This window comes from Streptomyces sp. NPDC050287 (assembly GCF_044459385.1).
Lineage (GTDB): Bacteria > Actinomycetota > Actinomycetes > Streptomycetales > Streptomycetaceae > Streptomyces.
The window spans coordinates 85534-200326 of record NZ_JBITIY010000012.1 but is presented as its reverse complement, the minus strand read 5'-3'; the positions used below and the strand labels follow the sequence as shown (position 1 = coordinate 200326).

100 protein-coding genes and 3 pseudogenes (1 of these 103 cut by a window edge) are annotated in these 114793 nt (G+C 70.8%); 68 read left to right on the top strand and 35 right to left on the bottom strand.

Annotated features, from left to right (window positions below; all coding sequences use genetic code 11):
- Positions 1–2799: the end of an SDR family NAD(P)-dependent oxidoreductase gene (locus ACIBK3_RS34980; RefSeq protein ID WP_399371619.1), read on the top strand. Its footprint begins 3864 nt before the window's first position; only the last 2799 of its 6663 coding nucleotides appear in the window; its start codon lies off the left edge, out of view; it ends in the stop codon at positions 2797–2799.
- Positions 2800–3056: 257 nt separating this feature from the next.
- On the opposite strand, the gene ccrA is transcribed toward ACIBK3_RS34980, so the two are convergent.
- Positions 3057–4397 (bottom strand): crotonyl-CoA carboxylase/reductase, encoded by a 1341-nt coding sequence (gene ccrA / locus ACIBK3_RS34975; protein ID WP_399371618.1) that lies wholly within the window; start codon positions 4395–4397, stop codon positions 3057–3059.
- A 572-nt stretch (positions 4398–4969) separates the two neighbouring features.
- Here ccrA and ACIBK3_RS34970 point away from each other — a divergent pair.
- Positions 4970–5986 (top strand): alpha/beta hydrolase, encoded by a 1017-nt coding sequence (locus ACIBK3_RS34970; protein ID WP_399371617.1) that lies wholly within the window; start codon positions 4970–4972, stop codon positions 5984–5986.
- Positions 5987–6078: 92 nt separating this feature from the next.
- Positions 6079–7320, top strand: a complete 1242-nt coding sequence (locus ACIBK3_RS34965) for a glycosyltransferase (protein WP_399371616.1) — start codon at positions 6079–6081, stop codon at positions 7318–7320.
- 376 nt (positions 7321–7696) lie between these two features.
- Here the strand turns inward: ACIBK3_RS34965 and ACIBK3_RS34960 are convergent, their stop codons facing one another.
- Positions 7697–8359, bottom strand: coding sequence for a histidine phosphatase family protein (locus ACIBK3_RS34960; protein ID WP_399371614.1), 663 nt, complete (start codon positions 8357–8359; stop codon positions 7697–7699).
- 232 nt (positions 8360–8591) lie between these two features.
- On the opposite strand from ACIBK3_RS34960, the gene ACIBK3_RS34955 reads away from it, so the two are divergent.
- Complete coding sequence (locus ACIBK3_RS34955) at positions 8592–9713, top strand: FAD-dependent oxidoreductase (RefSeq protein WP_399371612.1); 1122 nt, start codon at positions 8592–8594, stop codon at positions 9711–9713.
- 205 nt (positions 9714–9918) lie between these two features.
- Here the strand turns inward: ACIBK3_RS34955 and ACIBK3_RS34950 are convergent, their stop codons facing one another.
- A complete protein-coding gene (locus tag ACIBK3_RS34950; RefSeq protein ID WP_399371611.1) occupies positions 9919–10434 on the bottom strand; it encodes a SigE family RNA polymerase sigma factor in 516 nt (171 codons plus the stop codon).
- An 818-nt stretch (positions 10435–11252) separates the two neighbouring features.
- Between ACIBK3_RS34950 and ACIBK3_RS34945 the strand changes: the two genes are divergently transcribed.
- Positions 11253–11756: an Hsp20/alpha crystallin family protein gene (locus tag ACIBK3_RS34945; RefSeq protein ID WP_399371609.1), complete on the top strand. Its 504-nt coding sequence runs from the start codon at positions 11253–11255 to the stop codon at positions 11754–11756.
- A 129-nt stretch (positions 11757–11885) separates the two neighbouring features.
- Here the strand turns inward: ACIBK3_RS34945 and ACIBK3_RS34940 are convergent, their stop codons facing one another.
- Positions 11886–12941, bottom strand: a complete 1056-nt coding sequence (locus ACIBK3_RS34940) for a hypothetical protein (RefSeq protein WP_399371608.1) — start codon at positions 12939–12941, stop codon at positions 11886–11888.
- A gap of 735 nt (positions 12942–13676) precedes the next feature.
- On the opposite strand from ACIBK3_RS34940, the gene ACIBK3_RS34935 reads away from it, so the two are divergent.
- From ACIBK3_RS34935 to ACIBK3_RS34915, 5 genes are all read left to right on the top strand, one after another.
- A complete protein-coding gene (locus ACIBK3_RS34935) occupies positions 13677–13832 on the top strand; it encodes a DUF6131 family protein (protein ID WP_099054574.1) in 156 nt (51 codons plus the stop codon).
- A gap of 492 nt (positions 13833–14324) precedes the next feature.
- Positions 14325–16787, top strand: a complete 2463-nt coding sequence (locus ACIBK3_RS34930; RefSeq protein WP_399371607.1) for a SpoIIE family protein phosphatase — start codon at positions 14325–14327, stop codon at positions 16785–16787.
- Between the two features lie 543 nt (positions 16788–17330).
- A complete protein-coding gene (locus ACIBK3_RS34925) occupies positions 17331–18032 on the top strand; it encodes a TetR/AcrR family transcriptional regulator (RefSeq protein ID WP_399371606.1) in 702 nt (233 codons plus the stop codon).
- 56 nt (positions 18033–18088) lie between these two features.
- A complete protein-coding gene (locus ACIBK3_RS34920) occupies positions 18089–19231 on the top strand; it encodes an FAD-dependent oxidoreductase (RefSeq protein WP_399371605.1) in 1143 nt (380 codons plus the stop codon).
- A 207-nt stretch (positions 19232–19438) separates the two neighbouring features.
- Positions 19439–20461, top strand: a complete 1023-nt coding sequence (locus tag ACIBK3_RS34915; RefSeq protein WP_399371604.1) for a zinc-dependent alcohol dehydrogenase family protein — start codon at positions 19439–19441, stop codon at positions 20459–20461.
- Positions 20462–20646: 185 nt separating this feature from the next.
- Here ACIBK3_RS34915 and ACIBK3_RS34910 read toward each other — a convergent pair.
- Positions 20647–21747, bottom strand: a pseudogene (locus tag ACIBK3_RS34910) (polysaccharide lyase family 1 protein); the annotation flags it as partial.
- A 489-nt stretch (positions 21748–22236) separates the two neighbouring features.
- Between ACIBK3_RS34910 and ACIBK3_RS34905 the strand changes: the two are divergent.
- The gene (locus ACIBK3_RS34905; protein WP_399371602.1) at positions 22237–23466 is read left to right on the top strand and encodes a PP2C family protein-serine/threonine phosphatase; all 1230 of its coding nucleotides are present in this window, start codon (positions 22237–22239) and stop codon (positions 23464–23466) included.
- A 167-nt stretch (positions 23467–23633) separates the two neighbouring features.
- Here the strand turns inward: ACIBK3_RS34905 and ACIBK3_RS34900 are convergent, their stop codons facing one another.
- Positions 23634–25004, bottom strand: a complete 1371-nt coding sequence (locus tag ACIBK3_RS34900) for an amidase (RefSeq protein WP_399371601.1) — start codon at positions 25002–25004, stop codon at positions 23634–23636.
- A gap of 304 nt (positions 25005–25308) precedes the next feature.
- Positions 25309–25920: a TetR/AcrR family transcriptional regulator gene (locus tag ACIBK3_RS34895; RefSeq protein WP_399371600.1), complete on the bottom strand. Its 612-nt coding sequence runs from the start codon at positions 25918–25920 to the stop codon at positions 25309–25311.
- 90 nt (positions 25921–26010) lie between these two features.
- On the opposite strand from ACIBK3_RS34895, the gene ACIBK3_RS34890 reads away from it, so the two are divergent.
- The 3 genes from ACIBK3_RS34890 (at position 26011) to ACIBK3_RS34880 (ending at position 27804) form a co-directional block, all read left to right on the top strand.
- The gene (locus ACIBK3_RS34890) at positions 26011–26439 is read left to right on the top strand and encodes a nuclear transport factor 2 family protein (protein WP_399371598.1); all 429 of its coding nucleotides are present in this window, start codon (positions 26011–26013) and stop codon (positions 26437–26439) included.
- The gene (locus tag ACIBK3_RS34885; protein WP_399371595.1) at positions 26436–27275 is read left to right on the top strand and encodes an NmrA family NAD(P)-binding protein; all 840 of its coding nucleotides are present in this window, start codon (positions 26436–26438) and stop codon (positions 27273–27275) included. Before ACIBK3_RS34890 ends, ACIBK3_RS34885 begins: the two co-directional genes overlap by 4 nt.
- 166 nt (positions 27276–27441) lie before the next feature.
- Complete coding sequence (locus tag ACIBK3_RS34880; protein WP_399371593.1) at positions 27442–27804, top strand: hypothetical protein; 363 nt, start codon at positions 27442–27444, stop codon at positions 27802–27804.
- Positions 27805–27874: 70 nt separating this feature from the next.
- On the opposite strand, the gene ACIBK3_RS34875 is transcribed toward ACIBK3_RS34880, so the two are convergent.
- Entirely contained in the window at positions 27875–28546 is a 672-nt protein-coding gene (locus ACIBK3_RS34875; protein WP_399371592.1) for a hypothetical protein, read from the bottom strand.
- Between the two features lie 313 nt (positions 28547–28859).
- Complete coding sequence (locus ACIBK3_RS34870; RefSeq protein ID WP_399371590.1) at positions 28860–29291, bottom strand: cupin domain-containing protein; 432 nt, start codon at positions 29289–29291, stop codon at positions 28860–28862.
- A 196-nt stretch (positions 29292–29487) separates the two neighbouring features.
- Between ACIBK3_RS34870 and ACIBK3_RS34865 the strand changes: the two genes are divergently transcribed.
- Together ACIBK3_RS34865 and ACIBK3_RS34860 are read left to right on the top strand one after the other, a co-directional pair.
- Positions 29488–29928, top strand: coding sequence for an RrF2 family transcriptional regulator (locus tag ACIBK3_RS34865; protein ID WP_399371589.1), 441 nt, complete (start codon positions 29488–29490; stop codon positions 29926–29928).
- Positions 29929–30049: 121 nt separating this feature from the next.
- On the top strand, positions 30050–31243 hold the full coding sequence (locus ACIBK3_RS34860) for a globin domain-containing protein (protein ID WP_399371588.1): 1194 nt from the start codon (positions 30050–30052) through the stop codon (positions 31241–31243).
- 224 nt (positions 31244–31467) lie between these two features.
- On the opposite strand, the gene ACIBK3_RS34855 is transcribed toward ACIBK3_RS34860, so the two are convergent.
- On the bottom strand, positions 31468–33180 hold the full coding sequence (locus ACIBK3_RS34855; protein ID WP_399371587.1) for an IlvD/Edd family dehydratase: 1713 nt from the start codon (positions 33178–33180) through the stop codon (positions 31468–31470).
- Positions 33181–33230: 50 nt separating this feature from the next.
- On the opposite strand from ACIBK3_RS34855, the gene ACIBK3_RS34850 reads away from it, so the two are divergent.
- The 4 genes from ACIBK3_RS34850 to ACIBK3_RS34835 all read left to right on the top strand — a co-directional run bounded on the left by ACIBK3_RS34850 (position 33231) and on the right by ACIBK3_RS34835 (position 37003).
- On the top strand, positions 33231–34055 hold the full coding sequence (locus ACIBK3_RS34850) for an IclR family transcriptional regulator (protein ID WP_399371585.1): 825 nt from the start codon (positions 33231–33233) through the stop codon (positions 34053–34055).
- A 154-nt stretch (positions 34056–34209) separates the two neighbouring features.
- A complete protein-coding gene (locus ACIBK3_RS34845; protein WP_399371584.1) occupies positions 34210–34581 on the top strand; it encodes a fumarylacetoacetate hydrolase family protein in 372 nt (123 codons plus the stop codon).
- 11 nt (positions 34582–34592) lie between these two features.
- Positions 34593–35609, top strand: a complete 1017-nt coding sequence (locus tag ACIBK3_RS34840; protein WP_399371583.1) for a zinc-binding dehydrogenase — start codon at positions 34593–34595, stop codon at positions 35607–35609.
- Between the two features lie 443 nt (positions 35610–36052).
- Positions 36053–37003, top strand: coding sequence for a DUF2236 domain-containing protein (locus tag ACIBK3_RS34835; RefSeq protein ID WP_399371581.1), 951 nt, complete (start codon positions 36053–36055; stop codon positions 37001–37003).
- Positions 37004–37240: 237 nt separating this feature from the next.
- On the opposite strand, the gene ACIBK3_RS34830 is transcribed toward ACIBK3_RS34835, so the two are convergent.
- Positions 37241–38527 (bottom strand): ROK family protein, encoded by a 1287-nt coding sequence (locus ACIBK3_RS34830; RefSeq protein WP_399371580.1) that lies wholly within the window; start codon positions 38525–38527, stop codon positions 37241–37243.
- Between the two features lie 372 nt (positions 38528–38899).
- Here ACIBK3_RS34830 and ACIBK3_RS34825 point away from each other — a divergent pair, with 372 nt between their 5' ends.
- From ACIBK3_RS34825 to ACIBK3_RS34805, 5 genes are read left to right on the top strand one after another with little or no spacing between them, the layout of a single operon-like run.
- The gene (locus ACIBK3_RS34825; RefSeq protein ID WP_399371578.1) at positions 38900–40240 is read left to right on the top strand and encodes an ABC transporter substrate-binding protein; all 1341 of its coding nucleotides are present in this window, start codon (positions 38900–38902) and stop codon (positions 40238–40240) included.
- A complete protein-coding gene (locus tag ACIBK3_RS34820) occupies positions 40237–41226 on the top strand; it encodes a carbohydrate ABC transporter permease (protein WP_399371576.1) in 990 nt (329 codons plus the stop codon). The genes ACIBK3_RS34825 and ACIBK3_RS34820 overlap by 4 nt, the downstream gene beginning before the upstream one ends.
- Positions 41223–42092: a carbohydrate ABC transporter permease gene (locus ACIBK3_RS34815; RefSeq protein WP_399371574.1), complete on the top strand. Its 870-nt coding sequence runs from the start codon at positions 41223–41225 to the stop codon at positions 42090–42092. Before ACIBK3_RS34820 ends, ACIBK3_RS34815 begins: the two co-directional genes overlap by 4 nt.
- A gap of 48 nt (positions 42093–42140) precedes the next feature.
- Complete coding sequence (locus ACIBK3_RS34810) at positions 42141–43166, top strand: Gfo/Idh/MocA family protein (protein WP_399371573.1); 1026 nt, start codon at positions 42141–42143, stop codon at positions 43164–43166.
- Positions 43163–44200, top strand: coding sequence for a Gfo/Idh/MocA family protein (locus tag ACIBK3_RS34805; protein WP_399371571.1), 1038 nt, complete (start codon positions 43163–43165; stop codon positions 44198–44200). Before ACIBK3_RS34810 ends, ACIBK3_RS34805 begins: the two co-directional genes overlap by 4 nt.
- Positions 44201–44354: 154 nt before the next feature.
- Here ACIBK3_RS34805 and ACIBK3_RS34800 read toward each other — a convergent pair whose 3' ends face one another.
- Together ACIBK3_RS34800 and ACIBK3_RS34795 are read right to left on the bottom strand one after the other, a co-directional pair.
- Entirely contained in the window at positions 44355–44666 is a 312-nt protein-coding gene (locus ACIBK3_RS34800; RefSeq protein WP_399371569.1) for a non-reducing end alpha-L-arabinofuranosidase family hydrolase, read from the bottom strand.
- A 29-nt stretch (positions 44667–44695) separates the two neighbouring features.
- Positions 44696–45151 carry a MarR family winged helix-turn-helix transcriptional regulator gene (locus ACIBK3_RS34795; RefSeq protein ID WP_399371568.1) on the bottom strand — a complete coding sequence of 152 codons (456 nt, stop codon included), beginning with the start codon at positions 45149–45151 and terminating at the stop codon, positions 44696–44698.
- Between the two features lie 462 nt (positions 45152–45613).
- On the opposite strand from ACIBK3_RS34795, the gene ACIBK3_RS34790 reads away from it, so the two are divergent.
- Entirely contained in the window at positions 45614–46339 is a 726-nt protein-coding gene (locus ACIBK3_RS34790; RefSeq protein WP_399371567.1) for a GAF and ANTAR domain-containing protein, read from the top strand.
- Positions 46340–46572: 233 nt separating this feature from the next.
- Here the strand turns inward: ACIBK3_RS34790 and ACIBK3_RS34785 are convergent, their stop codons facing one another.
- From ACIBK3_RS34785 to ACIBK3_RS34770, 4 genes are all read right to left on the bottom strand, one after another.
- Entirely contained in the window at positions 46573–47004 is a 432-nt protein-coding gene (locus ACIBK3_RS34785; protein WP_399371566.1) for a tetratricopeptide repeat protein, read from the bottom strand.
- Positions 47005–47110: 106 nt separating this feature from the next.
- A complete protein-coding gene (locus ACIBK3_RS34780; protein WP_399371564.1) occupies positions 47111–48205 on the bottom strand; it encodes an LLM class flavin-dependent oxidoreductase in 1095 nt (364 codons plus the stop codon).
- Positions 48206–48374: 169 nt separating this feature from the next.
- Positions 48375–49364, bottom strand: a complete 990-nt coding sequence (locus ACIBK3_RS34775; RefSeq protein WP_399371563.1) for a pirin family protein — start codon at positions 49362–49364, stop codon at positions 48375–48377.
- Between the two features lie 142 nt (positions 49365–49506).
- Positions 49507–49974 (bottom strand): MarR family winged helix-turn-helix transcriptional regulator, encoded by a 468-nt coding sequence (locus tag ACIBK3_RS34770; protein ID WP_399371561.1) that lies wholly within the window; start codon positions 49972–49974, stop codon positions 49507–49509.
- A 25-nt stretch (positions 49975–49999) separates the two neighbouring features.
- Between ACIBK3_RS34770 and ACIBK3_RS34765 the strand changes: the two are divergent.
- Positions 50000–50532 (top strand): annotated as a pseudogene (locus ACIBK3_RS34765) (LLM class flavin-dependent oxidoreductase); the annotation flags it as partial.
- Between the two features lie 326 nt (positions 50533–50858).
- Here the strand turns inward: ACIBK3_RS34765 and ACIBK3_RS34760 are convergent.
- On the bottom strand, positions 50859–51344 hold the full coding sequence (locus ACIBK3_RS34760) for a carboxymuconolactone decarboxylase family protein (protein ID WP_399371560.1): 486 nt from the start codon (positions 51342–51344) through the stop codon (positions 50859–50861).
- Positions 51345–51517: 173 nt separating this feature from the next.
- On the opposite strand from ACIBK3_RS34760, the gene ACIBK3_RS34755 reads away from it, so the two are divergent.
- The 9 genes from ACIBK3_RS34755 to ACIBK3_RS34715 all read left to right on the top strand — a co-directional run bounded on the left by ACIBK3_RS34755 (position 51518) and on the right by ACIBK3_RS34715 (position 58174).
- Entirely contained in the window at positions 51518–52459 is a 942-nt protein-coding gene (locus tag ACIBK3_RS34755; protein WP_399371559.1) for an RNA polymerase sigma-70 factor, read from the top strand.
- A gap of 288 nt (positions 52460–52747) precedes the next feature.
- Positions 52748–53044: a DUF1778 domain-containing protein gene (locus ACIBK3_RS34750; RefSeq protein WP_399371558.1), complete on the top strand. Its 297-nt coding sequence runs from the start codon at positions 52748–52750 to the stop codon at positions 53042–53044.
- Positions 53041–53427, top strand: a complete 387-nt coding sequence (locus ACIBK3_RS34745; RefSeq protein ID WP_399371556.1) for a fic family toxin-antitoxin system, toxin component — start codon at positions 53041–53043, stop codon at positions 53425–53427. Before ACIBK3_RS34750 ends, ACIBK3_RS34745 begins: the two co-directional genes overlap by 4 nt.
- Positions 53428–53478: 51 nt before the next feature.
- A complete protein-coding gene (locus ACIBK3_RS34740) occupies positions 53479–53724 on the top strand; it encodes a DUF2630 family protein (protein ID WP_399371555.1) in 246 nt (81 codons plus the stop codon).
- A gap of 131 nt (positions 53725–53855) precedes the next feature.
- Complete coding sequence (gene nhaA, locus ACIBK3_RS34735) at positions 53856–55745, top strand: Na+/H+ antiporter NhaA (RefSeq protein WP_399371554.1); 1890 nt, start codon at positions 53856–53858, stop codon at positions 55743–55745.
- A gap of 239 nt (positions 55746–55984) precedes the next feature.
- On the top strand, positions 55985–56593 hold the full coding sequence (locus ACIBK3_RS34730) for a sulfite oxidase-like oxidoreductase (protein ID WP_399371553.1): 609 nt from the start codon (positions 55985–55987) through the stop codon (positions 56591–56593).
- Between the two features lie 2 nt (positions 56594–56595).
- The gene (locus ACIBK3_RS34725; protein WP_399371551.1) at positions 56596–57306 is read left to right on the top strand and encodes a ferredoxin reductase; all 711 of its coding nucleotides are present in this window, start codon (positions 56596–56598) and stop codon (positions 57304–57306) included.
- Positions 57307–57338: 32 nt separating this feature from the next.
- Positions 57339–57614: a DUF6510 family protein gene (locus ACIBK3_RS34720; protein ID WP_399371550.1), complete on the top strand. Its 276-nt coding sequence runs from the start codon at positions 57339–57341 to the stop codon at positions 57612–57614.
- A gap of 71 nt (positions 57615–57685) precedes the next feature.
- A complete protein-coding gene (locus ACIBK3_RS34715) occupies positions 57686–58174 on the top strand; it encodes a GNAT family N-acetyltransferase (RefSeq protein WP_399371548.1) in 489 nt (162 codons plus the stop codon).
- Between the two features lie 129 nt (positions 58175–58303).
- On the opposite strand, the gene ACIBK3_RS34710 is transcribed toward ACIBK3_RS34715, so the two are convergent.
- Positions 58304–58720, bottom strand: coding sequence for an ATP-binding protein (locus ACIBK3_RS34710; protein WP_399371547.1), 417 nt, complete (start codon positions 58718–58720; stop codon positions 58304–58306).
- Positions 58721–58969: 249 nt separating this feature from the next.
- Between ACIBK3_RS34710 and ACIBK3_RS34705 the strand changes: the two genes are divergently transcribed.
- Entirely contained in the window at positions 58970–59383 is a 414-nt protein-coding gene (locus ACIBK3_RS34705; RefSeq protein WP_399371546.1) for a hypothetical protein, read from the top strand.
- Between the two features lie 303 nt (positions 59384–59686).
- Here the strand turns inward: ACIBK3_RS34705 and ACIBK3_RS34700 are convergent, their stop codons facing one another.
- The 3 genes from ACIBK3_RS34700 to ACIBK3_RS34690 all read right to left on the bottom strand — a co-directional run bounded on the left by ACIBK3_RS34700 (position 59687) and on the right by ACIBK3_RS34690 (position 65250).
- Positions 59687–60559: a 3-hydroxybutyryl-CoA dehydrogenase gene (locus ACIBK3_RS34700; protein WP_399371544.1), complete on the bottom strand. Its 873-nt coding sequence runs from the start codon at positions 60557–60559 to the stop codon at positions 59687–59689.
- A 55-nt stretch (positions 60560–60614) separates the two neighbouring features.
- A complete protein-coding gene (gene icmF, locus ACIBK3_RS34695) occupies positions 60615–63860 on the bottom strand; it encodes a fused isobutyryl-CoA mutase/GTPase IcmF (RefSeq protein WP_399371543.1) in 3246 nt (1081 codons plus the stop codon).
- Between the two features lie 187 nt (positions 63861–64047).
- On the bottom strand, positions 64048–65250 hold the full coding sequence (locus tag ACIBK3_RS34690) for an acyl-CoA dehydrogenase family protein (protein ID WP_399371542.1): 1203 nt from the start codon (positions 65248–65250) through the stop codon (positions 64048–64050).
- A 220-nt stretch (positions 65251–65470) separates the two neighbouring features.
- Between ACIBK3_RS34690 and ACIBK3_RS34685 the strand changes: the two genes are divergently transcribed.
- The 7 genes from ACIBK3_RS34685 (at position 65471) to ACIBK3_RS34655 (ending at position 73282) form a co-directional block, all read left to right on the top strand.
- A complete protein-coding gene (locus ACIBK3_RS34685) occupies positions 65471–66295 on the top strand; it encodes an enoyl-CoA hydratase/isomerase family protein (protein ID WP_399371540.1) in 825 nt (274 codons plus the stop codon).
- A gap of 149 nt (positions 66296–66444) precedes the next feature.
- A complete protein-coding gene (locus ACIBK3_RS34680) occupies positions 66445–67077 on the top strand; it encodes a hypothetical protein (protein ID WP_399371538.1) in 633 nt (210 codons plus the stop codon).
- Complete coding sequence (locus ACIBK3_RS34675; RefSeq protein WP_399371536.1) at positions 67074–69695, top strand: putative PEP-binding protein; 2622 nt, start codon at positions 67074–67076, stop codon at positions 69693–69695. The genes ACIBK3_RS34680 and ACIBK3_RS34675 overlap by 4 nt, the downstream gene beginning before the upstream one ends.
- Entirely contained in the window at positions 69692–70828 is a 1137-nt protein-coding gene (locus tag ACIBK3_RS34670; protein WP_399371535.1) for an acyl-CoA dehydrogenase family protein, read from the top strand. Before ACIBK3_RS34675 ends, ACIBK3_RS34670 begins: the two co-directional genes overlap by 4 nt.
- Before the next feature lie 127 nt (positions 70829–70955).
- The gene (locus tag ACIBK3_RS34665; protein ID WP_399371533.1) at positions 70956–71375 is read left to right on the top strand and encodes a Zn-ribbon domain-containing OB-fold protein; all 420 of its coding nucleotides are present in this window, start codon (positions 70956–70958) and stop codon (positions 71373–71375) included.
- Positions 71372–72526, top strand: coding sequence for a thiolase family protein (locus ACIBK3_RS34660; protein WP_399371530.1), 1155 nt, complete (start codon positions 71372–71374; stop codon positions 72524–72526). The genes ACIBK3_RS34665 and ACIBK3_RS34660 overlap by 4 nt, the downstream gene beginning before the upstream one ends.
- A gap of 45 nt (positions 72527–72571) precedes the next feature.
- On the top strand, positions 72572–73282 hold the full coding sequence (locus ACIBK3_RS34655) for an SDR family NAD(P)-dependent oxidoreductase (protein WP_399371528.1): 711 nt from the start codon (positions 72572–72574) through the stop codon (positions 73280–73282).
- A 128-nt stretch (positions 73283–73410) separates the two neighbouring features.
- Here the strand turns inward: ACIBK3_RS34655 and ACIBK3_RS34650 are convergent, their stop codons facing one another.
- A complete protein-coding gene (locus tag ACIBK3_RS34650) occupies positions 73411–74070 on the bottom strand; it encodes a TetR/AcrR family transcriptional regulator (RefSeq protein ID WP_399371527.1) in 660 nt (219 codons plus the stop codon).
- A gap of 140 nt (positions 74071–74210) precedes the next feature.
- Between ACIBK3_RS34650 and ACIBK3_RS34645 the strand changes: the two genes are divergently transcribed.
- Positions 74211–74819: a TetR/AcrR family transcriptional regulator gene (locus tag ACIBK3_RS34645; protein ID WP_399371526.1), complete on the top strand. Its 609-nt coding sequence runs from the start codon at positions 74211–74213 to the stop codon at positions 74817–74819.
- Between the two features lie 77 nt (positions 74820–74896).
- On the opposite strand, the gene ACIBK3_RS34640 is transcribed toward ACIBK3_RS34645, so the two are convergent.
- From ACIBK3_RS34640 to ACIBK3_RS34625, 4 genes are all read right to left on the bottom strand, one after another.
- Positions 74897–76333: a 2-oxo acid dehydrogenase subunit E2 gene (locus ACIBK3_RS34640; RefSeq protein ID WP_399371524.1), complete on the bottom strand. Its 1437-nt coding sequence runs from the start codon at positions 76331–76333 to the stop codon at positions 74897–74899.
- Complete coding sequence (locus tag ACIBK3_RS34635; RefSeq protein WP_399371522.1) at positions 76330–77355, bottom strand: alpha-ketoacid dehydrogenase subunit beta; 1026 nt, start codon at positions 77353–77355, stop codon at positions 76330–76332. Before ACIBK3_RS34635 ends, ACIBK3_RS34640 begins: the two co-directional genes overlap by 4 nt.
- Before the next feature lie 5 nt (positions 77356–77360).
- The gene (locus ACIBK3_RS34630) at positions 77361–78371 is read right to left on the bottom strand and encodes a thiamine pyrophosphate-dependent dehydrogenase E1 component subunit alpha (RefSeq protein ID WP_399371520.1); all 1011 of its coding nucleotides are present in this window, start codon (positions 78369–78371) and stop codon (positions 77361–77363) included.
- A 105-nt stretch (positions 78372–78476) separates the two neighbouring features.
- Positions 78477–78983, bottom strand: coding sequence for a VOC family protein (locus ACIBK3_RS34625; protein ID WP_399371519.1), 507 nt, complete (start codon positions 78981–78983; stop codon positions 78477–78479).
- A 243-nt stretch (positions 78984–79226) separates the two neighbouring features.
- Here ACIBK3_RS34625 and ACIBK3_RS34620 point away from each other — a divergent pair, with 243 nt between their 5' ends.
- The 8 genes from ACIBK3_RS34620 to ACIBK3_RS34585 all read left to right on the top strand — a co-directional run bounded on the left by ACIBK3_RS34620 (position 79227) and on the right by ACIBK3_RS34585 (position 90421).
- Positions 79227–80495 carry an aromatic ring-hydroxylating dioxygenase subunit alpha gene (locus ACIBK3_RS34620; protein ID WP_399371517.1) on the top strand — a complete coding sequence of 423 codons (1269 nt, stop codon included), beginning with the start codon at positions 79227–79229 and terminating at the stop codon, positions 80493–80495.
- The gene (locus tag ACIBK3_RS34615) at positions 80492–81316 is read left to right on the top strand and encodes an SDR family NAD(P)-dependent oxidoreductase (protein ID WP_399371516.1); all 825 of its coding nucleotides are present in this window, start codon (positions 80492–80494) and stop codon (positions 81314–81316) included. The genes ACIBK3_RS34620 and ACIBK3_RS34615 overlap by 4 nt, the downstream gene beginning before the upstream one ends.
- A 32-nt stretch (positions 81317–81348) precedes the next feature.
- On the top strand, positions 81349–83085 hold the full coding sequence (locus tag ACIBK3_RS34610) for a PEP-utilizing enzyme (protein ID WP_399371515.1): 1737 nt from the start codon (positions 81349–81351) through the stop codon (positions 83083–83085).
- A gap of 73 nt (positions 83086–83158) precedes the next feature.
- The gene (locus tag ACIBK3_RS34605) at positions 83159–83485 is read left to right on the top strand and encodes a putative quinol monooxygenase (RefSeq protein WP_399371514.1); all 327 of its coding nucleotides are present in this window, start codon (positions 83159–83161) and stop codon (positions 83483–83485) included.
- 142 nt (positions 83486–83627) lie between these two features.
- Positions 83628–86567, top strand: a complete 2940-nt coding sequence (locus ACIBK3_RS34600; protein ID WP_399371513.1) for a SpoIIE family protein phosphatase — start codon at positions 83628–83630, stop codon at positions 86565–86567.
- 58 nt (positions 86568–86625) lie between these two features.
- Entirely contained in the window at positions 86626–88188 is a 1563-nt protein-coding gene (locus ACIBK3_RS34595) for a sugar ABC transporter ATP-binding protein (RefSeq protein ID WP_399371511.1), read from the top strand.
- Positions 88185–89276, top strand: coding sequence for an ABC transporter permease (locus ACIBK3_RS34590; RefSeq protein WP_399371510.1), 1092 nt, complete (start codon positions 88185–88187; stop codon positions 89274–89276). The genes ACIBK3_RS34595 and ACIBK3_RS34590 overlap by 4 nt, the downstream gene beginning before the upstream one ends.
- A complete protein-coding gene (locus tag ACIBK3_RS34585; protein WP_399371696.1) occupies positions 89276–90421 on the top strand; it encodes a substrate-binding domain-containing protein in 1146 nt (381 codons plus the stop codon). The genes ACIBK3_RS34590 and ACIBK3_RS34585 overlap by 1 nt, the downstream gene beginning before the upstream one ends.
- Positions 90422–90520: 99 nt before the next feature.
- On the opposite strand, the gene ACIBK3_RS34580 is transcribed toward ACIBK3_RS34585, so the two are convergent.
- Genes ACIBK3_RS34580 through ACIBK3_RS34565 form a run of 4 tightly spaced genes read right to left on the bottom strand, consistent with a single transcriptional unit; the run spans position 90521 to position 93514 of the window.
- Complete coding sequence (locus ACIBK3_RS34580; RefSeq protein ID WP_399371509.1) at positions 90521–91564, bottom strand: NADP-dependent oxidoreductase; 1044 nt, start codon at positions 91562–91564, stop codon at positions 90521–90523.
- A 4-nt stretch (positions 91565–91568) separates the two neighbouring features.
- Complete coding sequence (locus ACIBK3_RS34575) at positions 91569–91787, bottom strand: transposase (RefSeq protein WP_399371508.1); 219 nt, start codon at positions 91785–91787, stop codon at positions 91569–91571.
- Positions 91788–91790: 3 nt separating this feature from the next.
- Positions 91791–92111: a 2Fe-2S iron-sulfur cluster-binding protein gene (locus ACIBK3_RS34570; RefSeq protein ID WP_399371507.1), complete on the bottom strand. Its 321-nt coding sequence runs from the start codon at positions 92109–92111 to the stop codon at positions 91791–91793.
- Positions 92108–93514: an SRPBCC family protein gene (locus ACIBK3_RS34565; RefSeq protein ID WP_399371506.1), complete on the bottom strand. Its 1407-nt coding sequence runs from the start codon at positions 93512–93514 to the stop codon at positions 92108–92110. Before ACIBK3_RS34565 ends, ACIBK3_RS34570 begins: the two co-directional genes overlap by 4 nt.
- Positions 93515–93953: 439 nt before the next feature.
- Between ACIBK3_RS34565 and ACIBK3_RS34560 the strand changes: the two genes are divergently transcribed.
- The 4 genes from ACIBK3_RS34560 to ACIBK3_RS34545 all read left to right on the top strand — a co-directional run bounded on the left by ACIBK3_RS34560 (position 93954) and on the right by ACIBK3_RS34545 (position 98947).
- Positions 93954–95096 (top strand): sugar ABC transporter substrate-binding protein, encoded by a 1143-nt coding sequence (locus tag ACIBK3_RS34560; protein WP_399371504.1) that lies wholly within the window; start codon positions 93954–93956, stop codon positions 95094–95096.
- Between the two features lie 110 nt (positions 95097–95206).
- Positions 95207–96772: a sugar ABC transporter ATP-binding protein gene (locus ACIBK3_RS34555; protein ID WP_399371503.1), complete on the top strand. Its 1566-nt coding sequence runs from the start codon at positions 95207–95209 to the stop codon at positions 96770–96772.
- Position 96773: 1 nt separating this feature from the next.
- Positions 96774–97907 (top strand): ABC transporter permease, encoded by a 1134-nt coding sequence (locus tag ACIBK3_RS34550; protein ID WP_399371502.1) that lies wholly within the window; start codon positions 96774–96776, stop codon positions 97905–97907.
- A complete protein-coding gene (locus ACIBK3_RS34545; RefSeq protein WP_399371500.1) occupies positions 97904–98947 on the top strand; it encodes an NAD(P)-dependent alcohol dehydrogenase in 1044 nt (347 codons plus the stop codon). The genes ACIBK3_RS34550 and ACIBK3_RS34545 overlap by 4 nt, the downstream gene beginning before the upstream one ends.
- A 132-nt stretch (positions 98948–99079) precedes the next feature.
- Here the strand turns inward: ACIBK3_RS34545 and ACIBK3_RS34540 are convergent, their stop codons facing one another.
- The 3 genes from ACIBK3_RS34540 to ACIBK3_RS34530 all read right to left on the bottom strand — a co-directional run bounded on the left by ACIBK3_RS34540 (position 99080) and on the right by ACIBK3_RS34530 (position 101961).
- Entirely contained in the window at positions 99080–99880 is an 801-nt protein-coding gene (locus ACIBK3_RS34540) for a ThuA domain-containing protein (RefSeq protein ID WP_399371499.1), read from the bottom strand.
- A 3-nt stretch (positions 99881–99883) separates the two neighbouring features.
- A complete protein-coding gene (locus ACIBK3_RS34535; RefSeq protein ID WP_399371497.1) occupies positions 99884–100648 on the bottom strand; it encodes an SDR family NAD(P)-dependent oxidoreductase in 765 nt (254 codons plus the stop codon).
- Between the two features lie 62 nt (positions 100649–100710).
- On the bottom strand, positions 100711–101961 hold the full coding sequence (locus ACIBK3_RS34530) for an acyl-CoA dehydrogenase family protein (protein WP_399371496.1): 1251 nt from the start codon (positions 101959–101961) through the stop codon (positions 100711–100713).
- Between the two features lie 247 nt (positions 101962–102208).
- Between ACIBK3_RS34530 and ACIBK3_RS34525 the strand changes: the two genes are divergently transcribed.
- Genes ACIBK3_RS34525 through ACIBK3_RS34510 form a run of 4 tightly spaced genes read left to right on the top strand, consistent with a single transcriptional unit; the run spans position 102209 to position 106678 of the window.
- Positions 102209–103747 carry an AMP-binding protein gene (locus tag ACIBK3_RS34525; protein ID WP_399371493.1) on the top strand — a complete coding sequence of 513 codons (1539 nt, stop codon included), beginning with the start codon at positions 102209–102211 and terminating at the stop codon, positions 103745–103747.
- Between the two features lie 42 nt (positions 103748–103789).
- Positions 103790–104395, top strand: coding sequence for a histidine phosphatase family protein (locus ACIBK3_RS34520; protein WP_399371492.1), 606 nt, complete (start codon positions 103790–103792; stop codon positions 104393–104395).
- Between the two features lie 40 nt (positions 104396–104435).
- Entirely contained in the window at positions 104436–105623 is a 1188-nt protein-coding gene (locus ACIBK3_RS34515; RefSeq protein ID WP_399371491.1) for an acetyl-CoA C-acetyltransferase, read from the top strand.
- Positions 105624–105676: 53 nt separating this feature from the next.
- On the top strand, positions 105677–106678 hold the full coding sequence (locus ACIBK3_RS34510) for a PDR/VanB family oxidoreductase (protein WP_399371490.1): 1002 nt from the start codon (positions 105677–105679) through the stop codon (positions 106676–106678).
- A 72-nt stretch (positions 106679–106750) separates the two neighbouring features.
- Here ACIBK3_RS34510 and ACIBK3_RS34505 read toward each other — a convergent pair whose 3' ends face one another.
- A complete protein-coding gene (locus ACIBK3_RS34505; protein WP_399371489.1) occupies positions 106751–107191 on the bottom strand; it encodes a MarR family winged helix-turn-helix transcriptional regulator in 441 nt (146 codons plus the stop codon).
- Between the two features lie 161 nt (positions 107192–107352).
- On the opposite strand from ACIBK3_RS34505, the gene ACIBK3_RS34500 reads away from it, so the two are divergent.
- From ACIBK3_RS34500 to ACIBK3_RS34470, 7 genes and pseudogenes are all read left to right on the top strand, one after another.
- Positions 107353–108450: a substrate-binding domain-containing protein gene (locus tag ACIBK3_RS34500; RefSeq protein ID WP_399371695.1), complete on the top strand. Its 1098-nt coding sequence runs from the start codon at positions 107353–107355 to the stop codon at positions 108448–108450.
- Positions 108451–108558: 108 nt separating this feature from the next.
- Positions 108559–108840 (top strand): FmdB family zinc ribbon protein, encoded by a 282-nt coding sequence (locus ACIBK3_RS34495; protein WP_399371487.1) that lies wholly within the window; start codon positions 108559–108561, stop codon positions 108838–108840.
- 25 nt (positions 108841–108865) lie between these two features.
- The gene (gene fmdA, locus ACIBK3_RS34490) at positions 108866–110113 is read left to right on the top strand and encodes a formamidase (protein ID WP_030678554.1); all 1248 of its coding nucleotides are present in this window, start codon (positions 108866–108868) and stop codon (positions 110111–110113) included.
- A 63-nt stretch (positions 110114–110176) separates the two neighbouring features.
- Positions 110177–111211 carry an alpha/beta fold hydrolase gene (locus ACIBK3_RS34485; RefSeq protein ID WP_399371485.1) on the top strand — a complete coding sequence of 345 codons (1035 nt, stop codon included), beginning with the start codon at positions 110177–110179 and terminating at the stop codon, positions 111209–111211.
- A gap of 2 nt (positions 111212–111213) precedes the next feature.
- On the top strand, positions 111214–111816 hold the full coding sequence (locus ACIBK3_RS34480; RefSeq protein WP_399371484.1) for a DUF1097 domain-containing protein: 603 nt from the start codon (positions 111214–111216) through the stop codon (positions 111814–111816).
- A 688-nt stretch (positions 111817–112504) separates the two neighbouring features.
- On the top strand, positions 112505–114160 hold the full coding sequence (locus tag ACIBK3_RS34475) for an FAD-dependent oxidoreductase (RefSeq protein ID WP_399371483.1): 1656 nt from the start codon (positions 112505–112507) through the stop codon (positions 114158–114160).
- Between the two features lie 176 nt (positions 114161–114336).
- Positions 114337–114793, top strand: a pseudogene (locus ACIBK3_RS34470) (hypothetical protein); the annotation flags it as partial.

Below are 114793 nucleotides of genomic sequence, written 5' to 3'. Positions count from 1 at the left end.
ACCCACGTCCTCCTGGTGACGGACCGGTCCGACAGCAGCACGAACCCCCATGCCACGCCCCTCAAGTCGGCACTCCAGGAACAAGGCGTTGAGGTCGCGGTCGCGGACTGCCGGGCTGATTCCTTCGACGGCCTGCTGGACGCTTGGCGCGCAGAGACACACAACGGGCGAGCCGCCCTGGTCATGCTCCTGACGGACGGCACCGAACCGCCCGGAGCGTGTCGCGAGCTTCACGCCGCCGCGTACGTCGCCCGCCGTCTGGCCGCCGATCCGCGGCAACTGTCGGTTCCCCGGCTGTGGCTCGTGACCGAGCGTGCCCAGTCAGTAGTTCCTCACGAGACGGGGAACCCCGACCTGGCCTCTCTGCGCGGTCTCGTGCGCGTATTGGCCCTCGAGCATCCCGCTCTGCGTACCACTCTTGTGGACATCGACCTGCAGCCCGGTCTCGTCGACGACCTGGCTCAGGAACTGCTCTGCGACGGCGATGCCGACGAGGTCGCCTGGCGCGGGGGTACCCGCTTCGTTGCCCGACTGGCTGCCGCGGATCCGGATGACGCATCCGTCAGAGTGCCCTTCGCCCGTCCCGACGGCGCCTACATCGTGACGGGCGGACTGACCGGCCTCGGCCTGGTGACGGCGCGACGGCTGGCCGAGCAGGGCGCCGGCCGCATCGTCCTGAACGGCCGGCGTGCCCCGGGCCCCGCGACGCAGGCCGTCCTCACCGAACTCGGCGAGCTCGGCACCTCTTTCGTCGTGGTGCGGGGAGACGTCGCTCAACCCGGTGTGGCCGCGCGGCTGGTCGAGGCGGCCCTGTCCGAAGGACATTCCCTGTGCGGGGTCGCGCACGCCGCGGCGGTACTCCACGACCGCATCATCACGGGCCTGTCATCGTCCGACATCGACAGGGTCGTCCGGCCGAAGGTCACCGGAGCCCTCCAGTTGGAGGCGGCCACGGCCGGGCACGCTCTCGACTGGTGGCTGGCGTTCAGCTCCGCCGCCGCGCTCTTCGGATCCCCCGGGCAGGCTGCCTACGCGGCTGCCAACGCGTGGCTGGATGCTCATGCCCGCCGCCGCCGGGCCGTCGGCCTGCCGGCGACCGCCATCGCGTGGGGCCCCTGGGCCGAGGTGGGCGCGGCAACGCTGAAACCCGCCGTGAACTCCGCCCTGGCTCTTGAACCCATCACCCTGACCGAAGGAATGGAGGCCCTCCAGGCCCTCGCCACCCGGGGCAGGACGCACACCGGCGTGGTGCATCTGGACATCCGCCGGGCACTGGAAGCCTTCCCCGGACTGGACGCGGTCCCGTTCTTCGCGGGAGTTCTGACCGGCAGTGGTCTCCCCGACGACTGGGACGGCCCGGGGCGCATCCAGGCGCTCGGCGAGGCAGCCCCCGCCAAGGTCTACGAACGTCTCGTCAGGCGTACGGCCGCCGTCATGGGACGCGCGGCCCAGGACCTGGACGAGAACACGCCGCTGACCGACCTCGGCCTCGACTCCCTCATGACCGTGCGGATCCAGAACGTCGCCAAGCAGGACTTCGGGGTGGCGTTGCCCGCTCCTCTCCTTCTGCGGGGTGCCAGTCTTCGCGCCCTCGGTGACGCGGTGCTGCGGGAGCTGGGTCTGGTGCGGACCGATCCGTGCGACGCGACGGCAGGCGAACAACCGGAGGACACCGGGCGGGAGGGCGTCAGCGCCGGGGCGAGCCCGGCGCTGCCGTCCACGCTCGATCCTCGCGATGCCGCGGAACGCCTGGTGGCCGGCGTCTGGAGCGAGATCCTCGGACGACGGCCGGCGGACGTCAACCAGGACTTCATCGCCGCCGGTGGTGACCGGCGCACCGCTCATGACCTGGTGGAGGGCATCCGTCGGCGCCTGGATGCCACCGCCCCGGGTCTCACCGCGGAGCGTGTTCTCGCCCACCCCACCGTCGCCACCCTCGCGGAGCTGATCCGGCCCGAGATGAACGGAACCGGCGAGTCCGTGCTGCGTGTCCTGCGCGACGTCCAGCCCGGCACGCACCGCCCCGCCCTGTTCACCTTTCACCCCGCCGGCGGTCCGACATCGGTCTACCGGCCACTCGTCCAACTGCTTCCGGCCACGCAGCCGGTGTACGGATTCGACCGCGTGGACTCCCTTGGGACGATGGAGGAGAAGGCCGCCCACTACATCGGTCTCATCCGGGAACTCCAGCCGCAGGACCCGTACCACTTGCTGGGCTGGTCCTTCGGCGGCTGCCTCGCCTACGAGGTTGCCCGCCAGCTCCGTGAGACGGGCAGCACCGTGGGCTTCCTCGGCCTCATCGACACCATCCTGCCGGCAGCTCTGCCGGGGCTGGAATCCGAGGAGATGCTCATCGAACGGTTCGGGCGCTTCGCCGAGTACATCGAGAAGACGTACGGGCGCAGACTCGACCTGCCCTACGAGGAACTGGCTGCCACGCTTGACGAGCAGCAGATCGACGTGGTCATGCGGCTCGTTGCCGAAGCCGGCCTCGACATGAGCCCGGGAATCATGGAGCACCAGCGAACGTCCTACATCGACGCGCGCGTGGGAGAGCGGTACGAGCCTCAGCGGTATCCGGGTCACATCGTGCTCTATCGCGCCCAGGAGGCACAGCCGCTGACCACGGCCCTCGACCCCCGCTACGTGCGCAGCGAGGCAGACCTCGGATGGGCGCCGTTGTGCCCGTCGCTCGAGGTCGTACCCGTCCCCGGTGACCACCTGTCGCTCATCGACCCGCCTCATGTCGAGGTCATCGCGCAGCACCTCACCAAAGCCCTCGAAGGACACGGCGACTGACAGGCGCGGCGAGCGACCGGTCTCGGGGCGATCGGCCGGCCCGCCCGCGGCCGGTCAACCGGCTTCCTCCGTGCTGTCGGAACGCGAGGAGGCATCCGTGCCTGGCCGGTGCCGCATCAGGCACTACACACACCTCGGTCGACGTGTGCCCGAACGCTTCAGTCCGCTGTCGGCCGTCTCCCGCCGAGGAGCAGGAGGCCGGGTGCCACCGTTCACCGGCCGCCCCGGCCACCTCCCGAAATCACATGAACCCGACGCTACGAAACCCAGGTCGGCTCACTGTGGAAGGCGCGCAGACGGTCCTCGCCCACTCGCGCCCTGGCCTGCGGGTCCGTCACCCCCAGCCCCGGGCGCGGAGCGAGACACAGAACACCCACCTTGCCGATGTGCTGATTGGTCTGAACACTCCTGACGGCCGTCGCGACCTCATCCAGGGTGTACGTCATCGACAGGGCCGGCAGCAAACGGCCCATGCTGAACAACCGGTTGACCTCCCACTGCTCATGCAGGTTTGCCCCGTGACTCCCGATGATCCTCTTGAGCCGCATCCACAAGTAGCGGTTGTCATAGGTGTGCTGGTATCCGGTACTGGAACCGCAGGTGACCACCGTCCCTCCGCGTCTGGCGAGAAAGACCGAGGCTCCGAATGTCTTCTCGCCGACGTGCTCGAAGACAATGTGCGGGTCGTCACCCACCGCGTCACGCACAGCGGTGCCCAGCTTCTTCCAACCCTCCGGCCGCTGCAGCAGGGTGGAGTCACCCTCGTCGATCTCCGAGCGGTTGATGACAGCCTCGCATCCGAGGGACCGCAACAGGTCGGCCTTCTTGCGGGAGTTCACCACGCCGACCGGAATGCCGCCTCCGTTGCGGACGAGCTGAACCGCGTAGGATCCGAGCCCGCCGGTCGCACCCCAGATCAGCACCACATCGCCCTGCTTCATCTGCGCGCCGCGATCGCTGACCAGCATGCGGTACGCCGTGCCGGCACACAGGGGATTGGCGGCCGCCTCTTCCCAGGTGAGCAGTGCCGGCTTGGGCATCAGCTGGCTGGCCCGCACGATCGCGTAGTGCGCCAGTCCGCCGAAGTTCGTTTCGAAACCCCACGCCTTCTGTCCGTGGCCGAGCATGCCGTCCCGGTGTGTTTCGTGGTCCTGGTCGTCGACGTACGCTGTCGCCACCACCACCTGGTCTCCGACCCTCCACTTGCGCACGGACGACCCCGTGCGCACGATGACGCCCGAGGCGTCCGACCCCACGACGTGGTAGGGGAGGTCGTGGCGCCGCTCCCACCCGCCGGCCTTTCCCATCTGTTTCAGAAACTGGAACGTCGGCAGCGGCTCGAACATCGCGGTCCACACGGTGTTGTAGTTGACGGAGCTCGCCATCACCGCGATCAGCGCTTCGTCCGGAGCCAGTTCGGGCATCGGGACCCGGTCCACGGACAGGGACTTGCGCACGTCCTTGTCGTCGGTGTCCTGGAACATCTGGATGTCCGCCAGACGCACCGTCGCCGCGGGGAACTGTTCGGGCAGGGGCAGCTTCTCCAGCGTGGCCCCGTCGGCACCCGCGATGACGGCTTCGGACATGGTCGTGCTCATCGAGTTCTCCCCATTTCCCGGGCTGCGTGAGCTGCCCTTCAGTTCGCCGGCTGATGGTCCCCGCCACTTGTACAAAGCAAGCTGCCTGCTTCGTCGCGCCGCAACCGCACAGTCCCTCATCTGACTCTCGTCCGCGAGGAAAACCCAGGTCAGCAACGGGTGGAACGGCATGCGCGCCGGTGCGCGAAGGGCGTAACGGCATGCCGGAGGACCGACCAGGTGTGGGGCGGAAGGCCGGAGCCTCGGTCGGAACGACGGTCACACGCGACGCGGCAGACGTCCGCCCTCTCCAGCCGACCCAGCGTGACAGTTGATCGTATTTACATAAGAACGGTGTGTCGGCTGGTATTCGATAGTCGATCTCGGCACGGTATGCACGTGTATGTCGATATTGCTCCTGATTCCCGCTGGTACAGAGAGCTTCGCTGCCGCCTCCAGGACACGACCGTCGAGCCTCTTCAGAAGGCATCGCGGCATCGAACGCGTTGCGCACGCAGCTCATCTCGTCGCAGCAGACCGGGACGCAGGAGGCCAAGACCCCCAGACATGCGGCCCGAGGAGTCACACAGCCCATGCCATCTGCCCGAACCACGTTCACCAGCCGGACACGCCTCACCGGCTGCTCGCTCCTGGCCTGTCTCCTGATCCTCACACCGCTGTACGGCACCGGGGCAGCCGCGGCCGGCAACGGCGCGGAGCAAGGGTCCCGGTCGGCCGACACCGGCGCCCGGATCACGGCCGTCCGCCAACTCGACGCCCGCACTCTGGACATGACCGTCCGGTCACGGGCCATGCGAAGCTCCGTACGGGTCCGCGTCATCCTCCCCAAAAGCTGGAGGAGCGAGCGGAGACGCACGTTCCCCGTGCTCTACATGCTGCACGGCGGGGAGGACGACTACACCTCCTGGACGCGCGAGACGGACGTCGAGGCACTGGCGGAGAACTCCGAGGTTCTTGTCGTGATGCCCGACGGAGGCAAACACGGCTACTACTCCGACTGGTACGCCGGCAGGCCTCGCTGGGAGACGTTCCACACCGTCGAACTGGTCCGGCTCATGGAGAGGCAGTTCCGCGCGAACTCGTCCCGTGCCGTCGTCGGCCTGTCCATGGGGGGCTTCGGCGCGCTCAACTACGCGGCGCGTCACCCGGGAATGTTCCAGTACGTGGCGTCCATGAGTTCGTACGTCGACCTCGACGAACCCTCCGTGCGTTTCCTGCTCGGGCTCACTTCCGCCATGGAGGGCACCGACCTCAAACAGGTCTGGGGCGACCCGAAGGAACACGACGACATCTGGCAGGCTCACAACCCGGCCGCCAGGCCACGCGCCTTCCTCGGCACGAGAGTGCACCTGTCCGCGGGAGACGGAACGCCCGGACCGATGGACGAGGGCCATCCACTCCCGGTCATCCTGGCGGGCTCGGCAGCCGAAACAGCACTTCCGGCATCGGTGAGGAAATTCGCCGAGTCGCTCCACTCGGCCGGCGTCGATGTCTCGACGGACCTCTACGAGCCCGGGACGCATTCCTGGCCCTACTGGCAGCGTGAACTGCACGAGATCTGGCCCACGATGATGGAGGAACTCTCGTAACGACCCCGGCCCTCCTCCGTGGGCGGGACGCGCTGTCCGCCTCACGGTCGTCCCGGCGGGGCGGTACGCGTACGACCAGGATCGAGGGAGGCATGGGCCGAACAGTAGTGATCTTCGCCGCAGGGTCGCGTGGGGACGTCCAGCCGTGCGTGGCCCTGGGCAGGGCACTGACCCGCCAGGGCGATGCCGTCCGTCTGCTTGCCAGTACCCGCTACCAGCAACTGATCACCGCGGCGGGACTGGAGTTCCGCTCTCTCCCGGCGGACCCCAGCGAGATCATCGACTCTCCCGAAGGGCAGGAACTGCTGGCCGGCCGACGCAACCCGGTGGCCTTCGTCCGCGGCATCGACCGGATCATGCGGCCACTGTTCTCCCGCTTGCTCGCACAGACCCAGGCGGGTGCGGAGGGAGCCGATCTCGTCCTGGCGCCCACGTTCGGTCTCCTCGGAGTCCACCTGAGCCAGTATCTGCGCATCCCGCACGCGATCATCCACTTCCAGCCCAGCCAGCCCACGGGAGCTTTCCCCCACCCGTTCACGCCGGCCGCGCGACTCCTTGGTTCGTTCGGAAACCGCCTCAGCTTCGAGGCGGTCGACCTGGGATCGTGGCTGGTGTGCCGTCGGTTCATCAACACGTGGCGCAGGGAGGACCTCGGCCTTCCCGCCCTGTCCCCCCTCGGCCCTCGCCGCCGAGTCCGCCGGGCCTTGGTGCTGTGTGCGTTCAGCCCCACCGTCGTACCCCGGCCGCCCGACTGGGGACCCAACGTCCACATGACCGGCTTCTGGCACCACGAACAGCCGCTGTGGAAACCGCCCCGGCGCCTGCTCGGCTTCCTGGACGACGGACCGCCGCCCGTGTACGTGGGCTTCGGCAGCATGCGGACCAGCGACCCCGAGGCCACCGACCGCGTCGTACGCGCCGCACTGCGACGCGCGGGACTGCGTGGAGTCCTGGCCGGAGACCCTTCCACGAGTGATGACGACATGCTCGTGGTCGAAGACACGCCCCACAGTTGGCTGTTCCCCCGTATGGCGGCGGTGGTCCACCACGGCGGTGCGGGCACCACTGCCTCGGCACTGCGTTCCGGAGTGCCGTCCCTGGTCTGCCCTTTCTTCGGCGACCAGCCCTACTGGGCCGACCGGGTCCACAGCCTCGGAGTGGGGCCGAAGCCCTTGCCGTCCCGGCAGTTCACCGTCTCCGCTCTCGCCGACCGCCTGCGAGCTGTCAGCGGGGACAGCGGCCATGCCGAGGCGGCCCGTCGGCTGGGCCGTGCACTGACAGCCGAGGACGGGGTCGGGCGTGCCTGCCACATCCTGAACCAGCTTGTTCGGTAATCCCGTTTTCTGGCCCCCAGGGAGCGCGCCGAACGAGGTGGCGGGCGAGTTCACGCAGGTGCCGTGAGCGGCAACTCGACTTCGGTGAGCGTGCCGTGGACGCGAAGCGGGCGTGACGGGCCGGCCGCCCAAGGGCCGCACTTGGGGCCGAAGCGCATCACCCGGAGAGTCAAAGTGCCCGGTCGCAGCCGGGGACGGACCTGGGTGGCCGGGCTGCTGTGCTACCGACCCGGCCTGCCCGCCCGCCTGTGCTACCGGCTGCACCTCGCCCGCCTGCTGTCTCCTCTCGAAGGCCGGGGGCTGTCGACTCGCAGGCCGCCACGTGTCCACAGGGGCGGCGCGGCAGCCAGGTTGAGCAGGAAGAGAAAGCAGCCCTTCAGCGACCGGGAGCGGCCGCGCCGGCCGGGCCACTGTCCTCAGGGAAATCTCCTTCCGGGCCGAGCGGGAGTCCCTCCCACAGAAGGACCTGCCAGCCGGGGTCCGGCGAGCCGGAGAGTACGACGACGCCGGTGTTGCCCAGCGGGTGGCTGGACGCGTACGCCACATCGACGTTGGCTGCTCGGGCTGACACCCACATCCGGATCATCGCGCCGTGACTGACCATGGCCACCGTCTCCGCCCCTGTTCCCACTGCCTCGGCGACCACAGCATCGAAGCGGTCCAGGGCCTCCACGCCGTTCTCGCCGCCGGGCATCCTGCGGCCGGTGTCGCCTTCGGACCAGGCGAAGACGGTGGAGAGGTAGACGGCGGCAGCGTCGTCGTCGCCACGCATCTCCAGCTCTCCGGCAGCCAGCTCCCTGATCCCGTCCCGGACCTGGACCTCCAGCCCCATCGCGGCGGCCAGAGGAGCTGCCGTCAGCTGGGTGCGCACCAGTGTGGAGGCGTACAGGGCATCGATCTGCTCCGCCGCCAGAGCCTGCGGCAGCGCGGCAGCCTGCTCCTGTCCCAGCGGTGTCAGCGTCGGCCCCGGTGCCTCGGTGTCCAACAAGTGCTTGACGTTGGACGGAGTCTGGCCATGGCGTATGAGCAGCAGACGCATACGGGATTACCTCCACAGGGCGGAACAAGTCGCTCCACTCTGCCACCACTGGTTGGGGACTCAACCAGTGGGCGTGGCCACCTGACAGCCCGCTGATCCGCGGTGTCGGTGGCATGTCGGAGCACTGTCGGGGCTGTCGGTCGGGTGTCGGTGGCTCGTCGGTGGGCGCTGGCACCTTTCCAGAGGCAGCCGGCCGGAGCTCACCGGGCGGCCCGATCCCGAAGGAGCCACCATGCACACCTCGGTCACGATCATCGGCGCCGGACTCGGCGGACTCACGCTGGCCCGCGTCCTGCACGTCCACGGCATACCGGTCACGGTGTACGAGGCGGAGTCCTCCCCCTCGGCGCGCGCGCAGGGCGGATTGCTCGACATCCACGACTACAACGGGCAGCTCGCACTCAAGGCGGCCGGGCTGATGGACGAGTTCCACGCCATCGTTCTGGAGGGGCGCCAGGCGGTGCGGGTCCTCGACCGGGACGGGACGGTCCTGTTCGATCAAGCCGACGACGGTACGGGCGGACGCCCCGAGGTGCAGCGCGGCGACCTGCGGCAGGTCCTGCTCGACTCACTCCCGGCAGGCACCGTGCGGTGGGGGCACAAGGTCAGCCGCACCCGTGCCCTCGGCGGGGGCCGCCACGAGGTGACGTTCGCCGACGGCGGCACGGTCGTCACCAGCGTGCTGGTCGGCGCGGACGGCGCGTGGTCACGGGTCCGGCCGCTGCTGTCCACCGCCACACCCGAGTACATCGGTAAATCGGTCGTCGAGACCTACCTGTTCGACGCCGGCATCCGGCACCCGGCCGCCGCGAAAGCGGTCGGCGGCGGCATGCTGATCGCTCCTTCACCGGGCCGGGAAATCTTCGCTCACCGGGAAAAGGACGACACTCTGCACGCCTACGTGGGGCTGTCCGAGCCGCAGGACTGGTTCGCCGCCATCGATTTCGCCGATGCCGCCGCGGCCACCGCGCGGATCGCGCAGGAATTCGACGGCTGGGCACCGGAGCTCACCGCGCTGATCACCGACAGCGATGTCGCGCCGGTCCTGCGCTCCCTCTACGCTCTGCCGACCGGGCACCGGTGGGACCGGGTGCCGGGGGTGACTCTGCTCGGCGACGCCGCCCACCTCGCGGCTCCCAACGGCGAGGGCGCCAACCTGGCCATGCTCGACGGCGCCGAACTCGGTGAAGCCCTTGCCGCGCACCCCGACGACATCGAGACGGCGCTCACCGATTACGAGGAGGCCATGTTCACCCGCAGCGCCGAGACCGTCGCAGACGAGATGCCCGGGATCGACTCCGCCGACAACACAGCCCACGGCCTGATCGACCGGTTCCATGAGAAGGGCCAATGAGCCACCCAAGCCCCGAACTGCTGCCGCACAGCGGCCGAAGCTGATCCAGTCACGCGCCGGCGTTCGAGGAGGCTGCTGCCCCACCTGACGCCGCCGCTCTGACGGCGGCGCAGCGGGGCGGCCCCGGCCGACGCGCGAGGAGCACCAGCGGCGCCCGATCCCCTCGTCCGCCACCCGGGACCTGTCCCACCCACTTCCCTTTCGGTCAAACGGGATCGGGGTCGCGGTGTTGCAGTTCGTGGCGTAGCCGGGTGAGCGCGCGGTGGAGCGTGCTCTTGACTGTGCCGGTCGCCATGCCGAGGGCGGCAGCCGTTTCCTCCGTGGACATCTGCTCCCAGGTTCGCAGCACCACGACACGACGCTGGTTCGGCGACAGGGACTCCATGGCGTCCATCAGCAGGGCGCGGTCAGCGTGCCGCTCGGCGATGTCGTCGACCGGTGCTTCCGGAAGGTGCTCGGTGGGCACCTCCTTCAGCTTCCTGGCTCGCCACCACTCCGAGCGTGTGTTGATCATGACGCGGCGCAGGTAGGCGTCCGCGAGCCGTTTGTTCGTGATGCCGTCCCAGCGACTGCAGGCGCGTGCGAGTGCTGTCTGCAGCAGGTCCTGTGCGTCGAACGGGTCGGAGACCAGCCGTCGGGCAGTGCGCAGCAGAGCGTCCTGCCGTAAGCGCACGTACTCCCCGAACTCCTGTACTTCTGGGTGCTGCTGGCACGTTGTCATGCGTGGGTTCCCGATTCGTGCCTGCTGTGGAGCGAGTTCTCGGTGTGAACCATTGCCTGTTTCCTTGTCAGTCGAATAAGGGACGCAGCGTCACCCGCGACCCCACAAGGCCTTCCACACCAAGCCCAACGCCTCGGCACCCGCATCGTGGCGCGAGTGTCGTAGCAGCGAGTGCGGACTTGAGTGCGGTCATGTTCGACCTTTCTCCCGTCACGGAGCGGACAGCCGACCCATGGACGACCTGTCCGGCAGTCCCGGCCGGTGCCTGCAACTCGAGTTCAGCGGCCCCGACATTGAATGGGCAGCCGGTTCAGCCACCCTGACCAATGGACACGCCGCAGGTCAGCAGCACGCCTTGCCGCGTGCCCAAGGACAACCGCTCTGGTTTGTCCTGCTGTTGCAGGCCGCGGGACGTGCAAACCTTCGGCCTGTTCCACGGGGAGGCAGGCATGGGCGGCAAGTCCTCCCTGCTGCGCGGCGGCCTGAGTCCCCGCCTGCGCACCCCGGACCCAGCCGGGCCGCGACCGGCCGCGCTGCCCGTACTCACCCCCGGTGACCGCGCCGAAGCGGGAGCCGGCGGGGCCTTTCGCCAGGTGGCGCGGGATCCGCAGAAATGTGGTCGTGAAGGTGCTGGGGAACCGATCGCCGGCCGGACGCCAGGCGCTGGAGGCCGCCCAGACGGCCACGCTGGGCGGAATCGGGGCGAAGAAGGGAGCAGCGGACCATCAGCAGGGCGCCCTCAAGACGTGTCGCGATCACCCCTCCGGGGCACCCCATATGCAACAAATTACGCATATGCACCACGAATGGGAGCTGTGATGACTCTTCCTGTACGCCGCGGCCAGGGCAGACTCGCTGAGCGGCGGTTCCCCGGCTGGTCAACGGACCCGCTCGCGGAGTTCGACGACATCTTCGGCCGCCTGGGCAGTCTCCTCGAGTCCACCGTCGGCGGACCCACCGGCGGCACGGGCCTCGCCCCACTGGCCGACGTATCCGAGACCGACCAGGCCTATGAGATCGAGGTCGATGTTCCCGGCGTCAAGCGCGACGACATCAACATCGAGATGGCTGACCGCGAGCTGGTCATCAGCGGCGAGTTCAAGGAACGCGAGCGCACGGGCGTCCTGCGCCGCTCCACCCGGCGCGCCGGCCAGTTCGAGTACCGTGCCGTCCTGCCCCGCGAGATCAACGCCGAAGGCGTCGAGGCGACGCTGAGCGAAGGCGTGCTGAGCGTCAAGGTACCCAAGGCGGAAACCGTCAAGCCGCGCCGCATCGAGATCGCAGCCGGAGAACGGACCGACACCTCACCCGACCAGGGGTAGGTCCAGACAGCCCTGGAGCCGGTGACGGCTCCAGGGCTGCTCATGGGTTTCCGTCTCCGGACACCAGGAGCGCACCGCGCTGCCCTGTGATCATCCGCGGGCGGCAGACGTCCGTCTGTTCGGCTCAGCTCAGCGGGCGGTGCGTGTTTCGGCGGCGGAGACAACCTCCTGGCGCTGCTGGTGGAGCCGCTCGTACTCCAGCACCTGGCGGGCGACGGTGGAGGGGACGTTCTGCAACTGGGCGAGGATCTTGTCGGGGTTCATGGTGTCGTAGCCGTCCCAGGGTTCGCTGCCGCGCAGCTGTTCGATGGCGTCCAGGACTCCGGGCCGGTTGGCGTGGGTGCGTTCGTATCCCTCGATGACCGTCAGGTCCGACTGGGAGAGTGTGCGCAGCTGCTGCTTGATCTCGTCGACACTGAGCTGGCTGAATCGGGCGATCGGCAGCTCCTGCTCCCGGGTCACCGCACCCCGGACTCCTTCGGCCACGCGGGTCGCACGAGGCATCTCCCGCACCGCGCCCTCGGCCGTACCCCTGGCCCGCCTGCCGCCGGTCTGCGCGACGTCCTGCACTCGGGCGGCGGCGGTCCGCACTGCGCGCGCGGCGGCGTCGGCCCAGCCACCGCCGTTCTCCCGGACGACTCCGTTGGCCGCGGCCACCACGGCCCGCGCGTGATCGGTGACGCTGTCCTCCAGCCTTTCGAGCAGTTCCTCGTCCTGGCCGCGCAGCATGGCGAGCAGCTCGGCGGTCGCCTGATCGCGGGTCTCTTCGGCGATGCTCTGGCCGGCCCGGCAGGCCGCCAGCGCCCTGGCGGCGACCGCGTACTCGTCCTGGGCGTTCCTCAGCAGCCGCCGTTCGTCGTTCGGCCGCCGTCCGCGCAGCAGCTCCGTCACGAGCGCGGACCCCACCGTCAGCGGCAGCATGACGGTGCGCGTGGCGCTGCGGGAGATGAACCGTGCGAGCTCGACGCTGTCTTCGACCAGCCCGTTGCGTGGCCGCAGTTCGCGCACCTGGTCCTCGATGCGCTGAAGGCTGTCCTGGACGTCGTCCATCTGACGCTCGAGCATCTGCCGGTGCGGGCCGGGTGGGGTGATCGTCACATCCGCCCTGAACCGGTCGACGACTGCCTCATGCGCCTTACGGGCGTCTTCCAAGGCCGGTACGAGCGATTCCGTCATCACTGTCATGGGGGTGCTCCTGGGGGGTGGCAGGCGGCCTGTACGTGGGCCGCTCATGGGGAAGCATGCCGCCGGCCATTCCCGTGGCCGGGCAACTGGCACCATCCTGTGGGACCTCGGGCAAGATCGCCGGGAGGCTGGGCCCGTTCGCGTCCGTCACCTGTCACCGGCTGGGACACTGCATCCCCGCTCGCCGGCTTACCTTGGAGGCCATCGCGACAGGCGGAGACCCTGCGCCATCCCCTTGCCGACCGGCCCTGACCGGCGGCCGGGGACGGGCGCGCCGTTGTGTGCGGCAGTGTGGCCCGAAAGGGTGGTGGGCTGTGTCGGAAGTCTTGATCACGCGTTGGTCCGGGCGTGAATGCTCGCGTGGACGACACTGTGCCCTGTGCCGCACCGCTCGGGGTGCTGGCTCCAAGCTCATTCTTCGCCTGAGAACCCGGATCGTTGTTGGCCGGCAGACGTCTGTGGGCATACCAGCACGGGCCGCCGAACCGGCACTCTGCACCGATCACACCACCTGGCGGCCTGAGGTGCCTACGCTGTGCGGGCAGGCTGACTAGCTGGTCAGGGCGGGTCCACGTGATTCAGGCTCACTTGTTCGGCTGCTACCTGGTTGGCGTAGCGCTTCTCCTGGAACTCGATGGGGCTGAGAGGGCATGTGATTCAGGTAGAGCTGGTACTTCCCTATCGGGGCGCTGCGGTCCACAGTGAAAGCAGCACTACTGCGCATTGGAGGCGATCATGCTCCTCCTTGGAATCATCCTGCTGGTAGTCGGGTTCGTCACCGGCATATCGATCCTGTGGACGATCGGGATCATCCTGGCGGTCATCGGCGCGGTCCTGTGGATCATGGGTTCCATGGGGCACGCGGTCGCCGGCCGTCGGCACTACTGGTGACCTGTCTCCCTACCCCACAGCGCACCGCTTTCGCGTGCTGCTGAAACAGCCTGCGTCTGGCCGGCCGGCGGGTCGGCACGCCACCGACACCCGGCGCGCACCATCGTCGCGGTGAGCCCCGCCACGACCTCTGCCAGTCACGCCCGGCGCACCGGCCCAGAACTGCTCCCGAATCCCGGTAGGAACCGTCGGGCAGCGGATGCCGGATGGCCGGGCGCCGCTTACGGGTGGAGCGCAGCAGGAAGGCCGCGCCGGTGTCGGAGATCGCGGTATTGCGGTCAGGAAGCCACGAGGTGAACCCCCTCGCTCCGGGCCGCCGACGGGGCCGACCGGCCGCCGTAGACCGTCTGGCAATCGAGCGGTTGCAGAGCGCTTGCCCGGCGAGGCGCCGGACGGCCCCGGCCGGCGCACACCCAGCTGAGCGGCGTGGCGACACGAGCCCCGAGCGGTGGCACCATCGGTGGGGAGAGCGCGAGAGCGAGATGAGCGGCTATGGAGCGGCATGTCGTCGACGACCCGGGCGTGATCTCCGGCCCGGATGCTGTCCCTGACGCGCTCACCGCGCGCGCCACCGTCGACGAGCACGGCACCGTGACCGGCTGGAGCGAGGGTGCCGAACGTCTGCTCGGGTACGCGGCGACGCAGATCCTGGGCCGGCCGGCCGCCTCACTTCTCGCCGATGCCCCCACGGCGAGCGATCTCCCGCCCTTTCCTGAGCTGCCGAGGTGGCACGGCACCCTCGCTCTCCGGCACCGTGACGGCCACCGCGTCAAGGCCAGGGTCGTAGCGCATCGCAGGACGCCGGACACCGGGGTCCGCGACTGGCTCCTGGTCTCCGCCGTGACCGGGTCGCAGCCCTACCCCGACGACGACGCGCTCCTGAGGCAGGGTTTCCTTCTGTCCCCGTTCTGCGCGACGTCGGTTCATGACACGGACTTGCGCTTCCGCCGGTCGAACCGGTCAGCGCTCGGCGTACTGGGCCTGAGCGACGACGACATGCGCGGGCTGCGGCTGTCCGACGTGCTGGACGACCCCATGGCCGGAGAGGTCGAGCGGCTGATGCGGCGGGCGCTGGAGACCGGCGAGCCGCAGTACATGGAAAACCATGCGCGTGCCCCCGGTGAGACCCGTGAGCACGCCTGGGCGGTCCACCTCTACCGCTTGGAGGACCCGGACGGCCGTGTCCTGGGCGTCGCCTCCACCGGGCACGACATGACGGAGCAGTATTGGGCCCGCACCCGCCTCCAGCTGATCGCCGAGGCCGGCAAGCGCATCGGCAGCACGCTGGATGTGACGCGGACCGCGCAGGATCTGGCGGACGTCGCGGTCCCGGACCTCGCCGACTTCATCAGCGTCGACTTGCTGGCGTCCCTCGACGACCCGCACGAGGAGTTCCCGGCGATGCCGGCGGCGGGCAGCCCCCTCGCACTGCGGCGCATCGCCCATCGGTCCGTGTATCCGGGAAACCCCGAGGCGGTGGTAGTGCCAGGCGAGGTGGACGAGTACCCCGACGGCTCCCCGCCGGTCGAGAGCATCAGGTCGGGACACGCCGTGCTGCGCCAGGTGAGCGAGCCCGCGATCGCGAGCTGGGTGGTCCAGGACCCGCTTCGGCGCTCCCGGATCCGCGATTTCGGCGTCCACTCGGTGATGGCGGTGCCTCTCTCGGCGCGCGGAACCACCCTGGGCGTCGCCGTCTTCATCCGCCACCGGCACCCCGATCCGTTCCAGCAGGACGACCTGGTACTGGCCGAGGAACTTGCGGCCCGGGCGGCGATCAGCATCGACAACGCCCTGCGTTACACCCGCGAACGCGCCACGGCTGTCACCCTGCAGCGCAGCCTGCTGCCGCAGCGCCTGCCCGAGCAGGCGGCGGTGGAGGTCGCGTACCGCTACCTGCCGGCCGGCGCCCGGGCCGGCGTGGGCGGAGACTGGTTCGACGTGATCCCGCTGTCCGGGGCCAGGGTGGCGCTGGTGGTGGGCGACGTCGTGGGACACGGCATCCACGCCTCCGCGACCATGGGACGGCTGCGTACGGCAGTACGCACCCTGGCCGACATCGATCTGCCGCCCGACGAACTGCTCACCCACCTCGACGACCTGGTGGGCCGCCTGGCCACCGAGGAAGACACAGAGCGGGCCACCGGCAGCGGGGAGACCACGGGAGACGTGGGCGCGACCTGCCTGTACGCCGTGTACGACCCCGTCTCCCGCCGTTGCACGCTCGCCCGGGCCGGGCACCCGCTGCCGGTCGTGGTGAGCCCGGACGGCACCGCGGAACTCCTCGACCTTCCGGCAGGACCCCCACTGGGCCTCGGTGGCCTCCCTTTCGAGTCGGTCGAGACAGAAGTGCAGGAAGGCAGTCTGCTCGCTCTCTACACCGACGGCCTCGTCGAATCCCGGGCCGACGACATCGACGTGGGTCTGTCCCGGTTGCGTCTGGCTCTCTCGGCTCCCGCCGCATCCCTGGACGCCCTGTGCGACACGGTCCTGGAGGCCGTACTCCCCCAACGGTCCGCCGACGACGTCGCCCTGCTCATCGCCCGCACCCGGGCGCTCGACGCCGACCGCGTCGCCGCCTGGGACGTCGACCCCACGCCTTCCGCCGTCGCCGAGGCCCGCAAGAACGCGGTCGGCCAGTTGGCCACCTGGGGTCTGTGCGACGCCGCCTTCATCACGGAACTGGTCGTCAGCGAACTGGTCACCAACGCCATCCGGCACGCCAAGCCGCCCATCGAACTACGCCTCATCCACGACACAAGCCTCATCTGCGAGGTGTCGGACGCCAGCAACACGGCCCCCCACATGCGCCGCGCCCGCACCTACGACGAAGGCGGCCGCGGCCTGCTCCTGGTCGCCCAGCTGACCCAACGCTGGGGCACCCGCCCCACCCCCACCGGCAAGACGATCTGGGCGGAACAGAGCATCGATCCCCTCGAACCGCCCTCCGCCGTCTGAAGGCGAAGTGGAGTCCCAGCAGCGGAAGGGCCCGATGGCCAGGCGGCGCTCTGCGGCTCCACCAGTCTGCGCACGCAGGTCGGTCAGGACCGACGGGGCCACATGGATGCCACTGAGCGTGAGCTGACCGGTACTCGGGACTGCGTTCTGGTTGCTCCAGCCCACGGAAGTGACACCCACCGAGCGGCGGACATCGAAGTCCGGTTCCTGCGCGGAGGCCCGGCTCGCATCGCGCACCTGGCAGGCGCCGATGAGGTGGACGCCGGCCGGCGTCCCGGCACCTCGTCGGAGGAGGCCGTGGAGATCGAGCGGCTGGGCGGTGCGAGAACGCTGAATTGCGACGGGCGACCGAGATTCTGAAGCGGGCGTCGGCACCCCGATACGCGCCCTGGTCGCCTCCACAAGTCCGTACGGATGTCGACTGCGCCGACGGCGAAGAGCGCGCCCCTGGCGACGGCGGTTCGCGGTCAGCTGGCAGGGATCGGCGGGCCGCACAGTTCACCGAACTTGTTCGTAACGAACGCGTTCGTTACGCTTGAGAGTATGACTACGCGTTCTGACAAGTCCTTCAGCCGCCGCGAGCGACCCGCCAAGCCGGCGCTGAGCCGGGAGTGGATCGTCGCGACGGCGGTCGCGTTGATGCGCAGGGAGGGGTTGGAGCGGGTGACCATGCGTCGGCTGGCCCGGGAACTGGATACCGGCCCGGCCTCGCTGTACGTCTACGTCGCCAACACCGCCGAGCTGCACGCGGCCGTACTGGACGAGTTGCTCGGCGAGGTCGATCTGGGGCCGGTCCAGGCCCAGGCCGAGGCCGACTGGCGTGATCGGCTGGTACGGATCCTGTTCTCCTACACCGCCGTGCTCTTCGAGCACCCGGGGCTGGCGCGCTCGGCTCTGGTGACCCGCCCGTCGGGGCGGCACTACCTGGATCTGCTGGAGGCACTGCTGGCGCTGCTTGCCGAGGGCGGCGTGCCCGGCGGCCGGGCGGCGTGGGGGGTGGACGTGCTGTTGCAGATGGCCACCGCGACCGCGGCCGAGCAGTCCACCCGGTACGCGGCGCCCGACGCTCAGGAGGAGATGGACGCGCTGATGGCAGCGGTACGCGGCGCCTCGGACCGTACCCACCCGCAGCTGAGAGCGCTGAGTGAGGAGCTGTTCTCCGGACCCGGCAAGGCCCGTCTCGACTGGGGCTTCCGCGCGCTGATCAACGGAATTCAGCAGACCGCACGGCCCGACAGGCGCTGACCCGCCCGAATGTCTCCTCCACCCGCCCCAGCCCGAACATCAACCGGAGCTTCAACATGACCACACATCACCCCATCGCCATCATCGGAGCGGGCCTCGGTGGCCTGACCCTGGCACGCGTGCTGCACACGCACGGCGTCCAGGCGACCGTGTTCGAACTGGAGGCCTCCGCGCAGACTCGCACCCAGGGCGGCATGCTCGACATCCACGACGATTCCGGCCAGGTCGCGCTGCGCGCGGCGGGCCTGCAGGAACGGTTCCGCGCGCTGATCCACCCTGGCGGGGAGGCGATGCGGATCATGGCCCCGGACGGCACGGTCCGTATGGAGGAAACCGACGAGGGCAACGGCACCCGTCCCGAGGTCGATCGCGGACAACTGCGAGACCTGCTGCTGGGCTCCTTGCCCGACGGCACCGTCCGCTGGGATGCCAAGGCCACCGGCGCCCGGCCGCTGGGCGACGGCCGCCATGAGGTGATCTTCGCCGACGGCGCCACCGTCACCACCGACCTGCTCGTCGGCGCCGACGGCGCCTGGTCCAGGATCCGGCCACTGGTCTCCGACGCGGTCCCCGCCTACACCGGCGTCTCTTTCATCGAGATCGACCTCCTGGACGCCGACGCCCGCCATCCCCACAGCGCCACCCTGATCGGGGGTGGCTTCTTCATCAGCCTCGGCGATTCCAAGGGCTTCCTCGCGCACCGGGAAACCGATGGCAGCCTGCACGTCTATACCGCCCTGACGACAGGCGAGAACTGGATCGACGGCATTGACTTCACCGACACCGCGGCCGCCAAGTCCGCCGTCCTGGCGCATTTCGACGGCTGGTACGACGGCCTGCGGGCGCTGATCGCCGACGCCGACGGCCCGCTGGTTCCGCGCCGCGTCAACGCCCTGCCGGTCGGGCACCGCTGGGAACGCGTCCCCGGCGTCACGCTGCTCGGCGACGCCGCACATCTGATGTCACCGTTCGCGGGCGAGGGCGCCAACCTCGCGATGCTGGACGGCGCCGAGCTCGGCCAGGCCATCGCTGCCCACTCCGGCGACACCGAAGCCGCCCTGGCCGCCTACGAGAACGCTCTGTTCCCGCGCAGCCAGGCATCGGCGGCCGAGTCCGCCGCCAACCTTGAGCTGATGTTCGGCGACAACTCCCTGAAGCGCCTCCTCGACCAGTTCGCCTCCTATCAGGCGCACAGCTAGGGCGAGAGTGGAGGTTCGCCCTGGAAGCCGAGGGTGGGACTCACGCACGACCGTACGACAACGCGACCGTACGACCGAGTCCGCCAGATCGGCGTACTGCCAGTACGCCGATCGCCAGTGACTCGCTGCGCCCACAGGCAATGATTCGGCTCCGCCGGCGCCGGTACACGTGAAGCACGTGAGCACGTGAAGCAAGGAGATTCAGGTATGCGTGGCGTAGTCATGTACAAGGCCGGCGACGTCCGGGTCCAGGACCGTGACGACCCGAAGATCGTCGAGCCCACCGACGCGATCGTCCGGCTGACCGCGACCTGCATCTGCGGCTCCGACCTGTGGCCCTACCGCGGGGTCGAGCCCGCCGATCACACGAACATGGGACACGAGTACGCGGGCGTGGTCGAGGAAGTCGGCTCGGACGTGAAGAACGTCAAGGTCGGCGACTTCGTCGTCGGGTCGTTCGTGATCTCCGACAACACCTGCGAGATCTGCCGCTCGGGCTACCAATCCGGCTGCGTGCACCGGGAATTCGTGGCGCAGACCGTCGGCACCCAGGCCGAGAAGGCCCGCATCCCCCACGCGGACGGCACCCTGGTCGCCACGCCGGGGCAGCCGGCCCCGGAGCTGATCCCCTCGCTGCTGGCCGCCTCCGACGTGCTCGGCACCGGCTGGTACGGCGCCGTCGCGGCCGACGCCGGCCCCGGCAGGACGGTCGCGGTCGTCGGCGACGGCGCGGTCGGCCTGATGGCCGTCCTCGCCGCCGAGCAGCTGGGCGCGGAGCGGATCATCGCGATGTCCCGTCATCCCGAGCGGCAGGAGCTGGCCCGGTTCTACGGCGCGACCGACATCGTCGAGGAGCGCGGTGACGAGGGTGTCGCGAAGATCAAGGAACTCACGGGCGGCCTCGGCGCTCACTCGGTGGTCGAGGCCGTCGGAACCCAGGAGTCGACCATGCAGGCGATCGGCGCCACCCGCCCCGGAGGGCACCTGGGCTTCGTAGGCGTCAACTACGACGTCACGATCCAGGGCATCGACCTGTTCTTCGCCGGCATCCACGTGGAAGGCGGCCCGGCCCCGGTGCGCCGGTTCCTGCCCGATCTGATCCAGCTCGTCTGGGACCGCAGGATCGACCCCGGAAGGGTCTTCGACCTCACCCTGCCGCTGGCCGAGGCCGCGGAGGGCTACAAGGCCATGGACGAGCGGCGCGCCACCAAGGTGCTCCTCACCCTCTGATCAGCCCTGGCCACTCCCGCCACTGACCGGCCCCGGCCACTTTCGGCCCGCCTATCGACGCAGCGGGACGACCTGGGCCTTCACTGCGTCGCCCGTGGGGGTGGACAGCGTGAAGAGGTGAGAGGAGGGACGCACCTCGCCCCTCCCGGGTTACTGGCCATGCGACAGCACCTGCCGGCTTGCTAACAACTGCCGTCCGACACCTTCAGCCCCTTGTTGGCGCCTGCGGTCCGGCTCACGATGTCCGGCACGCAACTGGCGCCGTCGAGGGTGTAGGGGTAAGGGATGCTGACCGTGGTGTTGGACTGCGGGTCGGGGCCGGCGGGGTGGTTCTCGCTACCGGGGCTCGACCAGGAAACGTTGTCGAAGATGTTCCCGCTGACCTGCCAGTAGCCGGCCGCGTCGGTGTAGAAGGTGCCCAGGACGTCCTTGGAGTCCTTGAAGTAGTTGTTGTCCACCTTCGCGTGGGCCCCGGCCCGTGAGTTGATGCCGGACTCGTTGAGGCTCACATAGGAGTTGTTGTAGATGTGGGCCGTACCGCCACGCAGCAGGGGCGCGCGCGAGTCGATGTTCTCGTACAGGTTGTGGTGGTACGTGATGAAGCCGTTCGAGAGGTCGCTCTCACTGGACCCGATGAGGCCGCCGCGGCCGGAGTTGCGCAGGATGCTGTAGGACAGGGTCACGTACTGGGTGTTGTCCTTCATGTCGAAGAGACCGTCGAACCCCTCCGACTCCCCACCCGACGCCTCCAGAGTGGTGTGATCGACCCAGACGTTGCGGACGTCGCGCTCCATGCCGATCGCGTCACCACCATTGGACGTGGGCGAGCCCGACTTCTTGACGTTCCGGACGGTCACGTTCTGGATGATGATGTTGCGGGCGTCGCGAATGTGGATGCCCAACTGATCGAAGACGGCGCCGCCGCCGACCCCGATGATCGTGACGTTGCTGATCTGTTTGAGCTCGATCACACCGGCGGCCGTGTTGCAGCTGTCGCCCGACACCTTGCTGGTGTTGCCGTGGTTGATGATCCCCTCGACCTGGATGGTGATCGGGGTGCTGCTACTGGCCCGGCCGCACAGGGCCGCATGGATCGCGGTTCCCGTGGTGGCCCGCACCGTCTGCCCGCCCGCACCGCCGGTGGTCCCGCCGTTCTGGGTCGCGTAGCCGGTGGCACTGCCGGTCGCCGCCGATGCCTCGGGTGTCGGCAGAACCGCACCGGTCGCGGCCGCAAGGGCCATCGTGGCCAGCGCCGCATGGAGTCGCAGTGCGACTGGTCGCCTCATCCTCGCCTCTCCATTCGTCTTCCCACTCTCGTTCGAATGCTGGGTGTTCTGCTGCATGCCGCGGTCGTGTCAGCGGGCCGTCGTGGTGTCCGACCTGCCGCTGGGAAGGTCGCCGGTCGGCCCGGAAGCGAGTGCTCCTCTCGATGCGGCAGGGTCGTACGACGATGCGGCCGGGTCGTACGACGATGCGTCGGTTCGAGAACATGAACGGCCCCGATGGCCGGAGCCACATCCCTCCTGGAGAAAGCGCTTTCCCCGGAACCTAAATGCTTGCCGTGAACGCGTCAACAGGCGTGTACTTGATTCTTATCCACAAGGATGAACGGAGCGCTGCCGTTCGCCCGGTTGCACGCGAGGACGGCGCCGAGGCCGCCCGCGCGGCTCATGCCGGCGGTCTGGAGCGAGCAGGAGCAGTGCCCGCGCCGCATGGCGTGTTCGCTCATATCGTGGATCTGCAAACTGACACTCAGGGCCGAGGCAGGGCAATACATGACGGAACCGCAGATCGACTATGCGGCGGTCTTCCGGGCCCTGCCCGGCATGGTGGCGCTGCTCACCCCCGATCTTGTCTACGCGGACGCCAACGAAGACTTCCTCCGGCTGGCCGGGCGCAGTCGTGAACATCTGGTGGGCCGCTACATCTTCGACGTCTTCCCGGAAAACCCGAACGACCCGGCCGCGGCCGGCATGCGCGAGACCCGGGAGTCGATGCTCCGCGCGGTGACCACCGGCGAGCGCGACACCATGGCCCTGCTCCGCTACGACATCGAGGATCACCAACGCCCCGGCCACTGGCAGGAGCACTACTGGAGCCCGGTCAACGCACCCGTCTTTGGCCCCGACGGACAGGTCACGCTGATCGTGCACCGGGTCGAGGAGGTCACCGAACTCATCCGCGCCTTCGGCGGCCCGGGTAGTGACAGCCGGTCCCGTGTGCTGGAGGCCGAGCTGTACACCCGCGCCCGTGAACTCCAGGAGGTCAACGAGCGGCTGCGCAAGGCCCACGCCCACGAACGCGAGACCGCCCTGGCTCTGCAAGCCGCGATGCTGCCCCCACCCGGCCCGACGGGACAGCATGGGGCGGCCGTTCGCTACCGGCCCGCCATTGGTGCCCTGAACGTGTGCGGCGACTGGTACGACCTGGTCGAGTTGCCGGGCGGAAACCTTGCGATCGCCGTTGGTGACGTCGTGGGCCACGGCCTGCCGGCCGCCTGCGTCATGGGACAGCTGCGCAGCGCCCTGAGCGCGGCTTGCCGCGTCGCCGACGGGCCGGCCCCCGCCCTGGAGGCCCTGGGACTGTACGCCCGTTCTGTCGAGGGTGCCGAGTCCTCCACCGCCGCGACAACCTTCGTGGACTGGGACGACCACTCCATCACCTACAGCTGTGCCGGCCACCTCCCGCCCGCCCTGCTCCACCCCGACGGCACCGTCACCTTCCTCGACCAGGCCACCGACCCGCCCCTCGGCGCCCGGCCCGAGCACCTGACCCGCCACCAGGCCCGTACCGTGTTCGTCGAAGGCTCCACCCTGGTCCTGTACACCGACGGCCTCATCGAACGCCGTACCGAGGACATCGACGCCAGTCTGTCCCGGCTCGCGGACACCCTCACCCACCACCGGCATTCCGACCCCGAGACCCTGGCCGACGCTCTCCTTGCCGACCTTCTCCCCATCACCGGCAACACAGACGACACCGCCTTGATCGTCCTTCGCTTGTGAACCACGCCATGCCGACGGCTCGACGCCGGAGTGTGCGAGCGACGCGACGGGATCTGCGGTTCAGGTACGGGTCCGCTCCCCCTGCGCCGTGCGGTCCACCGAGCCGGTTCGCACGTTCTGTCGCTCACCGCCACCACCCACCGCCACCTCCTGCCGACGCCGACGACTCAGGAGTCGGCGTCCGTCGGGCCGGTGGTCACCGGCGGGCGGTGTCCGCGGACCGGGCTCGCGGACTCCAGGAGCGATGCCAGCCTCAGCAGCGCATCGTCGGCGTACCAGGTGGTGACCAGTTGGACGCCTACCGGCAGGCCGTCCGTGGTCGAGCCGAACGGGAGCGACAGCGCCGGCAGACCGGTGAGGTTGAACGGCACGGTGGCCCGCATGACGTCCCGCGCCGGGATCTCGGTTCCGTCGATCAGATGGCTGGGCCGGGCCGGCAGCGGTGCCGGGATCGTCACCACCGGGCACAGCAGCGCGTCGTACCGGCTGAAGAAGGCCGCGAACTCGTCTCGCATGCGTTCGACGACCTGCTGGGCGCTGAGAACCTCGGCCGGCGACGGCTCCCTCGCCCGCAGTGTGGCGTGCGAGACCCTGTGCAGGATGCCTTCGTGTCCTTCGGTCAACGTCCGCAGGAACGGGAGGACTTCGGCCGTGTACAGGACCGCGCTGAGGGTCGTCGCGTTGTACTCCTCCAGGACGGGTATCCGGACCGGCTCGACGATCAGGCCCGATGTGGTCAGAGCGTCGGACGCGGAGCGGACGGTGGCCGCGACGTCGGTGTCGACCGGGCCGAACCCGGGCGACAGCAGCATGCCGACGCGCCGCACCACCGAAGCACCGTCCGGGCCGTGGGGGAGGTCCTGCGGCAGGGTCGCGTATCCGTCGACGCCGTCGGGGCCGGCGAGGATCCGGTAGGCGCTCGCGATGTCCCGGACCGTGCGGGCCATGGGGCCGACATGCCAGTAGCGGCGCAGCACGGGGGGCCAGTGCCCCGTGTACGGGACGCGGCCGTGGGTGGCCTTCATGGCCACGATGCCGGTGAAGTGCGCGGGCCCGCGCACCGAGATCGCCACGTCACTGCCCAGCCCCAACGGTGACATGCCGGCCGCGATCGCCGCCGCCTCACCACCGCTGGACCCACCCGGAGTCCGCCGCAGGTCCCAGGGATTACGTGCCGGACCCACCAGGAGGTTGTCGGTCTCCGTCCAGTACGAGAACTCCGGCAAACTCGTCTTGGCGAGAAGGACGCCACCCGCCGCACGCATCCGCGCCACGGCAGTCGCGTCGGCCGCCGGAACGTGGTCGGCGAACAGTCGCGACCCGCGCGTGGTCACCACGCCCGCGGTGTCGAGGCAATCCTTGACCGTGAAGGGAACTCCGTGCAGGGGACCGAGGTCGTCGCCGCGCGCGACGGCGGCATCGGCCCGATCCGCCTCGGCCAGGGCCTGTTCGCCGAGCAGGGTGATGACACCGTGCACGTGCGGATCCACGGCCTCGACGCGATCGAGATGCGCCTGCACCACCTCACGAGAAGACACCTCGCGTGTCCTTATGCGCCGCGCGAGTTCCGTCGCATCGAGAGCGTTCAGAACGGTCATTGCGCCTCCAGAAGATCACCGCACTACCGCCGACACCTTACAAATCCACCGGTCGTGGAGGACGCGTCCCTTCTCTCCCGGGAGCGTGGAGCGCCTCCCACGGCGCCTCATGACTGCCCGGCCGCGACGAGAGCAGTGTCGACATGGACGTCGTCCACCCGCAGCACCACGGTGTCGCGGGGATCGACGACCGGTGCGACGCCGAGGTGCTCGGCCCCGGCCCGTCCGCAAAGCGGACCAGCTGCTACGTCACCCCCTGCGCGCCGCCCGATGCCGCACCCGGCTGAAGGATTCGGGCGGTGAACGCCGCGAGGTGTGCCCGCAGTTGCTCCCGCGGCATGCGCTGGTGGCCGACGAGGTGCTCGACGAGATCGGCACGGGTGGCGGCCAGCAGTGCGTGAGCGGTGAACGCGCTGTCGGCGAGACCGGGAATCCGTTCCAGTACGGCTTGCAGCGTGCTGTGCCACCGTTCGTAGTGTTCGGCCCGGTAAGGGCTGTCACTGCCGGTCTCCTCCAGAGCCAGGGCGAGGTGGCGGTTGTCCAGCTTGAAACACAGCAGCGCGTCGAGCAGGGCGGGTACGCGCTCCAGTGGCGGGGCGGCCGGGCCCAGGGGCGGCGGGCCCTCTTCGACGGCGTTCCTGACCGGTTCGAGCCGTGCCGCGTACAGCGCGTGGATCAGGCCGGTGCGATCACCGAAGGCGCGGAAGAGCGTCGCTTTGCCGACGCCGGCTGCTGCCGCGATGTCGGCCATGGTGACGGCCTCCGGGCTCTCGCAGCGGGCGAAGAGGCTGTCGGCCGCCGCGAGGACGGCCGCCCGGTTGCGCTCTGCGTCCTTGCGTGGCCTGCGTTCGGGCATGCGGTTCCTCCGATTGCAAAACGGACCCCGGGTCCGTATTGTCGAAAGCGAAACGGACCCACGGTCCGCATCGTACGGGACGGAGTACCCATGACCACGAACACGGCACCGGCGGACCTGTACCGCCACGGCCTGAAACTGCTGCTGGACAAGGACATCGCCGCCTGGGTCGACCTCTGGGACGACCACGGTGTCTTCGAGTTCCCGTTCGCGCCCGACGGCTGGCCCAAGCGGCTGGAAGGCAAAGCCGCCATCGCCGACTACATGCGCGCCTACCCCGACCACATCGACCTCCACGACTTCCCTCACGTGGAGATGCACCAGACCACCGCCGCGCAGACCATCGTGGTCGAGATGCGCGCGGTGGGCCGGCTGGTGGCAACCGGCAGCCCCTACGACATGACGTACATCGCCGTGGTCACCGTCGAGAACGGCAGGATCACCCACTACCGCGACTACTGGAACCCCCTCGTGGTCCTCCAGGACTCCATGAGCGACTTCACCGGGAGCAGCCGATGAGCACACCCGGCACAACCCTGGTCATCGGAGCCACCGGCACCACCGGCAGCCGCGTCGTCACCCGGCTCGTGGCGGCCGGGCACCGCGTCAAGGCCGCCGGCCGACGCGCCACCGACGTGGACGGCGCTCAGGCGGTACGTTTCGACTGGAACGACCCGGCGACGTTCGACGAAGCCCTCGACGGCGTGGACCGCGCCTATCTCATCCCGCCGCTCGGCTCCCGTGAGCCGGCCGCCGTCATGCTGCCCTTCCTCAGGCAGGGCCGCGCGGCCGGGCTGCGCCGCGCGGTGCTGCTCAGCTCCTCCGCGATCCCCTCCGGAGGTCCAGCCGTCGGGCAGGTCCACCAAGCCCTCCCCGGCCTGTTCGACGCATGGGCGGTCCTGCGGCCCTCATGGTTCATGCAGAACTTCACCGGCGACCACCCGCACGCTCAGAGCATCCGCACCGACGGGACCCTGCTGACCGCAACCGGCGAGGGCCGTGTCGGGTTCGTGGACGCCGATGACATCGCCGCCGTCGCCGTACACGCCCTGACCGCCGCCCAGGCCCCCAACACCGACCTGGTCATCACCGGACCGCAGGCCCTGAGCTACGGCGACATCGCCGCCGTCCTCACCGAGGTGACGGGCAGGAGTGTCACCCACCGGCAGCTGACCTACGAGCAGATGCGCGACCGCCTGGCCGTCGGGATGCCCGCCGACTTCGCCGAGCTGCTCGCCGGCATGGACCGCGCCATCGCCGAGGGAGCCGAGGACCGCACCACCGACACCGTCCAGCGCCTCACCGGCCGCCCACCGCGCGCCTTCCGCACCTTCGTCGAGCAGGAATTGCTTTGAGGAGCGGGGCGTTCGAGGACGAAGTTCACTGGGGGAAAGCAACCGGGGGTAAGCCGGAAACGGCCGACTGAGGACAAAACGGCCGGCGAGCGGACGACGGACCGCGGCCCGTGGGAAGCCGCCCTCCCGTAGGGTGGCCTGCCGAACCCGACAGGAAGAACCGATCATGAGCAGCAGTCCTCAGCGGGCAGCCGTATCGGCAGCCGAGGCCGGCAACACGCCCGCCCGGGTCAGTTGCTGGTCGGCCGGCATGGGCGTCGGCCTGATCGTGGGCATCTTCGCGACGCCGATGCTCTGGCTGATGTTCGGCGGCTACTACACCTTCGCGGTGTTCGTGTTCGGGGTTGTCGCTGTCCCGGCCGGGCATCTGGGCCGTCGCCGAGGCAAGCGCCTGGGAGGCCGCGACCGCGGTCTGGCGCTGCTCGGCATCGTCACCGGCTGGCTGTTGATTCTCTGTAGCCTGCTGCTGGTGCTGGTCTACGTCGGGGCCGTGGTGGGACTCGGGTTCCTGGTCGGCTCCGCCGGCTGAGCCACGGCTGCTCCACCAGCTCACGCGGATGGCGCCGGTCAACTGCGCGCTTGAAGACCGGCAACGGTTGTCAGGTGACGTGGAGGACGCTCAAGGCCGTGGTCCAGTCGGTCACTATGGCCTTCTGCGCGGCAGCGAGGGTGACCTGGCCCTTGCAGACCGCGGTGTGCAGCTTCGTCTCCACCGGGTCCTTCTTGTTGTTGACCCCGGCCCCTGACCGGTGACCGGGGTCGGCGGGCTCCACCCACAGGTTGCGGTAGTCGTTGGGGTCACCGCCCAACTGGAGGCTGATCAGGTGGTCGTACTCCGCGTCCCCCATCCGTCCGGTGTACCCGTAGGAGGCGGCGTTGAGCTTCTTCTCCTTGCCGGTGACGGACGTGGACGGGCGGATGCCGGAGGTGTAGCCACCCTTGCGGCAGATCGTCGACGCCAGATTCGACTGGGTGACCGCCGGGGATATCGCACCCGGCGTGCACGTAGGGTCCTCCAGCGGCTCTCCGTGTTCGGTCCGGTAGTGGCAGCTGCCCGCCGCCGGCTGCCTCTGCACCGTGTACGTCTTCTGCGGGCCCGCGCCGACCGCGATGGCTGATCCATCGGTTCCGCCCGATGCCGTCCCGGAGGGGGCCGCTGCCGGACTCCCCGTCCCGGGCACCGGCGCGCCACCGAGCGCACCCGGTGAGCAGCCCGCCAGCAGCAGGCCGGCGAGCACCACACTTGAAGCGGCACCGCGGGTTGAGCGCATGACGACTCCTCACGATCAGCAGATGGTGAGCAGATGCTGCCCTACGGGGCCGGCGGCCTGTGACGCGGGGTACGGCGCCAGCACCTGTGTCTCCCCACGGAGCAAGCGGGGGTGGGCTCGCCTGGACCACCAACGCACCGTCCATGAACGGGCGTTCCAGCCCCACCGACCCAGAACTGGGAGGCCGGGCCGGAACAGTCCCCGCTCCAAGCCGCCGCTCGATGGCTGCGCCCGGCCGCACAGGGAGCCTGCGTACATTTCCCGCTTGCCCGCGCCCGGCTGAGCTCCGTCGTCGGGAAACCGCGATCTCGGTTCAACGACGCGGCCCGTCCGATCCCCGATCCGGCCGTCCGGCGGGCTGGATCCGCATGCCGGGCCGGCGCCGGTGAACGGTCAGGTACGCCATGCCCCGCTCGCCCGCCTCAAGGCCGCGCGTGGAGCCGCGGGGCAGCCAGGCGAGGTCGCCCTGGCCCAGGGATGACGACCCCTCAGGGGTGATCAGGGTGCCGTCTCCGGCCACGACCAGCAGGAGCACGTCCAGATCCGGCTCGGCATGGGTCTCGACGCGCTGCCCAGGCGGGATTCGGACGACGTTGGCGTCGATCTGCCTGCCGGACTCGGACAGCCTCCACACCGCGCCCGTCGGGGCCGGGCCCAGCGCCTCCACCGTTCCGACGTCGAACAGGATGCGAGGCACCGGCGCCTCATCGGCCGGGTTCGAGGAGTCGCCGCCTGCCACCGTCACCACTGCCACCGTCCTGTCGCCATGCTTGTGTGCGTCCTCGGCCCACACCGACGTTGTGCCGGCGGTGTTCCCGTGCCGTGCCGGAAGAAGGCGCCTTCGCGGCCGACCGGGGAGCCGCCTGTCCGTGACACAGTCCACACGGACACGGCCGCCGATAAACAGGAATCTACCATTCGCATTTGCTAGCGTCTGAGCTGTGCGACTGACGAAGTTCACCGACCTGGCGCTGCGTTCCGTGATGCGGCTGGCCGTCTGCGCCGACGACGAGGTGCTCACCACCCGTGAAGTGGCCGAAGCCATGGACGTGCGGCACACACACGCGGCGAAGGCGATCACACGCCTGCGGCACCTCGGCGTGATCGAGGCCCGGCGCGGCCGTGGCGGCGGTCTCGCTCTGACCGGCTTCGGCCGGCGCGCCTCGGTCGGCTGGCTGGTGCGCGAACTCGAGGGCGAGGACGAGGTCGTCTCCTGTGACGACCCGCCTTGCCCCTTGCGCGGGGCCTGCCGTCTGCGGCGTGCGCTGCGCGACGCCCAGGAGGCGTTCTACGCCACGCTCGACCCGCTGACCGTGGCCGACCTCGTCACCTCGCCCACCGGGCCGGTGCTGATCGCGCTGGGCGGACCTCCACCGCAATAGCCCCGAGCCCCTGGTACGCACGCCGGTCACCGGGGCTCCCAGGGCACGGTCACCTGCCTGTCAAAACACGCAGATCACTTACCGATTAACTTACCGATTGCCTTACCGATCAGGAGTCGCAGTGCTTTCCGAACAGTCCGCCCCCGTCGTCCGGGCCACCCTTCCGGCGGTCGGAGCCGCCATCGGGAACATCACCGAGCTCTTCTACCGGAAGCTGTTCGAGGCCCATCCCGAGCTGCTGAGGGACCTGTTCAACCGGGGCAACCAGGCCAACGGAGATCAGCAGAAAGCACTGGCCGGCTCCATCGCCGCGTTCGCGGGGCTGCTGCTGGAGAAGCCGGACGCCCGCCCCGACGCGATGCTCGCGCGGATCGCGCACAAACACGCCTCACTGGGCATCACTTCCGGGCAGTACAAGATCGTCCACCGCCACCTCTTCGCCGCGATAGCCGAGGTGCTCGGCGACGCGGTCACGGCCGAGGTCGCCGCGGCATGGGACGAGGTCTACTGGCTCATGGCCAACGCGCTGATCGCACTTGAGGCGCGCCTCTACCAGGAGATTGGCGCCACTGAGGGCGAGGTCTGGCAGCGCATGGAGATTGCCGAGCGGCGCCAGGAGACGCCCGATGTCGTCTCCTTCCTCCTGCGGCCCACCGACGGGCGCCCGACTGTCTCCTTCCGTCCGGGCCAGTACGTCAGTGTCCAGGTCGAACTCCCGGACGGCGCCCGCCAGATCCGCCAGTACAGCCTGTCCTCCGCCCCCGGCGGGCCGGATTGGCGCATCAGCGTCAAGCGCGTCCACGGCGTGACGACGCCGGACGGCGAGGTCTCGACGTGGCTCCACGAAAGCGCGCGGCCGGGCGACACACTCACCGTGTCGGCACCGTTCGGCGACCTGGTCCTGCCCGAGGGCAACGGTCCCCTTCTGCTGGCTTCCGCGGGGATCGGCAACACGCCCATGCTGGCCATGCTCGACCACCTGGCCTCCGCCGGTTCCCGGCGCTCTGTCACCGTGATCCACGCCGACCGCTCCCCCGCCGACCACGCGCACCGCGCGGAACAGCTCGGCCTGGTGCGGGCACTGCCGAACGCCCGGCACCACCTCTGGTACGAGGTGCCCGGCGACCAGGCACCGGAGGCGGGGACCGGCCAGGCCGACCTGAGCAGTCTGCACATCCCGGCCGACGTGACCGCCTACCTGTGCGGGCCACTGCCGTTCATGCGCGCGGTCCGTGGCGACCTGCTGCGGCACGGTGTACCCGCCGAGAGGATTCACTACGAGGTCTTCGGCCCGGACCTCTGGCTCGGCCAGTAGGCGCCGATCTCCCGGGCGGGGCGCCGGCAGTCGGGAGGCGTCTCGTGGTGGGACCCAGGGGCTTTGGCACCAGTGGAGAGCGCGAGGCCTCGTGGGCGAAGGAGAGTCGGTCCGGGCGCGGGCGGCTTCGGGGTTCCTGGCGCGGCCTCCCTCAGGCGGGCCTGCACGGTGGCGTCGGCGGCGAGCAGGGACTCGTCCCGGTGTCGGGACGTCGGATGCGCCGGTCAGTGCGATTCACGGCTCACCTCCGAACCGCTGCAGCCGACCAGGAAGTCGAGGTCGGCTCCGGTGTCGGCCTGCAGGACGTGGTCTACGTAGAGGCGTTCCCAGCCGCGCCGGGGATCGGCGAAGCCGGTGACGGTGGCCTCGTCGGGTGTCCTGCGGGCGAGTTCGTCGGCGGGTATGTCGACGTCGATGCGGCGGGCCTCGACGTCGAGGTCGATGAAGTCTCCCGTCCGTACGAGTGCGAGCGGGCCGCCGGCTGCGGCCTCCGGTGCCACGTGCAGGACGACGGTCCCGTACGCGGTGCCGCTCATGCGGCCGTCGCAGACGCGGACCATGTCGCGGACGCCTTGCTCGAGCAGCTTCTTCGGCAGCGGCATGTTCGACACCTCGGGCATGCCCGGGTAGCCCTTGGGTCCGCAGCCGCGCAGCACCAGGACCGAGTCGGCGTCGACGTCGAGGTCGGGGGCGTCTATGCGGGCGTGGAAGTCCTCGATGCTGTCGAAGACGACCGCCCGGCCACGGTGGCGCAGCAGGTGCGGTGAGGCCGCCGCAGGCTTGACGAGGGCACCGTCGGGGGCGAGGTTGCCGCGCAGGACGGCGATGCCGCCCTCGGCCACCAGGGGATTCGCGCGGGTACGGATCACCTCCCCGTCCCAGATGGGGGCGTCGTCGAGGTGGCCCGCCAGCGGCTTGCCGGTGACGGTCAGCGCGTCGGGGTCGAGCAGGTCGCGCACCTCGCGCAGGACGGCGAGCAGGCCCCCGGCACGGTGGAAGTCCTCCATGAGGAAGCGGCCGGCCGGCTGGAGGTCGACCAGGACAGGTACCCGGGAGCCGATGCGGTCGAAGTCGTCCAGCGACAGGTCGATCCCGAGTCGGCCCGCGATGGCGAGGAGGTGGACGACCGCGTTGGTGGAGCCGCCGATGGCGGCCAGCGCCACGATCGCGTTGTGGAAGGACGCCTTGGTCAGCAAGGTGCCCGGACGCCGGTCGGCGGACACCATCTCCACCGCCAGCCGTCCGGTGCCGTGGGCGGCCTCAAGGAGACGGCTGTCGGGGGCGGGGGTGCCCGCCACGCCGGGGACGACCGTGCCCAGGGCCTCGGCCACCAACGCCATCGTCGAGGCGGTCCCCATGGTGTTGCAGTGCCCGCGGCTGCGGATCATCGACGACTCGGAGCGGGTGAACTGTTCCTGGGAGAGCGTGCCGGCCCGGACCTCCTCCGACAGCCGCCACACATCGGTGCCGCAGCCCAGCGGCGCGCCACGGAAGGTCCCGGTGAGCATCGGGCCGCCGGGCACGACGACGGCCGGCAGGTCCACCGAGGCGGCGGCCATCAGCAGCGAGGGGATCGTCTTGTCGCAGCCGCCCAACAGGACGACGCCGTCGATGGGGTTGGCCCGCAGCATCTCCTCGGTGGCCATCGCCGCCATGTTGCGCCACAGCATGGCCGTGGGCCGCACCTGCGTCTCCCCAAGGGACACCACGGGCAGGTCCAGCGGGATGCCGCCCGCCTCGTACACGCCGTCCCGGACCGAGGCGGCCACCTCGTTCAGGTGGGCGTTGCAAGGGGTCAGGTCCGAGGCGGTGTTGGCGATGGCGATCTGAGGGCGGCCGGTGAAGGCATCGCCCGGCACGCCGCGCCGCATCCACGCCCGGTGGATGTAGGCGTTGCGGTCCTGGCCCTCGTACCACTGCGCGCTGCGGAGCCTCACCCTTGGGTCCCTTCCAATAACCGACACGGAGGTCTAGATTTTGGAACGCCGTGCAGCATACGCAGACGTTCGTCGAATCGACAGCCCCCGGCGAGGACAGCGCAACGAGCGCCGACAGCAGCCGACTTGTGGGCTCTGACCGGGTGCTGGCCGTGCTGAAGGAGCTCGCGCGGTATCCCGACGGCGTGGGGCTGGAGGAGCTGACCCGGGCGATCGGCAGCCCCAAGCCGACCGTGCACCGGGCGCTGGGTGCCCTGCGCCGGGCCGGGCTGGCCGGGCAGGACACCCGCGGGCGTTATGTGCTCGGCGACGAGTTCCTGCGCATGGCCTTCGCCCACCACGAGGCCCGGCCCGAGCACGTCCGCATCCGCCCCGTGCTCGAGGCGCTGGCCGATCGGTTCGGCGAGACGGCGCACTACGCGGTCCTCGACGGCCGCGAGGTCGTCTACCGGGCCAAGGTCGACCCGCCCACCGGCGCCGTCCGGCTGACCTCGACGGTCGGCGGCCGCAACCCGGCGCACGCCACCGGCGTCGGAAAGGTGCTGCTGGCCCACCAGTTGGGCACCCTCGAAGAGGTCGCAGCATGGATCGGCGACTCGCCCCTGGTACGCCGCACCCCGCGGACCCTGTGCACAGCAGCCGGCCTGTACCGAGACCTGAGGGCCACTCGCGAACGCGGTTACGCCGTCGACGACCAGGAGAACGAGAGCGGAGTCAACTGCCTCTCCCTGCCCGTCTACGCCACCTCACCGGCCATCCCCTCCGGCGCCGTGAGCATCAGCGCGCTGACCTACCGGACTTCCCTGCACACCCTGGTCGACGCGGTCGACGAGATCCGCGCACTGCTCGGGCCCCTGGGAGAGCCGCACCGGTGAGCACGACAGGACCAGGCCCCGCCCGCCGGTACCGGCACCGCCGGCCCCGCCGCGCGGGCAGGTGCGCCGAGCCACCGTACGAACCCGGTCCGCCCATCGCGGCCGGTCCGGACCCGATCCCCCTTCCCCGCCGCTCCCCCTGGAGAGGGAACCCGTGCACCTCATCCGCACAGGCGCCGCCTGCGCCGAGAAGCCCGTTGACCGCGTCGACGACGAGAGATACGTCGACCTTCCCCCCGACGTCGTCACGGACTTCGACGAAGCGTTCTGCGGCTCGGGCGGCCTCGACCGCATCCGCCCGGTCGTGACCGGGCGGGCTGAGGCAGGCCAGGTGTCCCGTTTCGCCATCGTGCACCACCTCAGCCAGTTCCTCGTCCTGGACCCCGGCGACCTGATCGACACGGGCCCCCCGCCCGGCGTCGGCATGGGGCTCACGCCACCGGTGTGGCCGCGGGCCGGCGACGTGGTGGAGCTGGGCATCCGGAATCACGGTACGCAGCGTCAGCACGTGCTCGGGCCCCGGTGAGCGCCCGCTCCATGCGCGCGTTCGTGCTGACCGCCCCCGGCACGTACGCGGTGCACGAGGTCCCGGCGCCGGCGGCCGCCGCCGGCGAAGTCGTCGTCGACGTCGAGCGAGTGGGCGTGTGCGGCACCGACGTGGAGTTCTTCACCGGCGAGATGGCCTACCTCCACCAGGGACACTCCGCCTACCCGATGCGGCTCGGCCACGAGTGGTCCGGTCGCGTCGCGGCGGTCGGCGACGGTGTCACCCCCGCCTGGATCGGCCGACGCGTCATGGGAGACACCATGCTCGGCTGCGGAGCCTGCCGCCGCTGCCGACGCGGGCACCAGCACGTCTGCGAGAAACGGCAGGAGGTCGGCGTACGCGGGGAGCGGTCCGGTGCCCTGGCCGAGCAACTCGCGGTACCGGCCTCCTCGCTTCACTTCCTTCCCGACTCCGTCGACGCCGTACTCGGCGCGCTGGTGGAGCCGGGCGGCAACGCCCTGCGAGCCGCACGGGCCACCGCCACGCGCCGTGGAGACCGCGCCCTGGTCCTGGGCCCGGGGACCATCGGACTGCTGGCCGCGATGTTCCTCCGCGCCGCCGGTACGGAGGTGCACCTGATGGGCCGCGTCGACAGCTCGCTCGCCTTCGCCCGCGCTCTGGGCTTCGAGCACGTGTGGACGGAGGACTCCGTCCCCCGCCTGCCGTTCGACGCGGTCGTCGACGCCTCGAACGCCGCCCATCTGCCCGATCTGGCCCTGGAGTTGGTCGAGCCGGCCGGCCGCGTCGTGTATGTCGGGCTGGCCGGTGAACCCAGTCGCGTCGACACCCGCACCCTCGCCCTCAAGGACGTGACCGCGGTGGGCATCCTGTCCGCCTCCCCCGCCCTCGACGCCACCATCCAGGCGTACGCCGACGGTTCCGTCCACCCCAGGCCCCTCGTCGCCGCGACCGTCGGCCTGGAAGAGGTCGGCCCTGTTCTCGCCGGCCGGCGGCCGGCCGGGGCTGGGCCGGGGCCCAAGGTCCACGTCGAGCCGTGCCCGGCCTGACCGCGGCGAGGACCGGGCCTTGCCTTCGTACGTGATGCGGCCACGTCTGGTGCGTCGTCGACCAGGCTGCTGGACTCGTCGTACCGGACGCCGGATGCCTCGGCGCGGGCGTCGGGCCCAGGAGGTCTGTGTCCTGCAGAGGTGTTGGCCGCCGCGGTAATGAGCCGGCCGGTCAGCTCGTCGTCGCCCGCGGGCCGCCCGTGGTCGATGTGTCGTACGGGAGCTCGGAGGCCGGATCGGGCGTGGCACCCCTGCCGTGCCCCACGATCAGGGTGATGCAGATCACGACGGGTGAGGCATCGGGAAGCGTCCGCCAGGGCGTCTCCCCTCGGGAAGGGCCGTCCCGCGGACGGAGATGACCGGACGTCAGGGACATGAGCGACCGCATCCCAGCAGGATTCACGGCGACACAGCGCGTGGCTTCGAGACAGGGGGAACCGGCGTTGCGCCGTGGACACAAGTACAAGTGGGTCGACCGTGAACTGGCCCGGATGGACCCGGAGACCGATTGGGAGCGGATGATCTCGCTCTATGTGGGTCATCGCGTCCCCGAGTTCGCCCTGGCGATGATGATCTATCCGGGCACCATGCGCATGATGCAACCAGGTGCGGGATCCGCCACCCTGGCCCACACCTCGAAGCTGGAGACGAGGCCCCACCGGCGTTTCCAGGACGGCAACGACTTCCTGATGGCGTGGATGGTGGACGGCTTGTCCAGTGCGGCGGGCCGCAGGGCCGCCGCACGGCTGAACCGGATCCACCTGGCCATCGCCCGCAGGACCCCCCACTTACCCGGCAACTTCGACGACATCGACGACTTCGTCTACCCCCTGGTTCTGCTGGCCACGTTCGGTGACCGCCTGCAGACCTCGCTGGGCCTGCCCGGCATGAGCGAGCCCATGAAGACCGCGTGGCACCGCTGGGCGCAGGGCCTCTTCCGCCTCCTGGAACGCGAGTCCGGCCCCTTGGCCGGCGAGCCGTTCCCCGAGGACTGGAACGCGATGACCGAGTTCGCCCTGAAGTTCGACTCCCGGCCGTACGAGCAGACGGAGTCCGGCCATCGCGTGGCGACCGCGATGATGAACTTCTTCTCCGAGCGCTGGTTTCCTGCCCCGTTCCGGGCGTTCGGCCGGGACCTGACCCGTTACCTCGCCGGCGAGCGAGTCTGCCGGCTCCACCGGATCGGCTGGATCAGCCCCCGCCGCGAGCGTGTCATCCGCCTCTTCCTGAAGTCCGCCTTCCGCGTTCAGCGCCTTCTGCCCGACTACCGCACACCGCTGCCCGAGCGCCTCCGGCGGACCCGGCGCACCCATGCACAGCTCAGAAAGCTCGAGCCCTACCGAACCCCGAACGCCGACGCCTCCGCACCGACGGAGCAACAGCGGTACCACTGAGCGTGACGCGGTCCCGCCGACCGTGGGCCGTGGCCACGTTCGGCCGGCCGGGGCCGAGACCAGCGGGGTTCCCCTCCCACGTACACGATGTCGCCCGCGTCGGCCGGCGGGCCAGGTGGCCTGGCCACGTATCCGCTCATGTGCCGAGGTCACCCCTGCCGAACCATCAGCGCCCGCCTTCTTCCCGGTCGGTCGTTCCTGGAGCGTTCCGCGCGTTGGCCTGGCGCTGCACGACACTCAAGAAGGGGGCGCCCCCAGGCTGGTGGGCCGGGTGCGCAGTACCTCCTCGACGGAGGAGAGAGCGAAGCGGACCGCGCCGGTGATCACGGCCTCGTCCCCGAGGGCGGACAGCCGCCACTGCGGCAGGTCGACGAGGAGGCTGGCGGCCTCCTCCTCGGCTGCGGTCAGGAGGAGTTCCGCCGCGGGAGCCAGGCCGGGGACAGCGAAAAGGCTGGTGCCGAGCACGACCAGCGCCGGGTCGAGGGCGAGCAGTACGGGGGCGATCCCGGCGGCCAGCCGCCGTCCGTACGACGTGATGGCCGCGACTGCCTCCGCCTCTCCTTCGGCGGCGCCGCGGACGATGTCGGCACCGGTGGCACCTGCCGCGTCATGGGCGACGGCGTCCGGGACCAGGGGTTCGAGGCCGGGCCGCGCCGAGGTGCTGCCGGGGAAGCGGATGAAGCCGATCTCACCGGCCGCACCGCGGTGTCCGCGCAGCAGGCGCCCTCCGGTGATGACACCGGCGCCGAGACGTTCACCGAGCAGGACGAAGACCATCTCGTCGGCCGCGCCGCCGACCCCGCGCCACTGCTCGCCGAGCGCGGCGAGGTTGGCGTCGTTCTCCACGGCGACCGGACAGCCGAGGGTGTCGCCAAGGGTGGTGACGATGTCCGCCTCGGCCCAGCCCTTGAGGTTGTCGGCCTGCCGGACACGGGTGTTGCTCCGGTCCACCAGGCCGGGGGTGCCCACGGTCGCGGCCCACACCCGGCGGGCGTCGGCTCCGGAGCCGTCGATCGCACGCCGGACCACGTCGGTCACGGCGCGGGCCCGGGCCGCACCGCCCAAGTCGGCTCGTACCGCCCTGCGTTCGACGGCCACCGCCCGGCCGTCGAGGTCGGCCAGGCAGGCGCTCACCGAGCGGGCCCGTACATCCACGCCGACGACGAAGCCGGCGTGCGGGCAGAAGCGGAACCGGCGGGCCGGGCGGCCGGGCGAGCGCTGACCACGGGCGGAGACGGCCGGAGCGACCTCGATGAGGCCGCACTCGGTGAGTTCCTCGACGATGGCCTCAACGGTGGGACGGGAGAGCTTGGTCGCCTCGGCGAGGGTGGCGAGCCGGGGGTGCGGGTCGGCCGAGCGGACGGCGGCCAGGATGGCCGCGGCGTTCGTGGCGCGCAGGTCCGCCACGCCCACCACCGCGGGCAGTTCACGGCCGGGCGCGTTCGGCTCCCGTGGACTGCCGAGCGGCCACAGCACCGGCGCGGCGGGGGCCGTGGACGGGGAGCGGCCCCTGGACGTGGCCAATGATCAACCTCCTGAGGAGCAGCACGACGGCGGCACAAGAGCGGCACAACGCAGCCGGCGCTGACCGCCCCGACGATAACAATCAAGCCATGGGGCCTTGACGCACCCCGGGCTCGCTCTGATTATAAAACGCAACTGCTTTATCGAACACCCTCCAACCGTCGACACCCCGACACGGTCGACACGGTGGACACCGTCGCCCGCACAACCCACCGCGACCTCGGCCCGTCCACGACGCCCTCTCACCTTCTCGCGCTCCTCACCTCTCGGGCCCTGCGCATCCCCCATGCCGCACACCCTCGCGGCCCCATGCCTCACGTCTCCCCCCGCCGCCGCCTCGGCTCCCCTGTCCCGTCACGCCCAGGAGACCCCATGAGTCCCACCCCGTCGTCCCTGTCCAGACGTACCTTCCTCGCGGCCACCGGCGCGGTCGGCGCCGCGGTGCTGACCGCGTGCAGTGATCTGACCCCGGGCGCCTCGGCGTCCGACAAGAACAGCGCCAGTCCTGCCTCCACGGCGGTACCGGCGGACACGAAGATCACGCTGGTGGTCGCCGACGCCGACGACACCACGATGACTCCCGGCCTCATCGCGGCCTTCCGCGCGAAGCACCCCAACATCAGCGTCAAGCGTCAGTACACGGGCTGGGACGACTACCTCAAGAGCATCAACACCACCATGTCGGCCGACAGCGCCCCCGACATCGCCCAGTTCACCTCGGGCATGCAGAACCTCGTCCCGGGACGGCTGCTGCTCAAGGTCGGCGAGTACGGCAAGGCGTACGGCTGGGCGGAGAAGTTCCCCGGGCTGGACCAGATCACCCTCACCCCGGACGGCAAGACCGTGGGCACCGGTGACCTGTACGGAGTGGGCGCGGGCCTGTCGTTCGAAGGGGTCTACTACAACAAGGCCAAGGCCAGGAAGCTCGGCCTGACCGTGCCCCCGGCCACCCTGGAGGAGCTGGAGGCCCTGTTCGCCAAGGCCAAGGCAGCCGGCGAGACCGCGCTGGTCGCCGGCAACCTCGACGGCGGCCTCAACCACCCCTTCAACGTGCTGCTCTCCGCCTATCTGGCGCCGAAGGACCGCGAAGCGTGGGCCTTCGGCCACAAAGGCGCCACCATCGTGCTGCCGGAGGCCGAAAAGGCGGCCGCGACGCTTCTGCGGTGGGTGGACAAGGGTTACGTCACCCCGAAGGTCAACGGCGTCAGCGACAACGACGCCACCGCCGCGTTCGCCAAGGGCGAGGGCGTCTTCCGGATCAGCGGCAACTGGGCCGCGGCCGCGGTGGCCAAGGGACTGGGCGAGAACGCCGGCTACTTCACCATGCCGCCCGTCGCCTCCGGCGGAAAGATCCGCACCACCGGCGCCGGGGTGTACTACTGCGTGTCCAGCAAGTCGAAGAACACGGCCGCGGCCGCCGCCTTCCTCGACTTCGCCGCCACCGCGGAGGCCGCCGCCATCACCGCCAAGGCCGGCTTCATGGCCCCCGACGCGGGCGCCATGCCGAGCCAGAGCGGACTGCTGGGCGATGTCCAGAACGGCTGGCAGACGGTCGTCAAGGACGCGGGCCTGCAGCCCTTCATCCAGAACGCCTCCACGCCGACGATGGGCGACACCCTCACCACCCAGCTGCAGTTGCTCGCCGGCGGCAAGGTCAGCGTCCGGAAGTTCCTGTCCGGTCTCCAGACGGACTTCGAGAACTATCACAAATGACCACTGCCGACCGACTGACCGGCGCTCCCGCCCCCGCCCCCGGCGCCCCGCCTCCGGCGAAGCCCGGGGCAGGCAGCACCGTGCCGCGGCAGCGCCGCACACCGCCGTCCGACCGCCGGCGCCATCGGCGCCGGGCCGTCGCGCTGCTGTATCTGCTGCCGGCCCTGCTGCCGTACACGCTCTTCGCCGTACTGCCGATGCTGCACACCGCCTATCTGTCGCTGTTCGACTGGGACGGGGTGACCCTCCCGTCGTTCATCGGCCTCGACAACTACCGCCGTATCGTCACCGACCCGCAACTGCGCGCCGCCGCCTGGCACGCCGGTGCGCTGATCCTGTTCTTCTCCGTCCTGCCGATCTGCGTGGGACTGGTGTCGGCGGCGATCGTGTCCCGGCGTGCCGGGCGCCGGGGCACCGCCCTGGTCCGCACCGTGCTGTTCCTGCCGCAGGTCATCCCACTCGTCGCGGTCGGCATCCTCTGGCGCTGGGTGTACGCCGATGACGGCACCCTCAACCAGGCGCTGCGGGCCGTCGGCCTGGGCGGCCTCGCCGACGCGTGGCTGGGCAGCTTCACCTGGGCCCTGCCGGCCGTCGGGCTGATCGGGACCTGGGTGGTGTCGGGCCTGTGCATGGTGCTGTTCCTGTCCGGGACCCAGCGCATCGACCAGGAGATCTACGAGGCGGCACGGATGGACGGAGCAGGCCCGGTACGGGAGTTCATGGCGATCACCGTCCCGCTGCTGCGGCCGGAGTTCGCGGTGGCGCTGTCCATCACCGTGATCGCCGCCCTGTCCAGCTTCGACCTCATCTACATCACCACCGGCGGAGGCCCGGGCAACAGCACCGTCGTCCCCGGGATCCTGATCTACCGCCTGGCCTTCGGAGGCGGCGCGGTCGGGGTGGCCAGCGCGCTGGCGGTGGTCCTGACCGCGGTCATCTCCGTCGCGGTCCTGGTGATCAACCGGTTGTCCAGGGAGGCACCGTGACCTCGCTGACCTCACCGGCCTCACTGACGCCGACGGCCTCGACGACCAGAGCGGTCACCGGGCGGCTGGCGGCACCCGTCGTGCTCGCGCTGTTCATGGCCGCCGTACTCGTGCCGTTCGCCTCGCTGCTGCTGGCATCGCTCCAGCCCGCGGGCGCTCCGCTGACCGGTTTCGCCCTGCCGCACGGGCTGCACTTCGAGAACTTCTCCCGCGCCTGGTCCGCCGCCGGTTTCGGCACGCTGCTGCGGTCCAGTGTGGTGATCGCGCTGTGCGTGGTGCCGGCCGCCGTGGTGTGCGCGACCCTGGCCGGGTACGCGCTGGCGACCCTCGACGTCCCCGGCCGGGGAAAGCTCTACGCCTATCTGCTGCTCGGCCTGTCCATCCCCACCGAGGGCACCATCATCCCGCTCTACTATGACCTGCGCGCCGCGGGGCTGACGAACACGGTGCCGGGCCTCGCCCTCGCGGAGATCGGCGCGTTCATGCCGTTCGGGGTCTTCTGGATGCGCGCCCACTTCGCGACCATGCCGCGCAGCCTGATGGAGGCGGCGCGGCTGGACGGCGCCTCGTCGTGGGCGACGCTCTGGCGGATCCTGCTGCCCAACTCCCGCCCGGCGGTGACCACGTTGGGCGTTCTGTACTTCGTCTGGAGCTGGAACCAGTTCCTGCTCCCGCTCATCCTGATCCAGGATCCGGCCCGCCGCACGGCCCCGGCCGGACTGGGTTTCTTCACCGGGCAGTACGGCGTCGACGTGCCGCTGCTCGCCGCGGCCACCCTGATCGTGATCGCCCCGGTGGTGCTCGTCTACCTGTTCTTCCAGCGGCACTTCATCAGTGGCGTACTCAGCGGCGCCCTCAAGGGCTGAACACCCAGGACGCAGGGCCCACAGACACACAGGAGGTCGGAGGATTTCATGGCAGAACTCGAAGTGGCGCTGATCGGTGCGGGCGGCATCGCCCGCACGCATCTGCCCGCGTGGGTCGCCCTCGGCGCGCGGGTACGCCTCTACGCACCCGACGGCCGCGCCCCCGCCCTGGCCCGCGAGTTCGGCGCGACGTCCGTGGGCTCCCTGCCTGAGGCGATCGCCGGTTCCCACGTGGTGGATGTGTGCACTCCGACGGACACGCACCGGGAGATCACCCTGGCCGCCGTCGCGGCCGGGGCACATGTCCTGTGCGAGAAGCCGCTGGCGCTCAGTGCGGCCGAGGCCGGTGAGATGGCCGACGCGGCCAAAGCGGCAGGGGTGAAGCTGTATCCGGGCCATGTCGTGCGCTTCTTCCCGGCCTACGCCCGCCTGCGCACCGTCGTCGCCGCCGGCGGCCTCGGCCGGGTGGCGGTCGCCCGTTTCACCCGCACCGGCCGCTATCCCACCTGGAGCGGCTGGTTCGCCGACCCGGTACGTTCCGGCGGGATCCTGACGGACCAGATGATCCACGACATGGACATCGCCCGCTGGCTCTTCGGCGACGTCGTACGGGTCCACGCACGGCAGCAAGGGCACCTCACCGCCCCCGCCCCGGAAGGGGCGGTCGCCACCGGTACCGCCGTGCTCACCCACGAAGGGGGCACCCTCACGCAGATCGTGGGCGTGTGGGGGCCGCCGGCGACGCCGTTCCGCACCACGTTCCATGTCTCGGGCACGGGCGGCACGGTGCAGCACGACTCCCAGGCCCACGTGGACCTGCGCATCACCGGCACCGCGGCCGACGGCCCGGCGGCGGGCATACCGGACGGAGACTTCGGCCGGTCTCCCTACCTCACCCAGATCCAGGAGTTCGCCGAGGCGTTCGCGGGCGGTCCGGAACCACGGGTGAGCGCCCGGGACGGCGTGGCGGCCGTCCGTATCGCCGAGGCCGCGGCGGAATCCGCTCGGACCGGGCGGGCCGTCGAGATCTCCGCGCACGCAACCACCGTCCCCACGGAGGGAATCGACCAGTGAGAGTCGCCGTACTGTCCTTCGCCCATGTGCACGCCGCGACCTACATCGAGCTGCTGCGTGACCGCGACGGCATCGAACTGGTCACCGCGGATCCCGACGCCCCACCGGACGATCCCACCCGGGGCCGTCGACTCGCCGAGCGACTGGGCGCGGCGTACGCCGACACCTGGGACGAGGTGTTCGCCCTCCGCCCCGACGCCGTGGTGGTCACCAGCGAGAACGCCCGGCACCGGCATCTGGTCGAGCGTGCCGCCGCGACCGGGGCGCATGTCCTGTGCGAGAAACCCCTAGCGACCACGGAGGCGGACGCACGGGCCATGATCGACGCGTGTGAGCGCGCGGGAGTCGGCCTGATGACCGCCTATCCCGTACGGTTCAGCCCCGCGTTCACCGCCCTGCGCGGCGCGTTCGCCGACGGTCTGCTCGGCGCGCTGATCAGCGTCCACGGAGCCAACAACGGCTCGAACCCGGCCCGTTCCCGCCCCTGGTTCGCCGACCCCGAACTCGCCGGCGGCGGAGCGCTGGCCGACCACACCGTCCATATCGCCGACCTCATGGACGCGCTGCTGGACGGCGAGCAGGCGGCGGAGGTGTACGCCCAGGCGAACAGCATCCTGGACGACGGCGGCCCCACGCCGGACGTCGACACCGCGGGACTTGTCACCATCCGGTACCCCAACGGCGTGATCGCGGCCGTGGACTGCAGCTGGAGCCACCCACCCGACCACCCGACCTGGGGCGGGCTCGCCATGACCTGCGTGAGCGAAAAGGCGATCGTGGAGTTCGACGCCTTCCCCCCGCTGCTCGGCGGATTCGACTCCACGACCGGTCGCGACCGCTGGGAGGCGGGCGGGGCGGATCTGGACGCCGCCATGCTCGACGAGTTCCTCGACTCCGTACGCTCGGGCCGACGCCCCTCTCCGGACGGCGAGGCCGGCCTGCGTACCCTCCGGATCGTGCTGGCCGCCTACGAGTCACTGCGCACCGGACAGCCTGTCGCGGTGCCGGACGCCCTGGACGTACCGAGCGGCTGAACGCCGCGTATCGTGCCCGGCACCGATCGGCGGGGGCGGTCGTGCGGAATCCCGCTCACCCCTGAGGGGCCGGCTCTCTGACTGGACCTACCGCGCGCAGCCGTGGGACCCCGAAGAGGTGTCGGGGCACCGCGGTCCGTCCTCAGTCCGTCGGTCAGCAGGTCGAGTTGGCCGGGATGAGCAGGCCGACCCGCCACCGCGGAGTGTTGCGGTCGCCGCTCGCACCGGGGTTCATGGCCTGGTACAAGTAGTGGTGTTTGCAGGCTGGGACGGTCAGCTTCCGGTCGTGGCCGACGCGGATCATCTCACCGTGGCTGATGTCCTTGGTCCCAGGATCCGGCCGGAAGGTGACGTTGCCGGCCCGCGCGAAGAGGTTGCTCTCCGAGGCCGCCCGTGGCGTCCACGAGCCGGCGAGGTGTGCGAGTCGGCCTGTCCGGGCGAGTTGATCGTCCGGCGCGCCCGGCAAAGACCGGTGTCCGGGTCCGTGAACCCGGCTCAGGTGTCACGGACCGTCTCGGCCACGCGGTTGAGCAGCCCTCGGAGCTGTGCGGTGTCATCCGGTCCGAGAGTGCCGGTGATCTGGCGCTCGATGTCCGCGATCACCCTGTCGGCCGCGTGCAACACCTCGCGCCCGGCGTCGGTGAGATGCAGCTCCTGTACGTGCCGGTGGCGTGGGTGCTCGCGTCGCTCCAACTGGCCGCGGCTCTCCAGGCGGGCCACCAGCGAGGCGATGGCCTGCGGGGTCACGTTGAGGCGGCGGGCCAGCTCCGCGCCGGTCAAGCCCGGCTCGGCGTGCACGGACATCAGGAGCGCGTAGTGCGCGGCCGCCAAGCCCAGTGGGCGCAGTCGCTGCTCCTTCAGCGTCTGCACCGCCACCTCGGCACGGCGCAATGCCCAGGTCACCCGGTCCAGCGCGGCAAGCCCGACGGGCTCCTCATCGTGTCGTGTCACGCGAGAAGGATACGACACCTCACAGGCATCAAGTGTTTGGGGTCAAACTGCCGCCTGCGCATATCGACACAACTCGCACTATCGCCCTCATAAGCGGCGTCTCCTCCGAAAAGGACGCCCACTGACCGGGCTTCAGAGCTCTGGGCAACGAGTGCGGCGGGACCTCGTTCCTCCGCAGTCACGCCGTCGGCTCCTGGTGCGGGATCCGCCACCGGTAGGCCCCGCACCGGCCCCGGCGACTGTACCCGCGCCCTCGGGGGCACATCGATGCCGGTGAGGGATGATCTCCTGCCTGGGTTCCGGTGGCGTAGCGTGTGAAGCAGAGCGCAGGCTGCTTCGGTGACCGCACTGGTGTCGGCCGGCGGCCGCACTGGAGGTGTTCCTTCGGACGTGGGACTCCGTCGCCCCGGTGGCACGACGAGATGCCCACGACGGGGCCGCGACCCCGTGAAGGAACCTGTGATGACTGCCGACGACGCATACGGCAGCAGCCACCTCACCCAGTGGCTGCTGGAGACCGACTCGCTGGAAGACTTCCTGCAGACACTGGCCGACGCGGCCCTCGAACTGTCCCGCGCCGAAGGCGCCGGCCTCACGCTGGAGCGCGACGGGCGGCCCCTGACCGTGGTCAGCGCCGGAACCGTCGCCACAAAACTGGACGAGAAACAGTACGGCCAGGACGACGGCCCCTGCCTGCAGGCCCTGCGCACCGGCGAGGAGCTGATCGTCAGGGACATGCTGCCGGAGACTCGGTGGGGCGACTATCCCGCGTACGCCGTGGCCTGCGGTATCCGCTCCTCCCTCTCCCTGCCGATCGCCGCCCACACCCACACGGCGTGCGCGATCAACCTGTACGCCGCCCCGCCGGACGCGTTCCGACAGACGGATCTCAGCGCCTTGCGCTCACTCGCGGCGCAAGCCACCGGCGCCATCGCACTGGCCCAACGCATCACCGACACCCAGGAGTTCGCCGAGCAGTTGCAGACCGCCATGCGGTCCCGCAGCGTCATCGACCAGGCCCTCGGGGTGGTCATGGGACAGCAGCGCTGTACCGCCGACGAGGCCTTCGGCATCCTGCGCTCCGCGTCCCAGCACCGCAACATCAAACTCCGCGACCTGTGCGCCGAGCTGATCACCAACGTCACCGGCCGGCCACCGACCTCACCGGAACTGCGTCCCCGCCCCTGACAGGGCGGGGTGCGGCTCAGGGCCCCGACGAGGGGGAGCCGGTGCCTCCACCGGCCGCATCAGCGGGCCCTGCGGCGCCGGCGACGGCCCTGGCTTCTGCCCGCGGTTGCGGAGCGGGAACGTGGAAGCCGGTCAGCGGGGCCGCCTCCCACGCGGGGTCGCCGCCGGCCGCCCTCGTCGTTGCGCGGCGCGCCCGACGGCCCGCTCGGTCCCGCGACCGCCCTGGCTGCCGCTCAGTGGCGGTCCGGCACCTCGCCCGAGAACGCGGCGGCCATACGCAGCCAGGGTCCCGCCTCCTCGTCCCGCCCCTGACGTTCCAGGGTGCGGCCCAGCAACAGGTGGGCGTAGTGCTCCACCGGGTCGCGGTCGACGACCTTGCGCAACTGCTCCTCGGCACGGCCCAGTTGGGCGGAGTGGTAGTAGGCGCGGGCCAGCAGCAGCCGGGGACCGGTCTGCTCCGGGACCTCCTCGACGACGACGGCGAGGAGCCGGGCGGCGCTGATGTAGTCCTTGGCCTCGAAGAGCAACCGGGCCCGCTCCCAGCGTTCGACGGTTGTCTCCTCGTGCGGGACTCCGGCGCCGTTGTCGAACAGGTGCAGGGCGCTGGCCCAGCGGTCGGGCGCGACCTGGCCGTTCGCACGGTAGTCGTTGAACTCGTCACTCATCGGTACTCCTTGTTCCTTTCTCGCCGGGCCGGTCGACGGCCCGACGGCCGCTCATGAGTCCCCTCACCGCGGCGGTGATCAACACCCGCGGCGTCCGGCTGCCGTCTCAGGCCACCGGATCCGCGGACGGCGCGCCCGCGGCGAGCAGCGAGGCATGGGTAGGCGCGTCGGGCACGTCGGCCGGCCGGTTCCGGGCGAACTCCTTGCGCAGGACGGGTACGACCTCCTCGCCGAGCATGTCGATCTGTTCCAGCACGGTCTTCAGCGGCAGGCCGCCGCCGTCCACGTTGAACAGCTGGCGCTGGTAGTCGCCGAAGTGCTCACGGAAGGTGAGCGTCTTCTCGATGACCTGCTCGGGGGTGCCGACGGTCAGCGGGGTCTGCTCCATGTACTCCTCCAGGGAGATCCCGCCCCCCATCACCGGTGAGTGGTCGAAGAACGGCCGGAACTCCCGTATGGCGTCCTGGGAGTTGTGGCGCATGTACACATGGCCGCCCAGCCCCACGATCGCCTGCTCGGGCGTGCCGTGACCGTAGTGCGCGTACCGCTCCCGGTACAGGGTGATCAGACGCTGGAAGTGTTCCTTGGGCCAGAAGATGTTGTTGGCGAAGAACCCGTCACCGTAGTACGCGGCCTGCTCGGCGATCTCCGGGGAACGGATGGAGCCGTGCCAGACGAACGGCGGTACGCCGTCCAGCGGGCGGGGTGTGGAGGTGAACCCCTGCAACGGCGTGCGGAACGTGCCCTCCCAGTTCACGACGTCCTCGCGCCACAGCCGGCGCAGCAGGGCGTAGTTCTCGATGGCGAGGTTGATGCCCTCGCGGATGTCCTTGCCGAACCAGGGGTAGACCGGGCCGGTGTTGCCGCGCCCCATCACCAGGTCGACACGCCCGTCGGCCAGGTGCTGGAGCATGGCGTAGTCCTCGGCGATCTTCACCGGGTCGTTCGTCGTGATCAGTGTGGTCGCGGTGGAGAGGATGAGCCTCTCGGTGCGCGCGGCCACGTGTCCGAGCATGGTCGTCGGGGACGAGGGCACGAACGGCGGGTTGTGGTGCTCACCGGTCGCGAAGACGTCGAGCCCCACCTCCTCGGCCTTCAGCGCGATGGCGACCATCGCCTTGATCCGCTCGTACTCGGTCGGCGTACGGCCCGTGGTCGGGTCGGTTGTCACGTCACCGACGGTGAAGATGCCGAACTGCATCGACCTCACCCTTCCCCTTGTTGATGCATCAACTACGATGTCGGCAACATGAGGGTGAACGTCTCTATTCCGCCCGGTCGCACGGCACGGGGAGCACCCCACCGGTCAGCCCGGTTCCGCCTCCAGCCACCTCAGTACATCGGGCGTCACGGGACCGGTCGGACGGAGGTCAACCACGCGGAGGGTTGCGGCGCGGCCGGATGACGGCGTTCGGAAGGGCAGGCGCGTGAAGGCGGGCGCCCGGGTACCCCGTGACGTCGCCGAACCGGTCCGAGGCGGCCTCCCAGGCCTCCCGGGCCCGGACGATGTCCTCATGGCTGCGCCCGATGAAGTTCCACCACATGACGATCTCCTCCTCGAACGGAGGGCCGCCCAGCAGGATGGTCCGCGCCGGACCCTCCGACTCGTTCACCAGCGTCAGCGTGCCCGCGCCGGGGGGCACGTACCCCAGTTCGGCCGGACGCAGCACAGTGCCGGAAAGGCGCACGTCACCGCTGTCGACGAGGAGCCCGTGCTCGAAGTCGGTGTCCACCGCGAGGCTGATGGCCGCGCCCGGTTCGAGGGTGATCTCGGCCCCGAGGAGCGGTGTGAAGGTCCGCACCGGTGAGACGTCTCCGGCGAGCGAGCCCAGGAAGACTCTGATCCCGGCCCCGTCGATGCGCACGGGTTCGGGGATGTGGTGCTGGAAATCGCGCTCGGCGCTCCGGTGTTCCCCGGGCAGCGCCACCCACAACTGGACGCCGTGGAGCACGGTGGTGTCGGGGGTGGAGACCTCGGAGTGGCTGATGCCGTATCCGCCTGTCATGAGGTTCATCTCACCTGGTCGGACGAGGGCGTGGGTGCCCAGGCTGTCGCGGTGTTCGACCTCTCCGCTGAACAGCCAGCTCACCGTCTGCAGGCCGGTGTGCGGATGGGGCGCGACGTCCATGCCGTGCGTCGCGGTGACATCGACGGGGCCGTAGTGATCGGCGAAGCACCAGGCTCCGATCAGGGTCCGGGCCCGCTGGGGCAGCGTTCGCCGTACGCGCATCGCCCGGGGTCCGCCCAGCGGCACGTCCCGGGCGGCCAGCACCTCGACCCCGGGCGTCCCGGCGGACTGCCCGTCGTCGACCGGCCCACCGCATCGCAGTTCCGCGGGTTCGGTTTCCACGTTGCTCACCGGGACCACCTTCCACGCCTCATGGTTGTCACATCAACAATCATCACATGCGGACGGACCGATGGCCATAACATGCGGACGGCCCGATGGCCACAACAGGCAGGCGAACCGTGCGCCACCGGCAGGACCCCGGTTCCATGGATCAGGACGCGTCCTCATCCAGCTTGCTCACGACTCGTTCGGAGATCTGGGCCAGGGTCCGCAGTTCCGCCGGCGTGACGTGGTCGAGGAACAGTTCGCGCACCGCCTCCACATGAAGCGGGGCGGCGGCCTCGATCGCGGCCCGCCCCGCGTCCGTGATCACCACGAAGGCGCCGCGGCCGTCCTCGGCGCACTCGTCCCGCACCACCATGCCGCGCCTCACCATCCGGGCGATGTGGTGGGACATCCGGCTCTTCTCCCACTCCAGCACCCGGGCGAGATCCAGGATCCGCCGGCGGCCCTCCGGCACGTCGGTCAGATTGACGAGGACCGTGAAATCGGCGACGGACAGATTCGACTCCGCCTGCATCAAGCGCGACAAGCGGCCTCCCAGCCTCTCCTGCAACCTCACAAAGCTCCGCCACGCGTGCTGCTCTTCTGGCGTCAACCACCGCGCCTTCTCTTTCATGTCCGAAGTGTAAACATAGTTGACAATTCACCCAAGTGCCGCCGCACCTCGGTCCGGGCGGCGCTCCCCCGTGTCCGACGCGATGGCCATCCGGCAGGTCGTCGAGGAAGCCGTTCTCGCGGAGGAGGCCGGCGTCGATGTCCTCGCCCTCGGTGAGCACCACCGCCCGGAGTTCGCCATCTCCACTCCGGAGACCGTCCTCGCCGGCATCGCCACCCGTACCAGCCGTATCCGTCTCTCCTCCGGCGTGACCGTGCTCAGTTCCGACGATCCCGTCCGGTGTTCCAGCGGTTCGCGACCGTGGACGCGCTGTCGAACGGCCGTGCCGAGGTCATCCTCGGACGCGGCTCCTTCACCGAGTCCTTCCCCCTCTTCGGATACGACCTGAGCGACTACGACGTGCTGTTCGAGGAGAAGACGGAGCTCTTCGCGTGGGCTACCACGACCTGGAGGACGGGGCCCGGCCGCCGGGAGCACGGGGACGCAAGGCGATCGCGCTCGCCGGTGACGAGGCCGACGACCTGGGCCTCGTCGCAGGCCTCATCGACGACTTCGGCTTCGACCCGGTGATCGCAGGGCCACTTGCCGCGGGAATACGGCTCGAACCGGGCGCCGAGCCGTTCGGCGCCAACGTCGACGCGGAGCAACTGCGCGCGATGCTCGACCGGTTCCCGGACTCGGCGCGCGGACGGGCTGTCACCAGCGCGCGGACCGCCGCTTCGGCACCGGCCGCGGAAACGGTCCGACCGGCAGCGCGTCGGTGACCGTCGACCTGCGTGACCAACCGCTGCCGCACCTGGGGCGCGCCGGCTGAGGCCGGGTCCGGTCATCCCGGGCCCGGCCCGGCGCACAGGGTGCCGGGCCGGGCCGAATGCGGCTGCCGGTCAGTTGAGCACGGCGGCGAACATGCCCGGCTCGTAGGAACCTCCCCGCTGGTGCACGATCACGGCGAGCCGGTTGGCCGCGTTGATCATGGAGACCAGGCAGACCAGGGCGGCGATCTGGTCGTCGTCGTAGTGCTTGCGTACCTGGGCCCAGGTCTCGTCGGACACACCCTGGTGGGCGTCGGCGAGCCGGGTGCCCTCTTCGGCGAGCGCCAGTGCGGCTTGCTCTGCCTCGGTGAACACGGTGGACTCGCGCCAGGCGGCGACCAGGTGGAGCCGGACCGCGGTGTCACCGGCGGCCGCGGCCTCCTTGGTGTGGTAGTCGATGCACCAGCCGCAGCCGTTGATCTGGCTGGCGCGCAGCGCCACCAGCTCCTGCGTGGACTTGGGCAGCGGCGACTGCTGGATCACCAGGCTCGCATTGGCGAACCGCTTGGCGAACTTGGCGGAGATCTCGTTCTCGAACATGTTGAATCGGGCGTCCATGACGTCGTCCTCACTCGTGGTGCGGCACTGGATGAACACGAGATGCCGGGGACCCGCTCCGTGTGACGGGGCGACAGTGTGACGTGCGCCACCGCTGATGGGTGTCACAAAGCCGCGCGGGCCGGCGTCTTGTGCGGAGGGCACCGCCGGGAGCGAACAGACAGGAGCAGCCTGTGGACATCGAGCACAGCGAGCGCACGGAGGAGACGGCCGAGCAGCCCGCCGTCGGCGACCGTACGGACCCCGCCACCGAGGCGTTCGTCGCCCACCGCAACCTGCTGTTCACCGTCGCCTACGAGATGCTCGGCTCGGCCGCCGACGCGGAGGACGTCCTGCAGGAGACCTGGCTGCGGTGGGCGGGTGTCGACCTCGGGACGGTGCGGGATCAGCGTGCGTACCTGGTCCGGATCACCACGCGCCAGGCGCTGACCCGGCTGCGTACGCTCGGTCGGCGCAAGGAGTCCTACGTCGGTCCCTGGCTGCCCGAGCCGCTGCTGACCGCGCCCGACGTGGCCGAGGACATCGAACTGGCCGACAGCGTCTCTATGGCCGTGCTGCTGGTCCTGGAGACGCTCACGCCGACGGAGCGGGCGGTGTTCGTGCTGCGCGAGGTGTTCGACCTCGGGTACGAGGAGATCGCCGGCGCTGTCGACAAGAGCCCGGCCGCGGTCCGCCAGATCGCGCACCGGGCCCGGGCACACGTCGCGGCGCGCCGGCCACGTGGGATCGTCTCCCCGGCCGAGACCCGAGCCGCACTCGACGCCTTCCAACGGGCGACCGAAACGGGCGATCTGCAAGGACTGCTCGACATCCTTGCGCCGGATGTCGTCTTCATGGGTGACGGCGGCGGAGTCAAGCAGGCCGTCCCGCGACCCGTCGTGGGGGCCGACAAGGTGGGCCGCCTGCTGGCCGCCGGGCTGGGCAGGCTCGCCGCCATGGGGCCGATGCGGACGGCCCAGGTCAACGGCTACCCCGCCCTGGTTCTCCGGCTCGACGACGAGATCGACACCGTCGTCGCGGTGCGTATCGACGACGGCCTCATCACCGGGCTCTACGCCGTGCGCAATCCCGAGAAACTGTCACGCATGCGGCGGGAGACCACCCTGCGCCGCTGAGCCCCGGGGCTCCTGGGCACCACATGAGGGTTCCTGGTACGCGCGTTCGGGTTGCGGCCCTTCAGCGGGTCGCTGCTCGCGGTGCTGTCCTTCCTCTGCGGCGCGTTCGGCCGGGCGGCTGCCCGGCCGAACGGACCCGGCCGCGCTCGTCCTGCTGGAACTGGAGGGCATGGGGACACCGGCCTGCCGGCCACCGACCTCTTCGGCAACGACGGCGTGCTCGATGTCGAGACGGCCGCCCCCACGGATGAGGAGTAGGGAAGTGGTACCGCTGGTACCGTGGGTGTCATGTCGGATCCGAAGGCGATGAATCTGCGTTTTCCCGACCCCGCGCAGCGGGCGGCCATCGCGGCGGCCGCGAAGCAGGCGGGGGTCAGCATGCAGGAGTACATCCTGTCGGCCGCCTACGACCGCGCCACCGCCGTGGAGCAGCGCTTCGTCGAAGGCTTCAGGGCGTCGATGGCCCGCAGCGGCGCGGCCTTCGCCGCTGAGCCCGGCACCGCGGATCCCAGCGCCGAGGAGCGGGCGGCCGAGCAGGAGGCGCTGCGAGAACTCCAGCACGAGGACCGAGGGCACGCCGCGTGACCCAGCCGGAACCGCCGCACCCTCTCGACGTGACCTTCCTGCTGCACGCCGCGGAACTGCTCGAAGGCGATCCCCAGGTCGACGACTACGGTCCGCTCTACGCCGCCGTCGCCCGGGTCGATGCGAGGGCGATGGAGCGCGAGATCTACGGATCGCCGTACCTGAAAGCCGCCGCGCTGTTGCAGACCCTGGCGAAGCTGCCGTGCCTGGAGCACTCCAACGAGGCTTTCGCCTGGCACGCGACCGAGGCCTACCTGATCCTCAACGGGCGCGAACTCGAGTACCAGCCCAAGGCGGCTGTCGCCCTCGTACGCGACGCCGCCTCCGGGGCGCTCGGTGTCTCCCGGATCGCTCGCCGGCTACGGGACTGGATCACCGCCTGATCCGCGCCACGGGCCGTACAGTGGGGCTCGGTGCCGAGGAGGAGCAGGGACATGAACCAAGAGGAAATCCTGGCCAGGATCACCGCGATGGTCGACGACGAGCGCAGGCTCCGTGACGCCCTCGCCTCCGGGCAGATCGACAGCACGACCGAACACGAACGGCTCGGACAGCTGGAACGCTCACTCGACCAGTGCTGGGATCTGCTGCGCCAGCGACGCGCGAAGACCGAGTTCGGCGAGAACCCGGACGACGCACACGTACGCCCGGCGTCGCAGGTCGAGGGCTACCAGGGCTGACCGCGGCCCCCGCGGCCGGAGGCGGTCCGCGGGGCATTGCGGGTCACTGCCGATCACCGCTTCCGCCGAGTGCCGGATCATCATGAGCAGCGCCGGAACCGTTCATGCGCAGGGCCCCGTCAGGAGTGACCGTGCCACCTGAGACCTCGCTGTCGGGGCAGACCCTGTGCGGCAATGAAGCCCGCAGCCCCCTGCGTTCCTTCCTGCAGACCGAGACCGGCAGTGCCGCGATCCTGCTCGCCGCCGCGCTCGCCGCCCTCGCCTGGGCCAACATCGCCCCCGGCTCCTACGAGACGCTGTGGGCAACCGAGCTGTCGGTCCGCGTCGGATCGGGCGGGGTGTCGCTGGAGCTGCGCGAGTGGCTGAACAGCGGTCTGATGACGCTGTTCTTCTTCGTCGTCGGTCTGGAGGCACGCCGCGAATTCGACCTGGGCGAGCTGCGCGAACGCCGGCGGGTCACCCTGCCGGTACTCGCCGGGCTCAGCGGCATGCTCCTCCCCGTCGCGATCTATCTGGCCGTCAACGCGGGCGAGGACTCCGTGCACGGCTGGGGTGCCGCCATGTCGACGGACACGGCGTTCGCGCTGGGCATGCTCGCCCTCTTCGGCGCACGGCTGCCCAGCAGTCTCCGGGTCTTCATCCTCACCGTCGCCGTCGTCGACGACTTCCTGGCGCTGGCCGTCATCGCCTTCGCCTACAGCGGAGCCATCGCCCTGCCCGCCCTGCTGACCGCGCTCGGCCTGTTCGCCGTCGTCCTGCTGGTGCGGCGCACCCTCAAAGGACGCGTCCCCTCCTTGTACGCGGTGTTGGGCGTGGCGATGTGGGTGGCGCTCCTGAAGTCGGGGGTGGACCCGGTCGTGACGGGCCTGGCGATGGGCCTGCTGACGTACGCCCGCCCGGCGGAGCGGCGCGACCTGGAACAGGCGAGCAGACTGTTCAGGCGCTTCCGCGAGCAGCCGACCCCCGAACTCGAGCGCACCGTGCGACGCGGGATCGCCTCGACGCTCTCGCTCAACGACCGGCTTCAGCGGACGCTCCATCCCTGGACCAGCTATGTGATCGTGCCGCTGTTCGCGCTCGCCAACGCCGGCATCACGCTCAGCTCCGGCCAGTTGGCCCATGCCTTCACCTCACCGGTCACGCTCGGCATCCTGTTCGGCTACGTGGCCGGCAAGCCGCTCGGCATCGTCGGCGCGACCTGGCTCACGACGCGCGTCAGCGGAGGGCGCCTGCACCCGCCGGTCGGCTGGGGCGCCATCACCGCGGGCGGCACCCTGGCCGGAGTGGGGTTCACCGTGTCCCTGCTGATCGCCACCCTCGCCTTCGACGGGGACCGGCTGGAGCAAGCGAAGCTCGGCATCCTGGCCGCCGTCGTCTGCTCGTTCCTCGTCACCTGGCTGGCCACCTGGGTGATCAGCGCCCTTCCCCGGGCCTTCCGTGCCCGCGCCCTCCTCGGCACCGGCCAGAGCATCGTCGACCTCATCGATCCCGTCGACATCGAGCGTGACCATGTACGCGGGCCCATGGACGCGCCCGTGACCCTCCTGGAGTACGGGGACTTCGAGTGCCCTTACTGCGGGCGGGCCGAACCCGTGGTGCGCGAGTTGCTCGCCGACTTCGGCGACGTGCGTTACGTATGGCGGCATCTGCCGCTCACCGACGTGCACCCGAATGCCCAGCTGGCCGCGGAGGCATCGGAGGCCGCCGCCCGCCAGAACCGCTACTGGGAGATGCACGAGCTGCTGCTGCGGCACCAAGGGGATCTGCGGCCGCGGGATCTGCTCCGATACGCCGAGGAGATCGGTCTCGACGCCGACCGTTTCCGCGCCGATCTCCGATCCGGCGCGGGTGCCGCCAGGGTTGCCGCGGACGTCGAGTCCGCCGACCTCAGCGGGGTGTCCGGCACCCCCACGTTCTTCGTCAACGGCCGCCGCCACCACGGCGCCTACGACATCGCCACCCTGTCCGCGGCCGTACGCGCCGCCCGGGAACGGGCGACCCTGTCCGGGGCAGTCGGTTGACAGGGGGCGTCTGTGCACCGACGGGCCAGCGGCGGTGCACACGTGGGCAGGCCGCGTGCGCCCGGAACCTCTACCGTGGCGGACGCCAGGAGCAAGGAGCCATGCGTTTCCCGGCCCGGCAGGGCGGGTGGACGACTGGTGAACGGATCCCCGGTGCCGGACACTTCTTATGACGCGTTCGCACGCTTCTCGGCGAACGCCGACAGCTGCGGACAGTCGCGGACCGACGTGCTCAGGAGATGACGCTGGTGAATTCCTTCTCCCCCGGCTTTCACGGGCGCGAGCGTCGGCTGACCGACAAACTGCCACCAGGGCAGTACCCGACCGAGTCGTTCCCGGTGCTCTCCGCGGGACCCACGCCCAAGATCCCCGTCGACACCTGGCAGTTCACCGTCACCACGGAGCTCGGCGAGCGGCGCTCGTGGACGTGGGACCAGATGATGGAACTGCCGCAGCAGGAGACCGTGCGGGACATCCACTGCGTCACGCGCTGGTCGAAGTTCGACACCCGGTGGCGCGGGGTGCCGCTGGACGCCTTCCTCGAGGACGTCGAGACGGCCGCGGACTACGCCGTCGTCAGCAGCTACGGCGGCTACACCACGAACCTCCCGCTGGAGGACCTCCTCGACGGCCAGGCCTGGATCGTCCACACGTACGACGGCTACCCGCTGTCCCCGGAGCACGGCGGCCCAGCCCGCCTGCTCGTCCCTCACCTGTACTTCTGGAAGTCGGCGAAGTGGGTGAACGGGCTGCGGCTCACCCATGAGGACGAACCCGGTTTCTGGGAGAGCGTCGGCTACCACAACTACGGCGACCCGTGGCGCGAGCAGCGCAACTGGGGGGACTGACCATGGCCGTCGTCTGGCGCAGGGCACGGCTCGTCGAGCGCCGGCCGCAGACCGCCACCGCGCGCACCCTGGTCCTCACCGTTCCCGACTGGCCCGGCCACCTGCCCGGCCAGCACGTCGACGTCCGGCTGACCGCCGACGACGGCTACCAGGCCGTACGCAGCTACTCCCTGGCCGCGCCCACCGAGGGCAACCGCATCGAACTGGGCGTTCAGGCTCTGCCCGACGGCGAGGTCTCGCCGTATCTCGCCGACGCCCTGCCGATCGGCGCGGACGTGGAGGTCCGCGGCCCGCTCGGCAACTGGTTCGTCTGGCGGCCCGCGCAACGCGAACCGGCGCTCCTGGTGGCGGGGGGCTCGGGCGTCGTCCCCCTCGCGGCCATGATCCGGGCCCACCGCAGGTCCAGCTCACAGGTGCCACTGCACCTGGTGTACTCCGTGCGCGGTGCGGACGACGTCTGGTACCGCGATCACCTCGACGACGGGCATCCAGGTCTCGATGTCCGCTTCGTCTACACCCGCAAACCCCCGCCGGACACCACCCGCGGTCCCGGCCGCATCACGGCGGACGACCTCGCGGACCCGGTGGCCCGGCTGCAGCCGTCGAGCCCGGTCTACGTCTGCGGCCCCACCGGCTTCGTGGAGACCGTCGGCGACCTGCTGACCGGCCTCGGCCGCAACCCGGCCACCATCCGCACCGAACGCTTCGGCTGAACCGCCGCCCGCTTCCCGCTTCGGAGGACCTCGTGGCCGACGACACCGCCGCTCACCTCGACGGCAACTGCCTGGCCGGACCGCTCTCGGAAATCCTCACCGTGGAACCCACCACCGCCTGGTGGCGCTGCCCGGAGTGCGCCCGCTCGGGTCCGCTCGCCGAGCTGCACGTCTACGGCCCCGATCCCGGCCTCACGGCCCGCTGCCCGGGTTGCGCGTACGTCGCGATGCGGATCGTCAAGGAGGAGGGCCACATCTGGCTGACCATGGGCGGGGGCACCGGAGCGTTCCGGTTCACCGTCGCCTGATCCGGGTTCGCCGGGCGCTGAGGGAGCGTCCGCAATGTCTCTTGGAGGACCTGGGACATAATGCTTTCCTGATGAATGCACGCATTACGCCCCGGAGCGGGACGGTCACGATACGGAGGGCCGTCGCGCGGGACGCCAAACGGCTCACGCGGCTCGTGCGGGGGTCACGCGCCTACGCAGGGCAGTACGCGGCCCTGGTCGCGGACTACCGGGTCGGTCCCGACTACATCGAGACCCATCGTGTCTTCGTGGCCGTCACCGCCGACGAGCACGAGAGCCGTGTCCTGGGGTTCTACTCGCTCGTCCTCGCCCCACCGGAGCTCGACCTGCTGTTCGTCGCCGACGGAGCTCAGGGACGTGGTCTTGGACGGCTGCTCGTGGCGCACATGGAGTCCGAGGCCCGTGCCGCCGGCCTCGACCGCGTCCGGGTGGTGTCGCATCCTCCCGCCGAGGGCTTCTACCGCACCGTGGGTGCGGTGCCCACCGGGACCGTGTCCGCGAACCCACCCGCGGTGGCGTGGGACCGTCCCGAGCTCGAGTTCGTCATTCCTTCCGCCTGAGGTGGCGAGGGCAGCGGGCGAGGTCCTTCGGAGTGGTCCGAGGGAGCCGGCCTGTCCGGGGCCGGACGCGAGGGCGTGAGCCGCCGTGGCCCGTGCGGACGCGCGGTGCGTGCCCGCGCGGGGTTCTCCTCAGCTGTCGCCCGAACGGTCGGCGCCGGCCGGGCGGAAGCACGCCGTCACCGTCTTGCCGTGCCGCTGGCACTTCGTCTCCCACTCGTCGGCGAGCATCCGAACGATCCCCACCCCGCGACCGGACGCCTCACCCTCCTGCGGGGCACGCTGCCGCGGCAATGTCGGATCCTCGTCGTGGACGCTCACATGCAGGCAGTCGCCGTCCCAGGTGAGAACCAGATGCGCGTCGCTGTGCGCGTGGATGTGAGCGTTGGTGAGCAGCTCGGACACGGTCAGGACGACAGCGTCCACCGTCTCCGGCTCAGCAGCGGTCCATGGCAAGGACTCCAGCTGCCGTCGTGTCCATTGCCGCCCAGCGCGCACGCCACCGGACACGGGAAACGAATGCGCCCAACCCATCGCCTTGACCGCCACCCGCTTCGCTCCCGTCCCTGCCGTCGAGCACCCGTGTGTACCCGTACCGTGTACCCGCCACCGGCGCTCACAGGCACCCGGCTCCCCACTCCTGCTCCCACGGAGCACAGTGCCACCGCGCCTTGTCCGTCCCGGCAGTCGGTCCGCAGGATCCAGGTCGGTCTCGCCTTGTCCGCAGCGGAGGACATGGTGATCCACCGGGCGAGAACTCGGTGGACATCCGACAGGGCGGCGGCGAGTGTCGACGGGATGCAGCAGGAGAACATCTGGGACGCTGCCGCCGCGCAGCGCTATGACACACCCGGAACCGGCATGTTCGCGCCCGAGATCCTGGGGCCGGCCGTGGACCGCCTCGCCGAACTCGCCGGCGACGGAGCAGCGCTCGAGTTCGCCATCGGGACCGGCCGGGTTGCCGTCCCGTTCGCTGGGCGCGGAGTCCCTGTCACCGTCGTCGAGTTTCAGGTCGTGTCGCACCACTTCCGGTTCGACGCGACCGATCAGGCTCAGGTGTTCCGCAGCCCCCACCGCTACATCTGGCCGGCCGAACTCGACCTCATGGCTCAACTGGCCGGATTCCGACTCGAGAGCAGGCACGCCGACTGGTCCGGCGCCGAATTCACCGCCGAGTCGCGTTCTCACGTCTTCGTCTACCGGATCCCCTGATGCGTGAGGGCAAGTAGGGTCTGCCCCACCTCGTGTCCGGGGGCTGGTCGGCGTGTTCGAGGCCGGCCGTGCGTGATCCTCTGGCCGCACACGAAACGTGCGGAAGAAGGTAGGCAGTTGAAGCGTGGGCGCTGGCAGCCGGTGTGGGCGGCCTGTTCCACCGGGCGTCACGGATGCGGGCCGCGCCGCCGGGAAGGCGTACCGCGCAGGCCGTCCGCAGATGATGAGGGCACGGCTCGGCTCAGTGGGGCGTCGGCCTCGCCGGCTGGTCCGGGCGGCCCGGTGGCCGCCCGGACCAGCCGGTCAGGCGGCGGTGTGGTCGTAGAATCCGTGGCCGCTCTTGCGGCCCAGGCGGCCGGCGGCGACCATGCGGCGCAGCAGCGCGGGCGGCGCGTACAGGGGCTCCTTGAACTCCTCGTACATGGACTCCGCCACCGCCTGTGCGGTGTCGAGACCGATGAGGTCGAGCAGCCGCAGCGGGCCCATGGGGTGGGCGCAGCCCAGTTCCATGCCGCGGTCGATGTCCTCGGGCGTCGCGGATCCGGACTCCACCATGCGTACCGCTGCGAGCAGATAGGGCACGAGGAGTGCGTTGACCACGAAGCCGGAGCGGTCGGTCGCCTCGACGACCTCCTTGCCCAGGGCTTCGGAGACGAAGGCCCTGGCCCGGACGAGGGTGTCGGGGGTCGTGGTGAGGGCCGGGATGATCTCGACCAGGGCCTGTACGGGTACGGGGTTGAAGAAGTGGATGCCCAGGACATGGGTGGGCCGCCGGGTCGCCACCGCGAGGTCGACGATGGGAATCGACGAGGTGTTGGTGGCGAGGATCGCCTCGGGATCGGTGACGACCTCGTCGAGGGTTTTGAGGACGCCGGTCTTCAGGTCGCGGTTCTCGGCGACGGCCTCGATCACGAACTGGCGGTCGGCCAGGTCCCTGAGGTCGTCGGTGTAGCTCAGACGGGCGCGTGCGCCGTCCCGTGCCTCCTCGGTGATCTTGCCGCGGCGCAGTCCGCGGTCGAGGGAGGCCTCGACACGACGGCGGCCGGCCTCGGCTGCTTCGGAGGACGACTCGGCGACCAGTACGTCGATGCCGCTGCCGCTGAGGGCGGCGACTTCGGCGATGCCGGAGCCCATGAGACCGCAGCCGACGACACCGAGACGCGAGACAGTTTCCATGCGAGTGGCCCTTTGCGTGGGACGAAGTGTGGACAGAGGGGTGTGCGGGCGGTACTCAGACGTTGCGGCGGTACTCGCCGCCGACTTCGAAGAACGCCTCGGTGATCTGCTGGAGCGAGCAGACCCGGGCGGCGTCCATCAGGACGGCGAAGGCATTCTCGCCGCTGGTGGCGGCGCGCTTGAGTGCGGTGAGCGCGGCCTCAGCCTCGGCGCTGTGGCGGGCGCGGAAGTCCTCGACGCGGGCGAGCTGGGACTGCTTCTCCGCTTCGGTGGCGCGGGCCAGTTCGACCACTTGGTGGTCGCTGTCGCCGCCGGGCTTGCGGAAGGTGTTGACGCCGATGATCGGCAGCGTTCCGTCGTGCTTGCGCTGCTCGTAGAGCATCGACTCGTCCTGGATGCGGCCGCGCTGGTAACCCGTCTCCATGGCGCCGAGGACCCCGCCGCGCTCGCTGATCCGCTCGAACTCGGTCAGGACGGCCTCTTCGACGAGGTCGGTGAGTTCGTCGATGATGTACGAGCCCTGCAGCGGGTTCTCGTTCATCGCAAGGCCCCACTCACGGTTGATGATGAGCTGGATGGCCAGGGCCCGGCGGACGGAGTCCTCGGTGGGGGTGGTGACGGCCTCGTCGTAGGCGTTGGTGTGCAGGCTGTTGCAGTTGTCGTAGATGGCGATGAGTGCCTGCAGGGTGGTGCGGATGTCGTTGAAGTCCATCTCCTGGGCGTGCAGGGAGCGGCCCGAGGTCTGGACGTGGTACTTGAGTTTCTGGCTGCGCTCCCCCGCCCCGTACTTCTCGCGCATGGCGACTGCCCAGATGCGGCGGGCGACCCGGCCGAGGACGGTGTACTCGGGGTCCATGCCGTTGGAGAAGAAGAAGGACAGGTTGGGCGCGAAGTCGTCGACGGACATGCCGCGGGCCAGATACGCCTCGACGTAGGTGAAGCCGTTGGTGAGGGTGAACGCGAGCTGGCTGATGGGGTTCGCGCCGGCCTCGGCGATGTGGTAACCGGAGATGGACACCGAGTAGAAGTTGCGTACGCCCTGCTCGATGAACCACTCCTGGATGTCGGCCATCATCCGCAGGCTGAACTCGGTGGAGAACAGGCAGGTGTTCTGGCCCTGGTCCTCCTTGAGGATGTCGGCCTGGACCGTGCCCCGGGTGTTCTGCAGGACGTAGGACCGGATCTCCGCCGACTCCTCGGCCGTCGGTTCGCGGCCGTGTTCGGCGGTGAAGGCGTCGAGCCGCTGGTCGATGGCGGTGTTGAGGAAGAAGGCCAGGACGGTGGGCGCGGGGCCGTTGATGGTCATGGAGACCGAGGTGGTGGGGGCGGTGAGGTCGAAGCCCGCGTAGAGCGCCTTCATGTCGTCGAGGGTGGCCACGGAGACGCCTGACGTGCCGACCTTGCCGTAGATGTCGGGGCGCAGGGCCGGGTCGTGGCCGTAGAGGGTGACGGAGTCGAAGGCGGTGGACAGGCGGGTGGCCTCGCTGTCCTTGGACAGATAGCGGAAGCGGCGGTTGGTGCGCTGGGGGTCGCCCTCGCCGGCGAACATCCGCGCCGGGTCCTCGCCCTCGCGTTTGAAGGGGAACACGCCCGCGGTGAAGGGGAAGCGGCCGGGCAGGTTCTCCGCGCGCAGGAAACGCAGCAGTTCGCCGTGGTCGGTGTAGCGGGGCAGGGCGACGCGGGGGACGAGGTTGCCGGAGAGCGATTCGCGGACCAGGGCGGTGCGCTGTTGGCGGCCGCGGGTGACGGTCACGAGTTCCTCGCCCGAGTAGGCGCGGACGGTCTCCGGCCAGTCGGCCAGCAGCCGGCGCGCGGACTCGTCGAGGCTCTCCTCGGCGTCGGCGAGCAGCTTCTCGACGTCGGCGGTGGGTGCGGCGACCGCGGCCAGTTCGTCGCGTACGGCGCTCAGGCGCTGGACGCGCCGGGCGGCGTCGGCCTGCGTGGCGGTGTCGGCGTGGTAGCCGCGGACGGTCTCCGCGATCTCGGCGAGGTAGCGCACCCGGCCGGTGGGCACGATCTGCGCGGCGCCGGTGGAGTGCCGCACGGTGGCCGCCGGGAGGGTGCCGGGTGCGGCCGACAGGCCGTGTTCGGTGAGCAGCCCGAGCAGGTGCTGGTAGAGGGCGGTGACGCCGTCGTCGTTGAAGGTCGCGGCGCTCGTGCCGAAGACCGGCATGTCCTCCGGACGTGAGGTGAACGCCTCGCGGTTGCGCACCAGCTGGCGGCCGACGTCACGCATCGCGTCCGCCGCACCGCGTCGCTCGAACTTGTTGATGGCGACGACGTCGGCGAAGTCCAGCATGTCGATCTTCTCGAGCTGGGAAGCGGCACCGAACTCGGGAGTCATGACGTACAGCGAGACGTCTGAGTACGGGGCGATCGCCGCGTCCCCCTGGCCGATGCCCGGGGTCTCCACGATCACCAGGTCGTATCCGGCTGCCTTGCAGGCGGCGACGGAGTCGGCGAGACCTTCGGGGAGTTCATGGTGGCCTCGGGTGGCCAGGGACCGGAAGAAGACCCGGTCGCCGTCCAGGCTGTTCATCCGGATCCGGTCACCGAGCAGCGCTCCGCCGCCGCGCCGCCGGGTCGGGTCGACGGCGAGCACGGCCACGCGCAGCTTGTCCTGCTGGTCGACACGCAGCCGCCGTACGAGTTCGTCGGTGAGGGACGACTTGCCCGCGCCGCCGGTGCCGGTGATGCCGAGGACGGGTACGGAGCGTGCGGCGGCGGCGCTGCGCAGGGTCCGCAGGTCCTCGTCCGGCACGGTGGCGGACTGCAGAGCGCTCAGCAGCCGGGCGAGTGCGGGGCGTTCGCCCGCGAGTACGGCGGTGAGCTGGGCGGGGGTGTCCTCCCAAGGAGCCGAGTCGCAGTCCCGGACAATGGTGTTGATCATGCCGGTGAGGCCGAGGCGCTGGCCGTCCTGCGGGGAGAAGATCCGCACTCCGGCGTCGGCGAGCCGCTGGATCTCCTCGGGGACGATGACCCCGCCCCCGCCGCCGAAGACCTTCACATGGCCGGCGCCGCGTTCGCGGAGCAGTTCGGCGAGGTATTCGAAGTACTCGACGTGGCCGCCCTGGTAGGAGCTGACGGCCACGCCCTGGACGTCCTCCTCCACGGCGGCGTCCACGATCTCGCCGACCGAGCGGTTGTGGCCCAGGTGGACGACCTCGGCCCCCTGCGCCTGGAGGATGCGCCGCATGATGTTGATCGAGGCGTCGTGGCCGTCGAAGAGGCTGGATGCGGTGACGAGACGCACCGGGTACTGCGCTTGGTGGAGCTTCGGTGTGCTGGTGCCATCGGTCACGGTGTACTCCGGACGGCCTGCCCGTGGGGACGGGCGACGGGTGGGGAGGCCAGGTTACTAGGACGTCCTAGTAAATTACTAGGACGTCCTAGTAGAGAGCCTGGAAAGCCTCGGCTGGCTGTAGTCGATGAAAAGAAACCACATCGGTCTCGACGTCCGACGCTCCGTCAGGAGCCGGCGGATTCGGTCAAGCGCGCGGCTGACGGTACGGCTTCACCGCGCGGCGGGCGATGGCGAATCGATGGGTCTCGGACGGGCCGTCGTAGATCCGGAACGGCCGCACCTCTCTGATCAGACGCGCCAGGGGGGCGTCCTCGGCCGAGATGCCCAGCGCGCCACAGATCTGCACGGCCCGGTCGACGACCCGGCCCACCGCCTCCGCCACGAAGACCTTGGAGACCGAGGAGAACTGCGCGGCACTCGCGGAGGCGTTGTCCAGCTCCCAGGCGGTACGCCAGATCAGCGCGCGGCTCGCCTCGATGTCGATCTCGGAGTCGGCCAGCATCTGCTGCACCATGCCCAGGTCCCCCAGCAGCGAGCCGAAGGCCTGCCGGGTCCCGGCGCGCTCCAGGGCGACGTCCTGGGCCCGCCGGGCGGACCCGAGCCAGCGCATGCAGTGGGTCAGCCGGGCGGGACCGAGGCGGACCTGGGCGTTCTCGAAGCCCCGGTGCACCTGTCCGAGCACCCGGTCCTCGCCCACAACGCAGCCGTCGAACACGACCTCGCTGTGGCCGGCGAAAAGACTCTCGTCCAGTGTGTCGATGTTCCTGACGATCCGCATGCCCGGGTTTCCGGCGTCGACGAGGAACATGGTGGCGCCTCCCGAGCCTCCGGGGCTGCCGTCGGTGCGGGCCATCACGATGGTGAAGGCGGCGCCGTCGGCCCCGGTGATGAACCACTTGCGCCCGTCGATGCGCCAGCCGCCGGGGACCCGGACCGCCGTGGTCATCAGCGCGCGGGGGTCGGCGCCCGCGCCCGGCGCCGGTTCGGTCATCGCGAAGCACGAGCGGTACTCGCCGGCGGCCAGCGGACGCAGATAGCGCTCCTGCTGTTCCTCGGTGGCCACCTTCTCGAGCAGGTGCATGTTGCCCTCGTCCGGGGCCGCGCAGTTGAGCGCGAGCGGGCCGAGCACGGAGTACCCGGCGGCCTCGAACACCACCGCCTGTCCGCGCAGGTCGAGCCCGTGTCCGCCCCACCGCTCGGGGACGTGCGGCGCGAACACGCCCGCCTCACGGGCGGCCTTCTGCAGGGTTTCCCGCAGCGCTTGCGGGGCGTCGTGGACGGAACCGCGGCATTCGCGCTCCGCAGGGATCACCACATCGCGGACGAAATCGGCGGTGGCCTCGGCGAGCCGGGCGACCGACGGATCGACATCGAACTGGATCGGCACGGTGGTTCCTCCCGCCGACGGGCGAGCGGGCGCCGGTGCCCGCCGCATCGCCAGAACTGTACAGCGGGTCAAGTATCTGCCCCACCAGGTGAGCGGAGAATGCCGTGCGGCGTAGGTCACTCGGCGAGAGCGGGGGGTATCCCATTGCCGAAACTGTAGAGCGGGTCCAGTATGTGAACGCCATTCTCGAGCAGTTCCCGACGACGGGAGAAGGCCTCCGATGAGCACCCAGCCGGTCCGGGTCGTCCGCCACAGCGAAGGAGTGGTCGAGCTGTTGCTCGACGACCCGGGACGCGGCAACGCCCTCGACCTCCCGACCGCCGAAGCCCTGCGCGACGCGGCTGCCGGCATCACCGAGGATCCGGGCGGCGCGGTCCTGTTGCGGGCGGCGGGCGGGAACTTCTGCGTGGGCGGTGACCTGCGCGCCTTCGCCGGACGGGGTGCGGACACCTCCTCCTATGTGCACGCGGTCGCCACCGCCGCACACGAGGCGGTGCGGGCCCTGCACGAGCTGCCTGTGCCCGTGGTGACCGCCGTGCGCGGCGCGGCGGCGGGCGGCGGCATCGGGCTGGCCCTGACGGGCGACCTCGTCCTGGCGGCCCGGTCGGCGCGGTTCCGGCTGGCCTACACGGCGATCGGGCTCACCCCGGACTGCGGTTCCTCATGGGTCCTGCAACGCCTGCTGGGGCCGCGGCGCGCGGCGGACCTGATTCTCACGAACCGGGTCCTGACCGGCGAGGACGCCGAGCGGTGGGGGCTGGTGTCCCGGGTGGTGGAGGACGACGAACTGGACGACACCGCGTACCGGAGCGCCGCCGGGCTGGCGGCCGGATCCGCTCCGGCCCTGCGGGCCGCGAAGGAACTGCTGCGGGCCGGTGCCGGATCCTCGCTGAAGGAACATCTCGCCGCGGAGGCGCGCTCGATCGCCGCTCTGGCGGGTGGCCCGGAGGCCCAGGACGCGATGGAGTCGTTTCTCGCCGCACGGTCCCGGTCCAGGCCGGCTTCCGCACGACCGAAGGAGGAGACGCCGCAAAGTGTTTCTTGAGTTCCTCTTCACTAACAGGTCCCCTCGGGCGTAACCTCCGGGCAACACAGTTCGCGGTCCCCTGCGACGCATCACTCATCGCAACCCCTGCGACCCGGCACCCCGTCGCCGCGCGGCATGAGCCCGCGCCCCACAGAGAAGGTGTGGAGATGCATTCTGCTGCCGCGGAGCGGACAGACACTCTGGACACGTCCCTCACTCATGCCGTGATCGACCTCGTCCTGCGCGGCATGTGGCGCGGTGCGCCCGAGTCCGAGTACCGCCCACTGGTCGACGCGGGGCTCGCCATGGTGAAGGGCCCCATGGTGCTGCCCACCGAGGCGGCGAAGAACGCCGCGGCGAAGATGCTGCGGATACCGGCCGGCTCGGAGCTCCAGGACCAGATCAACGCCGTCTACGAGGCGTTCCTGCCGGTCAACCGGAAGGTGCGCGAGGTCTGCACGGCCTGGCAGTGCCGGCCGGACGGCAGCGTCAACGACCACAGCGACAGCGTCTACGACGCCGAGGTGCGCGAGGCGCTGGAGGACGTGCACGAGGCCATCCAGCCGGTGCTGCGCAGGCTGGAGCGGCTGCTCGCGGACAGCGGCCGGTATCTCACCGGCCTGGAGGACGCGCTCGAGCGGTTCGACGACGGCGGCACGCAGTGGCTGGCCTCCCCGCTGTGCGACTCGTACCACACGGTGTGGATGCGGCTGCACCAGGAGCTGCTGCTGGTCCTGGGCATCAGCCGGGCCCAGGACGAGGCCCTCGAAGAGGAGCTGGTCCGAAGGAGCCGAGGTTGAGCGTCACCGACCGACCGGCGGGAACCGTCGCCCCGACCCAGACCCAGCCGCAGTCCCCGCTCCAGCCCCAGTCCCAGTCTCCGGGCCTCGCCCTCGTGCCGTACGGCCAGGGCCTGACCCGGGGACTGGACGCCGATGAGCTGGGCGCGCACGGAACCGCGATGGACCGGCTGGTGGCCCTCGGGCTGCCGGTCGTCCCGGGCCTGACGGTACCCGCGGGCTCCGCGCGGTCGCTGGGCGAACCCGGCACCGCCCGGGCGGCCGTCGAACTCGTCGAGCAGCTGTCGGGCCGACGCGTCGGCGACCCGGCCCGGCCCCTGCTGCTGCGGCTGTCGGCGAGCGCGCCGCGCGAGGTCGCCGGACTGCCGCCCGACCTCGCCTGTCTCGGCGTCACCCCGGACAACGCCGGGGACCTGATCAATGTCATCGGCCGCGCGGAGGCCCTGTACGAGGTGTGGGCGGCCACGGTCCGGATGATCGCGGAGTACGCGCTCGACGTACCCGCGGCGGTGCTGGACGACGCCCTCCTCGACGCCCCGGGGCCCCGCGCCCGCGTCGAAGCCCTGCTGGCCCTGGTCGAGCAGCACGCCGAACGCCCCTTCCCGGGCGACCCGGCCGAGCAGCTCGCCCTGGCCGCCCGGGCGGTCCTCGCGCGCTGGGACTCGCCGCGTGCCAGAAGGTCGCGCAAGGCCCAGAAGCTTCCCGCCGATCTCGGTATCGCCCTGCACGTACAGGCGCTGCGTATCGGCCCCTCGGACCGCTCGGGGTACGGGACGGCGGTCAGCCGCCACCCCGAGAGCGGTCGGTTCTCCGCCCTGGGCTCGTACTTCCGGGGCGTACGCCGCAGTGCTCCGCCCCCGCACACCGGCGAACCGTTGGAGAAACTGGCCGCGGGCACCACTCTCCTCGAGCATGCGCTGCTCACCCTCGAGCGCCATCTGCACGCACCGGTCTCCGTCGACTTCGAGGTCCGCGACGGGGAGATCTCCCTGCTCGCCGCCTCGGTGCAGAGCCGTCCGCCACTGCGCGCCTCGGTGTGCCTGGCGGCGGACCTGGCGCGGGACGGGGCGATCGACACGCGAGAAGCGATACGCCGGATCGCTCCCGCCCAGGTGCAGGAACTGCTTCACCCGCAGCTGAGGCTGACCGGCGACGAGGACCTTCTGGTGCGCGGGCTGCCCGCGTCCCCCGGCGCGGCGACCGGCGTCATCGCGCTGTCCAGCGAACGCGCCCTGGAGCTGGCCGCCGAGGACGCACCCGCCGTCCTGGTGATGCACGAGACCACCCCGGCCGACGTCCCCGGGATGCTGGCCGCCGCCGCGGTCCTCACCGGCAGCGGAGGCATCGCCTCACATGCGGCGGTGGTGGCGCGCGGTGCCGGCAAGCCCGCGGTGTGCGGCGCGGAGGGACTGCGGGTCGACCGGGCGGCCGGCACCGTACGGATCGGGGACCGAACGCTGCGCGAGGGCGACCCCGTGTCCCTCGACGGCCGTACCGGCGCCGTCTACGCCGGAACGCTGACCGTCAGTGTCGCCGGCCCCCCGCCGGAACTGTCCACCCTGCTGGAGTGGGCGGACGACGCGCGACGGCTCGGGGTGCGGGTCAACGCCGACACCGCGGCGGAGGTGGACACGGCCATCGCCCTCGGCGCGCAGGGCGTGGGTCTGTGCCGTACGGAGCACCAGTTCCTCGGCGAGCGGCTGCCGCTGATCCGCAGCGTGATCCTGGCCGCCGATCCCGAGGCCCGCGACGAGGCCCTGGTCGCCTTGGAACACGCCCAGCACGAGGACTTCAAGGCGCTGCTGACCGCGGTCGGCGACCGTCCGGTCACCGTGCGCCTGCTGGACGCGCCGCTGCACGAGTTCCTGCCCGCCCCCGGCGAAGCCGAGGCCGCAGGTGACACCGCGGCGGAGCAGCGGGCCGCGTCGCTGCGGGAGGCCAACCCGATGCTCGGGCTGCGCGGCGTGCGTCTGGCGCTGCTGCACGAGCGGCTGTACCCGGCGCAGGCCGAGGCGCTCTTCTCCGCCTGGGCCGATGTCGCCGCCACGGGTGTCACCCCCCAGCTGGAGGTGATGATCCCGCTCGTCAGCCTGCCGGAGGAGCTTCAGGCAGCAGCCGGATTCGTGCGCGAGGCTGCCGCGACGGTCGCGGCTCGCACCGGGGTGGAGGTGCCGTACCGGCTGGGGACGATGATCGAGACCCCGCGGGCCGCCCTGCTCGCCGCCGAGCTCGCCGAGCACGCCGAGTTCTTCTCCTTCGGCACCAACGACCTCACCCAGCTCACCTACGGGTTCTCCCGGGACGACGTGGAGCGCCAGGTGCTCACCGCGTACCAGGAGCGCGGGTTCCTCACCGCCAGCCCGTTCGCGCGGCTGGACCCGCACGGCGTCGGCGCGCTGATCGCGCTGGCCGTGGAGCGGGCCAGGACCGTCCGGCCCGACATCAAGCTCGGCGTGTGCGGTGAGCACGGCGGGGACCCCGAGTCGATCGCGTTCTGCGACGACCTGGGACTGGACTACGTCTCGTGCTCCGCGCACCGCGTGCCGGTCGCCCGGATGGCGGCGGCGCACAGCGCGCTGCGCGAGCGCGGGAGCGACCGGAACGGGACAGCGACATGACGACGACCGTGACCCACCACGCCGGCCCGGCGGCCGAGACGCCCGCGTCCGACGCCGAGCTGGAGGACCTGCGCGAGACCGTGCGGTCGGTGTGCGCGGACGCGGGCGGCATCGCGGCCGTGCGTGAGCTCGACGAGCACGCCCCCGGCATCGACGCCGGCCTGTGGGACACCCTCGGCCGGCAGGTGGGCCTCGCGGCCCTCGGCCTGCCGGAGTCCGCCGGGGGCATCGGCGGCCTGGCGGAGATCGCCGTGGTCTGCGAGGAGCTGGGCAGGACGCTGACACCGGTGCCGCTGCTGTCCTCGACCGTGCTCGCCGGGCAGGTACTGGCCGGCTGCGGCACCGCCGCCGGGCCGCTGGCGGAGCTGGCCGGAGGCCGGGTGCACGCGCTGGCGGTGGCCGCGCCCGACGGCGTGTGGCGACCGGACGACGTGCCGGTGGCGGTCACCTGGCGTGGCGGCGACGCGGTCCTGGACGGCACGGCGCCCTTCGTACTGGACGGGGCCGACGCCGAGACGCTCGTGGTCGCGGCCACCGGTCCCGACGGCGTGGACCTCTTCCTCGCCGACCCGCGCGCACCGGGCGTCAGCGTCCTGCGGGTGCCCACGCTGGACCTGAGCCGGGGTCAGGCGGTGGTCACGTTCTCCGGTGTCCGGGCACATGCGCTGACCGCCGGCGGTGAGGGGGCCGAGGTCGTCACCCGCGCCCTGGACACGGCCCTGGTGGCGCTGGCCGCCGAGCAACTCGGCGGTGCGCAGGCGGCGCTGGACATGACCGTGGCGCATGTGCGGGACCGTACGCAGTTCGGCAGAGCCATCGGGAGTTTCCAGGCCGTGAAGCACACCTGCGCGGACATGCTGCTCCAGGTGGAGTCCGCGCGGTCGGCCGTGGTACGCGCGGTCCGTGTGGCCGGCTCCCCCGAGGCGCTCGCGGAAGCCGCGGCGGTGGCTCAGTCCTGGTGCGGCGAGGCCTTCACGTTCGTCGCGGCGGAGTGTGTCCAGCTGCACGGCGGCATGGGCTTCACCTGGGAGCACGACGCGCACCTGTACTTCCGTCGCGCGCAGTCCGACGCCGTACTCCTGGGCGGCGCGGCACACCACCGGGAACGGCTCGCCGGGCTGCTGGGCTGGTAGCCCGCAGCCCCATGGCCCAGCCCGTGGGCCGCGGCCCTGTGGACCGCAGAACCGTGGCCGGCAGATGCGTGGCCGGGATTCGTGGCCCCGGATTCGTGGCCAGTCGGCAAGAGGACAGGACGACAGCATGACCACCAGACTCATCGACGACGGCCTGTTCGACGGGGCCGATCCACCGCGCCTCGTGGGCGCGCGCTGCTCCGGGTGCGGCACCGTCGTCTTTCCCCGGCAGGACTCCTGCCCCAGGTGCTCGGACGGGTCCATGTCCGCGCACCCGCTGCCGGTGAGGGGCCTGGTGTGGTCGTGGACGGCGCAGGCGTTCCCGCCCAAGCCGCCGTACCGGACGCCGGCCGACGGTTACCGGCCGTATCACGTGGGCTATGTGGACCTCGGCGAGGTGCTGGTCGAAGCGCGGCTGGAGGTGTCCCGCCCTCAGATCCGGATCGGGCTGCCGGTCCGGCTCACCACGGTGCCCGCGTACCAGGACGAGGACGGGAGCGACGTGCTGACCTTCGCGTTCTGTGCCGATCCGGGAGGACGGCGATGAACCGCGCCGACGAGATCTACGTGGTCGGATGCGGGATGCATCCCTTCGGCCGCGACGAGTCCGTCACCGGGATGGACATGGCCGCCCGCGCGGTACGGGAGGCGCTGGCCGACGCCGGGGTCGCGTGGGAGGACATCGGGTACGCGGCCGGCGGCTCCGACGTGTCCGGCAAACCCGACACACTGGTGGGCCGGCTCGGACTGACCGGCGTGCCGTTCGTCAATGTGCAGAACGGCTGCGCGACCGGCGCCTCGACGGTGCTCGCGGTGGCCAACGCGCTGCGGGCGGGCGAGGCGTCGCTGGGCCTGGCCGTGGGGTTCGACAAGCACGAGCGGGGCGCGTTCCATGTCTCGGCGGCCCGCTACGGTCTCGGTGACTGGTACGCGGAGACCGGGTTGATGCTGACGACCCAGTTCTTCGCCCTCAAGACGCAGCGCTATCTCCACGAGCACGGCATCGCGGAGCGGGCGCTGGCGACGGTGGCCGCACGCGCCTTCCGCAACGGCTCGCGCCATCCCCTGGCCTGGCGGCGCAAGGAGCTGACGGAGGACGAGATCCTGCACTCCCCCGAAGTGAGCCCGCCGCTCACCCAGTACATGTTCTGCTCCCCGGGGCAGGGCGCGGCCGCGCTGGTGCTGGCCCGCGGCGACCGCGCGTTCGACCTGTGCGAACGCCCGGTCAGGCTCGCGTCGCTGGCCTTCCGGACCAGACGGTTCGGATCGTTCGAGGTGTTCTCGCCCTGGCTGCCGCCGGGACCGCACCGCAGCCCGAGCGTCGACGCGGCTCAGGCGGTCTTCCGTGGGGCCGGTCTGCGGCCCGCCGACGTCCAGGTGGCCCAGCTGCAGGACACCGACAGCGGCTCGGAGTTGATCCACCTGGCGGAGACCGGGCTGTGCGAGCACGGCGAGCAGGAACACCTGCTGGCCGCGGGAGACACCGATCCCACGGGCCGGATCCCCGTCAACACCGACGGCGGATGCCTGGCGGGCGGCGAACCGGTCGGCGCCTCGGGGCTGCGCCAGTTCCACGAAGTCGTACGGCAGTTGCAGGGCCGCGCACCGGGAGTACAGGTGCCGGGCGGCCCCCGGGTGGGCTTCACCCATGTGTACGGGGCGCCGGGGATCAGCGCGTGCGCGGTGCTGACGGTCTGAACACTCGTGTCCTTGCCGGCGGACCGAGAACCGAAGGGAACTATCATGAGCGAGCGCAGAACCGCCCTGGTCACCGGCGGTGCACGGGGGATCGGCGTGGAGATCTGCCGACAACTCGCCGACCGGGGGCTGCGGGTTCTGGTCGGGGCACGGAAGCGGGAGGCGGCCGAGGAGGTGTGCCACGCCATCGGCCCGGCGGCCCTGCCGCTCGCCCTGGACGTGGGATCCGTGCTCAGCGTCCGCGAGGCGATGCGTGAGGCAGGGGAACTGCTCGGTGGCGGGCGCGGAATCGACGTACTGGTGAACAACGCCGGCGTGTCCCTGGACGGTGACCTGCGGCCGCCGTACCTCGACGAGGAGGTCCTGCGCGCCACGCTGGACATCAATCTGGTGGGTGCCTGGCGGATGGCCGAGGCGGTCGTCCCGGCCATGGTGCGAGCGGGCTACGGACGCGTGGTCAACCTCACCAGTTCGTACGGCTCACTGGCGCTGATGGACTCCGGCAGGCATCCGGCCTACCGCGTCTCCAAGACCGCGCTCAACGCCCTGACCCGGATGCTCGCCGGTGAGTTGGCCGGCACGGGCGTCCTGGTCAACGCGGCCGACCCCGGCTGGACCCGCAGCGGCATGGGCGGCCCGGCCGCCCCCCGCGGTCCGGAGAAGGGCGCGGACACGCCCGTCTGGCTGGCGACCCTCCCGGAGGGCGACGAGACGACCGGCGGGCTGTTCGCCGAGCGCGGACCGCTGCCCTGGTGACGCACGGAACGCTGTGCTCGGGGACGCGTGCGATCCGCTGTCCTTCCTGAGCAGGCTCCGCGCCTGCCCCTCCGAACAGGCTCCCCGCCTGTCGCTCCTGAACAGACTTCCCGCCACCCGTTCGCCGTTCAGGCCCGGGTGGCCTCCGGCTCGGCCTTCTCTTCGGCGGCGACGATGCGCAGCGCCAGGGCCCTCACCGCTTCCTGCACGGACCGGGACGGCAGTTGGGACAGCGGTCCGCCCTCCGTGCGCAGCGCGGTCACGAGGATGGTCGTACTGATCAGGGTGCGGACCGCGAGTGCCTGCGACGCGTGCCGTGCCTTGGCCGCGCGGGGGCTGCGGGTGGAGCTCTCGGGCAGATAGTCGTACGCCCGCTGGATGTGCCGCTGCTCGAACTCGTCGCGCAGCAGCTTGATGTTGCCGTTGGCGGAGGCGATCTGGACCTGGTAGAGGCGGGCCTCGTCCGGGTTCTTCTCCACCCACTCCCATACGGCGTCGATGACGCGCAGCAGGCCCTCGGCGTCACCCGGCTCGGTGTCCGGGCGGGCCGTCTCCACGACCGTGTTCAACTGGTCGAAGACCCGCCGCATGGCCAGTTCGAGAAGTTCCTCCTTGCCCGAGAAGTGGTAGTAGACGGCCGTGGGCACCACCTGGGCCTCGTCCGCGATGTCCTGCACACTGGTCTCCGCGAAGCCGTTGCGGCCGAACACCCGGACAGCGGCGCTGATGATGTGCTGTCGTCGCGAAGGACGGTGGGCGGGCTGCTTGCCGTTCGTGGTGGCCATCATGCTCCCTGACGGTTGCCGTGACCGGTGCCTGTGCGCTCCGGCGTACTGACCATGTTATCCAGTTACTGTCCCAGGTCGGGTCCGTAAATCCTGGTGTCCCAGTGGTTCTGAAGCACGAAGATCACGGCATACTTGACACCATGACTACATCCGGGACGCGCGCAGCTCACCGCCCTTCGCGCAGGCAGTGGGTGATCGAGGCAGCCACGGAACTCTTCGCCACCCAGCCTCCCGACGAGGTGACGGTGGCCGACATCGCGGCGCGGGCGGAGATGACGTCGGCCGCCGTGTACTACCACTTCTCCTCCAAGGACCAGGTCCTGGTGGAGGGGATGCGGGTGTTCGCCGCCGCACTGCGCGAGCAGGTGGAGACGCTCACCGAGGCGCACGAGCCCGGCTCCGACATCGGGCCGGCCGTGACCGCGCTGGTGGTCTGGCTGGGCGAGCACCGGTCGGCCGCCACCGTGTTCTTCGTGTCCTCGGCCGGCATGAGCCAGGAGGCGGAGGCACTGCGCCACGAGATCCGTACGCAGTTGCTGGAGGAGTTGGTCCGGCTGGTCCGCAAGGGCCGTGAGCCGGTCACGGACGCCGAGGCGGCGGTGATCGGCCTGGGCGTGCTGGCGCTCCTGGAAGCCGCGGCGATCTCGCAGGTCCGGGGCGACGACGTCTACCGGTCCCTCGGGCACCGTTCGTTCCTCCGCGAGGTGGGCCGGCTCGCCGAGCGGATCGCCGATCCGGCGGCCGAGTAGCCGGACCGGACCATGGGTGGGCCGCGCCCGCCGACCGGGTGCGTGGGTGGCGGTCGACGGGCGCGGAGCGGGGGAGGTCAGACCAGCAGCCGCAGGGGTTTGCGCAGCAGCTCACCGACCGTGCGCAGATACTCGGCAGCGGGCGCCCCGTCCACGGCACGGTGGTCGAAGGTGAGGCTCAGGGTGAGCACCTGGGTCCGCCGCGGCTGCTCGTCCACCCACTCGACGCCGTCCCTGAGCCTGCCCACGCCGAGGATGGCGACGTTGCCTGGGTTGATCACGGGGGTGAAGAAGTCGACGCCGTACCCGCCGAGCGAGGTGACGGTGAACGTGGCGCCTTCCAGCAGCGCCGGGGAGATCCGGCCGGATCGGGCGTTGTCCGCCAATTCCCTTGCTCTGCGGGCGACTTCGGGCAAGGGAAGCTCCGCCGCGTTCTCGATCACCGGGACGAGCAGGCCGCCCGGCACCGCGACGGCGAACCCGAGGTGGATGGCCTCGTACAGGTGGACGCCGTCCTCGAGCACCGTCGCGTTGAGCAGCGGGTGGGCGCGCAGGGCCAGCGCGGCGGCCTTCATGAGGAAGTCGTTGAGGCTCGGCACGGGCAGGTCGGTGTCGGCCCACTCCTGCTTCAGCTGGGCGCGCAGGGCTACGACGGCGTCCATCCGCACTTCGTAACCGTGGGTCAGCTGCGCCATCTCCTGGAGGCTGGCGTGCATCCGGCGGGCGATGGTGCCGCGCATCCCGGTGAGGGGGATGACGTCTCCGGGCTGGGGTGAGGCGGTGGCCTGGCGGGGCGTCGCCGTGGAGCGTACCAGGGCGGCCGCCGGGGTGGCGGCGTCGAGGTCGGCCCGCCGGATCCGTCCGCCCGCACCGGTGGGGCGTACGTCCGCGAGGTCGATACCCCGCTCCTTCGCCAGCCGGCGGACCAGGGGGGAGGTGGGGGTGACCGGGTCCGCCGAGAGGACGGCGGGCGGCTGGGCCGCCGAGGCGAGCAGATACTCCTCCACGTCCTCGGAGACGATCCGGCCACCGGGGCCGGTGCCGCGTACGGCGGTGAGGTCGACGCCGGCCTCGGAGGCCACCCGCCGGGCGTTCGGGGAAGCCAGGAGTCGGCCCCCCGAGCCATTGAGCCCCGCGGATCCGCCGAGCGACGGCGCCAGGGCGCCAACGCCTCCGCCGGCCGGCACCACGTCCGTGCCGGCGGGCGCGGAGTCGGCGGACACGGAGTCGGTGGGGGCGGTCGTGCCCCCCGCACCCGGTGGCTCCTCCCCTTCGGCCAGCAGCCACCCGATGAGCGCACCGGCCGGGACGGTCGCCCCGGCCTGGACCACCGGGTGGAACAGTCCCCCGGCCTCCGCCTCGACGTCCACGTCGACCTTGTCGGTGGCCAGCCGCACGAGCGGGTCGCCCTCCGCGACAACACCGCCGGCCGGCACCAGCCACTCGTCGATCGTGCCTTCCTGCATGGTCAGGCCGATCTTCGGCAGCAGAACCTCGACCGCCACTTCGGTCACGACCTTTCGAGGAGACGACGGCAGCCCTGCACGATGCGGGCCTGGTCGGGCACGTAGGCCTTCTCCAGCACCGGGGAGAAAGGCACCGGGGAGAAGGGCGCGCCGATGCGCAGGACCGGAGCGTCCAGGTAGTCGAAGGCCGCGTCCTGGATCTGGGCGGCGATCTCCCCGCCGAGACCGCCGAAGGTCACGGCCTCGTGCACCACGAGGACCCGGTTCGTGCGGCGCACGGAGGCAATCATGGTCTCGGTGTCGAGGGGCTGCACGGTGCGCGGGTCGATGACCTCGACCTCGATGCCTTCGGCGGCCAGTTCCTCGGCCGCCGCGAGTGCCTCGCCCACCATGCGGCCCAGGGCGATGACCGTGACGTCGGAGCCCTGCCGCGCGGTGTGGGCCTGGCCGAGCGGGATGCCGTAGATCTCCTCGGGCACCTCGCTCTTGCTGCCCAGCAGGACCTTGTTGAGCATCACGACGACCGGGTTGTTGTCCCGGATCGCGGAGACCGTCAGGCCCTTGGCGGTGTACGCGTCGCACGGCATGACGACCTTGAGGCCGGGCACGTGGCAGAGCCAGGCCTCCAGGCTCTGGCTGTGCTGGGCGGCGGCGCCGAGGCCGGCTCCGGAGGCGGTGGTGATGGTCAGCGGCACCGACACCGAACCGCCGAACATGTACTTCATCTTGGCGGCCTGGTTGACGATCTGGTCCAGGCAGACGCCGATGAAGTCCATGAACATCAGGTCGACGACGGGGCGCAGTCCCCGGGCGGCGGCGCCCACGCCCAGGCCGACGAGCGCGGCCTCGGAGATCGGGGTGTCGATCATCCGGCGGGGGCCGAACTCGTCGAGCAGGTTGTCGAACATGCGGAAGACACCGCCGTACCCGGCGACGTCCTCCCCGGCGACGAAGACGTTCTCGTCCTCGCGCATGACCTGCGCCAGACCCTCGTTGAAGGCCTTGACGTAGGTGAGCTTGCGGGACGTGGTGTCCGGGGCGACGGCGGGCGCTTCGGAGATGGTGGTCATGGCGGTCATCCCGAGTAGACGTTGAGGAGCAGGTCGGCTGGGTCGGGCAGCGGGCTGGCCTCGGCGTAGGCGATGGCCTCGGCGATCTCGTCGCGGGTGCGCTGCCAGGTGTCGTCCAGCTCGGCGCGGGTGGCGGCGCCGTCGGCGAGGGCACGGGACTCGAGGAGGTCGATCGCGTCGCGGGCCTTCCACTCCTCGACCTCCGCGTCCGAGCGGTAGGGGTGACGCAGTCCCTTGACGCCCTGGTGGTCGTAGTAGCGGTAGGTCTTGGCCTCGATGAACATGGGTCCCTCGCCGGCCCGGGCGCGTGCGACGGCCTCGACGGTGGCCTGGTGGACGGCGAGCGCGTCCATGCCGTCGACGATCACGCTGGGCATGCCGTAGGACGCGGCCCGGTCGGCGACGTCGGTGATCAGCATGTGCTTCGACTGCGGGGTGAACTCGGCGTAGCCGTTGTTCTCGCAGATGAACAGGACCGGCAGGCGCAGGATGGCGGCCATGTTGGCGCCCTCGTGGAAGCTGCCGATGTTGGTGGCGCCGTCGCCGAAGAAAGTGACGGCGATGTTGTCCTCGCCGCGGTACTGGGCGGCGAAGGCGGCGCCGACGGCGATCGGGACGCCGGCGCCGACGATGCCGTTGGCACCGAGCATGCCGAGGGTAACATCGTTGATGTGCATGCTTCCGCCGCGGCCGAGGCAGGCGCCGGTGACGCGGCCGTACAGCTCGGAGTACATGTGCCGGAAGCTGACGCCCTTGGCCACGGCGTGTCCGTGCCCGCGGTGCGTGGAGGTGATCTGGTCGTCGTCGCGCAGGGCCGCCATCACGCCCGCGGCGACCGCCTCCTGACCGACGTAGAGGTGCAGGAAGCCCGGCAGCTTGCCGGCCTCCATGAGTTTTCCCGCCTCGGTCTCGAACAGGCGGATGCGCACCATGCGCTCGTGCAGATCCCTGACGACCTGCGCCGATGCCTGGTTCGCGGCCGGATCGGCCGACTTCTTCGATGCCCTTTGAGCCATCGTCCGCCCCTTCGCCCCGAGCGAGGTGTGTCACGCAATCGGACTTTGTTGTGTCGGTCTACAGTAACCGGCTTGGGGCACCTTACTGAAGAGGTTCTCTAATTACTACGGCTCGGACCGACCGGGCTCACGAACCCCTCCGCGCTCGTCGACCAGTTCCAGCGCGTTGCCCTCCGGATCGGCCCAGAAGCTGATCCGCCGACCCCGCGCCGACACCACGACCGGCGACGACAGCGGCCGGCCTCCAGCGGCCGGCAGGGCGGCGACCAGGGGTGCGATATCGTCCACATGGAAGGTGAGGTAGACCAGGCCGCAGCGCTCGGCCAGCGGCCCGGCCCACGGCGACGACACCACCCTCGCCCGCGGGTGGATCAGCTTGATCCGGCCCCCGGACGGCACCTCGAGCCAGACGACGAGGAGCTGTCCACCCAGTCCGGCCGGACCGGCGATCGCCTGCGGGATGTGCGAGCGGTGCACGGGGACACAGCCGAGCACCTCACCATAGAAGCGCTCCATCACCTCCAGGTCCCGCACCACGACTCCGGCCTCGAAGGGCTGGGTGATCCGCGCCCTCCCGGACACCCCGACCGGACCGGTCGTCTCATCCGCCATGGGGCCACCCCTCCGTCAGCCAGCCATCACATCCCGGTAGCTGGAGCCGTTCAATAGAAAGATCCAGTCGGTCCGGGCGTGTCCCTGCCACAGAAGGCAGGGGTGACCTGTGGAATCCCCGTCCGGCCGAGTTGAGCACTTTCTATTGACACACAACACTAACTCCTGTTCTTGTGGCGGTCGCAGCGCAGCTGTAGCACCAGGAACCTTCACCAGCTCGCGGCTGGGAGGATTGAGGACATCGTGGTCCAGATCAATTCACCGGAGACCCAGACGGCGGACGACGAACGTCCCCTGCCGCCTCCCGCTCCGGAATACACCTCATGGATCGGCCAGGACCGTTCCACGGACGCCGCGGGCACGGCGATGCGGCAGGACGCGGCCGAGCTCGCCGAGCGTGTCATCGAGCACTACATCAACAACACCACGCACGAGGCCGAGGAACAGTGGACGGAACCCGTCGACAACTACCTCGACGCCGACCGCTGGCTGCGGGAGATGGACGCCGTCCACCGGAGCGTTCCGCTGCCTCTGGCGATGTCGTCCGAGCTTCCCGGACCTGGCACCTACAAGGCGCTGGACGTGCTCGGCGTCCCCATCCTGATCACCCGGGACCGCAAGGGCGTCGTGCACGCGATGATCAACGCCTGCCGGCACCGCGGCGCCGAGCTCGTCGAGCCGGGCTGCGGCGTGGCGAAGCGGATCACCTGCCCGTACCACGCCTGGTCGTACGACCTGGCGGGCGAACTGCGCGGCGTGTACGCCGAGAAGACCTTCGGCGAGGTACCGCGCGAGAAGCGCAGTCTCATCCAGCTTCCCGCCGGTGAGCGCGCCGGCATCGTCTTCGTGTCGCTCGATCCGGCCGCCGAGCACGACCTGGACGTCTGGCTGGGGGATCTGCAGCCGCTCCTGGAGGGGCTCCGCTTCGCGGACTGCCACCACTACGCCACCCGCGAGCTGACCAGCCCGAACTGGAAGGTCACCCTCGACGGGTACCTGGAGACGTACCACTTCGCGTCGCTGCACACGAAGACGGTCTTCGAGACGAACTACTCCAACATGATGGCCCATGACACCTGGGGCCCTCATCAGCGCCTCGGTGCGGCCCTACGGCCGGTCGCCGACCTGGCGGAGCTGCCCGCGGAGCAGCGGGATCCGGGTGACATCGTCGGAGCCATCTACTGGCTCTTCCCCGGTCTGGCCATCGCCGGCACCTGGCGCAACAAGATCGCCGTCTCCATCGTGATTCCCCGTACGGCCACCGAATCGGTGACCCAGCAGATCATCCTGCTGCGTGAGCCCGCCGTCACCGAGGAGGAGCGCCACGCGGCCGACCAGTTCGGCGAGTGGTTCTACGAGGTGGTCCGCGACGAGGACTACGCGACCACCTACGGAGTGCAGCGGAGCCTGAAGGCCCTCGCCGGGACCGACTTCGTCTTCGGACGCAACGAACCCGGGCTGCAGCACTTCCACCGCACCATCCACCGCCTCCTGGACGAAGCGTCCAGATGACCAACCCACGAACCTCGCAGGAGAACAGCATGGTGGCTACGGGCAGCCTCGACGGACGTGTCGCAGTGATCACGGGCAGCACGCGCAGTATCGGCCGCGCCATCGCCGAGGCCTTCCTGGCCGACGGGGCGACGGTCGTGCTCAGCGGCCGCTCGGAGATCAAGGGCAAGCAGGCGCTTGAGGAACTCCAGGCCGGTGACAAGGCCGTCTTCCACGCCTGCGACTCGAGCCGCCAGGCGGACATCGAGGCACTGGTCGACTGGACGGTCGAGCGTTTCGGCCGACTGGACATCATGGTCAACAACGTCGGGGGCACCGAGGGCTTCGCACCCGTCCACGAGCTGAGCGACGAGGCCTGGCACAAGGCGCTCGACCTGAACCTCAACGCCTACTTCTACGGCACGCGGCGTGCGCTGAAGCCCATGCTGGACGGCGGCTGGGGCCGGGTCATCAACATCTCCTCGGTCGAGGGCAAGCAGGCCAACAAGCCCGCGATCAGCCACTACATCACCAACAAGCACGCCATCCACGGTCTGACCAAGGCGACCGCGTTCGAGTACGGCACCGTGGGCATCACCTGCAACGCGATCTGCCCCGGCGCCGTCGACACCGACCTGATGCGTGCCGCGGGACCGGCTGCGGCCGAGGCCGAGGGCATCACTTACGAGGAGTGGCTGGGCCGGTTCGCCGAGCACGCCGCCACCAAGAAGATCACCACCGTCGAGCAGATCGCGTCAGTCGCCAGGCTGCTCGCGAGCGACGCGGGCGCGGGCATCACGGGCACGCTGATCAGCGTCGACGGCGGCACGGCGCAGTGGTGAGCGGCGGAGCGGACGGCGGGAGCCCCATCACCATGAAGCACTGGATCACCGACTGGCAGCGCAACGAGCGACTGCCCCACTACACGCGGGCCAACGCGGGCGAGACCCTGCCGGAGCCTGCCAGCCCGCTGGGCTGGAGCCTGGTCTGGGGGCGCGGTCTGCAGGGCTGGCGCCGCGGCTTCATCGACTTCAGCATCTACCGCGAGGAGGAGGTCGCCGGCACCCGGCCCCCGTTCGTCGGGATCTTCGGCGGCTACTTCTACCTCAACCTCTCGCACCTGCGGCTGTTCGGCATCCGTATGGGCCAGACCGCGGCCGATATCGACGCGGCCTTCGTCGGCCAGCGCTCCGACACCCCGGTGTACGTGGCGCACCCCGACGACCAGGACACGGAGCTGACGGCCAAGGCCGGCGGGATCCTGGGGCAGATGCTCGGCCAGACCGGCTATCCGGAGGGCGACGCCGACCATGAGCGGCTGCGCCGGATCCGCCGCGAGCGGCCCGACCTGACGCAGCTGTCCGATGCCGAGCTGGTGGCGCGTGCCCGCGGCCTGCTGGACGAGGTGGAGACCACCTTCCAGAGGCATGTCGAGTCCTCACTGCCCGCATCGGTCGGACCGGCGATCCTCGGCCCGCTGTGCGCGAGCATCGATCGTCCCGGCGCGATGCTCGACCTCATCAGCGGCCTGGGGGACGTGGACTCGGCGGGCCCCTCGACGGGCCTGTGGACGCTGTCCCGGCAGGTGGTGGCCTCCCCCGAACTGACGGCACTGTTCGACCAGGGGCCGGCCGCGGTGGAGCAGGCGCTCGAGGGAGCGACCGGGGACGTGAAGGCGTTCCGGGACTCCTTCGACGAGTTCCTCGCCGAGTCCGGCGACCGCGGTCCCAACGAGTGGGACATCCACGCGCTGTCCTGGGAGGCCTCCCCGATCCAGGCACTGTCCCTGGTGGACCGGATCCGGCACAGCTCCGACGGTGATTCTCCGGCCGCCCGGCACGAGCGGCTCACGGCACACCGCCAGGCGACGGCCGCGGAGGTGCGTGGCGCACTCCCCGAGGACGCGCAGCCGATGTTCGACGCCGGAATGCACGCGTCCAACGTGTGGATCCCGGCGCGCGAGCGGACCAAGGCGAACTGCGTCACCGTCATCAACGAGATCCGGATGGCGATCCGCGAGCTCGGCCGCCGCGGTGTCGAGGCAGGACGTCTCGCACAGCCCGAAGACGTGATGATGCTGCTGGACACCGAGCTCGACGACTATGTCGCCGATCCGGAACGCTTCGGCTCCGTCATCAGCCAGCGGCTTCAGGAATACGACGAACTCCGGGAACTGGAACCGCCGTTCTTCATCGCGGACGACTCCCGGACCGAGATCGACAGCTGGCCGCGACGCAGCGAGGAGCACACCGAGGCCGCTGTCGGGGGCGACGTCCTCAACGGTGTCGGTGGCAGTCACGGCACCTACACCGGCAGGGTCCGGGTCGTCACCGACCCGGCCTCGTGCGAGGCGCTGGAGCCGGGCGAGGTACTGGTGGCGCCGATCACGGACGCCGCCTGGACCCCGCTGTTCCTGGTCGCCGGAGCGGCCGTCGTGGATGTGGGCGCGCTCAACAGCCACGCCGTCGTGGTCTGCCGCGAGCTCGGCATCCCGGCCGTCATCTCCGTCGAAGGCGGCACGCAGCGGCTGCGCGACGGCATGATGATCACGGTCGACGGCACCAAGGGCACGGTCACCGTGGACAGCGTCCCGGCGGCACTCGCCATCTGAACGGCCCGTGGGCCCGCCGCTTCTTCCTGACAGAGGGCGGCGGGCCCCGGGCATGACCGCGGAAGGGACCACCATGGCGGAGGAAGACGCGGGCGAGATCATCGTCGCCGGCTGGATGGACTACGAAGCCGCGGACCGGGACACCATGCTCGGACACCTCGTCGAGGTCGGCACGCGCACCCGTGCGGAGGAGCCCGGCTGCCTGGACTACGCCATGACGGCGGACCCCGCTGACAATCGCCGAATCCGGGTGTACGAGCGGTGGGTTTCCCAGCAAGCCCTCGACGAGCACTTCACCACCGCGCACATCAAGGACTTCCGGGAGGCCACCACGGGGCTGACCCGGGTGGGCGTCTCCATGGACGTTTTCAGCGTGGGGGCGGCACGTTCCCTGCGGTAGGCGGCCCTGGGAAGTTTTCTTGAAATGGGCGAAACAAGCCTATTGAAGGACAAAGTTCTAATATCTATATGAGAGCGAGCGATTCCTCGACCGGTGAGCGACCGGGCGGCACGGCGAAGGCCCGCTGAGGGAAGTGATCCACATGGGCTTTGTGGGGGATTCCAGCGGTCCCTCACGCGTCCGTGAGCGGTTCCTGGAAGGCGGCCCGGTCGAGGGAGGCGTGCGGGACCTGATCCTGAGCTCCTGGCAGCGCTCCGCACTGCTCGGTCTCTCGCCGGATCAGACCGAGCTCCCCTATCGCGAGGACATCGACCTCGACAGCCGACTCGTGCACGCGGCCCGGCCGGTGCTCGACTGGCTGCGGTCCAGGTTCGACGGCCGCACCATGAACGTGGCTCTGGCCGACGCGAGTGGAACGGTACTGCAGCGTCGTTTCGGCCTGGCATCCATGACCAGGCAACTCGCGCCCATCCAGAGCGTTCCGGGGTTCGTCTTCGCCGAGGAGGTCGCCGGAACCAACGGCATCGGCATCGCGCTCGCGGAACGGCGGCTGTGCCAGGTCCACGGGGCCGAGCACTTCGCGGAGCGCTCACTGTCCAACGCCTGCTCGGCGATCCCCGTGCGCAACCTGCTGAGCGGAGGTGTCGAGGGCATCCTCTCCCTCGGATGTCCGCTCGCCGAAGCGGATCCCACGATGGACACCGTGATACGAGAGGCGGCCCACGCCATCGAGCGCCGGCTCCTGGCGGAGAACTCGGCGCGAGAGCGGGGGCTGCTGAGCGCCTATCTCGACGCCAGGCGCCGTGCGCGGGCCGGAGCGACGACGGGCGGGAACGGGCAGCTGATCCGGGTGGACGAGCTGGTCCACAGTGGGCTCAGCCGTCGTGACCAGACGGTGCTCGAGGAGAAGGCCGCCGAGCTGATCTCCTCGGCCCAGCGGGCAGGCGTCGAGGTGTCCCTCTCCGACGGACGACGGGTCGTCCTGCTGAGCCGTGCCGTGACGAGCGACTCCGGCGTGGAGGGCGTCGCCGTCGAGGCGGTCCTCGCCGAGGACTTCGGGCGGTGGCCCGCCGCACTCGCGCATCCGGGTGCGCCGCCCGGCCCCACGGCGCAGGAAGCCGTGACACCCCTCGTCCTGCCGCCCTGGCACCCTGCCGACGTGGCACTCCTGCGGCCCGCCCACGCGGAGACAGACGCAGCGGCCGCCGCGCAGGGACAGCCCACGACCGTTCGCAAGGCCGAGCCGACCGCCGCGCCGGGCAGCGTCGACGGCGGCACCGACGGCATGGCCGACGGACGGCTGGTGCTGCTGGGCGAGCCGAGGGTGGGCATGCACGCCGTCGCGGCACGCCAGCGCCTGGAGCTGTTGTCCGAGGCAAGCACCCGCATCGGCACCACGCTGGATGTGACCCGTACCGCCGGCGAACTCGCCGAGATGGCCGTCCCGTGGCTGGCCGACTTCGTCACCGTCGACCTGTCCGAGGCGGTACTGCGCGGCGAAGAGTCCGCCGATCCCCGCACCGACCTGCACCGCAGGGTGATCCACGGCATCCGCGACGACGGCCCCTTCCGCGCGCTCGGCGAGCGGGTGGAGCTGCATCCCGCCACTCCCCAGTTCCGCTGCCTCGCCCACGGACAGGCAGTGCTGGAACCCGACCTGCGCGTCCCCGCCGGCCGGATCCCCCAGGACCCGGAGCACACCGGACTCCTTCGCGCCTACGGCCTGCGCTCCCTCATCACCGCCCCGCTGCTCGCCCGTGGCGTCGTCCTGGGCATCGTCAGCTTCTACCGCGGGCGAGAGCGCGCCCCGTTCTCGGACGACGACCGTTCACTGGCCCAGGAACTCGCCGCCCGTGCCGCCGTCTGCGTCGACAACGCCCGCCGCTACACCCGCGAACACACCATGGTCCTGGCCCTGCAGCGCAGCCTGCTTCCGCACCGCCTGCCCGAGCAGGACGCCGTCGAGGTCGCCCATCGCTATCTGCCCGCCGAGTCCGGGGTGGGCGGCGACTGGTTCGACGTCATCCCCCTGTCCGGCACGCGCGTCGCCCTGGTCCTCGGCGACGTCGTCGGCCACGGCCTGCACGCCGCCGTCACCATGGGCCGGCTGCGCATCGCCGCACGCAACTTCGCCGAGCTGGACCTGGCACCCGACGAAGTCCTCACCCAGCTCGACAACCTCGTCGCCCGCCTCGACCGGGACGAAGGCAGCGAGGAACCGGGCGCGAGCGGCACCGGCATCATCGGCGCCACCTGTCTGTACGCCATCTACGACCCCACCTCGCGGCAGTGCGTACTGGCACGCGCCGGCCACCCCCCGCCCGCGCTGGCCCGTCCCGACGGCACGGTGACGTTCCCCGACCTGCCCGCCGGTCCGCCCCTCGGACTGGGCGGCCTGCCCTTCGAAACCGCCGAGATCCATGTCCCCGAAGGCAGCCGGCTGGTCCTCTACACCGACGGACTCATCGAAGACCGCCACCGCGACATCGACACGGCTCTCGACCAGCTGCGGGACGCCCTGGCCCGGTCGGGCCCCTCACCCGAGGACACCTGCCGGGCGGTGGTGGATGCCGTGGTGCCCGACCACCCCGCCGACGACATCGCACTGCTCGTCGCCCGTACCCGGACCCTGGACCCCGACCGGATCGCCACCTGGGACCTCCCGGCCGACCCGGTTCGCGTCTCCGGCATGCGCGCCGACGTCACCCTCCGGCTCACCGACTGGGGACTGCTCGACGAGGCCGTCTTCTCCGCCGAGCTGTTGCTCAGTGAGCTGGTGACCAACGCCATCCGCCACGCGAGCGGTCCCCTGCGGATACGCGTGATCCACGGCCGTTCCCTGATCTTCGAGGTCGCCGACACCAGCAGCACCGCCCCCCGGCTGCGTCACGCGTCCGCCACCGACGAGGGGGGTCGCGGCCTGTTTCTCGTCGCACAGCTCGCTCAGGCGTGGGGCACCCGCTACACCGGCGACGGCAAGGTCATCTGGGCGGAGTGCGCACTGGATGTTCCTGCGGGAATCCCGGCCGTCGTCGGGATAGATTGGGATGATATTCCCGACATCATTCCCGGCATCGAATAGGTGAGCTGTTCCGGTGGAGTCGGGAAGGAACCCGCAAGCCGATCCCCGGAGAGAGTCCGTGCACGACGCTCCCGACGCCTCACCGAGCAGATCCGTGGGCCACGGCCGGGACCCTCTGGTCCGGATCCGGGGTCTCGGCAAGCGGTTCGGCGGCACGCGCGCGCTGGCCGAGGTCGACCTCGACGTCCAGCGCGGCGCGGTCCTCGCCCTGCTGGGTCCCAACGGCGCGGGGAAATCCACCCTCATCAAGGTGCTCGCCGGTGTCCATCACGCCGACGAGGGCGAGGTGACGGTGGCCGGCCACCCGCTCGGCACGGCCGCGGCCTCCCGGCACATGGCCTTCATCCACCAGGATCTCGGTCTCGTCGAGTGGATGACGGTCGCCGAGAACATCGCCCTGGGCACCGGCTACCCGCGCCGCCGCGGACTGATCTCCTGGCGGCTGGCACGGGAGCGCTGCGTGCGAGCGCTGGAGATCGTCGCCGGACACCTCGCACCCGACGCCCGCGTCGCCGACCTGACCCGCGCCGAGCGTTCTCTGGTCGCCATCGCGCGGGCGCTGTCGACCCGTGCGGAACTCGTCGTGCTGGACGAGCCGACCGCCAGCCTTCCCGCGGCCGACTGCGTCCGCCTCTTCCATGTCCTGCGCGAGCTGTGCGACCGCGATCACGGCGTCATCTACGTCAGCCACCGGCTCGACGAGGTGTACCAGGTCGCCGACTCCTTCGCCGTCCTGCGCGACGGCCGGATCGTCAGCCAGGGCCCCCTCGCCGGCCACAGCCCCGCTCGCCTGGTGCGGGACATCGTGGGCCACGACCCGGCTCGCCGGCCGCCCGCCGCTGCCCTTGCCGGTCCCGCCCCCGGGGCCCGGGCCGTCCTGCGCCTCGACGGCGTACGGACGGAGAACGCCGGCCCGGTCGACCTCCGGCTGTGCCCCGGCGAGATCCTCGGCCTGGTGGGCCTCATCGGCGCCGGTCACATAGACCTGGGCAGGGCGCTGGCCGGCGTCCGGCCTCTTCTGGGCGGGCGGGCGCTGCTGGACGGGCGGCCGTACCGTCCGCGTACGGTCGCCGCCGCCGTCGGTGCGGGTGTGGGTTTCGTGCCCAGCAACCGTCTGGAGGAGGGTTGCGCCGCCGAACTGACCGTACGGGAGAACCTGCTGGCCAACCCTCGCGCCTACGGCACGCCGGGGCCGCACTGGATCAGCCCCCGGCGCGAGCGCGCCCAGGCCATGGCTCTCATCGAACGCTTCCGGGTCCGCCCCCACGACAGTGAGGCACCGATCGCCGTCCTGTCCGGCGGCAACCAGCAGAAGGTCATGCTCGGCCGGTCGCTGCGCAGGAACCGTCGGTTGCTGATCCTGGAGGAGCCGACGGCCGGCGTGGACGTGGGCGCCAAGGCGGAGATCCACCGCCTGCTGGACGACGAGCTGGCCACCGGGCTCGCCGTGCTGCTCATCTCCACCGATGTCGAGGAGGTCGCGCACGTGTGCCACCGCGCCCTGGTGTTCGTCCGCGGGACCGTGGCGGCCGAGCTGACCGGCGAAGCCCTCACCGTCACCCGGCTCACCCGCACCGCGTCGGCCGTGCCGCCCCTCACCGGAGGGGAGACGGACGGATGAGCGGTGAACCGACGGGGGACGGGACGACGCCACCGACGTCGCCGTCCTCCTCGCCCCGATCACGGCTGAGCCGCTCTCCCGGGCAGTTCATCGGCGCGTACGGACTGCTCGCACTCACCGCCCTGCTCTTCCTCGCCTTCTCCCTGGCCCTGCCCGACACCTTTCCCACGCTGGACAACATCTCCTCGATCCTGTCCAACCAGTCGGTCCCCGCGATCCTCGCCCTCGGCGCGATGGTCCCCATCGTCACGGGCAAGTTCGACCTGTCCCTCGGCTACCTGCTCGGCCTCGCGCATGTCATGGTGCTCCAGCTGATCGTCAGCGCCGGCTGGCCGTGGCCGCTCGCCTGCTCGGTGGTGCTCGTGGGCGGGGCGGTCGTCGGGGTCGTCAACGGCGTCGTCGTCGAGTTCGCCCGGATCGACTCCTTCATCGCCACCCTCGGCACCGGCAGCGTCCTGTACGCCGTCACCGGCTGGATCACCGGCGGCACCCGCGTCGTCCCCGGGCCGAACGGACTGCCGCCGGCCTTCACCGACATCTACGACTCCACGTTCCTCGGCCTGCCGGTGCCCGCGTTCTACGTCCTCGGGCTGACCTTCGTGCTCTGGCTGCTGCTGGAACGCCTGCCGCTGGGCCGCTACCTCTACGTCATCGGTTCGAACCCCCGCGCCGCCGATCTGGTCGGCATTCCCACGCGCCGCTACAGCGTCTGCGCGTTCACCCTGTCCGGTCTGATCGTCGGCTTCGCCGGCGTCCTGCTCGCCGCCCAGCAGCAGATCGGCAACCCCAGCGTCGGTCTGGACTACCTCCTGCCGGCCTTCGTCGGGGCCCTGCTCGGGTCCACCGCGATCAGGCCCGGTCGCCCCAACGCCCTGGGTACCCTCGTGGCGGTCGCCATCCTCGCCATCGGGCTGGCCGGCATCGGCCAGCTCGGCGCGCAGTTCTGGGTCACCCCGCTGTTCAACGGCGTCACCCTGCTGCTCGCAGTCGGCTTCGCCGGGTACTCCGCCCGCCGTCGACTGCGCTCCGGCGCCACCGCGAACCGTCATGGCGGCGCGGTGGCGGGCGCCGGCAAGGAGCACCCGTGATCTCCCACCACAGGACCGGCCCGGCCCTGGCGGCCCTCATCACGGTCCTCGTCACCGTCGTCGGCTGTGAGCGAGGCTCGTCCACCGGTCCGGGAAACCCCTCCGAAGGGGTCACCAGGGCCGGCTGCCCCGCCACCCTCGCCACGGCGAGATCCGCCGTCCGGCGGGCCGAGAAGGTGGACGTTTCCTGGAACGGTCCCACCACCGGACCCACGGCCCGGCCGGGCAGGACGATCGTCTTCGTCGCGCAGACCATGACCAACCCCGGAGTCGCGGGCGTCGCGAACGGCCTGCGGGAGGCCGCGCGGGTGATCGGCTGGAAGGTCAGGGTCATCGACGGGCAGGGCACGCCCGCCGGCATCCAGGCGGCCCTGAGTGAGGCGGTCGGCGTCAGGCCCTCCGGCATCGTCCTCGGAGGCTTCGATCCCAACGCGACGTCGTCCCAGCTCGCGCGTGCCGACGCGGCGCGCATCCCGCTCATCGGCTGGCACGCGGTCGGCACCCCGGGACCGAGCAGGCATCCCAAGCTCTTCACCAACGTCACGACCCGGGTCGGGGACGTCGCGGAGATCAGCGCCGACTGGATCATCGCGCGCTCCAGCGGCCGGGCCGGTGTCGTCGTCTTCACCGACGCCTCGATCCCCTTCGCCAGGAAGAAGTCACAGCTGATCGAGAAGCAGCTGGCCACCTGCGCCGACGTGCGTCTTCTGGCGTCCGAGAACATCCCCATCCCGGACGCGAGCAGCCGCACCCCTCAGGAGGTCTCCTCCCTCCTCTCCCGCTTCGGCAGCAGGTGGACGTACTCCGTGGCCATCAACGACCTCTACTTCGCCGACGCCGCGCCCGCCCTGCGTCAGGCGGGGCGGAAGGGCTCCGGCCCCCCTTTCAACATCGGCGCCGGTGACGGGGACCCGTCGGCCTTCCAGCGCATCAACAGCGGGCAGTTCCAGACCGCCACCGTCCCGGAGCCTCTCACCGAGCAGGGCTGGCAGATCGTCGACGAGTTCAACCGCGCCTTCGCCGGCGAGTCCGCCAGCGGATACGTCGCCCCGGTCCATGTCTCCACGGCCGCCAACAGCGGCGGAACGACGAGCTGGGATCCTCCCGGGTACCGCGAGGCGTACCGGAAGATCTGGGGCAGGTGAGAGCCGACGCGGCGGGCGGGGGGACCCGACTCGGGACCGTGCGTCTCCCGGTCGCCCTCTCCGGTCTCTCCGGTCTCGTTGTCTTCTCTTCGGTCTTCGTCAAAAACGGCTGTACGGGTCTTCGGCCAGCCTGACCAGCATCTTGCCGACGTTGCCGCCGTCCAGCAGGGCCAGCAGGGCCCCAGCCGCACTGTCGAGGCCGTCCGTCACCGTCTCGCGGGCGGTGATCCGGCCCGTGCGGAGCCAGTCGGCGACCCGGCTCTCGAACTCCGGCCGCAGATCGTCGTGGTCGCGGACGATGAAGCCGCGCAGGGTGAGCCTTTTGAGGACCGCCTGGATCAGCTGGTTGATGTCGGCGGACCGCCGCTCGCCGCCGAACTGCGACATCATGCCGCACAGCGCGACACGGCCGCCCGTCCGCAACGCGTGCAGGGCGGCGGCGAGTTGTTCCCCGCCGACGTTGTCGAAGTAGACGTCGACGCCGTCGGGCGCCAGCCGTGCCAGGGCGTCGCGCACCGGCTCGGCGCGGTAGTCGGCGGCGGCGTCGTAGCCGAACTCCTTGACCAGCAGGGCGCACTTGTCCGGCCCCCCGGCGGTTCCGACGACGCGCTGCGCGCCCAGCAGCCGGGCGAACTGTCCGGCGGCGCTGCCCACGGCCCCGGCCGCCGCCGACACGAAGACGGTGTCGCCGGGCCGTACCTCGGCGATCCGCGCCAGCCCGACGTAGGCGGTGAAGCCGGTCTGTCCGAGCAGCCCCAACCAGGTGGGCAACGGGGCGAGTTCGGGGTCGATACGACCCGCGGCATCGGTGTCCGCTGGGTCGAGCACGGCCCACTCGCGCCAGCCGAGCTGGTGGCGTACGAAGGTGCCCGCAGGCACGGAGGAGCGGCGGCTGACCTCGACGACGCCGAGAGCCCGGCCGTCCAGCGGTGATCCGGGGGTGAAGTTGTGCGTGTAGTGCTTCTCGGTGCTCTCCAGCCGCCCGCGCATCGACGGGTCGACGCTCATGTAGAGGTTGCGGACGAGCAGCTGTCCCTCGCCGAGCGGTGGGAGCGGGCGTTCCTCGACGGCGAAGTCGCCGAGCGCCGGTTCTCCTTCCGGCCGGCGCACCAGGCAGACCACCCGGGTGGTGCGGGGTGGCACCGGCTCACTCCTCCGGCGGGCGGACGGCGCGCCGCTGGGCGAGGCGGCCCACCCAGCCGGCCATCTGGAGGTCGGCGTGGCGCAGTTCGCCGGACTGCCAGCGGGCCTGGAAGTCGAAGATGCCCTGCGCCCCGGTCTTCGGGTCGGTCACCTCCACCAGTCCGTCCTCGGTGAGCCGGTACACGTGCCCGGTCAGCGGATGGATCACTTGCTTGGCGCTCACGGCTCACTCCTGCGGTCTGCGGCGTACGCCGCGTTTGGTCACGGTCACCGGGCCCTCGACCCGGAGCCGGCAGGCGAGCCGGGTCAGGCCGTCCACCGGTCTGCGCAGGGCCTCGATGCCCTCGCGCTCCAGCGGACCCACGGGCGAACAGTTCTCGGCGCCTTCCTCGACCTGCACGAAGCAGGTCCGGCAGGTCGCCTTGCCCCCGCAGACGGTGGGCCAGCGGTAGCCGAGCCGCTGGGCGGCGCTGAACAGGTCCTCGCCGTCGCGCACCTCCAGCTCGACACCCAAGGGCCGGACCGCGACCCGGTGGGTGACGGTCACTTGTCCATCCACCGGTCGAGCGTCCGGTTGAAGTGGCGGATGCGGCTCTCCTGGTAGTTGGCCAGGGTGATGCCCGGCTTGCGCAGGGTCTTCAGGCCCTGCTGGACGTACGGCAGGTTCTCGCAGTCCTGGTCGAAGACCGGTCCCAGGACGCCCAGTTCGGGGATGTCGGCGAAGAGCATGTCGTCCGGCACCCAGCGGATCTTGACCGGGGGCGGCATCTCACCGGCCGTCTTCGGCGCCGACATGAAGATGATCTCGGCGGTGCACGAGTCGGGGTCGAGGCCGTTGGGCCTGAAGCGGTAGATGATGTTGGACTTGGCGCCGCCCCAGGGATTGAAGTTGGGGAACAGCAGATAGTTGATGGCGTCCAGCAGCTCGGTGTCGGCGGTCTGCGAGAAGTCCTGCTGCGAGGTGATCGCCAGCTGTGCGCGCATCCGCTCGGCGAGGACCTGGCGGGCGGTGCCGCCGGGCGGGATCGCCGGCATCTCGTCGCCCTCCTGTATCACCAGGTCCCGGCCCTGGGCGGCCGCGTAGAAGGCACGGGAGTCGTAGAACGTCTCCAGTACGTCCTCCTCCGTGACCGAGTCGGCCACGTGGGGGCTGGGGGCTCCCTGGATGTTGATCATGCGGTTCCAGTTGGGCTGGTCCGCCATCACGTCGTACTGGGAGTTGGCGTCGGCGAGCCACGGCAGCATCTGCGGGTGGGTGGCGATCACGTGGAAGGACTCGATGAACGCGTCCTGGGCGATCTTCCAGTTGCAGGGCAGCACCTTGGCGATGTGCAGCGACTTGTAGCGGTCCTGCAGCGGCCAGATGTAGTACTCGTCGAAGGTTCCGCGGTAGCTGTCGAAGGACTCCGCGTACGGGTCCATGTTGATGAAGACGAAGCCGCGCCAGGTGGCCACCTTGGCCTCCGGCAGGGCGAACTTCTCCGGGGTGACATGGGGAAAGTCCCACGCGCACGGCGGGGTCTGCATGGTTCCGTCGAGGTTCCAGGCGAAACCGTGGAAGGGGCAGCGGAACTCGGCGACGTTGCCGCCTCCGGTGCGGAGTTTGCGCCCGCGGTGCAGGCACGCGTTGACGTACGCGCGGATCTCGTCCGGTGCCGTGCGCACGATGATCAGTGAGTCGTGGCCGATCTCGTAGACCTCGTGGTCGCCGACTTCGGGGATCTCACTCTCCAGACAGGCGAACTGCCACACGCGCCGCCACACCTGGCTCATCTCGCGCTCGGCCCATTCCCTGGAGGTGAAGCGGGTGGTGTCGATGTCCTCGCTGCCGAGGAAGTCGTTGTGGACGTGCCTCAGAGCGGCGGGAACCGGCCGGCTGTCCCGGTCGAGGTAGTCCTGGACGCTGGGCCCAGGGCACCGCGCCGTGCCCAACTCCGACGTTTCGTCCATCTTCTCTCCTCAGCCAGAAACTTTAGAGTGAGTGTAGTTATGAGGCGCGGTGCGGAGCAAGGCTCACGACGGCACCGGGGCCCCGCGGAACCCGGAACACCGGGGATCCGCACGCCCCACCTTGAATTCGTTATGACCGACCCCTCCCCAAGCCCGACGGCGCGTGCCACACTCCGTCGCACCCGAGGCTGTAGAGCCTCACAAGTTTCTCTGTGGCTTTCTCTTTGGCTCGAGGCTGGGTCCGCCCCGTCTCCGCCACAACGCCGCCGGTCCGCCCCGGTGGCCCGCGCCGTACCCCACGACGGCGATCCGACAGCCCGCCCGACCAACTGAATGTGCCCGTCCCGGTTCGGGCGGCACAGGATCCGCCCTGCACGGCACCGGACACCGCGGACGCGGTCCGCGGCGGTGCGGGCACACACCACGGGAGTACTCAAAGATGAGTTCCAGACCCGGACGCGCGGTCCGTCGCGCGCTCACCGCGATCGTCCCCGTCACCGCCCTGCTCGCCCTCGCGGCGTGCGGCACCGACACGACTCCGGCCGCCGACACCGCGAAGGCGGCGGCTTCGGACTCCCCCGGCCTGACCGCGGCCCGCAGCGCCCTGCGGACCTATGCGCAGCGCCCGAACAAGATCCCCATCACCCAACCGGTGGGCAAGAAGATCCCCACGGGCAAGAAGATCGACTTCATCCTGTGCGGCGTTCAGTCCTGCAGCGACCTGGCCGACTTCCTCACCTCCGCGGCCAACCAGCTCGGCTGGCAGGTCAACCAGATCCCCACTCAGGGCACCCCTGAGTCGGTCCAGGCCGCATACGAGACGGCGGTGCGCGACAAGCCTGACGCCGTCGTCTCCTCCGGATTCCCGCGCGCGGTGTACGCCAAGCAGCTGGCGAAACTGAAGGCAGCCGGCATCCCGGTCATCCAGTCGAACGCCGACGACGTGGTGGGCGACGGCCTCGAGCTGCTGAAGAACGGGCCGAAGGACGTCGGTGTCCAGGGCGAGATGCTCGCCTCATGGGCCGTGGCCGACAGCGGCGCTCAGGCGAACACCGTCTACTTCGACCTGCCCGCCTACACCATCCTCAAGCCCGTCAAGGACTCGTTCGCGGCCAAGTACAAGGAGTTGTGCCCGAGCTGCACGCTGGACAACGTCGACGTGCCGATCACTTCGGTCGGCAAGGACATCCCGGACCGTGTGGTGTCGTACGTCCGCTCGCACCCGAAGGTGGACCACATCGTCTTCTCGCTGGGGCTGCTCAACGTGGGCGTCCCCTCCGCGCTGAAGACCGCCGGCATCACCGGCAAGCACATCGCCGTGAACGTGGGTGACGCGCAGAACTACCAGTACATCCAGAGCGGCCTCACCGACGCCGCGGTGGCACTGAACTCGCACGAGAGCATGTGGCTGCAGGCCGACGCGCTGGCCCGCCGCTTCACCGGCCAGTCCATGGACGTGGACCAGAAGGCGGTGCTGCCCCTCACGCTGATCACCAAGGACAACCTCTCGATGGCCGTCGGTGACTTCCCGCTCGTCAAGAACTACCAGGCGCAGTTCCAGGCGCTCTGGGGCCTGAACTGACCGACCCGGGCCCCCGCCGCCGGCCATGTGCCGGCGGCGGCGCCCGTCGATAGACCGGCCTTCGATCACCCTCGTTGGCCCTCAACGGCCCTTCCATGGAGGGAGCAGCAGTGCACGCTGACACGTCGCCGGAGACCACGCGAGGGCCGGCCGGCAGCGAGGAGAGAGACCGCCCCGTGCTGCGGGTGTCCGGGCTGTCGAAGCGATTCGGCGGTACCCAGGCGCTCCAGGACGTCGCCCTGGACATCGCGCCTGGCGAGATCCACGCACTGACCGGACCCAACGGCTCCGGCAAGTCGACCCTCATCAAGATCCTCGCCGGCTACCACCATGCCGAACCCGGAGCGATCGCCGAACTGGACGGTGAGGCCTTCGACCTGGGCCAGGTCACCGGATCTCGGCACGACCGGCTCCGCTTCGTCCACCAGGAGCTGGGACTGGTCGGGGAGCTGAGCGCCACGGACAATCTGGCGCTCAGCCGTGGCTTCGCCCGGACCGCTCTCGGCAACATCCGCTGGTCGGAGATGGAGCGCCGGACGACCGCCCTGGTGGAACGGTTCGGCCTCGGTATCGACGTGCGCCGTCCCCTGTCGACGGCCACCCCGGTCCAGCGCGCGGTGGTGGCCATCGCCGCCGCCCTGCAGGGCTGGGAGGGACGCCGCGGCGTCCTGGTCCTCGACGAGCCGACCGCCGTGCTGCCGCCGGGCGAGGTGGCCCGGCTCTTCGACATCGTGCGGGAGATCCGCGACGCCGGGGCCGGGGTCCTGTACGTCTCGCACCGCATGGACGAGATCTTCGCGCTGGCCGACCGGGTCACCGTGATCCGCGGCGGACGCCGCATCGCCACCCGCCCGGTCACCGAGCTCACTCCCCGGTCGTTGGCGGAGCTGATGGCGGGTGAGGAGGTGGAGACCGGCTACCGGCCGCGGCTCGCCCCCGCCCGCGCCGAGCCCGTGCTGGAGGTCCGTGACCTGTGGGCGGGCCCGTTGCGCGGCATCGGCTTCGACCTGGCCAGGGGCGAGCGGCTGGGCATCACCGGCCTGGTCGGCTCCGGTCACGAGGTGGTGCCGTACGCGGTGTGCGGGGCGTACACCGGGCCGGTGCGCGGCCGGGTGCGGTTGCCGGAGCGCTCCGAGCGGTGGGTCGACGCGAAGGATGCCGGAGGGGCGGGCATCCCGCTGGTCCCCGCGGACCGGGCGGGCGAAGGCGTCATCGGCGACTTCTCGGTCGGCGAGAACCTCACCCTCCCGCTGCTCGACCGGCTCCGCGCCCGGGCGGGACGACTGCACCGGCGCCGCGAGTCGGCGCTCGCCGAGGAGTGGATCCAGCGGGTGGGGGTGCGCACGGCGGGCCGCGGCGCCAGGATCACGACGTTGAGCGGCGGCAACCAGCAGAAGGTCGTCATGGCCCGGTGCCTGGCCCAGCAACCGCCGGTGCTGGTGCTGTGCGAGCCCACGGCGGGCGTCGACATCGCGACCCGCCTCCAGTTGTACGACCTGATCGAGCGGCAGGCCGACGACGGCATGGGCGTGATCGTGTCCTCGTCCGACACCGAGGACCTGCTCGCGCTGTGCACCCGCGTCCTGGTGGTGCGGGACGGCCGGATCGTACGGGAGATCAGCGGCCGGGACATCACCGAACGCGCGCTGCTCCACGCCATGGAAGGAACCGAGTGACATGACATCCACCCCGACCCGGAGCGCCGAGCTCCGGCAGAGCGGACCGGACGAGCCCGCGGTGCCGTCGGCAGGGACGCTGGGCGCCCTGGGCCGGCGGGCGACGGCCGCCCTGTCGTTCCGCACCATCGGCGCCGTCTATGTGTGGCTGCTGATCGCGGTGCTCTTCTCCGTGTGGGCGCCCGACACCTTCCCGACCGCCACCACGGTCAAGCAGGTCCTCAACGGCAACGCGGTCGCCGGGCTGGTGGCGCTCAGCGTCGTCCTTCCGCTGGCCGCACGCGTCTTCGACCTGTCGGTCGCCTACACCATGTCCCTCACCAGTGTCCTGACCGCCCACTTCCTGGTCTCCTCGGGGCTCGGCCCGGTCACCGCGATCGCCCTGGCGATGGGCGCGGCCCTGTTGGTGGGGGTGGTCAACGGGCTCGTGGTCGTGGTGCTGCGGGTGGACTCCTTCATCGCCACGCTGGCGACCGGGGCGCTGATCCAGTCCCTGATCACCATGGTCACCAACGACACGTCCATCACCGGGGTCCAGCTGCTGGCCAAGCCGTTCTCCAGCATCGCCCAGCTGGACGCGGGCGGCATCACGCTGCCGGTGCTGTACCTGCTCCTCGCCGCGACGGCCATCTGGTTCCTCCTCGAACACACCGCGAGCGGACGCCGGTTGTACGCCACCGGTTTCAACGCGGACGCGGCACGTCTGCAAGGGGTGCGCACCGACCGGCTGCGGTTCCTCACCCTGGTGGCGTCCGCCCTGCTCTCCGGTTTCGCCGGCGTCGTCTTCGCGGCCTCGGTGGGCTCCGGATCACCGAGCGCGGGTACCCCGTACCTGCTGTCGGCCTATGCGGCGGCCTTCGTCGGGGCGACCCAGCTGCGTGCGGGCCGCTTCAACGCCTGGGGCACGGTGATCGCCGTCCTGCTGCTCGGCACCGGCATCACGGGGCTCGGACTCGCGACCAGCGCGCAGTGGGCGACGAGCCTGTTCACCGGCTCGGTCCTGATCGTCGCGCTCGTCCTCACGGGCGGACGGATCGCCCTGCCTGCGGTGCTGCGCCGCCGGAAGCCGCAGCATGCCGCGGGTTCCGCCGCGGACGGCCCGGGGACCGTTTCGGGCGAGGAGGTGCCGCGATGAAGGCGGTTCAGTACCGTACGGTCGGCAGGGCTCCGGAGGTCGTCGAGGTTCCGGTTCCCGAACCGGAACCGGGCCAGGTGCTGCTGAAGGTGACGGCGGCCGGGCTGTGCCACTCGGACCTGGCGGTCATGAGCTGGCCCGAGGAGCAGTTCCCCTATCCGCTGCCGATGACGCTCGGTCACGAGGGGGTCGGCACCGTCGCGGCGCTGGGCACCGGGGTCACCGGGGTGGCGGAAGGCGAGGAGGTGGCGGTCTACGGCCCGTGGGGCTGTGGCCGTTGCCGCACGTGCGCCGAAGGCAGGGAGAACAGCTGCCCGCACGCCGCCGGCCTCGGCATCATGCCGCCCGGGCTGGGCTCTCCGGGCGCCCTCGCCCAGTACATGGTGGTGGATTCGCCGCGCCATCTGGTGCCGCTGAACGGCCTGGACCCGGTCCAGGCCGCACCGCTCACCGACGCCGGGCTGACGCCGTATCACGCGATCCACAGCTCCCTGCCCAAGCTCGTGCCGGGCAGTACGGCGGTGGTGATCGGCGTCGGGGGCCTCGGTCATCTCGCCGTACAACTGCTGCGTGCGCTGACGCCGGCCCGGGTGGTCGCCCTCGACGTGAGCAAGGAGAAGCTGGAACTTGCGCGCGCCGTCGGCGCCCACGAGACGCTGCTCTCCGACGGCGAGGCGGCCGCCCGGGTGCGGGAACTGACCGGTGGCATCGGCGCCGAGGTGGTGCTGGACTTCGTGGGCGCCGAGGCGACCCTCGCGGTGGCCGCCGCGGCGGTCGCGGTGGCGGGCGATGTCACCGTCGTCGGCATCGGCGGAGGCACGCTGGCGGTCGGCTTCGGCGGCGGTCTTCCGTTCGAGGTGTCGGCGTCGGCGCCCTACTGGGGCAGCCGGGGTGAGCTCATGGATGTGGTGGAGCTGGCGCGGCAGGGGCTGGTCTCCTCCCACGTCGAGACGTTCTCGATCGAGGACGCCCCGCGGGCGTACGAGCGCCTGCACGCGGGGGAGATCAACGGGCGTGCGGTGGTGCTGCCGCACGGCTGAGCGGGATGCGGCCGGGGTTTTTCTCGCCCCCGCCGCCCCTGCCCGTCCCATCCTTCCGGGGCTCCGCCCCGGACCCCGCTCCTCAAACGCCGGAGGGGCTGATTTTCAGCCCGTCCAGCGGGGGGCGACAACTCATGAGGCCGGCACCCGCGCCGCGCTCGGAACCCTCACGCCCACCATCCGCTCCACGCAACGCCCCAGCACCGTCAGGAACTCCGGCGTCTCCCAGGGCCCGCGGTCCACCCGCCCCGTGTCGTCCACGCCCAGATCCTGCACGTCGTACCGCCCGCGACAGTGCCCGAGGCTGAAGTAGCAGACCTCGCCGGCACCGTGGCGCTTCAGGTACAGCACGGGACGGGGCGCGTCGTCGCGTGCGGCCGTGTCGCCCTCCTCGAACCCGCGGCACGGCCCCGTGTACTCGGCGTGCAGCAGCACCTCCAGCTCCCCGTGCAGTTCGCACACGTACAGCTCGTCGGTGACCGTGAACGGTGCGATCCCGGCGACCAGCGGATGGTCCGGCCGGGTCACCCGCACCTTGTACGGCTCGATCGGCGGGTGGGCCAGGAACTGGCTGCCGAGGACGCCGGCCAGGTCGCCGAACAGCCGCGGGGTGGTGAACACCCGGGGCCCGCCGGTGGCCGGTGCCTCGATCACCGCGTTGGTGCCGTGCAGGGCGAGCCAGCGCCCGCCCCGCTCCACGAACCGTGCCAGCGCTGCCCGTTGGGACGGGCGGGGCCGCACATCGCAGGTGTAGGTCACCAGCAGATCGGCCTTGTCCAGCGCGGGCAGGCAGTCGTAGTCCTGGTGGACGCTGGTGCGCACGCGGGGGTGGCCGCCCAGCAGGTCCAGCAGCCGCAGCCGCGCATAGTCGAAGTCGTGCCACTTCCCGCCGCAGACCAGTACCGCGTCCAGGCGGCCCGCCGGGCCCGCCACGGCTCAGTACTGGACGCGGGTGAGCAGCCCGCCGTCCACCACGAGGTTGACCCCGACGCAGAACGAACCGGTCCGCCCCAGGAGGAACGCCACCGCGGCGGCCACGTCCTCAGCGGTGCCGTAGCGGCCGATCGGCAGCTTGGCGAGGACCTCCTCGTACACCTCCGGGCGGCTGGTGCGGATGGTCTCCCAGGCGCCGCCGGGGAAGTCGATCGGGCCGGGCGAGACGGTGTTGACCCGGATGCCCTTCGGGGCGAGGGAGTGTGCGAGCGCGGAGGCGTGCTGGACGACGGCGGCTTTCAGGGCGGAGTACGAGTTGGCTCCGGCCGGGCGTGCGGTGTCCGAGGCGTTGGTGGTGCCGATGGCCACCACGGCGGCCCGCTCGGAGGCCTCCAGGTACGGCATGGCCGCCTCGACGAGTCCCGCGAAGGGGACCAGGTCGCCGCGCAGGCTCGCCTCCCACGACTCGGGGCCCTTGACGTTGCCCGCCGAGACATTGGACACCAGCAGGTCAAGGCCGCCGAGTTCGGCTGCCGCCCGCTCCACGAAGCCCGCGAGCGCGGCCGGGTCGGTGACGTCGACCGGCTCGGCGAACACGGTCGCCCCTTCGCCGCGCAGTTCGGCGGCGGCCTTGGCGAGCGCCTCCTCGCCGCGGGCGCACAGGGCCAGCGCGCAGCCCTCGGCGGCGAGGGTTCCCGCGATCGCCCGGCCGATGCCCCGGCTCGCGCCGGTCACCACAGCCTTCGCACCTGTCAGTCCAAGATCCATCGATGTCACTCCTCAGTGCCTTTGTCGCGTTGTTGCTTGGCGGGATGCCTGCGTTGTTGCGGTCAGTTGCCGGGCAGTTCGGAGAACGGCACCTTGTCGACCCGCGGCTCCCCCGGCAGCTTCAGCACCCGTTCGCCGATCAGGTTGCGCTGGATCTGGTCGGTGCCGCCGGCCAGCCGGTAGCCGGGGGCCCCGAGCAGGTGCTGCGTCCAGGCGAAGGTGCCCGCCTCGCCGGTGTCGGCGGTGATGCGGGCTCCCATGAGTTCGGCGGCCACCTGGCCGGTGCGGGTGAGCAGGTCGGAAGCCATGAGCTTGGTCAGCGAGGCCTCGGGGCCCGGACGTCCGCCGGCCGCGCTCGCCCTGGCGACCCGGTCCACGGTCGCGGCGCGCAGCGCGCTGCGGACGTACAGGTCGGCCAGCCGCTGACGTACCAGCGGGTCCTCGGTCCGGTTCAGGGAGCGGGCGAGGGCGAGTACGTCGTCGAACGTGCCGCCCTTGCGCCGGTTGCCGGAGCCGGAGGCGGTGCGCTCGAAGGCGAGGGTGGCATTGGCGACCTCCCAGCCCTGGCCGGGGCGTCCGATCCGCAGCCCGTCGGGGACACGTACGCCGCTGAGGAAGACCTCGTTGAAGGAGGCGCCGCCGCTCATCTGACGGATCGGGCGGATCTCCACGCCCGGGCTGTCCATGGGGACCAGGAAGGCGGTGATGCCGGCCTGCTTGACGACGTCCGGGTCGGTGCGGGCGAGCAGCAGGCCGTGGTCGGCGAACTGGGCGCCCGAGGTCCACACCTTCTGGCCGTCGATCACCCACTCCTCACCGTCCTTGCGGGCCTTGGTGCGCAGGGCGGCCAGGTCGGAACCGGCGCCGGGCTCGCTGAAGAGCTGGCAGGCCAGCAGGTCCGTACGGAGGAAGGCGCGCGCGTAGGTCTCGCGCTGCTCGGGCGTGCCGAACAGCGAGACCGACATCGCGACCAGTCGCACCGTGACGCTGATCAGCTCGGTGGACGGCGGTACGTCGAACGCCGACTCCTCCTCGGCGAAGACGGCCGCGTGGGCGGCGGTCAGTCCCTGGCCGCCGTTCTGTCTGGGGAGGGTGAGGGCCTGGTAGCCGGCGTCGTGGCGGGCTCGCTGGTAGGCGCGGCAACGGTCGAGCAGCCGGCGCTCCTCAGCGTCCGTGAGGTTGTGGAAGACGGCGAGATCGGCGGGCTCGGCGGCGGTGTAGCCGGTGGTCTCGGCTGCCCGCCGCGGTTCGAGCACCGTGGCCAGCCACTGCCGGGCCTCGCTTCGCCACTCGTCCACGTTCGGTTGGGGCATGGTGACCTCCTCGGCACACGTGTCCACACGGCACTTACCAGATGACTGCTTCAGTAACGGCGGCTCGGGACTGAGCGCCGCACCGGCTCAGCAGGGAGAAGCACCGTCGACCCGGTCAGAGTGTTCCGTACTTTCTTGATAAACGCTACAGTCTTGTCGTCGACTCTCCCACCTGCCCGGCCGCTGGGCAGACGGGGAAGCCCCGGTGGACGAGGGAGTGGACGAACCGAGGAGCGCCGGAGGATTCATGTCCCTACAGCCACTCGACCTGCGCGCCCGGGAACTGCCGGACGCGACCGCCCTGGCCGATGACACGGAGAGTCTGTCCTGGTCCCGGCTCGCCGATCAGGTGGCACGCCTGACCGGGCGGTTTCTTCAGGTCGCGCCCGACCCGGAGGACCGGGTCGCGGTCCTGGGCGACAACGCCGTGGCCACGATGGTGGCTCATCTCGCCGGGCTGCGGGCCGGTGTCGGCACGGTGGCCGCCTCCCGGCAGCTGACAGTCCGGGAACTGGTCGACCTGCTCACCGACGCGGGCGCGAAGGCGGTGATCAGCGGCCCGGCGGGCGAGTCGGCCGCCCGGCAGGCGGGCGCGGAACTCGGCCTCCCGGTCGTCGTGCACGGCACGCCGGCCAAGGACGACGCCCTCGACTGGACCCAGTGGCTGGCCGAGGCGCAGCCGGTGCCCCAGCCCGTCGGCCGCCCGGCCCGCCCCCCGCTCGTCTACACCTCGGGCACCACCGGACGGGCCCGCGGCACCGAGGTGCGCTGGGTACAGGGGCCGGTGGCGGACAGCGCCGCCTACCTGGACGCCGTGGCCGCCCGTCCCGGCTTCCCACCCGGACCGCACCTGGTGTGCGGCCCGCTCCAGCACAACGGACCGCTCACCTCACTGCGCCATCTCGCCGCGGGCCGCCCGGTGGTGATCCTCGGCCGGTTCGACGCGGAGACGTTCCTGCACCGCGTGGAGCGGTGGCGGGTCACCTCGTCGGTGATGGTGCCGACCCACTTCACCCGTCTGCTCGCCGTGCCCGAGGAGGTACGCGAACGCTACGACGTCTCCAGCCTGATCCAGATCTCGCACACCGGCTCCGCCTGCCCCCCGGAAGTGAAGCGGGCCATGATCGAGTGGTTCGGCCCGGTGCTCACGGAGTCGTACGGGGCCAGCGAGGCGGGCACCGTCGCACGCATCAACAGCACCGAGTGGCTGGAGCACCCCGGCTCGGTGGGACGCGTACAGCCGCCCTTCGACATCCTGGTGACCGACGACGACGGCCGTCCCCTGCCCGCCGGGGAACTCGGTCTGCTCGCCTTCCGGGCGCCCGAGGGTCGCGGTGTGCGCTACCACGCGGACGAGGAGAAGACCAAGGCCGCGTATGTCGCCCCCGGCGTCTTCACCCTCGGCGACATCGGCTACGTCGACCCGGACGGCTACATCTTCATCACCGACCGGGCCTCGGACGTCGTGGTCTCCGGCGGGGTGAACCTGTACCCGGCGGAGAGCGAGGCGGTGCTGCGTGAGCACCCCAAGGTCGCCGAGGTCGCGGTCATCGGCGTGCCCGACCCGGACTTCGGCGAGTCACTGCGGGCCCTGGTCGTGGTGACCGACGCAGGCGAGCCCGCGGACGGGGACCTGGACGCCTTCTGCCGCGAGCGGCTGGCCGCGTACAAGTGCCCGAAGTCGTACGAGGTCGTCCCGGCGCTCGTCCGCAACGCCATGGGCAAGCTCGACAAGCGGGCGATGCGCCGCCCGTACTGGGACTCCGACCGGACGATCGCCGGCTGAGCACCGGTGTTCCCCCCGCACTTCTCCTACGAAGGACGATTCATGACGGAGCTTCTGCTCGTCCGGCACGGCCTCCCCCGCTCCGGCGTGTTCGACCCAGGGCTGTCGCCGGAGGGAGTCATCCAGGCCGAGCGTCTCGCCCCGTGGCTGGCGCGGGAGGGCATCGACGCCCTCTACGCCAGTCCGTACCAGCGGGCCCGTGAGACGGCGGCGCCCCTGGAACGGCTGACGGGCCTGACCGCCACCGTGCTGGACGACCTGCGCGAGTGGGACACCGACGTCTCGCACCCCTACACGCCGCCGGAGCAGATCAACGCGGACGACCCCCGGTCGGTCGCGCTCTCCGAGGGACGGTACGAGGACTTCGTACCGGACCTGGACTGGGACGCGTTCCGGGCCCGGGCGGTGCGGGCCATGAACAGCATGCTGGACGCCCACCCCGGCGGGCGGATCGCGGCCGTGTGCCACGGCGGAATCACCAACACCTACCTGGCGACCGTGCTCGAGATACCGCGGATGTTCTGGTTCCACCCCGGCTACACCTCGGTCAGCAGGGTGCGCCGCATGCCCGGTGGACGGATCGTGCTGCACTCCGTCAACGAGACGGCCCATCTGATCGCGGACCGCGCCGTCGACCCGGTCGGCTGACATCCCCCTCATCTTCCCCACCCTTCAGGAGGCACCGGACATGCCCGGATCCGTCATCGTCGCCGGAGCGAGAACACCCGTCGGCAAGCTCATGGGCGGGCTGAGCAGCCTGTCCGCCGCCGACCTCGGCGCCCATGCCATCGGCGCCGCACTTTCCGCGGCGCGGCTGGACCCGGCCGCCGTACAGGCCGTCGTGATGGGCCATGTCGTCCAGGCCGGCGCCGGCCCCAACACGGCCCGGCAGGCCGCCGTGGCCGCCGGCATCCCCTTCTCCGTGCCGGCGAGCACCGTCAACAAGCTCTGCCTGTCGGGACTGCACGCCATCGCGCTGGCCGACCTCATGATCGCCTCGGGGCGCCACGAGGTGGTCGTGGCGGGCGGCATGGAGTCCATGTCGGGCGCCCCGCATCTGCTGCGGGGGTCCCGCACCGGCTGGAAGTACGGGGCGGCGACCGTCGAGGACGCCCTCGACCGGGACGCGCTGACCTGCGCCTTCGACGGGGTCTCCATGGGCGCGGCCACCGAGCGCTACCAGGGACCGTTCGCGCTCACCCGTGAGGAGCAGGACGAGTACAGCGCGCTGTCGCACCGGCGCGCCCACCTCGCGCAGGAGTCCGGCGCGTTCGCTGCGGAGATCGCGCCGGTCACGGTGGCCGGGCGCCGGGGCGAGACGGTGGTGGAGGCCGACGAGGGCGTCCGCCCGCAGAGCACCGCCGAGAGCCTGGGCCGCCTCAGGCCCGCCTTCTCCTCCGACGGCACGATCACCGCGGGCAACGCCTCGCAGCTGTCCGACGGAGCCGCGGCCGTCGTCGTCATGAGCGCGGACCGCGCCCGCCGGGAGGGGCTGACACCGCTCGCGGAGATCGGCGCCTACGGCACCGTGGCGGGCCCTGATCCCTCGCTGCTCGTCCAGCCGGCCGGCGCGGTCCGCGACGCGCTGTCCAGGGACGGCCTGCTGAAGACGGACGACCTCGACCTGTTCGAGATCAACGAGGCCTTCGCCGGGGTCGCCCTGGCCTCCGTACGCGAACTGGGCGTCTCCCTGGAGAAGGTGAACGTCAACGGCGGAGCGATCGCCCTCGGCCACCCGGTCGGCATGACCGGCGCCCGGCTCGTCCTGTCCCTCGCCCACGAGCTGCGGCGGCGCGGCGGCGGCAGCGGAGTCGCCGCGCTGTGCGGGGGCGGCGGCCAGGGCGACGCACTGCTCCTGCGTGTACCGGGCGCCTGAGGTTCCCGGCCTTCCGCCCCCTCCCCACCCGTACGAGACCCAGGTTGACGCACATGACCAGCCAGCCGCTCCAGGCTTCCAGAGCCCTCCAAGCCTCGCCCGCGGACCTCGAGGAGCTGACCCTCCACGTGGACGCCCGCATCCATGCCGCCGACAGCGTCGTCTCCCTCGTCCTGCGCCGCCCGGACGGTGGACCGCTTCCGGGCTGGGCACCCGGTGCGCACATCGACGTGCTGCTGGACAACGGCCTCATCCGTCAGTACTCCCTGTGCGGGAATCCCGCCGACCGCGCTGCCTGGCAGATCGGCGTCCTGCGCGAACCCGAGAGCCGGGGCGGTTCCGCGTACGTCCACGACGAGGTGCGGGAGGGCTCGGCCGTGCGGGTGCGCGGGCCGCGGAACAACTTCCCGCTGCGCCCGGCCGAGCACCATCTCTTCATCGCGGGCGGCGTCGGCATCACTCCGATCCTGGCGATGGTGGAGGCCGCCGAGGCCTCCGGAGCCGACTGGCGACTTCTCTACGGCGGCCGTACCCGCGCGTCCATGGCGTTCCTGGACCGCCTCGCGCCCTACGGGGACCGGGTGCTGATCCGGCCGCAGGACGAGTACGGCCTGCTGGACCTCGCCGCCTTCCTCGGCACGCCCCGCGCGGACACGCTGGTGCACGCCTGCGGTCCGGAGCCGCTGCTGCGGGCCGCGCAGGAGCGGTGCGCCGGCTGGCCCGCCGGCACGCTGGGCATCGAGCGGTTCGCGCCGGTCCGGCCGGCCGTGGCCGAACAGGCTCCGGCCGCCTCCTTCGAGGTGGTGCTCGCCCGTTCGGGACGCACGCTCACCGTGCCGCCGGACCGTTCGGTGCTCGAAGTGGCCGAGGAGGCGGGTGTCCCGGTGCTGTTCTCCTGCCGGGAAGGCACCTGCGGCACCTGTGAGACGGACGTACTGGAGGGCACGCCGGACCACCGGGACTCGCTGCTCGACGAGGACGAGCGGGCCGCCGGCGAGACCATGCTGATCTGCGTCTCGCGTTCCTGCGGTCCCCGGCTGGTCCTCGACCTCTGAGCGGTGGTGCGGGGCTGGCCGGCCGGTGCGGCGCTCGCGCCGGTCAGCCCAGCCGCCTCGACGCCCGGCCGGTCAGCCCAGCCGCCTCGACGCCCGTTGCAGCAGCGTCCGCAGCAGGGCCGTCTCCTCGGCGCCGAGGGCCGTCACGATGTGCTCCTGCTCGCGTTCGACCGCCGCCGTCCAGCGCGTCAGCGCCTCGGTGCCGCGTTCCGACGCGAACACCAGGACGCGCCGCCGGTCGGCGTCGTCGACCCGGCGCAGGACCAGGTTGAGGGAGACCATACGGTCGACAATCTTGGTCAGGGTCGGCGCGGTCAGCAGGGCGGACTCGGCGACCTCGGTCATGGGATGTCCGGCGCCGTCGCCGAGGAACGACAGCACGCGCCACTCCTCGATCGTCGCGCCCTCCGCCTTCAGCGCCTCACCGAGCCTTTGGACGAGGGTCCGTTCCACGAGCGTGAGGGCTCGTGCCAGGTCGAGGTCGGTTGCGGTCGCGGGGGTGGTGGTGGTCATCGCCCTGCCAGGATTCGTCGTGGGTGTGGGGGGGCTGCAGCGGTCGCGGTCCTACGGGCTCTCGCGGCAGACAGGGTTCACGTGGGGTGGTTCCACGATACAGTCATTTCCTTATCGTGGCGAAATATTCTCGTAGCAACCAATGGTTAGTGTGCATGCCTATGATCGAGAAGGCGTCTGTCCGGCTCGGCTCTCCGGCGGGCCGGACCGGGGACACGCTGGATGTCGCCCTGGTGATCCCGCTCCAGGGCCCGGCCGGGATCTTCGGTCCGTCCTGCGAGTGCTGTGCGCAGCTGGCGGCCGAGGAGGTCAACGCCGAGTCGGGCGTGCTGGGCAGGGAACTGCGGCTGGTGCTGGTCGACGGCGGGGCACCGCCCGAGCAGGTGGCGAGCGAGGTCGACGCGCTGGTCTCCGGCGGCGTCGTCGACGCGGTGGCCGGCTGGCACATCTCCGCCGTCCGGGAGGTCGTCGCCCCGCGCATCGACGGCCGGGTGCCGTACGTCTACACCGCGCTCTACGAAGGCGGCGAACGGTCCCCGGGCGTGTTCCTCACGGGCGAGACCCCGGGCAGCCAACTGCGGCCCGCGCTGCGGTGGTTCGCCGGCGAACTCGGCATCCGGCGCTGGACCATCGTCGGCGACGACTACGTCTGGCCCCGCTCCTCCGCCCGTGCCGCCCACCGCTATCTGCGCGAACTCGGCGGCGAGGTCTGCGACGAGATGTACGTGCCGCTCGGCACCGAGGACTTCGGGCCGGTGCTGGCCCGGGTCGCGGCCAGCGGCTGCGAGGCGGTCCTCATGCTGCTGATCGGTGACGACGCCGTGCTCTTCAACCGGGCGTTCACCGCGGCCGGGCTCGACCGCGACCACATCCGGTTCAGCTCGCTGATCGAGGAGAACGTCCTGCTGGCGACCGGGCCGGAGAACACCCGGGGCCTGATGACCTCGGCCGGCTACTTCGAGGACCTGCCGACCGCGTACGGCCTCGACTTCGCCGCCGCGTACGGGCGCCGGTTCGGGCCCCGGGCGCCCGTGCTCAACAGCCTCGGCGAGTCCTGCTACGAAGGCGTCCGCATGCTCACCGAGCTGCTGCGCCGGGCCGGAGCCGTGGACCTGACCCGGATCCAGGCGGCCGCCGAGGGCCTGGAGTACGAGACTCCGCGGGGCACGGTCCAGATCCAGGACCGCCATCTCAAGCAGCGAGTGTTCCTCGCCGCGGCCGACGGCCTGCGGTGGGACGTACTCCAGCAACTGCCGTAGCCGACCCGGCGCCGGAACCCTTTTACACGCACGTAACACGCCAACCTCTTGCCCATTTGCTTCCGCCAGAAATACTTTCTTCTCGAAGCATTTGGGAGGTTGGTCGTCATGGCCACTTATCAGTACCGCTGCACGGGCTGCGGGACCTTCGACGTGATCCGTCCGATGGGCCAGGCACGCGCCGAAGAGCCGTGCGAAACGTGCGGCGACCGTTCCCGCCGGGTCTACAGCGCGCCGATGCTGGCCCGCACGTCCGCCCCCCTGGCCCGCGCCCTGCGTGCCCAGGAGGCCAGCGCCCATGAACCGCGGGTGGTCACCGAGGTGCCGTCGGCCCGCCGCCGCCCGGCCCTCGCCGCCGATCCGCGTCAAGCCCTGTTGCCCAAGCCCTGATCCACCCGTTTTGGAGGCAGCCCCCATGCCCGAAGTCGTCTTCAGCGTCGACCAGGCCATGTCCATGCGGGACCAGAAGGTCCCCGGCCACAACCGCTGGCACCCCGACATCCCGCCCGCCGTCACCGTCAAGCCGGGCACGGACTTCCGCATCGAGTGCCGCGACTGGACCGACAACCAGATCGGCAACAACGACTCGGCCAACGACGTCCGCGACGTCGACCTCACCCACGCCCACATGCTCAGCGGCCCCATCGCCGTCGAGGGCGCAGAGCCCGGTGACCTGCTCGTCGTCGACATCCTCGACCTGGGCCCCGTACCGCAGGCGCAGGGCGAGGGATCGGGAGAGGGCTGGGGTTACACCGGCGTCTTCGCCAAGAACAACGGCGGCGGCTTCCTCACGGACCGCTTCCCCGACTCGTACAAGGCCGTGTGGGACTTCCACGGCCAGCAGGCCACCTCCCGCCACCTCCCCGGCGTCCGCTACACCGGCATCACCCACCCCGGCCTCTTCGGCACCGCGCCCTCCGCCGAACTGCTGGCCCGCTGGAACGCCCGCGAGCAGGCGCTCATCGACACCGACCCGCACCGTGTGCCGGCGCTCGCCCTGCCCCCGCTCGCCGACAACGCGCTGGCCGGAACGGCGGCCGGCGAGACCGCCACTCGTATCGCCGCCGAAGGGGCCCGCACGGTCCCGGCCCGGGAGAACGGCGGCAACCACGACATCAAGAACTTCACCCGCGGCTCCCGGGTCTTCTACCCCGTGCTTGTCCCCGGCGCCCTGCTGTCCGGCGGCGACCTGCACTTCAGCCAGGGAGACGGTGAGATCACCTTCTGCGGCGCCATCGAGATGGGCGGCTTCATCGACCTGCACGTCGACCTGATCAAGGGCGGCATGGAGAAGTACGGCGTCACGACCAACCCGATCTTCATGCCGGGCAACGTGGCGCCGCAGTACACCGAGTTCATCTCGTTCGTGGGTATCTCGGTCGACCACGAGACCGACACCAACCACTATCTCGACGCGACGATGGCGTACAAGAACGCCTGCCTCAACGCCGTCGACTACCTCACGACCTTCGGCTACAGCGGCGAGCAGGCCTACCTCCTGCTCGGCTCCGCCCCGATCGAGGGCCGGATCAGCGGCGTCGTGGACATCCCGAACGCGTGCAGCACCCTCTACCTCCCGACGGCGATCTTCGACTTCGACATCCGGCCGACGGCCGAAGGGCCGCGGAAGGCCGACCGCGGCCAGTGCGCTGTCACGTCCTGACGCCGCGTCCTGACGTCACGTCCTGAACCGGCAATCCACGGCAGTTCCCGGAAAGGCAGCACCATGAGCGACCATCTCACCTTCCAGCTGGGTGACTTCACCACCCAGGGCGGCGCCACCCTGCGTGGCGCGCACCTCGCCTACACCACGTACGGCGAGCTCAACGCCGACAAGTCCAACGTGATCGTGTACCCCACCTGGTACTCCGGCCGGCACTGGGACAACGAGTGGCTCATCGGCCCCGGCATGGCTCTCGACCCGGCCGAGTACTTCATCATCGTCCCGAACATGCTCGGCAACGGCCTGTCCACCTCGCCGAGCAACACCCCGCCGCCCTACGACCGCGCCCGCTTCCCGGACATCACGGTGTACGACCAGATCGAGGCCCAGTACAAACTGGTCACCGAGGAGTTCGGCATCGAGAAGATCGCTCTCGTGACGGGCTGGTCGATGGGCGCCGGGCAGACCTTCCAATGGGCTGTCAGCCACCCGGAGATGGTCGAGAGAATCGCCCCCTTCTGCGGGTCACCGCGCACCAGCCTCCACAACAAGGTCTTCCTGGAGGGCGTCAAGGCCGCGCTGACCGCCGACGCGGTCTTCAACGGCGGCTGGTACGACGCGGACAAGTGGCCGACCACCGGACTGCGCGCGCTCGCCCGGGTGTACGCGGGATGGGGCTTCTCGCAGGCGTTCTACTGGGAGAAGGAGTACGAGAAGCTCGGCTACACCTCCCTGGAGGACTTCCTCGTCGGCTTCTGGGAGGGCTTCTTCCTCGACGGCCGCGACCCCAACAACCTGCTCACCATGCTCTGGACCTGGCAGAACGGTGACGTCGGTCGCACCCCGGGCTTCAACGGGGACACGGAGGCGGCCCTCGGCTCCATCAAGGCGACCACCCTCGACATGCCCGCCGAGAAGGACCTCTACTTCCCGCCGGAGGACGAGGCCTGGGCCGTCAGTCACATCCCGGGCGCCGAACTCCGCGTGATCCCGGGCATCTGGGGCCACTTCGCCGGCGGCGGCAGCAGCCCCAAGGACACCGAGTTCATCGACACCGGCATCAGGGAACTGCTGGCCAAGCCGGGCGGGTTGGCGTAGCCATGAGCGCCAGACACACCGGACGCACCGGACGCATCACCCTGCCGCACGAGGTCAGCGCCTCGATCGTCGCCTTCGCCACGGTCTTCCTGCTCCTCAGCCCGCTCCACATGCCGACCTGGGCGATCTTCATCACCTGGGCCGGAACGTTCATGCAGGGCGGCCCGAGCATCGCCAACGCCATCTCCATGATCACCGCCACCACGACAGGAGCGGGATTCGCGGTGGTGGCCGTCCTGCTCAACCGCGAGACGGGCACGATGTTCGGCACCGGGGAGTTCGCCCAGACCCTGGCTCTGGGCGTGGTGATCTTCGTCGTCAACGGGACCCTGCTGGCGACCGGCCGGCTGAAGCCGTTCGCTCTCATCCCGGCGATGTTCTTCGGATTCGCGTCGACCTTCGCCACGTACTTCGGCGGGTTCGGCTACGACGGGGGCAATCTGGGCGCCTCGTTCGTCAGCGCCGCCGGGATGTGCGCCCTGGGCCCGCTCGCGGCCACCCTGGGACTCCGGCTGATGTTCGCCCCACCGGCCACGGAACCCGAACCGGCGAAGGAGTACGAGACCGCGGAGGCGACGCCTTCGACCAGCGAGGCAACCGCCTGACCCGGCAGGTGGAACGAGCTGTCGCTGAGGGGGCGGGCCGACCATCGGCCCGCTCCCTCAGCGATGGCAGCCGGCGGGGCCCGTCCGGTCTCATGGCACTCCGCCACAACGGCGCATCACCGGCCGTCAGCCATCAGCCCGCTCTCAGTGCTCGCAGCGTCCGGTGACCGGTCTCCAGACCGGTCTTGATCTTTTTCGCCCCGGCGGAGCAGATCGCGGCGGCGCGGACAGCGCCGATCACCCCGGTCCCGACCACCACCGCGCGCAGCGAACCGCCAACTGGCGCACCTCCGCCAACCGATCCGGCACCGCACCACCAAGTCCACCCGGCTGCTCCCGGCGCACGGCGTCGCCGCCCTCGGCTTCGTCACCGACCTGGGCCCGCTGCGGGATGGGGGCCTCGCCCTGCGGGCCCGACGTCATCGATCCGGAGGCAGCACTGTGGCCCCGGGCATTCCACGGACATGGAGAACGGTGGGCGTCGACACCCCCTCGTGCAGGCCGCGGCGGACAACGCCTGACGAGCGCCGGTCCGCCGAGCCTGTTCCCTCCCTCCCGTGACCTCTGCGCGGGCGAGTCGGGCGGTTAAGCGGGTGAAGCCTGAGCCGTTGTCCGTCGTGCGGGGCATGCATGAGATTCCCGGCCATTTCCGGCCGAATCGGCGGATACAACGCGCTGGAGTCGAGTGATGAACGAAAGAGCCGGTCACCCCGGCGACCTGACCCACAAGGTCCCCGTCCTGATCGTCGGCGGCTCGCTGGTGGGACTGTCGACCTCTCTGTTCCTGGGCCGACTGGGGGTGCGGCACACGCTGGTGGAACGCCACGCCGGCACGTCCCGCCACCCCCGCGGCCGCGGCAACAACGTACGCACCATGGAGCTGTTCCGGGTCGCCGGCGTCGAGCCGGCGATCCACCAGGCGGCGGCCACGCTGGCCGACAACCACGGCATCCTGCAGGCGCCCACCCTGGTCGGCGACGCCGGCGAGTGGCTGTTCCGGGACATCGACCCGGGCGGAGGGCTGGCCCGGTTCAGCCCGAGTTCCTGGTGTCTGTGCAGCCAGAACGACCTGGAGCCGGTCCTGCTCGACCACGCCGGCGGACTCGGCGGCGACCTGCGGTTCCACACCGAACTGATGTCCTTCGACAGCGATCCCACCGGCGTCACCGCCGTGGTCAAGAGCCGCGAGACGGGCGAGCACAGCACCATCCGCGCGGACTACCTGGTCGCCGCCGACGGCCCGCGCAGCCCTGTGCGGGAACAACTGGGCATCGGCCAGAGCGGCCCCGGCGACCTGTTCCACAACATCAGCATCACCTTCCGCTCCCGCCGCCTCGCCGAGGTCGTGGGGGATCGTCGCTTCATCGTCTGCTACCTGACCAGCCCGGAAGCCGACGGCGCGCTGCTGCCCGTCGACAACCGCGAGAACTGGGTCTTCCACGCCCCCTGGCACCCCGAACAGGGCGAGTCCATCGAGGCGTTCACCGACGAGCGCTGCGCCGACCACATCCGCCGGGCGATCGGGGACACGAGCCTCGACGTACAGATCACCGGCAAGGCTCCCTGGCACGCCGCCCAGCGCGTCGCACGGACCTACCGGGCGGGCCGGGTCCTCCTGGCCGGCGACTCGGCCCACGAGATGTCCCCCACCGGGGCCTTCGGCTCCAACACCGGCATCCAGGACGCCCACAACCTCGCCTGGAAACTGGCCGCGGTACTCGGCGGCTGGGCGGGGGACGGACTGCTGGACACCTACGACGCCGAACGTCGCCCGGTGGCGGAGGCCACCAGCGCCCGTGCGGCGGCCCGGTCCGTCGAGCACAGCCACCCCGGCTTCGCCCCGCCGCCCGGCCCCGGTGGCGCCCCTCAGCGCGGCATCCTCAACGTGGCCCTCGGCTACCGCTACCCGAACGGCGCCGTCGTCGGCACCGATCCCGCCACCGCGGTGGTCCCGGAGAGATTGGTCCTGACGGGCGAGCCCGGCAGTCGGGCACCCCACCTGTGGGTACGGCGGCAGGGCGAGCGGATCTCCACTCTCGACCTGTACGAGCGGGCCCTGGTCCTGCTCAGTGACGCCGCCGAGCCGGGCGGATGGCACGAGTGCGCCACCCGCCTCGCCCAGGAGATGTCCCTCCCACTCGCCTCGTACCGGGTCGGGAGCGGGTCCGGGGCCGAGCTCCTACCCGAGGACGGTGCGGACTGGCTGGAAGTCCACGGCCTGGCCCCCGGCGGCGCCGTACTCGTCCGGCCCGACGGGTTCGTCGCCTGGCGCTCGCCCGGTCCGGTTCCGGACGCCGAGTCGACGCTGCGTCATGTCCTGACCCTGACGCTGGCACTGGGCTGACCTGATCCGTCTTCAGGAAACGGTGCGTCCCCTCGATCGCAGGGTGGGGCGCGCTCACCCGGGTGAGCGCCCCAAGTGGTGCAAGTCGCCCGGCGGGCTGACGGTGGATCACGTCAGGCCGGGTCACCTCAGCTGACGAAGCGGCAGCTGCCCGGCCCTGGCGAAAGGACCCTCCTATGCGTTCTCCTCGCATGCTCCTGGCCGCCGCGGCGGCCTCGGCCGTCCTCGCCGTCACCGCACCCGGCGCGTACGCGGCCGGCGGCTGGGACCACGACGACTCGTCGCACGGCAAAGAACACGACAAGGGCGGCAGCCACGACGGGCCGCACGGTGGCATGCACACCGGCGGTGGTGCGCTGACCGCGGTGAACGACGGCCGCCCGGACGGCGACCACTCCTCCAAGGACAACTCGCAGACCTCCAAGGACAACGAGCACGCCGGCAAGGACTCCTCCTCGACCAAGGACCACGAGGACTCCTGGAGCGGCAGCCACGAAAAGCCCAGCGGCGGGATGCACACCGGAGGCGGCGCGCTCACCGCGGTGAACGACGGCCGCCCGGACGGCGACCACTCCTCCAAGGACAACTCGCAGACCTCCAAGGACAACGAGCACGCCGGCAAGGACTCCTCCT

Bases quoted from the DNA above. Each gene is read 5' to 3' on its own strand.
- ccrA (WP_399371618.1), bottom strand. From the start codon at position 4,397: ATGAGCACGACCATGTCCGAAGCCGTCATCGCGGGTGCCGACGGGGCC.
- ACIBK3_RS34970 (WP_399371617.1), top strand. From the start codon at position 4,970: ATGCCATCTGCCCGAACCACGTTCACCAGCCGGACACGCCTCACCGGC.
- ACIBK3_RS34965 (WP_399371616.1), top strand. From the start codon at position 6,079: ATGGGCCGAACAGTAGTGATCTTCGCCGCAGGGTCGCGTGGGGACGTC.
- ACIBK3_RS34960 (WP_399371614.1), bottom strand. From the start codon at position 8,359: ATGCGTCTGCTGCTCATACGCCATGGCCAGACTCCGTCCAACGTCAAG.
- ACIBK3_RS34955 (WP_399371612.1), top strand. From the start codon at position 8,592: ATGCACACCTCGGTCACGATCATCGGCGCCGGACTCGGCGGACTCACG.
- ACIBK3_RS34950 (WP_399371611.1), bottom strand. From the start codon at position 10,434: ATGACAACGTGCCAGCAGCACCCAGAAGTACAGGAGTTCGGGGAGTAC.
- ACIBK3_RS34945 (WP_399371609.1), top strand. From the start codon at position 11,253: ATGACTCTTCCTGTACGCCGCGGCCAGGGCAGACTCGCTGAGCGGCGG.
- ACIBK3_RS34940 (WP_399371608.1), bottom strand. From the start codon at position 12,941: ATGACAGTGATGACGGAATCGCTCGTACCGGCCTTGGAAGACGCCCGT.
- ACIBK3_RS34935 (WP_099054574.1), top strand. From the start codon at position 13,677: ATGCTCCTCCTTGGAATCATCCTGCTGGTAGTCGGGTTCGTCACCGGC.
- ACIBK3_RS34930 (WP_399371607.1), top strand. From the start codon at position 14,325: ATGGAGCGGCATGTCGTCGACGACCCGGGCGTGATCTCCGGCCCGGAT.
- ACIBK3_RS34925 (WP_399371606.1), top strand. From the start codon at position 17,331: ATGACTACGCGTTCTGACAAGTCCTTCAGCCGCCGCGAGCGACCCGCC.
- ACIBK3_RS34920 (WP_399371605.1), top strand. From the start codon at position 18,089: ATGACCACACATCACCCCATCGCCATCATCGGAGCGGGCCTCGGTGGC.
- ACIBK3_RS34915 (WP_399371604.1), top strand. From the start codon at position 19,439: ATGCGTGGCGTAGTCATGTACAAGGCCGGCGACGTCCGGGTCCAGGAC.
- ACIBK3_RS34905 (WP_399371602.1), top strand. From the start codon at position 22,237: ATGACGGAACCGCAGATCGACTATGCGGCGGTCTTCCGGGCCCTGCCC.
- ACIBK3_RS34895 (WP_399371600.1), bottom strand. From the start codon at position 25,920: ATGCCCGAACGCAGGCCACGCAAGGACGCAGAGCGCAACCGGGCGGCC.
- ACIBK3_RS34890 (WP_399371598.1), top strand. From the start codon at position 26,011: ATGACCACGAACACGGCACCGGCGGACCTGTACCGCCACGGCCTGAAA.
- ACIBK3_RS34885 (WP_399371595.1), top strand. From the start codon at position 26,436: ATGAGCACACCCGGCACAACCCTGGTCATCGGAGCCACCGGCACCACC.
- ACIBK3_RS34880 (WP_399371593.1), top strand. From the start codon at position 27,442: ATGAGCAGCAGTCCTCAGCGGGCAGCCGTATCGGCAGCCGAGGCCGGC.
- ACIBK3_RS34875 (WP_399371592.1), bottom strand. From the start codon at position 28,546: ATGCGCTCAACCCGCGGTGCCGCTTCAAGTGTGGTGCTCGCCGGCCTG.
- ACIBK3_RS34840 (WP_399371583.1), top strand. From the start codon at position 34,593: ATGCGCGCGTTCGTGCTGACCGCCCCCGGCACGTACGCGGTGCACGAG.
- ACIBK3_RS34825 (WP_399371578.1), top strand. From the start codon at position 38,900: ATGAGTCCCACCCCGTCGTCCCTGTCCAGACGTACCTTCCTCGCGGCC.
- ACIBK3_RS34820 (WP_399371576.1), top strand. From the start codon at position 40,237: ATGACCACTGCCGACCGACTGACCGGCGCTCCCGCCCCCGCCCCCGGC.
- ACIBK3_RS34810 (WP_399371573.1), top strand. From the start codon at position 42,141: ATGGCAGAACTCGAAGTGGCGCTGATCGGTGCGGGCGGCATCGCCCGC.
- ACIBK3_RS34790 (WP_399371567.1), top strand. From the start codon at position 45,614: ATGACTGCCGACGACGCATACGGCAGCAGCCACCTCACCCAGTGGCTG.
- ACIBK3_RS34785 (WP_399371566.1), bottom strand. From the start codon at position 47,004: ATGAGTGACGAGTTCAACGACTACCGTGCGAACGGCCAGGTCGCGCCC.
- ACIBK3_RS34780 (WP_399371564.1), bottom strand. From the start codon at position 48,205: ATGCAGTTCGGCATCTTCACCGTCGGTGACGTGACAACCGACCCGACC.
- ACIBK3_RS34770 (WP_399371561.1), bottom strand. From the start codon at position 49,974: ATGAAAGAGAAGGCGCGGTGGTTGACGCCAGAAGAGCAGCACGCGTGG.
- ACIBK3_RS34760 (WP_399371560.1), bottom strand. From the start codon at position 51,344: ATGGACGCCCGATTCAACATGTTCGAGAACGAGATCTCCGCCAAGTTC.
- ACIBK3_RS34750 (WP_399371558.1), top strand. From the start codon at position 52,748: ATGTCGGATCCGAAGGCGATGAATCTGCGTTTTCCCGACCCCGCGCAG.
- ACIBK3_RS34740 (WP_399371555.1), top strand. From the start codon at position 53,479: ATGAACCAAGAGGAAATCCTGGCCAGGATCACCGCGATGGTCGACGAC.
- ACIBK3_RS34730 (WP_399371553.1), top strand. From the start codon at position 55,985: ATGACGCTGGTGAATTCCTTCTCCCCCGGCTTTCACGGGCGCGAGCGT.
- ACIBK3_RS34725 (WP_399371551.1), top strand. From the start codon at position 56,596: ATGGCCGTCGTCTGGCGCAGGGCACGGCTCGTCGAGCGCCGGCCGCAG.
- ACIBK3_RS34715 (WP_399371548.1), top strand. From the start codon at position 57,686: ATGAATGCACGCATTACGCCCCGGAGCGGGACGGTCACGATACGGAGG.
- ACIBK3_RS34705 (WP_399371546.1), top strand. From the start codon at position 58,970: ATGCAGCAGGAGAACATCTGGGACGCTGCCGCCGCGCAGCGCTATGAC.
- ACIBK3_RS34700 (WP_399371544.1), bottom strand. From the start codon at position 60,559: ATGGAAACTGTCTCGCGTCTCGGTGTCGTCGGCTGCGGTCTCATGGGC.
- ACIBK3_RS34685 (WP_399371540.1), top strand. From the start codon at position 65,471: ATGAGCACCCAGCCGGTCCGGGTCGTCCGCCACAGCGAAGGAGTGGTC.
- ACIBK3_RS34680 (WP_399371538.1), top strand. From the start codon at position 66,445: ATGCATTCTGCTGCCGCGGAGCGGACAGACACTCTGGACACGTCCCTC.
- ACIBK3_RS34670 (WP_399371535.1), top strand. From the start codon at position 69,692: ATGACGACGACCGTGACCCACCACGCCGGCCCGGCGGCCGAGACGCCC.
- ACIBK3_RS34665 (WP_399371533.1), top strand. From the start codon at position 70,956: ATGACCACCAGACTCATCGACGACGGCCTGTTCGACGGGGCCGATCCA.
- ACIBK3_RS34660 (WP_399371530.1), top strand. From the start codon at position 71,372: ATGAACCGCGCCGACGAGATCTACGTGGTCGGATGCGGGATGCATCCC.
- ACIBK3_RS34655 (WP_399371528.1), top strand. From the start codon at position 72,572: ATGAGCGAGCGCAGAACCGCCCTGGTCACCGGCGGTGCACGGGGGATC.
- ACIBK3_RS34650 (WP_399371527.1), bottom strand. From the start codon at position 74,070: ATGATGGCCACCACGAACGGCAAGCAGCCCGCCCACCGTCCTTCGCGA.
- ACIBK3_RS34645 (WP_399371526.1), top strand. From the start codon at position 74,211: ATGACTACATCCGGGACGCGCGCAGCTCACCGCCCTTCGCGCAGGCAG.
- ACIBK3_RS34635 (WP_399371522.1), bottom strand. From the start codon at position 77,355: ATGACCACCATCTCCGAAGCGCCCGCCGTCGCCCCGGACACCACGTCC.
- ACIBK3_RS34630 (WP_399371520.1), bottom strand. From the start codon at position 78,371: ATGGCTCAAAGGGCATCGAAGAAGTCGGCCGATCCGGCCGCGAACCAG.
- ACIBK3_RS34625 (WP_399371519.1), bottom strand. From the start codon at position 78,983: ATGGCGGATGAGACGACCGGTCCGGTCGGGGTGTCCGGGAGGGCGCGG.
- ACIBK3_RS34615 (WP_399371516.1), top strand. From the start codon at position 80,492: ATGACCAACCCACGAACCTCGCAGGAGAACAGCATGGTGGCTACGGGC.
- ACIBK3_RS34610 (WP_399371515.1), top strand. From the start codon at position 81,349: ATGAAGCACTGGATCACCGACTGGCAGCGCAACGAGCGACTGCCCCAC.
- ACIBK3_RS34605 (WP_399371514.1), top strand. From the start codon at position 83,159: ATGGCGGAGGAAGACGCGGGCGAGATCATCGTCGCCGGCTGGATGGAC.
- ACIBK3_RS34600 (WP_399371513.1), top strand. From the start codon at position 83,628: ATGGGCTTTGTGGGGGATTCCAGCGGTCCCTCACGCGTCCGTGAGCGG.
- ACIBK3_RS34590 (WP_399371510.1), top strand. From the start codon at position 88,185: ATGAGCGGTGAACCGACGGGGGACGGGACGACGCCACCGACGTCGCCG.
- ACIBK3_RS34565 (WP_399371506.1), bottom strand. From the start codon at position 93,514: ATGGACGAAACGTCGGAGTTGGGCACGGCGCGGTGCCCTGGGCCCAGC.
- ACIBK3_RS34560 (WP_399371504.1), top strand. From the start codon at position 93,954: ATGAGTTCCAGACCCGGACGCGCGGTCCGTCGCGCGCTCACCGCGATC.
- ACIBK3_RS34550 (WP_399371502.1), top strand. From the start codon at position 96,774: ATGACATCCACCCCGACCCGGAGCGCCGAGCTCCGGCAGAGCGGACCG.
- ACIBK3_RS34545 (WP_399371500.1), top strand. From the start codon at position 97,904: ATGAAGGCGGTTCAGTACCGTACGGTCGGCAGGGCTCCGGAGGTCGTC.
- ACIBK3_RS34535 (WP_399371497.1), bottom strand. From the start codon at position 100,648: ATGGATCTTGGACTGACAGGTGCGAAGGCTGTGGTGACCGGCGCGAGC.
- ACIBK3_RS34530 (WP_399371496.1), bottom strand. From the start codon at position 101,961: ATGCCCCAACCGAACGTGGACGAGTGGCGAAGCGAGGCCCGGCAGTGG.
- ACIBK3_RS34525 (WP_399371493.1), top strand. From the start codon at position 102,209: ATGTCCCTACAGCCACTCGACCTGCGCGCCCGGGAACTGCCGGACGCG.
- ACIBK3_RS34520 (WP_399371492.1), top strand. From the start codon at position 103,790: ATGACGGAGCTTCTGCTCGTCCGGCACGGCCTCCCCCGCTCCGGCGTG.
- ACIBK3_RS34515 (WP_399371491.1), top strand. From the start codon at position 104,436: ATGCCCGGATCCGTCATCGTCGCCGGAGCGAGAACACCCGTCGGCAAG.
- ACIBK3_RS34510 (WP_399371490.1), top strand. From the start codon at position 105,677: ATGACCAGCCAGCCGCTCCAGGCTTCCAGAGCCCTCCAAGCCTCGCCC.
- ACIBK3_RS34505 (WP_399371489.1), bottom strand. From the start codon at position 107,191: ATGACCACCACCACCCCCGCGACCGCAACCGACCTCGACCTGGCACGA.
- ACIBK3_RS34500 (WP_399371695.1), top strand. From the start codon at position 107,353: ATGATCGAGAAGGCGTCTGTCCGGCTCGGCTCTCCGGCGGGCCGGACC.
- ACIBK3_RS34495 (WP_399371487.1), top strand. From the start codon at position 108,559: ATGGCCACTTATCAGTACCGCTGCACGGGCTGCGGGACCTTCGACGTG.
- fmdA (WP_030678554.1), top strand. From the start codon at position 108,866: ATGCCCGAAGTCGTCTTCAGCGTCGACCAGGCCATGTCCATGCGGGAC.
- ACIBK3_RS34485 (WP_399371485.1), top strand. From the start codon at position 110,177: ATGAGCGACCATCTCACCTTCCAGCTGGGTGACTTCACCACCCAGGGC.
- ACIBK3_RS34480 (WP_399371484.1), top strand. From the start codon at position 111,214: ATGAGCGCCAGACACACCGGACGCACCGGACGCATCACCCTGCCGCAC.
- ACIBK3_RS34475 (WP_399371483.1), top strand. From the start codon at position 112,505: ATGAACGAAAGAGCCGGTCACCCCGGCGACCTGACCCACAAGGTCCCC.